Below are 88483 nucleotides of genomic sequence, written 5' to 3'. Positions count from 1 at the left end.
TGGTGAACTCTCGATACTCACTGTGCTTATTAGATCAAAGGGCTAGATCTGTGTCTAGCCCTTTTTCAACAGTCTGAAACCGACCTAAGTCGGTTTGAATTTTATACAAAAAACAATCACACACTAATAAAGAGTTTGCGCTTGTATAACCAGTGCAATACCAGCAGCTGAACCAGCAATAAGCCAAGCACCGCAAAGAGTGGCTGCCACTCATTGGGTAGCGCAGCGATTAAACCACCAAACAAACTGTTACGAATAAACTCCCAATTCACTACACTTGATGCGAGATAAATAATGATTGAGTTAGCGCCGATAATAACAAACGGATAAGCCAACCTTTGACCCGGTAGAATATCAACTAGCACAAAAAACACGGCTAGCAACATAGCACTCCAACCTACCGTCACTAAAACAAAAGAACTGGTCCACAATTCTTTGTTAACTGGAAACTGCAAGTCCCATGACCAACCAAGAGCAAGACTCATTAAACCGGCTGCAAACAATTGTCCTGCCACTTTCCACTCACCGATGTCGCTGCTTTTACTGATTAAACGACCCGCAAACACACCTGCAATTGCATTCACTACTGCAGGGAAACTAGACAAGATCCCTTCAGGGTCAACTGCACGATTTTGATAACTAATACCCGGCAAAAATACGCTGTCGACCCAGGCATTCCAGCTACCTGCACCACCTTGGCTTAAATCACCCGCGCTACCGCCGGGCACAGGGATAAAACAAAGTAGTAACCAGTACGCCAGTAAGATACCTACTCCTGCAAACGCAACTTGGCGTAAGCTTAAGTGCCACACCAGTAACACACACAATAACCAAGCGAACGCGATGCGACCTAAGACACTTGCATAACGCACCTCAGAAAGGTCAGCTGGGATACCCGTGCCCCAGCCGTGGTTATACAAAATACCTAATAAGCACAGCAGCGCAAAACGTTTTAGTGCTTTGCGATAGTAAATAATGCGTTCAGTAGAAGGTAAATGATTGATACGTTTTGGCGCCAAGCCCATTGCAACGCCCGACAAGAAAATGAACAGCGGGAAAATTAAATCGTAAAAAGTAAAACCGTGCCACAGGCTATGCTCTGTGTGTGCCGCAAAAGTCTGCCAACCTTGCCATCCGGTTAAGACCAGTAAGGCTGCAAATATCGATTGGCCACCCAAGATCCATATCATGTCAAAGCCACGTAAGGCGTCCAGTGAGGCAAGGCGTTTTTTTTCTTTTGTTGTCATTTTTGTACTTCCTTAAAATGAAAAAGCCCCGCGTTACAGCTGCGGGGTTTTTATCCAGGGAAAGTGGTTATTGTAATTGTCCACCAATATAGGTTTGCTCGGCAAAAAGCGCATCGCTAAACACCACAAAGTCGGCATCAAAGCCATTTTGTAAACGCCCTTTATGCGTTAAGCCGAGATATTGCGCTGGATATAAAGACGCCATACGCAGACTTTCAGCAAGACTTACATCTAAGGTCTGTACGGTATTACGTACTGCAGCGGCCATATCAAGTACGCTACCTGCTAACTCACCCGTAGTTGAATTAAGACGATCGCCGGTACGTATTACTTTACGACCATCAAAGAAATCAAATTCGGCCATATCTGTACCAACTGGTGGCATGGCATCCGTTACCAACAGCATTTTGCCGCGTTGCTTGGTGCGAATTGCCAATTTAGCCGATGCAGGATGAACATGATGACCATCTACAATCAGACCACACCAGCTAGTGTCGTCCCATAATGCTGCACCAACCACGCCCGGCTCACGTGAGGTAAAAGCAGACATGGCATTAAATAAATGCGTAAACCCATCAGCACCTGCTGCAATTGCGGCCATAGTCGTAGCGTAATCCGCATTAGAGTGACCGATACAGACTTTTACACCTAGGCTGACCAAACGCTCAATATCTGCAAGGGGCACTGTTTCGGGTGCTAAAGTAACCATTTTAATGCCAATATCATCACGACCATAAACGGCAAATTCGGCTTCACTGATTGGGCGAATAAATTGCTCACTGTGCGTGCCCTTTTTCGGGTAAGACAAGTGTGGCCCTTCAAAATGCACACCCAAAATACCAAGGCTACGCTCAGCAATGGCTTGTGCAGTCGCATCAGCGGCACGCTGCATAACTTCAACGCTATCGGTAATAAGCGTTGGCATAATCGCAGTTGAACCAAAACGCGCGTGCGCCGATAAAATTGTTTCTAAGCATGCTACGGATTGCTCAGCATTGAAGAAACCACCACCGCCGCCGTTGACTTGAACATCAATAAAGCCAGGTACCACAGTGCCTTGCAGCTGAGTTGCTGCTGGCGTGCTATCGCCGAAATAAAATTTGCCGTTGTCGACATAAAAACTGCAATCGTGATGAAAGGTCTCACCATCGAACAAACGTTCAGCACGGAAATATTGTAGTGCCATTAACCTACCTCTTTAGAATGTGCTGCGAGTGCATGCTGAGCAAAATAAATAGCGCCCATTTCTGGTGGCTGAATTGCGGGTTCAACTCGGATTGCAACATCTGGCGCGAGCCATTTTTGCAAAGGTTCAGCCAAACCACCAATCATAGTTAACCGTGGTGGATTACTTTCTAACAAGCGTTTGGCAAGGCGGCTAATATAGTCCGCGCCCTCTTGCACTATCGCTTTCGCTACGACATCACCGGCGTCCGCAGCAGCCAACACAAAGCGCGCCAATTTTGCATAACTACTCGACGGCTGACCCGCCATTTGCTCTGCGATACCCATGGCATTTTTTGCTTGAAAGTGCTCTTTAAGCGCATCAGACAGCGCTGTCTTTTGACCTAAACCATCCAAGTCTTCCAGTACCGCTTTAACTGCTTCCAATCCCATCCAAGCGCCGCTGCCTTTGTCACCTTGTGCAAAACCGTGACCGCCATAATTGACTGTCTGACCATTGACGATGGCAAAACCACAAGAACCTGTACCTGTAATAATCACCGCACCATCTTGACCTTCATGCGCGCCAATACAAGCCGTGTGCAGATCGGTTGTCAAAAACATCTGCTTAAACGGGTGATCCCACTGCATAATTTTGTCATATAAGTTAGGTAAATTAACCCCAGCTAAGCCAAGCCCAGCAATTAACTCATGCACTTGTTCGACTCGAAGGCCTGCATCGCGCATCGCCAACTGAGTTGAAAGCATAATAGACTCTAATGCGCGCTCAAAACCATGTAAAGGATTCGCAGGTCCACCTAAACCTGTGCCAAGCACACCTCGAGACGCAGAATAAATAGTCGCGCGACACTTAGTACCGCCGCCATCTATTCCTATAAACAATTGCTCTTGCTGTGCGCTCGTAGCTATCATGCAGCGACCCCTAATCTCTTTATTCAATATCGCGACTAATATCGTCGCTTGTGGATTGTTGTTGATTTAATGTTACACACAAAATGACAGCGTTGTCATTATTTTTTTGAAATAATTTGTCAGTAATATGAACTTAGATACTATTACATAGATTGCAATGACTGTCTCGTAGATTTTTCCTTGAAAAAGTAACCATTTCGAATTACTTTGATATATGTAACCTAATTTGATTACTTAACCTTCACCCCCTACAACAGAGGTCCTATGTATCAGGCTGTATTAAGTGGCGATATAGTTCACTCAAGTAAACTGGCCGCTAAGCAATACGAGTACTTGTTGGCAAAACTGTCAGAGCAGCTGGCAGAACTTAAAGTTCGCTACCAAAGCGACCACTATTTCTTTCGCGGTGATGGTTTCCAAGTATGGGTGCCAAACGCCCGGCATGCCTGGCATGTTGCGTTGTTACTACGCCTGCAAATGATAATGCTCAAAGTCGATGCTAGGGTGGCGATAGCGGTTGCTCCACAGCAATCCCACCGAGACAACCTAGCCACCTCAACTGGTCCTGCTTTTACACTTTCAGGCCAAGCTCTAGATACCATGAAGCCGCAGCGCTTTGCCTGCGTTATTGCCGACACTGTGTTAGATCCGCATTTCGCTCTCAATATCTTGTTTATTGATCACTTGCTACAGCATCTTACCCCCCGTCAAGCTGAGGTATTACTGAGTTATTTTACAAGTGACTTAGAGGGTAAGCGCAATCTACATGAAACAATAGCGCAGCAATTGGGCAGTAGCCGCGTCAATATTACACGTTTACTGAATCAAGCAAACTACCAACTCATTGAACGTTTTCTTGGGCTTACGGAGGCGCTTTGTGATGCACTTTGAAGTGACTATCTTATTCTTGAGCTTATTACTTAGCCACCTAATAGCCGACTTCCATTGGCAACCTTACACTTGGGTGCAAGACCGCAACCGCTACCACTTTCGCTCCCGCAAATTACGTTGGCACTGTGCAATTCATACCATAGTAGGGTTCATGGTACTTGCCAGCTGGACACATTACGTTGGCTGGCAGGAATATATCTATGCAGCTTGGCTGGCATTAATTATCGGTCTGAGTCATTTCGTTATTGATGTCGCCAAGTCCTATTCTAGTGGCAACACCCTCGCTTTTTTACTCGACCAAGCCGCACATATTATGGTGCTTATGTGGGTGAGTGTTTTAATGCTCGACATCAGCTTGGCGGCGCTACTACTCAAACCGCAGTCTCCTTTAGCTGAGATATTGGTGGTAGTAATTGGTTACGCTTTGGTAGTCAATCCTTGTTCCGTATTTATTAGCATCACCCTAGAAAAGTGGCCATGGTTACGACCGCCATCCGACTCGCTACCTAAGGCTGGCCATTATATTGGGGTATTAGAACGGATCTTGATCTTAACTTTCGTGTTGTTAGGGGAATTCACTGCGGTCGGTTTTGTCCTTGCGGCAAAATCCATCTTTCGCTTTGGTGATTTAACCGCCAGTAAAGAGAAGCAACTGACAGAATATGTGATGCTCGGCACTTTACTGAGCGTTGTGACCACGGTATTAATTGGCATCGCAGTTAGGCAGCTTATCGCCTGATAGCAAAAAGGCCCTTTCGGGCCTTTAATTATTTTTTCTTACTTGGTGCATCCACCAACCACTTACCTTGCTCATAAGTGGCTTTCCAGCCTGTCGCTTTACCGTCAACCTCAGTCATGACGTACTGAGTTTTGGTTTTACGAGAATAGCGGACAATCGCTAAATTACCTTCGTCATCCTGCTCAGGCGCTTCCGTCAGATATAGGAACTTAGGTGATAATCTCTCTTTAAAGCGCACTAACTCAGCCACTTTAGGTGCACGTGTTTCACGCGATTTCGGGAAATTATGCGCAGCTAAGAAAATCCCCGAAGCACCATCACGTAACACAAAATAGGCATCCGACTTTTCACACGGTAATTCAGGTAAATGCACCGGATCTTCTTTTGGCGGCGCTGCCTCACCATTTTTCAACAACTTACGGGTGTTTTTACACTCGCCGTTGGTACAATCAAAGTACTTGCCAAAACGCCCTGACTTCAACTGCATTTCTGAACCACATTTGTCACACTCAATCAGTGGACCGTCGTAGCCTTTAAGCTTAAAGGCACCTTCTTCAATCAAATAACCATGACATGCCGGATTATTACCACAAACATGCAACTTGCGGCCTTCATCCAGCAAATAGGAATCCATTGCTGTTTCACAGATAGGGCAACGTTTCATTTGCATCAAAGAGGCTGTTTCTTCATCTTCTGCGTCAGCTGCAACAGCTTCTGCGCCTGGCAACAAGTTAATGGTGGTAGTACAACGCTCTTTCGGTGGTAAGTTATAACCTGTACAACCTAAAAACACCCCCGTGGACGCGGTACGAATACCCATTTTTCTACCACACGTAGGACAATCAATATCGGTTTCAACCATTTGATTTTGACGCATGCCGCCTTCAGCCTCATCGCTCGCCGCGATGTTTAACTGATTTGAGAAATCGGCATAAAAGCTGTCTAGCACTTGCGTCCAAACACGCTCACCTTCTGCGATGTCATCCAGCTGGCCTTCCATTTTAGCGGTAAAATCATAGTCCATCAGATCATCAAAGTTTTCAACCAAGCGATCGGTAACAATTTCACCCATTTTCTCAGCGTAAAAACGGCGATTATCAACGCGTACGTAACCGCGGTCTTGAATGGTTGAAATGATAGAAGCATAAGTTGACGGACGACCAATGCCTCTTTTCTCTAATTCTTTAACTAAACTTGCTTCACTAAAACGCGCTGGCGGCTTAGTAAAGTGCTGTTTCGGATCAAGCGCTTCAAGTGTCAGCATTTCACCAACAGCGACTGCTGGCAACGCTTGCTCCTCTTCATTTTTCTTGCGTATCGCAGGTTGCACGCGAGTCCAACCATCAAAACGCAGTACGCGACCTTTGGCTTTTAAGGTGTAATCGCCCGCAGCTACGGTTAATGTCGTCAAGTCGTATTCTGCCGCTGTCATCTGACACGCCACAAACTGGCGCCAGATCAACTCGTAGAGCTTTTTCGCATCGGCTTCTACACCATCTAAGTGGCCTGACAAAATTGCCACGTTTGAGGGACGAATGGCTTCGTGCGCCTCTTGCGCATTGTCTTTTGAACTATAACGTATTGGCGCATCAGGTAAATATTTATCACCAAACTCAGTTGCGACATAATCACGGCACATATTGACCGCTTCAGCCGACAAATTGGTTGAGTCAGTACGCATATAAGTGATGTAACCCGCTTCATAAAGTCGCTGGGCTAACATCATAGTTTTCTTCACCCCATAACCTAAGCGAGTACTTGCCGCTTGTTGCATGGTTGAGGTGATAAAAGGTGCACTTGGTTTACTTTTGCTTGGCTTTTCTTCAGCCTCAACAACTTTATAGGTTGCACTCTGCAACGCGGTGACCGCGCTCATCGCCTGTGCTTTATTGACTGGCTTGAAGGCTTGACCAAGATGCTTAACGACTTCTAAACGAAGCGGCTCAAGCTTGGCTTTCACATCCGCATGAACGTCCCAAAACTCCTCTGGCACAAACGCTTTAATTTCGCGCTCACGCTCAACTAGCAGGCGCACTGCAACGGACTGCACACGTCCTGCTGACAAGCCGCGCGCGACTTTTTGCCACAGCAATGGAGAGACCATAAAACCCACTACGCGGTCAAGGAAGCGACGTGCTTGCTGCGCATTCACCATATCAAGGTTTACGTCTGCTGGGGCTTCAAATGCTTGTTTGATAGCATTTTTGGTAATTTCGTTAAAAACGACGCGGCGATATTTGCTGGCATCACCACCTATAATTTGCTGAAGATGCCAAGCGATGGCTTCCCCTTCTCTATCCAAGTCCGTTGCGAGGAAAACGCTGTCAGCGTCTTCTGCGAGCTTTTTCAGCTCCTGCACTACTTTCTCTTTACCTGGTAGAATTTCGTAATGCGGCTCCCAACCATTGGCAGGATCAATACCCATACGGGCAACCAGATTACTGTAATCTTTTTGCTTTTTGTATTCGGCCTTTTCTTCTGGGCTCATTTTGCGCACATCAGCAGCACTCTTGGTTGCACTGCCTTTGGTTTTGCCTGCACCTGAGGTAGGTAAGTCACGAATGTGCCCAACGCTAGACTTAACGATATAGTCTTTACCAAGATACTTATTGATGGTTTTAGCCTTTGCGGGAGACTCTACGATTACTAGCGATTTGCCCATAGCTGCCTATTTTCTATCTCAAAATGTGTGTTTTCGCTCGACGCCAGACACCTGCCTAGCCCAACTATTTTATAGGTATATCTACAATCACCTAATGTGACAAGCTTTAAATACAATCTTTTAGCCGATTAAATAATAATTACACAAGTTTTGTTGCATATTTGCACAATCGACCCAGATTGCTTTAAAAGCGCGGGACTATAACGAAAAAGAAACAAAAAAGCCAACTTTGCAGTTGGCTTTGTGGATTGTTAGCCGGCGTCGGCGACCGTCAGTGACGCTGTGGTCTTGGTGCCGCTCGGCGTTTCAAAGATAAATTGAACGGTCCCTGAGCTCGAATCATTACTCTCCACTTCACGTGACAAGTTAAATGAATAACCCAACGCAAATGTGGTATTGGTGTTCCCCAACTCATCACTGCTTGGGCCACTGTACTTACCATTGTCGGACGTAATACTAATTGAGGTCTCTGCAGGTAACGGATTATTGTTAATGTCACTGTATAATAAAGCAACATTCAACGAGCGTAAGCCAATATCATAGGTTTCTACCGTACCGTTGGAATCTGAATCTACTGTAAAAATAATCGGCGATAAGTTTAAGAAAGCTATGTCACAGAAACCTGACTGATCTGAAGGCTCTAACTGTAGTACTAATTGATTGTTCACTACTAAATTGCTGCAGGTATCTGCAATCGAATAGTTAATTGCTGCGCCAAGAGTCGGCACAGAAATGACTGTACCTTTGGCAACCACAAAACGATAAAACGCATTGCTGCCCGACATGACCAGCTCAACAGATTTCCACACATCAACCAAAGTTTTGGTGCATTTACCTGCTGCAAAAGCAGCTTCGCTACAGCTTAAACCATTATATTTACTGTCAGGGCCGGTGAACGCGCCATTTCCATCGGTATCAAACAATTGTTCGAAATGACCCGCGTTTGTATAAATAGGATCGCAAGGGTCATTATTTTGTCCCGATAAACAATGGATACCCTCATATACACCGTTTTCGTTGTCATCGCGAAACGCTTCTGAACTATCAAATACGCTGGCAAACTCACTTCTGTCGGTGGTCGCATCATAATCAAAAATGCCATTACCATTCACGTCGTTGAAGTTTTCTTCCCCTAAGGTTTTTGCCAATAAGGTAACGCGCCCACGTAGTGGTACTCCGTCTTTGTCATCTTTCGCATTGAGAATGCCGAAAGTACATGGAGCGGCCAAAGAAAAGTAACGGTCGCAATTACGAGTACCTTCCAACACGCTTGCGGGTAATGAGGCATTGGCAACTGCTTTAACTTGCTGCTCTGAAGGGTTTGAATTGCCTAGACCAATTAAATAAGAACGTTTTGCTTGGTAGAGCTTTTTCGGATTATATGAGTGAATTTGGTTACCCCACTGCGCTTCAGAAAACGGGACGCGGTTCTGGCTTACCCATACGACTTCACATCTACCATCAATTACTTCACAATCTAACGTTGGACCATATTGGTCACCAGTTACACTACCAACTGCACCGCCTTCGGTCGTCAAATATACTTGCGTACCATCCGGAACAAAATTGCCATATCGGTCTGCAGCGTTTACCGTCACTGGCACTTGCACGTTTGTAAAGTCACCAGTTTCACTATTAATTGTTTCTGCGCTCACACTAAATGAAGATTGTACGGGCAGCCCACTGGTTACTGCCAACCGGCTGGAAATTGAGTTGATCACTGTATCTTGCGCTAACAAAGTGAGTGTACCTGCAGGGCAGTTTGCGGGCTTAGGCGTGACTTGGCAGGCATCAAACTGCTCTTGCCAACACGTCACATCGTTATTGGTATCACTTGGAATTGCACTTTCAGGAATGTAACAAGCTTGTACCACAAAGGTCGAAGGCACATTCCCCGCATTCACGATAACACGCGCAATACCTTGCGAATCTGTATCGATCGAATTAGACGATAGATAAGTATCGCCATTTTGTCCTACTAAGCGAAAATCCATTCGCTGATTAGCCACATTTCCGCCAATTGAGTTAATGAGCTTAAATGAAACTTCAGAGAATTCTTTGCGGTTTTTACCACCTGCGCCTTTAATCGCCAATACCTTTTCGGTTACATCAATAAATTGAATTGATGTAACTTTTGCCGCTGCTACTGGAATATTAACTTGGCTCGTTTCGGTACTGCCCCCTTTGGAAACCGTCACCACGACTTCATCACCCGTCGAAATCTGACAGCCTGTATTACGGTAAGTAGATAACGCTATACCGCCCACACTGGTGGTTTTAGGATCAATTACTGCTGTACCTAACTGTGAACAGCCTGATGAAAACTCAACATCAAGTGGGCTGGTGATAAGTGCATTGGCTTGGTCACGGATCTCCACTCGGATCAGAGTAGTTTCGCCTGCGCCCAGCGGAATATATTTACCTTGGCTATCCTTATTCAAACCGTTGCTGATGACCAACTCAATTTCCTGCGAGCCGGTTTCAAAGGCTAGAGTCTTAGTTACGTTATTCACTTGCGCCGTTAAAATACCGGCGCCACCTTGTAAGCTCGGCTGAAGCTTAAGTAGCGCAAAACCAAATTTATCAGTGATAGTCTTGCCCGACTCAGGCAAGATACGGCCAAGATCAGAGGTCAAAGTAGTCAGTGTATTTGCGGCGCCATCGCCTGATTTGCTGTCTCGTACTTCAACTAATACATCCACTAACGCTGTTGAAGTGACTTTATTGGTTGCTTTACAGCCTTTTTGTGCTGCTAAGGTATTAAGTGCAACAGTGTCTCTATTTTCATCCCAACCAGCAGGGCAATCACTGTAGAGCTGGATATCAACTAAAAGCGCCGAGCCGTCAATCACAGCCGCATCACCTGACGAGTAAAACACCGCGGTTTTACGGTATTCATTACCATCTTCGTCGGTAAAGGTTGCTATAACCTGACCTGCACCTTTACTTTCACCACTGCTCAAAGTAATAACAGCCAAACCATTATCATCTGTTATACCCGTACCAATTTCAGGCTCTATTTTACCTGTATACCTTGCTTCAAAAGATACTAATTGGCGCTTAAAAGCCTCACCTTTATTGGTTAACGTTGCTTTTACAGTACCAGGATTTGCCTTGGTAATGGGATTTGCGGCGTTGAAAATATTTCCCTCCGCGTCAACAACATCAAGCTCTACAACAATATTATTTGGCGTCGTTGGATCAGTTCCGCCAGAAGAGGAAAAGAGGAATTTGCCGCTGTAAGTTTTCTCACCTATGGTTGCATTCGCCGTTATTTCACCCGCCCCGGCGGTCGCGATAGCTTTAACCACAATACTGGCATGGCCTTGGCTGTCTGTTAATACTGAGCCTGACTCAGGGGATAAAACAGCATAGTCATCCACTGAAAATATCACTCTCACATTGCCAAGTGGATTGCCATCTTTAGTTAAGTGAGCCACAACCAGCAGAGGCGATTCGCCTGAAAGCTGATTGCTGGTTTCTCCTGTGTTTTGACTTTGACCTTTCAAAGTCAATGAGTAGGCACTGTTGTCAGTGGTGGTTCCATCTTTTTCAATACTACCACCACCGCCACATGCGGCTAACAAAAAGCTCAATGCTAATAGCGTAAACCAGCGAATTATAGGCATTCACCCCTCTCCCTAGTATTCATAGTTATTGTTTAATTAACCAATGTTAACTCAGAAAGCAGATGAAAATCACAATTTTTTCGTAAGTTTTTTATCGTTTTTCACTGCATAAAATGCCAATGACTGGTACGCTATAGCGATTTTTTCAATTTTATTAACCCCATTTATGTCTAAGATGCGCACAATGAGTCTAACAACACGCATTATGGTCGGTATGCTACTTGGTATAGCGACCGGATTAATTTTGCAATTTATTTTTGGTGATCAACACGATATCACCATCCCTCTAGGATTGTTTGAGTTCCCTGTCAAAGCTTTCTTTGTTGACGGTCTGTTTCATATTGGTGGTCAAATCTTTATCGCCAGCTTAAAAATGCTAGTCGTACCTTTAGTGTTTATCTCTTTAGTGTGCGGAACGTGCAGTTTAAGTGACCCGAAAAAACTAGGTAGACTGGGCGGAAAGTCCATCCTGTTATATTTAATCACTACTGCAATTGCGATTACTGTCGCGATTGGCTTTGCACTTGTTATCTCGCCGGGTACAGGGGTTACTGTACCGACAGATGCAACTTTTGACGCTAAGCAAGCGCCAACCTTAGTGGATGTCATCATTGGCATGTTCCCAACTAATCCTATTGACGCTATGGCAAATGGCAACATGTTGCAAATTATCGTTTTCGCCTTGCTTTTTGGTATTGCAATGGCACTCAGTGGCGAGTCAGGCAAACGAGTAGCGGCGCTTTTTGATGACCTCAATAATGTTGTGCTGAAATTGGTGACTTTGTTAATGAACTTGGCCCCTTATGGCGTGTTCTGTTTGATGGCAAAGTTGTTTACTACCATAGATATGGGACTTATCCGCAGTTTGCTGCTGTACTTTTTAACCGTACTTGCGGCTTTGTTCTTCCATGGGCTGGTAAATTACAGCGTTATCCTGAAACTCTTTACTGGCTTAAATCCGATCTTATTTTTAAAGAAAATGGAAGATGCCTGTATGTTCGCGTTTAGTACCTCAAGTTCTAGTGCGACTATGCCAGTTACCTTAGAAACAGCGACCAAAAAGCTTGGTGCGAAAAACTCCGTTGCCTCTTTTACCATCCCACTTGGTGCGACCATTAATATGGACGGCACAGCCATTATGCAGGGCGTTGCCACCGTATTTATTGCACAAGTTTTTGCCGTTGACTTGTCTGTGAGCGACTATCTGATGGTGATTGTGACTGCTACTTTAGCTTCGGTTGGTACTGCAGGTGTGCCTGGGGTGGGCTTAATTATGCTCGCTATGGTACTTAATCAAGTAGGTCTGCCAGTTGAAGGTATCGCCATTATCATTGGTGTAGATCGCTTACTTGATATGACCCGCACCGCGGTCAATATCACAGGTGATTGTATGGTGACATGTATCGTTGCAAAATCAGAAGGTGAATTAGACGAAAAAATCTTTCATGACCCGAATGCAGCGAAAAAGCTCGAAACCTATCCGCCGGTGTAATGGTGACAAAAAACCCCGCTTTAGCTGCGGGGTTTTTATAACTATACCCTTTCCAATTGACGTTGCAGCGGTGTTAGCTTCGTTTCCTCCACCAAGCACATAGGAAACCTGTGCTCATGATGGCCCCTTTATTGCCGCCTACCTGCAACTCCAAACTGTGTGCAAGCTGTGTGGGTATACAAACCGCATATTCTATTGGAATCTAAACCGCTCAATAACCTTCAGGAAGGCATTTTCCAATGACATGCTCAATCCTAGCCCTAGCTTTTCAGCTATGGCCTTTTTCATTTTGTACTGTACTTTAAACACTTGCGTAGTTTGGTTGGCGCGTAAAATTAAGTCGTCGCTGGTCGCCAGCTCGTCTACCAAGGCAAGTTCAAACGCCTGTTTAGCAAACCAATGCTCTCCTGTTGCCACTTTATCAATATCAACCTTAGGACGTGCTGTTGCGACAAACTGCTTGAATAACCCATGGGTCTGTTCAATTTCTTGCTTAAACTTTTCACGGCCTTTATCGGTGTTTTCGCCGAATAAGGTTAATGTGCGTTTATATTCGCCAGCAGTGATCTGTTCATAGTCGATATCAAACTTTTTCAATACCTTATTAAAGTTAGGTATCTGCGCAATAACGCCAATCGAACCTACGATGGCAAACGGCGCTGCAACAATCTTATCCGCAATACACGCCATCATATACCCGCCACTAGCAGCCACTTTATCAATCGCGATAGTGAGTGGTATTTCTGCATCCTTTAAACGCTGTAATTGCGACGCGGCTAGGCCATAACCGTGCACCACTCCACCGCCACTTTCTAAGCACAGTAACACCTGATCTTGACTTTTATCTGCCAAATTCAAAATCACGGTTACTTCCTCACGTAATGCCGCAACTTCGTGAGCATCTAAACTACCTTTAAATTCAATAACAAAGGTTTTACCTTGTGGTTTATCAGGGGCTTGCTTTTTTTGCTCCTTTTGACGTTTTTTCAACTCCTTTTTATCTAACGTTTGCGCCAAAAAATCTTCTTTAGTCTGCTTTAACTGCTCGCTCACATCGGTGACTTCAATGCTGCCTTTACGGCGCGGCTTTTGCCCAGCACTCGCAATAAGCGCGACAATAATGGCTATTGCCAACACAAAAGTCAGGGTTTTCGCAAAAAACATCCCATATTCATATAAAAATTCCAATGGCTTAACCTCTTAATGACAAATACCTGTGCTATTGCACCATAAAAAAAAGCCGCTCGAAAGCGGCTTTTTGTAAAAGTATGAGACAGTTTATTCTGCAATCACTCTGCTATCCAAAATTGGCAGCATACTTCCACGAGAAGCGAGATAGGCAGCAACTTGATATTGCATCTCTTGATTTGCAAGCGCATGACCAAGTTCAGTCCCGCCTGCTTCAGCTCGATAAGCAGGAGTTAATACCGAGCCGTGATGACCTTGCGAAAACTTCACTACATAACTTGCTGGCGCGCCAACAGGTTGTGAGGTTGAAACAGCCTGTAAGCCCATGTAGCCTGCCAGTGGCAAACTGCCAGCAAGTGGGTTTGCAGTCGTAGGTGGGATAACGGTATCTGGCTTATTGCCATCATCATTACCAACTACTACGTTCATATAAATCGGCGTACCAGTCGCTTTAACCGCGGCCGCATAGTTCGTTGGGTCACCTGCATCTAGTGCTGTTTGCGCAGCAAATACAAATTGTGACATTAAGCTACTGATCCCAGCTAAGGTTTTAGTATCACCCGCCGCTGTTTTATCAGCAACATAAGATTTAAAGCCACATGTTAGGAAAGCTTCTTGATTAGGCAATGTTGCCGCACAATTGGCAACTGCACCTTCAGCTAAGTAAGCATTAAACTCTTTGGCTAACAAGTTACCTGCAGAAGCAAGCACAGAACCTTGGATAAACGAACCAAAAGAGCCTGACTCAAGTAAGAAACTTGCGATACCACCGCCACCACTTGCAAGGGCTACTGTGTTAACTTTAAACAAACCATCAATCGCAGGATTAAGTGGTGTGTTCGCTTGAGCGATAAAACCAGGGGCAACAATTGAACCCAATGAATGACCAACAAAGCTTACATCTAACGAGTTAAGACCTTGTGTTTGTGCAATGGTATGCAGACCTAAACGAAGTCCTAGTAAATCAGCAACCGATTGACGTAAGTTGTCACGCGCTACTAACAAGCTGCTTAAGTTCATGTAAGCAAGCACTGATTTAGTCGTCGCGTTGAAATCATCAGTACCATCGCCGTCTACATCAATACCACGTTCACCATGCATTGGGTGGTCAATTGCAACTGTGGCGAAACCTTGAATAGTTAATGCCGCAGTCAATGCCAACATGTCTTCTTTCTTCGAAGTGATACCGTGTTGCAGGATCACCACTGGCCAACCTGTGGCTGGCATACTAAGGGCTGGCATACCAAGTTGAGCACGCACAGCATTGATCACTTGTAGATCTGCCATTGGTTTAGTGATTTGTACTGGAATGTTCGCTAACCACTGCGTTTTTGGAATACTGTTGTATTTTGTTAGGTGACGCGTAGGGTCTAAGCCTAAATCACGTAACGCACCACCACTTAATGCAGCACAAACTGCATCAGATGGAGTTTGAGGTTCTGCTGGGAAACTGTCGCCTGCTTGCGCTTTGTAACCCAATACCGTTACTGCGCTGTCACACATACCTTGCCAGTATGTATCAGCCAAAGCATCAATGCCTGTTGCTTGCGGCTTGGCTAAGTAGCTCGGCAACGCAATACTGCCTTTTAAGTACTGCACACCACTAAATGGCACAGGAATATTGGTCATGCCCGCTGCAGCAAATACGTTCGCAACTGTAATCGTAGGTTGAGCCGGTACTTGAATGGTAGGCAGCTGATTTTGTTGCAGTCCGGCAGCGAGCAACTTTTTAACTGTACCGAGTACTTGACCCGCTGACTGCGTAGTCATTGCCGCAGTGTAGATAATGTCTGCTTTTGTGACGTCTGTTTGTGACTCAAGCGCATTTTCATAACTGCGAATAACTGCTTGCAAGCCTTTTTGCGCATCAGTCACTAAATTGCCATCTTGACGCACTAAAGTATAGGTAGAAGATGCTTCAATGCTGCGCCCTTCTGAATCTTTAAGCTGAGTCGTCAACACCGTAATATAAGTAGTGGCGGGCTTAAACGGCTTAATTGGTACAACCATAATGCCATTATTAGTGCTGTTCGCTTTTGAGATAAAGTCTTGACCGAAGCTCAACTCACCGACCACTTTACAGGCGATACCCGCTGGCACTTGCGCACAATCCGTGTCGGTTTGGCTCGCACCCATAGTGACTTCAAAAATGCGTACTGAATCTGGCATCGCAACTGAACTTGCATCTAGCGAGACGTTTTGTGGTATCGCTAAATCAATCACATACGGTAGTTGGGTTGACCAACCATCCAACGCACCTAGCGCAACTTGTGGGTTGGCATAAGCAGTGCGTGGCATTGCCTGGCCTTGAGCATTAAATTCGCCAGGCATATTTAATGTACCGTCTTTAGTACCGCTCATCAGTAGGTCATTAGGTACAGACACCACGCTGCTCGACGGATCGAATTTTACTGCAATAGCAGGCTTTAAAACTGGTGTTTCATTTTTGATGTCTTGCAGCGTTTCACCACCGCCACATCCTGTAAGCGCCGCTGTAATTGCAAGTGAGAGTAGCATTTTTTTCATGTGTTTCGGCTCCGACGAAATTTATTCTTATTCTCGAACTTCGTAAAAAACATTAGTTAATACGATGTAATATCGTTTTTAATGAGACATTAGACCAGTTAAACTTAACGTAAAGTGTAGCGTTTCGCCACCCCTATTTACAACAATTTCGATAACTTGCCAAAGAGCTGTGGTAAAATAGCGCAAATTTTGAAGCCAGAGGTTCTCCATGCAAAGCTATCAAGCTCCTTGCGATGCACTTGCAAATAAAACAATATTAATTACGGGCGCGGGTGACGGTATTGGTCGCATCGCGGCTTTAACCTATGCAAAACATGGCGCTACAGTGATTTTACTGGGCAAAACCACCAGCAAATTAGAATGTGTTTACGATGAAATTGTCGCCGCTGGTTATCCTGAACCTGCGATTGTGCCATTAGATATGCGCGGCGCGACTAAGCAACACTATCGTGACTTAGCGGCCACCATTGAACAAACATTTGGTAAGTTAGACGGTCTCTTAAACAATGCTGCAATCTTAGGTTCTTTAGGTCCTATGGAGCATTTTTGTGTGTCGACCTTTGAAAATATTATGAAGGTGAACGTCACAGCACAAGCCATGATCACTAAATATATGTTCCCATTACTGCGTAAAGCGCCTAATGCATCAGTAGTATTCACTTCGTCCGGCGTAGGCCGTGAAGGCCGAGAGTTTTGGGGCGCCTATGCCATTTCTAAGTTTGCAACTGAAGGTATGATGCAAACTTGGTCTAAAGAAATAGGCACAACGAATATCCGTATCAACTGCATTAACCCTGGGGCCACCAATACCAGTATGCGTAACGCGGCTTTTCCTGGTGAAGATAAAGCACGATTAAAAACTCCACTGGACCTCATGCCAACTTACTTATATTTGATGAGTGATGATTCAATTGGTGTGAATGGTCAATCATTGGATGCGCAAAGCAAATAGCTTGGCCTTAATAAATTAACAGAGTAGCTCAGCCACGGTGAGCTACTCTGTTTATACTAAAGCAATGGCAAATTAAAAATGCCAACTCGCGCCAATAAAGGCATAGCGACCTTTACCACCACCATAAGTGCTGTGGAAGCCGCCATTGCCGCCTATGATAAAATCACCGTGCTCATCAAAGAGGTTATTCACCCCAGCAAACAAGTTGATGTCGCCTGAATGTTCTGTGGCTAAGGTATAGTTTACCGACAAACTATGTGTCATGTACGACGACAGTTCATTGAATTGTAACGCCTCAGGATCAGCAACACAGCTTGCTTCACCCGCAGCACAGCGGGCCGCATTTTTTGCTATAGCATCACTCCAATCGTCAAACGCCGCTTGGCTTCTTCTGATACTACTTTTATATTTGCTGTTGAGCCTTACTCGCCAATTCTCATAACTCCAACTCACTGACGCAGAGGCTTTATCTTCAAATACATCTGAGCTCAACAGGCCAACATAGGTGTTACTAAATTGTCCATCGGGTCCCGTACTAGTTACTGTGAAATCAATCACATGACTCCAATCGAGTTTGAATCTTAACTCACCAAGTGTTGCTAATTGGTAGCGATAGTCAACCACTACATCATAGCCTTTGGTGGTTATTTCATCGGTGTTAATGAGTCGCTGGGCAACTTCTACGATATTACCTTCGCTGTCTCGGCGAATATCACTACAAAACGGATTGTCTGCCCCATATGGCATAGATGACGCGTAGCAGAATTGGATAATATCTTCGTTACCCAGTGAAGTGATAGCATCATCAATACGAATGTCAAAGTAATCAATCGCAACCTGTAAGTTTGGAATAAACTCAGGTGCTAATGATATGCCCAGCGTAATCGTATCGGCTGTTTCTTCTTTGAGATCTGGCGATCCTACATTTGGTGAGTAACCATTGTTCTCATCCTTAAACTCACCATTTGCCGCAATATTCGCTGCAATGGTTGGTTCAAGGCGACAATTATCGTGCCCTAAGCCTGTTGAGGTCGCAGTAACACCATCACAAATATCGTCAAATGAATCAAAGTCGCCACGAGGCGGAGACAATAAGTCGGTGATAGTCGGTGCACGCTGTGCTCTTGCCCAGTTTGCTCTCACCATATAACCTTCTGTTGGCTGGTATAATAACCCGACTTTATAACTGCTCATTAAACCGGTATTTGACCAGCTGTAATCCGCCAAGCGTGCCGAAAGGTCTAGGCTCAAATAATCCACTAGCGCAACATCTTTCAATAACGGTAGTGATGCTTCTGCAAAGGCTTCATAGACATCAACATCACCTTTAAAAGTGGGCACATAGTTAAATGAAATACCACCTTCAGGCACGTTGGTGCTAACACTTTGGCTGTCTCTGCGATACTCAAAGCCAAATGCGCTAGCAACCTGCCCCGCCGGCATCTCAAACAAGTCACCACTCATAAAACCCACCACCGTGGTTTGCGTCACTTCGGTGTCAATGCCAGGGTTAGCACGAATATAATCCGCCGCTTCTGCCGTTATTGAGCCTGCGCCAAAGAGGTTAATAGGTACACAACCGTCGGCTCTTGCTGCTGCGCTCTTACATTGCACTGTACCATCTGCCAACACCTCAGCATTCAAGGCATTGCGTACTTTAGCGACGTAAATTTCATTGCTGCGCGACTGCTCTTGAGTAAAGCGACCATGTCCCACTGACACATCCCATTCCCAATCATTGAACATGTCGCCGCGTAACCCAGCCCAAGTACGTAAGGTTGTCCGCTCATTGCTGTTAACTATGTTACCTACTTCAGCAAAGTTCCTATCCCAAGTCACCCCTTTGCTGCTGGCTTTAGCTAATATTTCTGCTGGAATATAAGGGTTATCTAATGGAATACGGCCAATGCAATCTTCGCCAAATTCGCCATTCGCGGGGTCATGGGTGATCACAGCATCACACTCATCTTCACTTTCTGGTGATTTAGGATTTCTTGACTTATTGCGACTCACTTGCAGTTGGAAATAGCTTTGCATACCGTTATCAAAGTCATATTCCGTTTTTGCTGCAATCGACAAACTGGTTTCCGGTACCTTTAATAAGTCAAATTGTGCGAAATTAATACCGTATTTAGATTCATGCCAATCATTACGTAGTGTTTGTCCATCGTACCAAAAGCCCCCGTCAGGGCGCACACTGCTGGTCTCATCAAACACCCCGCCGTTGATCGAGTCACTTAATCCGCGCCAGTCTGATTGAGCTAAGTCTTTAGTACAGAAACGATTGGATTTACGTGAGCTGTCGTACTGCTCTGTCAGCATGGTATTACACATTAAGGTTTCATCATACGCCCAGCTTTGCTGTTGCTGCGCACGTTTGCGGTCATAGAAACTTAACTCCTTTTGCTCTTCGTAAGTTAAGCTGATAAAACCATAGCCTTTACCATCAGCAAAATCACTACCGTGATCCGCATCGATAGAAAACTCTTCAGCACCACCTTCTGTGCTAGATCCACCGCGTAATTTAAATGAAGTCCCCACTTTGTCTTGCTGGGTAATAATATTCACCACCCCAGCAACGGCATCCGAACCATACGCCGCGGACGCGCCACCAGTAATGATTTCGACGCGCTCGACCATACCGGTTGGAATAGTGCTTAAACTCACATAGTTACCTGAGTAGCTGTTTGATACAACACGTCGTCCGTCAATCAAAGTGAGCGTACGATTGGTGCCCAAGTTTCTCAACTCGATGGTGCTTAAACCGGTATTTTGCACACTTGACTGACTGTTCGTATTGCTATTGCCTTCAGCCAATTGTGGCATTTCACCAACTAGAATTTCTGCTAAAGAGCCTAAACCAGAATCACCTATGGCATTTTTGTCTAACACAGCCAACGGCGTAGTCACTGAAAAACTGTCTCTCTTGATGCGAGATCCTGTTACGGCAATTTTTTCAACTTTATCTGCCGTTTCAGCATTATTGCTTGATTGATTTAACGTATTTGCAAGTGCCGAAGAGACAGGTACAGTGAGCAAACTGATAACCGCGCTGGCTATGAGCGAGCGTCGTGTGGAAATATGCATTGAGCAACCCCTTGATAATTGTTCTGATTGTTATGGTGCGAATTGTTATGGTGCGAAGCCCTAGGATTAACATCATTTACTGATGGAAATAGTCAGGCAACGCAACATCACATATTTAAAAAACTGCGCAACAATCAGCAAGGTAGGAAATCTCGTTTTGCTCCCGTTTTAATCTCTATTTAATATCTATTTTATAAAATTCAATCAGTTAAACCCGATATCCCTCACCAAACATGTTTCCTGATTTAGCTCTTTGCAACCTAAGTTATTGCAACAAGTACGCAGTCGCATAAAGCTTGCCTCCTCGAGCTTTACTCAGTACCCTAACTAGCACTGTTCCAAATCCTGTTTTCTCTGTAGTTCATGCCCAATACTGTCACACCGCTGCAAATCGGCCAGATCACCGTATCAATGCGCGAATTTACTTTAAGTCATGGTGACAAAAACCTTGAACTACAGCCAAAATATATCGAAGTCCTCACATTTCTTGCGGCACATCCAGGGGAGTTAATTTCTCGCAAAGAAATCATTGAGCATGTCTGGCAAGGCAACAATTTTGTTGGTGAAAAAGCGTTAACAAATGCGATTTGGCATTTGCGTAAAGCCTTCAAACAGCTTGACCCCGACAATGAATACATTGAAACAAAAAGAAAATCCGGCTACCGCTTACTCATCGCGACAGAGCAGCCTCTACCAGAGATTTATACACGTGATGATAGCCAAACACCTGCTTATTATACGCACCGCACGATTGGGCTGATGTTGGCGCTTTTATTGTTCTTCTGTGTGTTCGTTATCTATGAATACATACAAATAAATACCCCCAGCGAGCAATCGTGGCAAGAGCAGCTTATCACCCAATCACCCGGGCGAGAGTTATTTGCCAGCATCTCTAAAAATGAAAAGTCACTGGCATTTACATGGCGTAAACTGAACGGCCAAACTGACCTGTATATTAGAGATCTCTCACGAGCTGATGCAAAGCTTATCAATATCACCAACAACGACCATGTAGAGAGCCGTTCGGTATGGCACCCCGATAGTAATCAGCTGTATTTTGTCTCAAAATCAACACAAAGCTGTGGAATTAAGGCACACAACCGAGCGACGCGGGATTTGCGTACTCTGTTGGAGTGTGAACCTAATCAATCTATTGATTTAGCCATTTCCCCTCTTGGTGACACGCTATTTGTGACTTACCCCAATGCGGAAAATAATCTGCAAATTGCCGAATTTTCGTTAATCACAGAGCAGTTTGTGCGGTTTTTACCCTGCCCGACACAATGCGTTCAAGGCTCTGTTGAATCAATCGCATTAGCACCAAACGCACAGCAGCTGGCTATTACACGTAACCTCGAAAACGGCAATGAGGTGTTATTTATCTATGATTTAAATACTTTACAAGAAACCCCTGTACTATTTGGCAAATCTGATTTGCGCGGTATTGATTGGCACCCTAATGCTGCAAAATTGGTGTATACCGCTATTGAGTTTGGCCGCAGGACTGGCTACGAGCTGGACTTAAACTCTTTGCAAAGTAAGCAATTACCTGTTCGAGGGATGAGCTATCCGGTTTACGGTCAATCGGGCGATATCTATTTTCACCAATGGCAAATTTCGACGTCAATTATGCGTTTAGAGTTAGACTCTAGCGTTGCTGCAACGCCTTTCCCACTTTTAACCGGAAGCGATAATTACCGTTACCCTGACTATTCGAGTGTCACCAATAAACTCGCTTTAGTCTCAAATAAGTCTGGATTTGATGAGATTTGGATCACGATTCCTGAAACTGATTCATTGCAACAACTCACTACTTTACAAGGTGAAGTGAGTCATCCCGTGTGGTCTCCAGATGGTCAAAAAATCGCGTTTACTTGTAACCTGAATGGCAGTAGCGCGGTTTATATATACGACTTTGATACGCAAACGACTAGACTTGTATCGCAGCAGTTACCATTTAACCAAAAACCGCGCTGGGCTTTGGACAGCCAATCCCTGCTATTACCGCATAACAATGTTATCTATCGTTTAACGCTCGCATCAGCTCAGCTTGAGGAATTGTTTGAAGGCGCCCATGCTATTCCAGTCAGCGAGAGTAGCTATATCGTCTATCAAGATAACCAAGGACTCAGTAAATACAGCTACACCCCAGAGGGCGATTTGGCCGTTGAAGACATTACTGATTTTCCACTCTCAAGTAGCACAGGCTGGCAGCTTACAAGTAAAGGGATTTACTATTTTAATGTAAAAGGCGCGGATTATCGGCTTAGTTTTTACGATTTTGCAACTAAACAGAGCCAAGATATCATCCGCACACCTGAACGGAGCTTTTCACGCTTTCGCGGCATGACTTATATTCCTGAGCGGAATTGGCTGTTGTTTACGGGCTATGAAGCGCCTGATGTAAACATTAAGCGCTTGAGTAAACTTTAAAGCTTAACCAGCCACAAGGTTGCAAAAATAAATCCGAATTGTTATAAATAAGTTTAATTAACAAGGAGGATATATGAAAATTACTTTACGTAAAAGAAACCTGAAGCAACTCAAAGCAAGTAAACTCACCCCTATCACACGTCAAACTAAACGTATCTATGGCGGTGGTTCAATTGATATTGAAGAAACAGCTATGACATGTGAGTCTGGCTGCCGATGTGAAAGTGATATGACTTGTAAATCCGAAGATTTTTGTCCATCTGAGGATTGTACTGGGGACTGTAGTCGTTAATTTAGGTGTTCGAACTCTTAATGTTGTGGTGAGTCATGTCTCACCACAGCTTTGAAATGACAGGAAAGACGCTTAGCCGCGACGTTTGCTTTGCTGTAAACGTTGATTGTGTTTACGTACCGCTTTACGAATACGATTTACTTGCGCACGTTTTTCGTTACGGCGCTCTGGCATGGCTGATAACTTGGTTTCTGTCTCTGCGCTTAACGATACAGCTTTACGTAAGTAGTTCACGTCCTCAAGCTTTAACTCAGTCCAGCCGCCTTGTGGAAGACGCTTATCAAGTTCAAGTAAGCCATAACGAATACGGATCAAACGCGATACTTCAACGCCTTGCGATTGCCATAAACGACGTACTTCACGGTTACGGCCTTCGGTCAGCGTCACGTTAAACCAGCTATTTAAACCTTCACCACCAACCGGTTTGATTTTAAGAAACTTAGCTGGGCCGTCTTCTAATTCCACACCTCGGGTCAAATCACGGAGCATTTCATTCGTTACTTCACCAAATACCCGTGCTGAATATTCACGTTCAATTTCAAAGCGTGGGTGCATTAAGCGGTTGGCAAGCTCACCATCATTGGTAAAGAGCAATAAGCCTGAGGTATTGATATCCAAACGGCCGATAGCCACCCAACGATCACCGTCTAAACGTGGTAAACGGTCAAATACCGTGCGGCGCCCTTCTGGGTCGCGGCGGGTACACAGCTCGCCTTCAGGCTTGTGGTACATCAACACACGGCAAATGCGCGCTTCTTCTTTTTCAATTTTAACTATATGACCATCAAGGCGGATCACGCAGGTTTCTTCCACACGGTCGCCTAAACTTGCCACTTTGCCGTTCACGCTCACGCGTCCAGCCTCAATCACGGCTTCCATTTCGCGGCGCGAGCCTTTACCGGCGCGGGCTAATACTTTTTGTAACTTTTCACTCATGGTGATGGTTCTCTCACAGAAGGATCTTGTAATAACTGTTCGATTTTATCGAGCTGCTGATCAGGAAGTTTTGGTAACTCTTCCAAACCAGTTAACGAGAAATAATCGAGAAATTGCTTCGTTGTTGCATATAACGCAGGTTTGCCCGGCACTTCTTTATAGCCGACAATTTTAACCCAGTCTCTTTCCAGCAACGATTTAATAATATGGCTACTCACCGTCACACCGCGTACTTGTTCAATCTCACCACGCGTAATGGGCTGACGATACGCTATCAAAGCCAAAGTTTCTAAGGTGGCGCGCGAAAACTTAGGCGCGCGCTCTTGCCATAAACGGCTTAACCACGGACTTAAACTGGGACAAGCCTGAAAACGATAGCCACTGCCGACTTCAACCAAACGAATACCGCGAGTTTGATAATGCTGCTCTAATGCCGCTAAGGCACTATTGATACGCGCTGGTGACACAGCAATGTCGTGCAGCACAGTTTCTTTTAAGAACTGTTTTGAAACTGGTTTATCCGCGACAAAAATAGCCGCTTCAAGCAGTTCCTGTAATTGCTCATCACTTACTCGCCGACCTTTCATGGGCTTATCAAACCTCTGTATTTGGCCTTTTAGTTTTCGTTACGGTTAATACGCTGGACGGGTATCATTGCATAAACGTTTATTATGGCAGAATGTGTGTCACTATTCACGGTTTATATGTGTTAAGCACAACTGCAAGAGTGGTTTTCTAAGTAGATAATTCACTGTGTTTAAGCGAGAGATAAACTTGACCACCGGCCTCTACTTGCAGAATATCGATTAGCGCCTCTTTCACCAGCTCTAACATCGCGATAAAAGTCACTACAACGCCGCTACGCCCTTCGGCAAGAGTGAAAAAATCGCTAAACGGTAAACTACTATTGGACTCAGACAATTTGTCCAAAATAAAGCTCATGCGCGAACGCGTTGACAGCGCCTCTTTACTGACGTGATGATGCTCCAACACTTTGGCTCTAGCCATGACATCGCTAAGTGCTAATAACAATTCCTTTAAAGATGTGTCAGGCAACAAAAGGTCGGGTTCATAACTGCTATCAATTAACGCATGGGCGACAAAAATATCGCGTTCTAGGCGTGGAATTTCGTCAAGTAACTCGGCGGCGCGGCGAAACTGTTCGTATTCTTGCAGTCGTCGCACTAACTCAGCACGAGGATCTTCCTCTTCTGGCAACTCTTCATGTACTGGCAACAACATCCGCGATTTTATTTGCGCAAGTAATGCGGCCATCACCAAATACTCAGCGGCCAATTCCAACTTGAGCTCTTTCATCAACTCAACATAGCTAACGTACTGCTCGGTGATTTTTAAAATCGGCAGCTCAAGAATATCCAGTTTGTGTTTTTTGATGAGGTACAACAATAAGTCCAGCGGCCCTTCGAAGGTGTCGAGGATCACCTCCAGCGCATCTGGCGGAATATACAAATCTTCCGGCTTATCAATCACAGCCTCGCCATGCAAAAAGGCCAGCGGCAGCTTTTGTTGTAGCGCTTCAGACATAAAAACCTATTGGCGGTTTATTCAAACGGTGTCGGGTCGCCACAACCACGACGCAACACTACAACTTCATCTTCAGACAAATCGATTACCGTGGTTGCTTGCTCAGCCAGATAACCACCATGAATAATTAGATCGACATGCTTTTCAAGGTTATCGCGGATGCTTTCAGGATCGGATTCGGTAAACGCTTCACCCGGTAAAATTAACGAGCATGACATCAAAGGTTCACCCAACTCTGCCAACAACGCCATACAAATTGGGTTATTGCTGACTCGAATGCCGATGGTTTTTTTCTTCTCGTTAAGCAGTCGCCGTGGTACTTCTTTAGTACCTTTAAAAATAAAGGTGTACGGGCCGGGGGTGTTATTTTTTATTAGCCTAAACATTTGGTTATCAACGCGAGCGTAAATAGATAGCTCAGATAAATCACGGCACATTAAAGTAAAATTGTGATGGCTTTCGATGCCGCGAATACGTTCAATACGCTCTTTGGCTTGCTTATTACCAATGCTACAACCAATGGCATAACCTGAATCGGTTGGATACACCACCACACCACCGTCTTTTATGATTTCAACCGCTTGGCGAATTAACCGTACTTGCGGGTTTTCTGGGTGAATATGAAAAAATTGACTCATTGCGCTTCCCCTTGCGTTTCCCATAATTGCCAAACCCCTTGGCAATCTTTGGGTAAATATAAATTTCGGCCAAGATCAGACCAAGGTAAAGGATAATGAAAATCCGAGCCTTGACTGCCTAGTAATTGAAACTCTTGGCACAATTGTCCTAAAAATTGCCGCTCACATGGCGCTTGCTGAGGTAATGCCACTTCGATGGCTTCGCCTCCCACTACTTTGAATTCTTCGAGTAATTTACGCAGCCATTTATTCGACATTTTATAACGCCCCGGATGGGCGAGCACTGCCACCCCGCCAGCCGCTTTGATAGCCGCTACAGCACTTTCGATATCACACCACTCGCTGGGTACATAGCCATGGTTACCGCGCGATAGAAACTTGTTGAACACGCCTTGCATATTGTTGGCAACCCCTCGGCTTAGCAACACTTGCGCAAAGTGTGAGCGAGTAATTTGCCCTTCTGACGCCAATGCTTTGGCTTCTACCAGTGTATCGGTATAGCCATGTTTGGCTAACCGGCGGTCAATTTCCAGTGCGCGGCTTTCGCGTTTTTCGGTTTGGCTGGCAAGTAATTCAATTAATGTGGCGTTATCTGGGTCAATGTTTAAACCCACAATATGAATTTCAAAACTGTGCCATTTGGTTGAGATCTCCACACCATTGATTAATTGCAATGGCAATTGCTGCTTTGCAATCCACTCATGGGCAGCAGGCAGAGCTTGGGTCGTATCATGATCTGTGATGGCGAGCACATCGACTTTTTTATCGACGGCGCGCTGTAATAAATCCGCGACCGATAAGCGGCCATCAGAGAAATAGGTATGACTATGAAGATCGTATTTTGTTATCACACGTTTATGCTATTTACGCTACTAAAGTAACAGTATATCAGCATTTTACTCATCTGACCTTGGTGAATTTTCCCTAACATGCAAGATTTGCCCTTGACAAAGGTAGGCCAGTTACGTTTTACTGTCCCCAACAAAGACAAATAACGACACATTTACATCATGACAAACACGCAAAAAACAACAATGACTCTAGTTTGGTGGTGGCACTCGTGATCTGCGGGTGATGATGCGTCGTGTCTGACGATTTTTCAAACCCGCTTATAAGCGGGTTTTTTTATATCTGAATTTTATTGCTCACAACAAAAAGGCAAAAACATGTTAAACAATGCAATGACAACTTCTTGGTGGTGGTGCCCATAATCGCGGGACGGCATTGTTGTAAGCAAATTACAGCCCCCGCACAGCACAGCTTGCGGGGGCTTTTTTTTAAATCCCAACAATTTGGGTTACGTTACAGAGGAATGAGGAATTGATTTTTAGTCATATCACAACCACACCGGGTGAAGTGACCAGCATAAGGCAACGGCGCGATTATATCGCAAGCCCACTGGCCTTATATGCGGCATTAAATAAGCCCAACTCGCTGTTACTAGAGTCCGCTGAAATAGACTCTAAAGACAGCGTAAAAAGCCTGATCTTAGTCGATGCGGCGCTACGTTTTGAATGCCACGGCCAACGTGTGAGCGTGCGGGCACTGTCGAATAACGGTGAACAACTACTACCTTACTTGCAGAAGCAGCTCGCGCAATGCGAAACCTCACTTAACGGCAATGTGCTGGAAGTTCAATATCTAGTGCAAGAAGGCATTTACGATGAATACGCTAAGCTCAAAGCTGATAACGCTTTTAGTGCTCTGCGTAGCACACTGAACAGCATCAAAAATAATAGTGACACACCGTTTGCAATTTTCTTAGGCGGGGTGTTTGCTTACGATATGGTGGCAAATTTTGAATCGCTCCCCCACGTAGATGCCGGCTTAAACACTTGTCCTGATTATGTTTTTTACCTTGCAGAAACCTTAGTGGTGATTGACCATCAAGCGCAAACCACCGAACTTATCGGCAATGTGTTTAACGGTCCTGATGTTTACGCCAACTGTTTTGAAGTAGGTCAGCAACTTGAAGCGCTTAACCTACAATGTGACGCCACCACGCCTTATGCCCCAATAGTCAATCAAGGGGCGTGTGAAGTGAGCGTAAATATCGACGACGCGGCATTTTGTGACCAAGTAGCAGCGCTGAAAAAACATATCGTGGATGGCGATATTTTTCAGGTCGTGCCTTCACGCACTTTCTCACTACCTTGTGCTTCACCACTTGCTGCCTATCAACAGCTCAAACAACTCAACCCAAGCCCTTACATGTTTTATATGCAAGACGAGCAATTTGTGCTGTTTGGTGCATCTCCTGAATCGGCTCTGAAATACAGTGCTGACAGTAATGAAGTGGAAGTTTACCCGATTGCAGGTACGCGACCTCGTGGTCGTTTTGCTGATGGTCGTATCAACCCTGATTTAGATAGCCGCATTGAACTTGAGCTACGTAATGACCAAAAAGAGCGTGCTGAACATCTTATGTTGGTTGACCTTGCCCGCAATGATGTTGCACGTATTAGCCAACCGGGCACTCGCTATGCCAAAGAGCTGCTTAAAGTGGACCGTTACTCGCAAGTGATGCACTTAGTTTCACGAGTTGTAGGCCAATTAAAACAAGACCTAGATGCATTACATGCTTATCAAGCCTGTATGAACATGGGCACTTTAGTCGGCGCGCCGAAAGTGAAAGCGGCAGAATTAATTCGCCATGTAGAGCAAGCACGCCGCGGCAGTTACGGCGGTGCGGTAGGCTATTTAACCGGTCAAGGTGATATGGATACCTGTATTGTTATTCGCTCGGCTTTTGTTAAAGACGGCATCGCCCATGTGCAAGCTGGTGCTGGGGTGGTTTATGACTCCGTGCCTCAAGCCGAAGCCAACGAAACACGTGCTAAAGCACAAGCGGTGATCAATGCCATTTCCGCCACTTATCAAGGAGTAAAGTAATGAGCGCCACAACCCCATGCAAAATCTACTTTCTCGATAACTTTGATTCGTTTAGCTACAACCTCGTTGATGAGCTACTGTTACTCGGCCATGATCTGGTGGTCTATCGCAACAACGTCAGTGCCGACTATATTTTTGCGCAAATGCAAGCAGAAACCCAATCGGTGATTTTAGTTTTATCACCGGGTCCTGGTGCGCCGAGCGAAGCTGGCTGCTTATTGGCGCTGATTGAAAAATGCCAAGGCCACTTCCCTATGCTGGGGATTTGTCTTGGTCATCAAGCCTTAACCCAAGCCTACGGCGGTACAGTCGGTCATGCTGGGGAAACCGTGCATGGTAAATCATCAATTATCAGCGTTGACGACCATCCTGTTTTTGCGGGACTTGGCAAGCAATTCCCAGTGGCGCGCTACCATTCCTTAATGGCAACCCATGTTCCTGAATGCTTGGAAGTTATTGCGTTATACCAAGATATTCCGATGGCAATTTATCACGCAGAGCATAAAGCGCTTGGCTTCCAGTTTCATCCAGAGTCGATTTTAACGCCCAGCGGCGCACAATTGTTGCAGCAAAGCATCGCGTTCTTAAGCCAAGGAGCAAGCTTATGAGCGAGATTAAAAACACCCTAGACGCACTTTTTGCCAAACAAAATCTGAGTTTTTCGCAAAGTCAGGCTTTGTTTGATGACATCATGCTTGGCAAGCTCAATGATATTGAGCTCGCAGCCGTTTTGACGGCATTGAAAATCAAAGGCGAAGTCACTGATGAAATCGCAGGCGCCGCGGCTTCCATGCGTGCTCATGCCGTAGCATTTGATAAAGCGGGCTTAATTGTTGCAGACAGCTGTGGTACAGGTGGCGATGGCGCCAATACCATAAATGTCAGCACCACCGCTGCGATTGTGGCTGCCGCTTGTGGTATTAACATCACGAAGCATGGCAATCGCAGTGTTTCGAGCAAATCTGGCTCGGCCGATTTACTCAAAGCACTGGGCATTAATATCGACATGACACCCGCGCAGGCTGAGCGCTGCTTAGCCAACACTGGCTTCACATTTTTGTTTGCGCCACATTATCACCAAGGTGTAAAACACGCGATGAATGTGCGCACCACCTTAAAAACTCGCACCATTTTTAATATTCTTGGCCCGCTTGCAAATCCCGCGCAGCCAGAGCTGCAACTACTTGGGGTTTATGCGCCTGAGCTGTGTCGGCCGATGGCTGAAACTTTAGCCAAACTCGGCACCAAACGCGCTATGGTGGTACATGGCGCAGGAACAGATGAGATAGCCTTGCATGGCAGCACGCAAGTGGTTGAATTGAATAACGGTGAGCTGCGCGAATATACTTTAACACCCAGCGACTTTGGCCTTGCAAACTATTCACTTGCAGAACTTGCTGGCGATACGCCAGACTATAACGCACAGGCCAGCTTGGCCATATTACGGGGTCAAGGTACAGCAGCGCACAACGCCGCAATTACAGCCAATGTCGCCGCATTATTATATTTGCAAGGTCAGCAGCATAGTTTTGCAAGCGCTGCGCAAACCGTCCAACAAGTACTTGCTTCTGGGCAAGCACTAAACACATTGCACAACATTGTCGAGGTAAGTCATGGCTAACGTGCTGGAAAAAATCGTTATTGATAAGCAAGCCGAGCTTGTTCATCGTAAAGCCACAACGCCATTAAGCAGCTTTATTGATGCAGTGGTGCCTTGCCAACGTGATTTTCGTGCGGCGTTAGCGGCTCCCGGAACACAGTTTATTTTAGAATGTAAAAAAGCGTCGCCTTCTAAAGGTCTTATTCGTGCTAACTTCGACTTAGCTGAAATTACCTCAGTATACGCACGCTACGCCAGTTGTATCAGTGTCTTAACTGACGAAAAATACTTTCAGGGTAGTTTTGACTACTTGGCATTTGTACGCAGCAAAGTAGACCAACCTATTATCTGTAAAGACTTCTTTATTGATGAATACCAAGTTTATCTTGCCCGCTACCATGGCGCCGATGCGATTTTATTGATGCTGTCAGTGCTAGATGACGCGCAATATCAGCAACTTGCAGCCCTTGCAAGCAAACTCAATATGGCGGTATTAACGGAAGTCAGCAACGAGGAAGAAGTAACCCGTGCGCTGGCGCTGGGTGCCAATATTGTGGGCATTAATAATCGTAATTTACGGGATTTGAGCACAGATTTAGCGGCAACAGAAAGATTGCGTCCGCTTATCACCAGTGATGCGGTGGTTATCTCAGAATCTGGCATTTACACCCATCAAGACGTAAAACGCTTAGCTCCTTTGGTCAATGGCTTTCTTGTCGGCAGCTCACTGATGGCCGAGCAACAATTAGATTTGGCTTGTCGCCGCTTGATTTTAGGTGAAAACAAAGTCTGCGGCTTAACGCGTAGCCAAGATGCCATGGATGCCTACAATGCCGGTGCCGTTTATGGTGGTTTGATTTTTTACCCGCATTCACCGCGCTATGTTGATTTAGATTGCGCCGGTGCCGTGGTTGACAGTGCACCACTGCATTTTGTTGGCGTGTTTGTCGATGCACCAGTGGATCAAGTTGCTGATTATGCGAATAAACTCAAACTGGCCGCGGTACAATTACATGGCAATGAAGACGCCGCTTATATTAGCCAGCTGCGCAATCAACTGCCAGTAAACTGCCAAATTTGGAAAGCCCAAGGGGTCAGCGACAACGCCCCAGAATTGATGCCATTGGTAGACAAACACGTTTTCGATACCAAAGCGCAAGGGGTCAGTGGTGGTACGGGTAAAGTGTTTAACTGGCAACTGCTACAAGGTTTAAACACCCCGTTTTTATTGGCTGGTGGCTTAGCACCAGACAATATCAGCGCTGCACACTCTGTGGGCGCATTAGGATTCGATTTAAATTCTGGGGTTGAGGTAAGCCCTGGGAAAAAATGTGCAAACAAACTGCAACACGCTTTTGCACAAATAAGAAAATATTGAGGTGGATATGACTAACACAGGTTATTTTGGCGAGTTTGGCGGGATGTTTGTCCCCGAATTATTAGTGCCAGCACTACGCCAGCTAGAACAAGAGTTTAATAATGCGCAGCAAGACCCAGCCTTCATCGCTGAGTTTAATCAACTGCTGACGGAATACGCAGGGCGCCCTACGCCTTTAACGCTCACGCGCAATCTGGTGAAAAACCCACTAGTTAAACTGTACTTAAAACGTGAAGATTTACTTCACGGTGGCGCCCACAAAACCAACCAAGTATTGGGCCAAGCACTGCTCACCAAGCGGATGGGTAAAACCGAAGTCATCGCGGAAACCGGTGCAGGTCAGCATGGTGTTGCCACCGCGTTAGCCTGTGCTTTGTTAGGCTTAAAATGCCGTATTTATATGGGGGCAAAAGACGTTGAGCGCCAACAACCGAACGTATTTCGCATGCGTTTAATGGGTGCACAAGTTATTCCTGTCACCGCAGGTTCTGGCACCTTAAAAGACGCGGTTAACGAAGCTTTACGTGACTGGTCAGCAAACTATAAAACTGCCCACTATCTGCTAGGTACGGCGGCAGGCCCGCATCCGTTCCCAACTGTGGTGCGCGAATTCCAAAAAATGATTGGTATTGAAGCCAAACAACAAGTACTAGAAACTGAAGGCCGTTTGCCAGATTACGTGGTGGCTTGCGTCGGTGGCGGGTCAAATGCCATTGGTATGTTTGCGGATTTTATCGCAGAACAAGAGGTTAAGCTTGTTGGCGTTGAACCAGCTGGTAAAGGCCTAGATACTCATGAACACGGTGCCGCTATTTGTAAAGGCTCGAAAGGTATTCTGCATGGCGCTTACACTTTCATCATGCAAAATACCGACGGCCAGATTGAAGAGTCTTACTCGGTCTCCGCTGGGCTTGACTACCCTGCAGTTGGCCCACAACACGCCTATTTAGCTGAAACTGGCCGCGCGCAATATGTTGCCGTGACCGATGATGAAGCGCTGGATGCGTTCCAATCGTTAGCCAAGCACGAAGGTATTATTCCTGCGCTGGAATCAAGCCATGCGCTTGCCTATGCACTTAAGCTAGCTGAACAACAAACCACCGAGACCATTATTGTGGTGAATTTAAGTGGCCGTGGCGACAAAGACTTAGCCCACGTTCACCAAGTACTTGCTGCCAAGGGGGCACTATGAGACGTTATGATTTAGCCTTTGCAAAACTAGCAGAAGCAAACCAAGGTGCGTTTGTGCCGTTTGTGACCATTGGCGACCCAAACAAAGCACTGAGTATTGAGATCATTAAAGCGCTGATTGATGGCGGTGCTGATGCCCTCGAACTTGGCATCCCGTTTTCTGATCCGATTGCGGATGGCCCTGTTATCCAAAGCGCCAATATTCGTGCTTTAGATGCCAACATTAACACTGCAGACAGTCTCGATATTATTAAAGCTGTGCGCGAATATAATGCGGATATCCCTATTGGTTTACTGCTCTATTCAAACTTAGTATTTGCTCGCGGCGTGGAGCAGTTCTATGCCGATGCAAAAGCCGCGGGCGTCGATTCCGTGTTAGTCGCCGACGTGCCCTTACACGAATCCAAACGCTTTCGCCAAGCAGCTATGAGCAATGATATTGCGCCGATTTTTATCGCTACGCCAAATGCGGACGATGACACCTTACGCCAATGTGCCTCTTATGGCCGCGGTTACACTTATTTGCTTTCGCGCGCTGGGGTAACTGGTACGGATACTGCGGCGCAAATGCCAGCCGACACTATGGTCAATAAATTACGTGATTATCGCGCCGCGCCAGCCCTGCTTGGCTTTGGCATTTCGACTCCTGAGCATGTTAAACAAGCACTCGACGCGGGAGCTGCAGGGGCTATCAGTGGCTCTGCGGTAGTGAAAATCATTGAGCAGCATTTAGCTGCGCCACAAACTATGCTCGCTGAGCTCAAACAGTTTGTTGCCGCTATGAAGGCTGCAACGCTCGGCTAACCTTGAGTTGCCTGAGCAAAAGTAAAATCTCAAGCAAAAATGCCCTGAACTTCAGGGCATTTTTATCGCTACAATAGTCTTTTGCCGCTATAACCCTATTCAGCTCGGCTAGCTGCTGTGTACTAAGGCTTTTCTATCTAGCTTGCCATTGAGGGTTTTTGGTAATGCTGCACAAAATTGTATTTTTGCTGGCACCATATAACTAGGTAACACAAGCTGCAGCGCCTTGCGCAGCTGTAATTTGCTTAACGCTACACTCGGCTCTTGAACGATAAAAGCCACCAACGTCCCACTTTGACTGTCGCCTTGTAGCACCACAGCGACCTCAGCGACGCCCGCTAAGACTTGAATATGCGCTTCAATGTCGCCTATTTCAATACGATAGCCGCGCAGTTTGATTTGTTGGTCAACCCTGCCTAAATAGGCAAAGCTATCATCTCCTAACTTGCGGACTAAATCGCCACTACGATAATAGCGGCGCTGAGTGCTAGTGCTACGAAATTGCTGCGCGGTTAAATCGGGTTGCTGCCAATATTCGTCGGCCAACGCGGGTCCTAGAATACATAGTTCACCCACCATGCCCACTCCTAGCGGGTTTTGCTCAGCGTCAACGACCATATGTTGATAATGCATTAGACTACCTTGTAGCATCGGCGCTTTATGGCCACTCAGCACGACTTTCGCCATCATCGACCACACCGTTGCTTCTGTGGGGCCATAGCAATTCCAAAGCGTATTTACCCGTCTTGAAAGCTGCTGCGCAAGGCTGCTATCCAAGGCTTCGCCACCACATAAAGCATGTAACGCTTTATCTCCTAACCACCCATTTTGCACTAGCGCCCGCCAAAAGGTCGGCGTTGCTTGGATATGTGTTAATGGCAGCTGCCCTTGGGTTTGCCATGCGGTTAAGGTTGCCAGTAAATCTTTATTTTGTTGCTCAGTGGTCAGGCTCAGCATAGCCCCAGTTGCAAGCGGGGCATAAAGCTCAAGCAAAGCAATATCAAAAGCAAAGGTGGTTTGCGCGAGCCAATGCTCTTGTCCTGTTAACGCCAAGCGAGTGGTCGCCGCATCGATAAAACTGCTTAGCGCTTGGCGTGAAACCACCACCCCTTTTGGCCTGCCTGTGCTACCTGAGGTAAACATCATATAAGCTGGTGCGCTGGCATTGGGCACTAATTCTAAAGCGTTGTGAGGCCCAGTTTCACTAATGAGCACACTCGTAAATTGCGCTGCCAACTCAGAGTGTGGCGCATGCGTTAAGATAAGATGTGGCTCAGCTTGAGTGGCAATATCCATCAAACGCGCAGTGGGGAAACTAGGGTCAAGGGGAATAAAGGTATGCCCACTCATTAAACAGGCCAATTGCGCTGCGACCATAGCAACCGAACGTGGTAAGTGTAACCCTATTCGGCTTCCAGCCATTACGCCCAATTGCTGCAGTTGCGTTTGCACTTGCGCCACTTGCCCTGCTAATTGGCCATAACTAAACGCTTGTCCTGCGAGGTTTATCGCGATGCGCTCTGGCTGTTGGGAAAGCTGGAAAAATAGCTGCGCGGATAAATCTCGCTGTGGTAGCGTGGTAGCGACCAGCGGAACATCAGCAAATGTCAGTGGCGTTTGGCTTGGCACCGCTTGACTTGCACACTGTATTAGCAAGTGCATAAATTGCTCAACCAGCCATTGCCCATGTTGATGCTCAAGTAGACTGGCTTTAGCGTTAAACTGGATATGCCAACCGAACTGATCATCAACTGCGATAAGTAAACGTAACGGAATAGTACTGCGTGTGCCGATATACGAGCGTAAATCTTGCACCGTCACGACAGACGCTAAAAACTCAATCTCTGCCAACGGCAAGGGAGAAGTTTGCAGCCTCGCCCTTTGTCCACTTAGTTGGGTACTGTGCAGCTCTGTAACATGCTGCTGCCAATATTTATCTAACGGGATATCGCACATCAGCGCACTTAATCGTTCTCTATATTGCTCGTCACTGATGCTTAGCCAAATGGTATTGTGTGCCAACTCAAAGTGACGTTGCGACAACCAATGTAGCACCGCAGTGAATAACACAGGCGCCGACACACCGAGTTTGGCGCTATTTAATTTCAGTTTATTTACCTGTTCTGCATCGAGATATTGATGATACTGATGCTCAATAACGTCATTTGCGTGCCCGCTAGGCAATGCAGGCACCGCAGACGTCGCAAAGTGCGAGCTCCGTTTGCTATCAAAGCTTGGCAAGCATTTTTGTACGGTATCACAATATGCTTGTCGAGAAATTGCAACGACTTGCGACAGCGAGAAAAGCCGCCTATCAAATGTCACCCATAACTCAAGGCTTGCGGCGTTACTGAACCAATCAAGCCTGATAGGCTTATCTGCAGTTAAAGCGCACAAGCTTTGCTCGATACGTGCAGCGTGTAGCGTCTCACTCCATATTTGCTCTTTATGGTATGTCACCTCAAGCTGCGCAGCACCAACACACCGCTGCCAATTTGCTAACACATCGGCTTGCTGCTTGGCAGCAACAGGCGTGCGCCATAAGGATGCAATCGGCGCATCTGCACTACTGTTACTTGATGACCAACTCAAATTTGCTCGCATTTGCAGTCCCTCATTCCCTTAGCCAATCCATTACGGCGCAGTCGCAGTTAAATTAAATGCGCTTTTTGGCGGTGCGCGGTGAGTCAGTATTTGTAGCGCTTCCTGTATCACTTGCTGGGCAGCCAGCGGCCCGCCAATTGAGGTCCAAAGGGTGCCATCCACTGCAAAGAATTGGCCTTTTTGCACCGCATTTAAGGCCAAAAAGGCGGGGGTCGTCCCAGTTTGCTTTAATGCATCAGTCGCGTCACCGCTAGGTGTTAATGTCCCGACGAGCAGCCAGTCCGCGTCTATGTTATCTAGCGCTTCAAGACTCAGGGGCAACGAATGATGCGGCCCAGCCTTTTGCTGATGGGCAGGACGCACCAGACCTATATCGCGTAATATTTCACTGGCGAATGAATCGCGATACATAAACGCAGGCCCTTTCGGATTCCAGCGGACTAAGCTCACGCTTTGACCTTGCAGCGCAGTTAGCTTAGTTTTTGTCGCGGCGATAAGCGCGTTATAATCAGCAAAAATGGCCTCTGCTTGGGCTTGGCGATTAAGCACGTTGGCAATGCGAGTCAGCGTGGTCTGCCATGTATCCTCACGTGAAAAAGTCACCACAGTGGGGGCGATTTGATTGAGCACTTCCAGCACTTCTTCGCGATTTGGCATGGTTAAGATTAAGTCTGGCTCCAATGCCAAAATAACTTCTAAATTTGGCTGACCCAACTCCCCAACTGAGCGGATCGCTTTCACCTCTGTGCCTAAGCTTTGGTGATGCAGCAGATAATACGGAAAACCCGGTTGTCCCCGCCCATTGGCGCTGCCAACTGGAGTTAAGCCCAGCGCCAAGCTGCTGTCGAGGTCAATCTCACTTAATACCACCACACGTTTTGGCGTTACAGGCACACTGACTTTATTGCCAAAGGCATCTTCAACTAGCCGCGTTGCTGGTGAATTGGCATAGCTTACAACGCTGCCAAATAGAGTCAGCAGGACAATCAATCGAACTATCATCTTCATACTAATTTCCTTATGTAAAATGCCCTTAGGCGTCCATTACGGCGTGGCGAGGTCGGTCATATTGCTCTTCACTCATGCCGTCACGCCAATAGGGAATGGCATAAATCACATCGCGGTGGTACTCACCACTACGACGAATATGGCTGCGTAACTGAGTGACAATTTGTTCTTCTCCCGCCAGCCAAAAGTACGCATCGTGCGCTGCCAAAGCTAAGGTTTTAAATTCATCAATCAGGGCTTGTCTGGCCTCTGTGCCTCCTACAAACCAATGTACTTCAACACCTTGGGGTTTAACTAAGTCCTGAATGTCGTCTTGACTTGGCACTAAAATATAGACATGGCCTTGCGCATGGTGTGTCAAAGTTGCTAAACCCGCAGAGATAGCAGGCAGCGCTGTTGCATCGCCAGCCACATAATAGTGTTGATAAACAGGGAACATAGGTTTTGGCCCACCCGGCATAGATAAACCAATGCAGTCCCCTAGCTTGGCAAACAATGCAAAACGGCTGGCCGGTCCACAATCACCATGGGTTGCAAATTCAACATCTATTTCACCTTCAACCATTCTATGCTCAACCACAGTAAAAGTGCGCAGATGAGGTTTACTCGCGCCTTCATTCCAGCGTGGGCCTTGGCCACGGATGATGGGCAAGTCAGGCTTTACTTGCCCATCGAGCGGAAACATCAATTTAATGTGGCAAGCAGGCCAATAACTTGGTTCGTGCTTAAGCTCGTCGGCAGTAAAGGTGATTCGGGTTAGATTGGGAGAAACCTGAAAGACAGATTTCACGTAGATATAGCGAGGATCCGCATTCACGGGTCGCTCTGGGCGATAGAACTTAACCAAGCTCACTCCTTAGTCTGTTTAAGTATTGTGGACAAATCATATCACCACATAAATTTTAATGATAATTATTTTTATTATTGTTTTTGAGTTGTTCCTATTTTATCCTGCTGCTACTTTATTATTTAGGATCGACTCGCCGATGAAGACAGCCTCGGATGTCGCAGTGCTACCACGTGCTCAAACAATATCTCGTTTTGCCCCGCTTGTTACAGGGTTAGTGTTGCTGCTACTGCTATTAACCACCCTTAGCCTCGCAACAGGACCAAGCCAAATTAGCTATTTTGATAGTGTGCGTTACGCCTTTGGCTTTACTGATGTCCATATGGACGACAAATTTCGTATGACGATGGACACCTTACGCATTCCGCGCATGTGGGTAGCGCTGCTTGTTGGCGCCGGTATGGCGCTTTCTGCCACGTTATTGCAACACGCAACCCGTAACCCTTTGGCAGAACCTGGCCTGCTGGGGGTGAACAGTGGTGCGGTATTTACGTTAGTTGTTGGGATGACATTTTTTGCCGCTAGCTCGGCACAAAGTATGTTGTACTTTGCCGGCGCAGGCGCCTTTATGGGTAATTTTATTGTACTTGGCATGGCGCAGTGGCTCGGTCAACAAAACCCGTTACGGTTAATTTTGCTTGGTGTGGCAATGTCCGCAACCTTTGGCGGCTTAGCCAATTATTTATTACTTGCCAACCAAGTGGTGCTCGACCAGTTTCGTTTTTGGAATTTAGGTTCACTTGCCGCAGCGGATATGCAGGCCATTTATACCGTACTACCCACCTTTTTATTTGCCGTCATTGTCACGATTTGGCTACTTCCCGCATTGAGCTTATTGCAGCTTGGTGATACCCAAGCGCGAAGTTTAGGGGTCAACAGCAGTCATTGTCGGATTGGCGTCCTGATCTGTTCGACCTGTTTTACTGCCTGCGCCATTGCAATCGCAGGTCCAATCGGTTTTGTCGGCTTTCTTGCGGCATTTAGCGCACGCTGCTTTTACCCCACCGAGCTATATCAGCAAACCACCCTAAGCGCCGTATTAGGTGCAATTTTCATTGTTGTTGCTGATATTCTAGCCAGAGTGCTTATCCAACCCTTTGAATTGCCAAGTGGTGTACTACTTGCGTTAGTGGGTGGCCCAACTTTAATGTGGGTAGCACGTGCGTACAGCAAGAAAACCCTACAACTACAAACTGAGTAAGGAACTGCTGCATTATGTTGTTACGTAATAAACCCACCACTTCGCCTCGCTATCATCCTACTGGACAGCTACTGTTCCAAACTTCGTCCACCAGCTGGCTAATTGCCAAACGCCCCGTCTTCGTCGCGCTCAGTTTATTGCTGCTGTTGCTGCTTTGTACCGTTTGGTCACTAAGTGTTGGCTCAACCTCATTGTCACTCTCTGAAGTAGCGCAAGCCTTAATGGGAGAAGGGTCACGGATGAAGCAAATTCTAGTGCTAGATCTGCGCCTGCCGCGCGTCACCTCAGTGATAGCCGCAGGCCTTGGTATGGGCATCGCAGGATCACTATTACAGAACTTGATCCGCAACCGCCTAGCCACTCCAGATATGGTAGGGGTCAACGAAGGGGCGATTTTTGCTATGGTGCTGGTCTCTTTGCTATTTACCCAAGCGGCAATTGTATGGTGGATGGCACCTGTTGGCGCTTTGATTGCCATGCTGATGCTTTATGCGTTTTGCCATAAACATGAGCACCAAGGTTATACTTTTATCGTAGTGGGGCTTGGCTTTAGTACCTTCTTACGCTCGATTACTGAATTTTTGATGTCCACTGACTCTTTGGTGCATGTGTCGAGCATTTACGTCTGGAGTATGGGCAGCTTTATTGGTCAAAGCCTCACCAGCACTTATGTCGTGCTCGCGCTATTAGCTTTGACCAGCCCGTTACTGGCCTATTTAGTAGCGCAACTTAATTTACTGCGGGTCGGCCAAGTTCAAGCCATGAGCTTAGGTGTGCCTGTGCTACGGGTGCAAGTATTGACCTTAAGTTTAGCTGTGCTTATCACTGCTTTGTCTTCAGCCATCGCTGGACCTATTGCTTTTATTGCCATGGCGGCGCCTATCTTGGCTTCCTCGTTGCTACGCCATCGTACCGTTCCGATTTGGGTCGCGGGTCTGTGTGGCGCCATTCTACTAATGCTGAGCGACACCTTAGTGCGTGTACTCGCCAACCCTGAAGAAGTCGCGACTGGCATTCTTACCCGCATTATTGGCGGCATATTTTTATTTTGGATAATCATTAAAGACAGTATCAAGGGACGCACATGATAGCTTGCCACAATTTAAGTTTTCACTATCAGCAACATACACTGCTGCATAATATTGAGTTCACCGCCAACCCCCAGCAACTGCTCGGTATTGTCGGCCCCAATGGTTGTGGTAAATCGACGTTACTTAAGTTGTTAGCCGGACATTTAACCCCAAACACCGGCTCGATAGCCACCGCACAAGGATGTCTGCAGCGTTTAGGGCGGCGTCAACGCGCACAACAAGTTGCCTATTTGCCACAATATCCGGTTGCACCACGCGGCTTAACCGTGGAACAGCTGTTACGCTTTGGTCGTCACCCTCACCAAACTTGGTACCAACAGTGGCAAAGGCAAGACAGCCAAATACTGGATGATGTGATTAGCCTGTTGCACTTGGAGCCGCTACTGGCTAAAGACGTTGCGCTACTGTCAGGAGGGCAACGCCAGAAAGCTTGGCTTGGCATGACACTCGCGCAAGACACGCCAGTCATTTTGCTGGATGAACCGACTAGTGCGTTAGATATCGGCCACCAAGTTGAGGTGATGGAATCCATTGCCCACATTAGCAATATGGGTAAAACCGTGATTTTAGTGATCCACGACTTGGCTATGGCGGCACGTTATTGTGATCAGATCTTAGCGATTAATGGCGGTAAAGTGGCGGCATTTGGCGATGCCAAACAGGTGATTAACGGCGCATTGGTACAAGAGCTATACGGCGCCAAAGTGGATATTCTGGCGGCGCCAGAAGATCACTCCCCCGTCATAGTGCCACGGCGCAAACGCCATATTCAACACGCTTAGCTTTATTGACTCGCTTTATCAAATTATTCGCAAAGGCAAAATTGGCACGCCAACTCCCTTGGCGTGCCAACTGCTTAGTCCTGGCTAAGCAGTTGTAGTAGTTGTGATAAAGATTCACACTTAAGCAAATCAGCGACACTGTAGGCACTACACTGCGCTAAACGTGTGACTAACCAAATGCGCTCTATCGAGTCCAGGCCCTGCCAGACTGGTTCCAACCCCACCCAATTGGCTTTATCAGTAACTGTCAATGGACCTTGCGCAAGCGCCGCCAACAGCTTTGACCAATCTGTGCTGGGTGGCGCTGAGCAAGCTATGTTATCGCGTGGCACTGGTGCCAATCGCGTCACCGTCAAAGCCGCATCCCAGTCTTGCGTGATAAGTTCGCGAAGCGCCGCCAGCCACTTATCAGCCAGTTGTTCAAGCTCTGCCAACGCAAAGCGCGTCGCATCGAGATAAAACCCTATCCAAGTGGTGCTTTTATACTCTGTCATAAACAAGGTCATTGGCAGTTCAATCGGCTCATAAGCCTGCGCTACCGGACGTGGCATAAGCTCATGCGGCGCTTTGGTTGTAATTGGCTTTGGCGTCGGATAGTTTTCATACAAAAACACACTTTGGAATGGTCGCTTACCCGCCACACTGAGCTTTTCTAGAGGATAACTGCCATGTTGATTCACCGTCGCTAACTGCTGCTGCAAAGTTTGCAGCGCGTCAGTGACACGGCTTACCCCACACCAGTCCAAAATGACAGGTAAGGTATTGTTGTACAAACCAATACTTTGCGTTAGGCCGTCAACCGCACCATCACGACCCACAAGCACATTGCCAACACTGGTAAAGTCACTTTGCTGCGCTTGTTGTAATAATCTATGCCATGCAAACTGCCCAGCAATACTTGGCGTCACCCCATATTTTGCGCATTGCTGCTGGAGCTTTAAATGCTCACTCACCGACAAAGCGCGTTCAATCGTGGCATTTTGCCGTTTTTCATCAGTGCGCTCACGGAGATCGCGACCAAACCAAGTGGTTTCAATAGCGATATCTTGTGCTGTTAGCGTCGCCATTTTCGCTTGCCAAAAACGCGCATCCGCGGCTTGTTTTTGCACTGACCAACGTCGATATGCGACATAGGCCGTATCCTTGGTCATGTCTGGCGCTTGTGCTGTTTTTAACGCTAAGTAAGCACCATGCACAGATTGCATTAAAATTGGCATGCTCCAACCATCAAAAATACTGTGATGATAGAGCTGCAACAAGTGATAGCGCGTCTCATGTTCTTTGCACAGTACCAGTCGATACAGTGGCCCTGAAGACAATGACAACTTTTGTGTATGTAGCTGTTTTAAAGTAGCGTCAATCTGACCAGTGACATTTTCCTCTGCGTTTAATTCCAACACTTCAATGGGTACAGACACTTGTTGTAAGATCATTTCAAGCGGCTCAAATTGCCAGTTGAAGCAGCTACGCAAGGCAGGAAAACGCTGCGTTTGTAATTGCCAAGCTTGTTTGAAAGCATGAACATCAATGGCTTGATCATAAACCAAATGACTCAACATAAAATAGGCATCATCCTGCGGATTTTGCATATGGTGCGCTAACATTGAGCGCTGCAATCCCGACATCGGCAATAAATGTTCAAACTGGTATTGCTGCTGCAATGCAGTCAAAGCGTGGCGCGACAATGTCAAAGGTTTGAAATCCGATGGTGTGAGCACCACCCCTTGTTGCCACTGTACTTGGCCGTGCTCGGCAAAAGCCTCTAAATTTTCCTGCAAGCGACGCATAAACACGGCGTTGCTAAGCGGTGCAAACTGTCCAACTTGTCGTAATTGCAGTTCACCTTGCATTATCCCACCATGTAAACTCACCAGTTCGGGATGTAGATTGGCGCTACTAATGGTTTGCCCAGGGCGAATATTAAGCGGTGCCCACATGCCCGTCGTTTGACTTGATGACCTTGCTTGGCCCAAGTAATTCAGAGTGATAGGAGCAAGGGGCAAGTGAGTACCCGCAGAGTGGAGGTATTTAAACGCGTAATAACCAATGCCGTTGTCTGGCACTGCACGGCGGCGCTCTTTGGCGGTGATAATCACATCCGCTAAATTACTATGGTTTTCTGTGCGCACTGGGTAAGCAGTGGTAAACCAACCTACAGTACGACTGACATCGAGTTGCTCGTCAATGGCTTCGCGGCCATGTCCTTCAAGCATTACGCAATGTTGCTCGCCAAGCTGACAATCAGATAAAGTCCGAGTTAACGCCGCGAGTAAAATATCCAGCACCTCAGCGCCATAAGCATTCGCGGTAGTTTGCAACGCCGTTGTATGGGCCTCGCTTAAACTCAGGCTGGCTTCGGGTTGTAATTCAGTGGCTTTTGGATAATCCGGCAGCAATTGCGTTTGCGTATGCCAATATTCAAGCTGGTTGGTATTTTCGGCCACATAGGTTTGCAGTGCTTGCCCCCATTGCCGATAGCTGCTGGTTTTGTCTGCCAATGTGCCACCAGCATAACAAGTCGCGAGATCCTCACATAATATTCGCCATGACACGGCATCCACTAGCCAATGGTGACAAGCGATAAACAACAGCTGTGGCGCATCGGGATGATTGCGGATAAGCGCAGCGCACCACAATGGCGCTTGCGCCAAATCAAACTGACTTTGCAAGTCGCTCAGAGCCTTGTGCAACCCCGCTTCGCCTAACAAAAGATAATCAAGTTCAGCAATCTTTGGGATGATGAGCTCACCATAAACTTGCTGCTCGCCGTCACAGTACAGTCGCAGTGCATCATGGTGGGTGGCAAGTTGCTGCAGCAATGCGCTCAATGCGGTTTTATCCATAATTGGAGTTGGGATCAAACACGCTTGATTGAAATACTGTGGCTGCGCATACTGCTGACCTTTAAACCAGTGTTGAATGGGAAGTAAGGCAAACGCGCCCGCTAACTGCCCTTGCTCAGCATAAATTTGCTTTTGTGCCTGTGCGCGCTGCATGGCGAGTGCTAAACCGCGCACAGTTTTGTGCTCAAACAAGTCTTTGACATCGCATCCATAGCCCGCTTTACGAAGTGCCGTGGTTAACTGAATGCTTAAAATGGAATCTCCACCTAAGCGGAAAAAGTCGTCTTCCACTCCAAACTCACCTGCAAGTAAGCTCTGCCACACCGCTAAAATTTCTGCCTCTGCTGCGTTATCAGGTGGAGTATGCTGAGTTTGTTTGACCTGCACTTGCGGTAATTGGGCGAAATCGACTTTACCGTTAACGGTCAAAGGCATAGTCGCGAGTACTACAATTGCAGCAGGCACCATATAACTTGGCACCAACTCCGCGAGGCGATTTAACACCCAACTTGCTTCTGGTTCAGGGTAGCCGGTTTTCAATGTGACATATGCAACTAACTGTGGCGCACTCCCGCGCGTATCAATGGTGACTTTGATATCACGGTAGCTAGTTGCAAGTGCGGCTAAGTGATGCTCAACCTCAGCGCTTTCGATACGAAAACCCCTGAGTTTTAACTGGTTGTCTTGACGACCGAGGTATTCCATTTCACCGTCGTGACGTAAGCGCACTAAATCGCCAGTGCGATACACCCGTGTGTCCGGTTTTTGCCGCACAAAGCCAAGCACAAAGCGCTCTTCCGTCAGTTGAGGTTGGCCGATGTAACCACGCGCCAAGCCAATCCCCGCCAAAACTAACTCACCAGCTACCCCCGGCGGGCAGAGATTACCTAAGCTATCGACCACAAATGCTTCAAGACCTTCTAATACATGACCAAGCGTTGCTGGAGTATCGGCCGACAAGCGTTTACGCAGCGCTGTCACAGTGCATTCGGTTGGGCCATATTCATTGATCAGCATCACCGCATCGCCCCAGCGTGCGGCCAACTGATTAGGACATGCCTCCCCCCCAAAACCAATACAGCGCAAATGCGGTAAATCACGTGGTTCAAGCGCACTAAGTAGCGCCGTTGGCAAATACGTATGGCTGGCTTGATAATGCGCTAGCGCATCTAAAATCGCCGAGTTAGCATCGCCAAATACCACTTGCCCGCCAGCATACAAGGTGGTTAACAGCGCCATGTTTCCCGCATCAAAAGCAAGCGACATCGGGTTATACATGATGGAGGTCGGCGAAAGAGCCAAAAATCGCTTATTCTGCGCTAATAAATTGGCAAGGCTGCGCTGCTCTATCATCACCCCTTTTGGCATGCCTGTTGAACCTGAGGTGAAAATAACATACGCCAGTTGCTGCTCACTCAGCTCCGCCAGTTGCAATGGCTGCGCTTGGCAAGCCAGCAAACTGGTCAGTGTCAGCGTTTCAATATTGCCGTTAAACCATGGCAATGACGACGAATCGCACAGCACTAAACTAATATCGGCTTGCTCACTCATGTGCGCGAGGCGCTTTGCTGGGTTACTTGGTTCAAGCGGCGTGTAGGCAGCCCCCACTTGCCAACAAGCGAGTAACGCCACGGTATGGACGATTTTACTGTTAAAATGCAGCCCCACCACAGCTTCTGGTGCTAAGCTATAACGCTCTAGTTGTGCAACCACCACCGCAACCGCTTGCATCAGTTGCCCGTAACTAAGCGTTGTTGCACCTTCCGTTAGGGCAGGAGCCGCGCCTGCTTTTTTAGCATGCTGCAACCAAGCTGTTGCAGCCAGTTGCACACTTTGCGGCTCACCGCCCGATGTGCTGGCAAGCACGCGCTGCTGTAATTCACTGTTCAATAAAGGTAAAGCTCTTACCTCAGTGTGTGGGGCTTGTAAGGCACTGTGCAATAAGGTGTTTAAACACGACGCCATCACTTTAAAGGTGTCACCAACAAAAACATCTGTACTGTATAGCCATTCGATCCGTACTGAGTTTTGCGTTTCAGCGAGTTTAATGGAGATATCGGTCTTGGCTGGCAATTCGGTGAGTAGCTGATCTTTGGCACACACCCCTGGGATCAAGTCATTAAAATCGACCAAAGCTTGGTAAACTATCATGATTTGGAAAATGGGGTTGGCGGCAGCGCTGCGCTCTAAGCCTAAGTCGTCTATCAGCTGTTCAAACCGATAAATTTGATGATCGAACGCCGCTAAGTCTTGGTCACGAATATATTTTAAATAGGCTAAAAACGAGTGCGAATCATCTAAGCTGGTACGTAAAATCAAGGTATTGACCACAAAGCCAATCAAGTCGTCTACATCTGGGCGCTCGCGGTATGCGACAGGTGTGCCGATAACGATATCAGGCTCAATACTAAAACGCGCAAAGATCAGCGCAAACAGTGCGTGGACCCCCATAAATACCGTAGCACCTTGGCTTAGACACAATTGCTTAAATTGCTGCCAAGTTTGGTTGTCGATATAGCTATAAAAAACTTCGCCTTTTGACGATAACACCGCAGGGCGTGGCTTGTCGGTTGGTAAAGTATGCAGCTCAGGCATGCCCGCCAGTCTATCTAACCAAAATGCTTTAAAACACTGATGGTAATCCAAAAAGTTAGCTGAGCGCTCCCACGTCGCATAGTCGATAAAATTTATTGCCGGAGCTGGCAACGTCGCAACTTGGCCTTTTTGGTGGGCAATAAAACACGCCTTAATCGAAGAAAAGAGATTCTTCACTGACCAGCCATCGGAAATAATGTGATGTTGGGTGAACATCAGCACATAATCTTGGTCAGCAAGACGCAGTAATTTAATTCGGGTTAATTGCCCAGCGGTTAACTCAAACGGCGCGCGAATATCTTCCACCAGCAGAGCTTGCAGTTGTTGGTGCTGCGCTTGGCTGTCAAGCGCACGCAAGTCTACCCGCTGCAAGTTAAATCCCACTTCTTCAAATGGTAAAATCACTTGTTCGCCAAAACCAAATTCGTCACGGCGAAACGCGGTGCGTAGTGTTGGATGGGTTTTAAACAAAGTGACAAAGGCCGCTTCTAGCGCAACCTCGTCGAGCTCCCCTTGCAAACGAAAATGCACCGGCATGTTGTACATGGTGCCTTGCGCTTCAAACTGGTCGATAAACCATAAACCACTTTGCGCTGAAGTTAATGGGCCACGGGTTTGCTGTAACGGCTCAATCGGCTGATAAAACCGCGCTTTGGCCGCAAGCGCGCTAACAATGTCGTCTTTATGTTGCTTGATGAGACTGACATTTTCTGCCGTTAACGCCTCTTTTTTGGAGTTGGAAAGCAGTTGACCGGTCGGTGATAACGATAGTCTGACCCCAGCTCGTTCCAATTGATTTAATACTGCAATGATACCTTTCATGATTTTCCTAGCACAGCAGTCCAACCGCGCGGACTGCTGCTTAAATAAGCTTATGCGCCTAGTGTTGCGCCGCCATCCACCACTATGTCTTGTAACGTGACGTGACTGGCCGCAGGCGAAAGTAAAAAGCCCACTACTGCCGCTATTTCATCCACAGTCGCCACTTTTTGCAGCGGTATACCTAGTTTATAACTATTGAGGTCACCTTGAATGAGCCGCTCTTTGGCGTGTTCATCGTGCCACAACGCCCGTTGCATGGGCGTGTCCGTAGACCCCGGTGACACCATATTGGCGCGCACGCCCATTTTGCCATACTCAAGCCCGATGGTTTTGGTCATACTGCTAAGCGCCGCTTTTGATGCACCATAGGCCAACATGCCAAGGCGCGGCACATGTGCCGCATTGGAGCCAATATTGACGATAGCGCCGCGGGATTGTGTCAGCGCAGGTAAGGCGTGTTGAATGAGGAGTAACGCCGCAGTCACGTTAACGGCAAAGGTTTGCTGCCATTCAGCGGTGGTAATGGCCGCACAGGTTGCCATGTGTAATACCCCCGCTGCATTCACTACGCCATCAACACGTGGGGTAGTGTTGAGCACTTCCTGCAAGGTCGCATGCAGTGCAGTTTCGTCACTTAAATCCAGTTGCACTGGTATAAATTGCCCTACTTCACCGCCATAAACCGCTTGTGCTTGTCTATCAAACCCGACCACTGTCGCACCCCGTGCCACTAACCAATGTGCAATTGCATCACCAATGCCTTGTTTAGTCCCCGTTACCCAAAATACCTGTTGCTCAAACTCTGCTCTCAGGTGTTGAAAGTTCACCGTTACCATACCATTTCCACCACATCTGGTTCGGCGCACAGTTGCTCATCCAAAAAGGCGCAAAACTCACTTAATGTTGGGTTATTAAAGGCGTCAGACACCTTTAACGACACGCCAAACTCTTTGCCAAGACGGTTGACGATTTGAATGGTATGCAGCGATTGGCCACCGAGTTGGAAAAAATTATCGTGCGGCTGAATTTGCGAGACACCCAGAATTTGCCGCCAAATCGCCGCCACCGCGCGCTCGGTGTCACTTTCAAGTTCAGTGCCAGTCGCTTCATCTTGATACATTGCCAATAGTTTTTTGCGGTCTACTTTACCGTTACGAGTTTTCGGCAAATGCAAGAAACAGCGATAATCCGTTGGTACCATGGCTCTTGGCAATTGCTCCAATAACGCAGCGCGAATGTGGGCTATATCTAAGTCCGTATTCGCACTGGCAATAAAAGCCACTAAGCGTCGTACGCCAACTTGCTCTTCGACGCCCTGTACACAAGCTTCGTTAACGTCCGCAAGGGCCAGTAACTTCGCTTCCACTTCACCGGGCTGCACCCGATAACCGCTGATCTTAAATTCGTCGTCCATGCGGCCAAGGTATACGAGCTGCTCGCCTATTCGTTTCACTTTGTCGCCGGTGCGATAGGCACGGTGCTGCTCTGAGCCAACGTTCAGCTCAATAAACGCACGCTGCTGCGCACTTGTGGCACCTAAATAGCCGTGACTGAGGTTTGGTCCAAGTAGTAGTAATTCGCCTTCTGCGGCTGGGCGTAAATTATCCGCCACCACCAATGCCGCCTCGCCGGGCAGGGGTTGGCCAATTGGCAGCAGCGTATCCGCCCGTACTTGCGTTATGTCGGCGCAACAAGCCACTACAGTTGCTTCGGTCGGGCCATAGGTATTGAATAACCTGACTTGGCTCGGTGCGTAACGCTGCCATTGGCTTAACTGCTCAGCATAAACCGCTTCGCCACCGATAATCACCACTCGCACACTCTCAGGTACGCGGTGGCTAGGTAAGTCTAAGGTCAAGGCCCACTCGCTCCAAAACGCCGTTGGCAAGTCAACCACCGACACTTGGCGCTCTGCTAAAAACGCCACAAATGCCGCAACGGATTGCAACATCGCCTCATTGCGTAAAACCAGCTCAGCCCCCGCCAGCAGCGTGACAAAAATCTCCTCCATGCTGGCATCAAAATGTAGCGGCGCAAATTGCATCACTTTATCCGTCGCCGTCACGCCATAGGTTTGCTGCGCAGCTTGGCTAAAGTGCGTCAACGCGCCATAAGAGACTGGCACCCCTTTAGGCTGCCCAGTTGAGCCTGAGGTGAACATGATATAGCTGCTACTTGAGGCAAGCGGCGCTCTAAGCGCACAGCGCTTGTCGCCCATTAATGCACCGAGCAAATGAATTGGTGTGGCTAAGTGCTGACAACTTTCGGCACTTTGCGCATCACAAATAAGCGCCGAGAGTTCAGCAGTCGCAACAATTTGCTGCTGACGAGCTAATGGCTGCTCTACATCTAACGGCACAAATGTCGCTCCGACAGCAATAATCGCAAGTAAACTTGCTACTTGCAGAGGCTGACGTTTCATACAAACGCCTATCCGTGCGCCATCCACTAAACCTTGCTGCTGCAAATACGCGGCGATACGCTCTGCGTTTGTGATTAGCGTCTGATAGCTCCATTCCACATTATCTTGGCGAATGGCTGGAGCATTGGGGGTTTGCACACCATGGCTTAATATCGTGGTGATTAAATCCCGCGCTTGAGTGACGGTTGGACCACACAACAGCGCTTGTGCACGCAGCGTGCTCAAGTGCGTCTCACAAATGCTCAACAAGGTTTGTTCTGGCGCATTCAAACAGCGGCTTACAAGCGCCAGCAACTGGTCGCGTAACGTCACCAACGCGGCACTGTCATAACTGGCTGGGTTGGCATCAAAATCAAACTCAGGCGGCCCATCTGGGCGTAAATAGATTTGCACAATAAGGTCGTCAACATTGCCCGCCGATAAGTTTAGCGTTGATGACTCCAACTGACCGTATTTAGCAGGATGGTCAAACGGCATAATATTGATCATCGGCCCATACAATCGCTCACTTAGCGCGACTTTATTACGGTCTCGCTTTAAATCCTCATAACGATACAACTGATGTTTACGCATCAACCGCTTACGCTTACCGATTTGCTTTGCCAAGCTGAGCAAGCTGTCCTCTGCGTCGATATCTACAAACAGCGGCACAATATTGGTTTGCATACAGGGAATATTGAGCGCTTTTGAACCAATGCGGTTCATCACTATCAGGCCAAAGGTCAATTTGGTTTGACCTGTGTAGCTAAATAAGAGTGTCGCCAAGGTGGCAATAAAGAGATCCGGCCAGGCCACTTTATGTTGTTCGGCTAATGTGATCATTTGTTGCCAATGCTGGGCGCTTAAGGCGTTACTTTGACGCAAGTACTGCCCACTCAACCCCCCTTTACCCTGAGCAAAAGACACTGCGTCTGGGTAAATATCAAATTGCTCATTCCAATACTGCTTTGCCGCTTGGTATTGCGCGATAAAGGCGCTGCTGTTTTCTTCCTCCAGTAACGCTTGCATCGGCGTAAAGTCGCAAGGCGCAACCTCTTGTGCGCTACACAGGGCAGTGTAGATTTGCGCAATACGGCGGAACAACAACGTATTGCCGTAGCCATCGAGCGAAATATGATGCGAAGTACTGAATAAGTAATCTTGCTGCGGCGCCGTGAAAATCACAAATCGAATGGGTAATGTGGTGCTGATGTCTACAGCCACTTGGGTGACTTGCAGCGCGTAATGACGAAAAAACTCACGCGGTGCGTCTGTTTCCGGCATCTCTGCAACGTCTATTTGTACCGCGCCAGCGCCCTGCACACGATACGGTACATTATCTTCCCCTGCACGGTAAAAACTATATGCGCATTCAGACTCTTGTACACCTTGTGAAATTGCTTGGCGCAACAAAGCTTGGTCAATTTTGCCGCTAAACTGAATACATTCCGCGGTATTGAACAGCGCTGGGTTACCACTCATTGTATGGCCCAACCATACGCCTTGTTGGGCGCGATTTAACCCCGAGTTCATGCCGCTTGCTCCTGCTTACGCTGCAACAACGCAACCCAAGCGTTAAACGTCGGTTGTTCGGCAAGCTCAGTAAAGCTTGATTCAATACCACTGTCGCGCCATTTTGAAATAATGGCCATGATCTGTACTGAGTCTATCCCGTAATCCAGCAAGTTTTCATCGGGATCAAAGGCTTGTTCTTCTTCATCAATCAACGAAAGTAAATGGTTTTTTAGCGCGTCTGGGGTAAGCAAAGTTGTATCTCCACGGGTTAAACGTAATTCCTTGAAAGTTTCGGTAGCTGTTACAACGCCACAGCGTCCAGCCACATAAGTCAACGTCAGCTGGTGTTCCTCAAGCGAGAAGTCAGCTATAGCGTCTGCGACCACAAAAGGTTTGATGTCACGCATAAACGCATCACAAGCACTCATTAGCACCCCGATGTGACCGTAAACACCGCAGATCAGCAGCTGATCACGGCCTTGTTCTTTCATCATTGCCTCAAGTGGCGAGCGCTGAAAAGCGCTGTAACGCCACTTTGTCAGCACGATATCGTCTGGCCCTGGTGCAACACTCGGCTCAATGGCAGTCAAGGCTTGTTGTCCTGTCAACCCAGGCCCCCACATGTCATTGAGTAGCGCACGAGCTTGGGCACTTTGTTCAGCGGGTTGCGCGGTATACACCACGGGAATGTTAAACAACGTACAGAGTGCTTTAAGTTCTTGAATATTACTCAGCACCTGCTGGATTAAAACGCTGTCATCACCATAAAAATCAATGAAATAACGCTGTACATCATGAATTAGCAGGACTGCTTTACTTGGCTCAAAGGCCCAATTCACTTTGTTTTGCGGAAGTTTCGCCGCACGGCTTAGGCAATAAGGTGCAATTTTTGGAATAGCCACAAATACTCTCTTAATCAATCAGTTGGTAACAATGCACGGTCAGCTGAAGCTGACAGTGTGAGTTGCGACTGCAGGCGTTTTTTATCGACTTTGCCAACCGCCGTGAGCGGTAGCGCATCAACAAACATAAATCGGTCTGGAATTTTGAAGTCAGCAACGCCTCTGCTACGCAGATACTTCCTAAGCTCAATGGTTTTCGGCACAGGGGCATGGCAAACTAGCACCGCACAGCTTTTTTCCCCCATTACCTCGTCCGCTACGCTTAACAACGCAGCAAGTCGAACTTGCGGGTGTGCCATTAGCTCATTTTCAATTTCCTGAGCGGCGATTTTTTCTCCGCCTCGGTTGATTTGATCTTTAATTCGACCGCTCACCAGCAATGAGCCATCCTCAAGCACGGTCACTAAGTCGCCGGTGTGATAAAAACCTTCGTCGTCGAATGCCAGCGCGTTGTGGTTTGGCGCAGCAAAATAGCCCCGTACGGTGTACGGTCCCCGAGTTAGGAGCGCGCCAGTTTGGCCAGGAGGTACGGCAAGACCAGCCTCGTCCACGACCCGTATCTCATCTGCCGGGCTCATAGGTCGACCTTGCGCACGTAACCGCAACGCCAAAGGATCGGATAAACGCGTGTAGTTGACTAAGCCCTCAGCCATACCAAACACTTGTTGCAAATGCACCCCCAGTTCTGGTTCTACACGCTTAGCAACGTGTTCACTTAAGCGTGCGCCACCTACTTGCAAATACTGTAAACTGCGCAGCGCTTCTTGGTGCTGCGGCGCAAATTCGAGCCATAAAATAACCGCTGGCGGCACTAATGCTGCCCAATTGACTTGGTGAGCGGCTATTAATTTAAAGCAACTTGCAGGGCTTGGGTCGGGCGCCAACACGACACACCCCCCAGCATAAAATGCCCCTAGGGCACCGGGTGAACTGAGCGGAAAGTTATGCGCCGCAGGTAAAGCACAGAGATAACGGGTACTGGAATTCCATTGGCATACCGCAACGCTCTGGCGAATGCTGTAGTAATAGTCATTATGAGTACGGGGAATAAGTTTAGGTGTGCCAGTTGAACCACCCGAAAGCTGGAAAAACGCCACTTCATCGGCTGCAGTGGGTTTAGGGCGATAAATGCTCGGTGCATCGTAGGAGGCAGAGCAGCTCAATATCGTATTTAACCCCACACCAAAGGGACTATCGCCTTCCACCACGATCTCGCTGATACTCGGTACGGCTTGACATAGTTGGTCACAAAATTCGCGGGTTTTAAACAGTGAATGACGCGAGGAAACAATCAGTAACTTAGGTTGTACTTGGTTTGCATAAGCGAACAAGTCCATACGACCATGATTAAACAGCGCATTCACTGGTACCACGCCGATTTTCAGCAAGGCAAAAAAGCATACATAGAACTCGACTCGATTCGGCAATTGCACTAGCGCTCGGTCGCCACTTTGCAGCCCGCGTAACTGTAGATAATTGGCTAATCTGTCCGACCATATATCAAGCTGACTGTAGCTGACTTGCCGACTCTCACAGATCACTGCGATGGCATCGCGTTTTGCTTGAACTTGGCGCTCCAAAATATCGCTTAGCGGTAAATCCAACCAATAGCCTTGCTTGCGATACTCGGCTGCCAACTCTGCCGGCCAAGGGGTAAATGGGACCTTCATCGCGCTCCCTCCAGCACCCGTAGCATAGTGCCAAGTTTGGCTTGCGTTTCGAGATACTCAGCGCTGGGATCTGACTGCGCAACCACACCAGCGCCAGCAAATAAGGTGACTTTATCCGCTTCGACTTTTGCGCAGCGAATAGTCACTGCCCATTGTCCATTCCCTTGGCTGTCCATCCAACCAACCGTGCCAGTAAAATGTTCACGCTCAAATGGTTCAAGTTGCTCTATGGTGGTTCTGGCTAAATTAGTCGGTGTGCCACACACCGCTGGTGTTGGATGTAAACGGGCTAACACTTCTGGCAAGCGAATTTGCTCGCTTTCTAGCTGACCGGCTATCCGAGAAGACAAATGCCACAACTGAGGTGTACTGATCAGGCTCGGAGCGGCAGGCACTTCAAGCGCACAACAGTAAGGCCCAAGTGCAGCTTTCACTTGCTCAATCACAATGGCATGTTCATGATTGTCTTTCAGTGAGTTTAGGAGCTGCGCTGCAATCGCTTGGTCATGCTGGGGCTCTAACACTCGCTTTGCCGTCCCCGCTAACGGGTTACTGCACACCTGCGCGCCGCGCTTTTCAAGTAATAACTCGGGTGATGCCCCCACCCAGTGGGTATTGAGATCATCTTGCATCACAAAATGATAAGCATGGGGATTTTGCTCGATTAATTGCAATAACATTGACCAAGCGCACAATGGCACATCAAGCGCGGCCTGTAACGTTCGTGACAATACGACTTTATCAAGCGCGGTGTGCTGCAATTGGTAGACCGCATTCGACACCGCTTGTTCAAAATGCTGCTTGGTTGGAACTTCTTGCCACGCCAGCGCCTGAGTTGCCTCCACTGGCTTGACTAAATCTGATTTAAGCAATTGAACTAACTGACTTTTTGAAAAGCGCCGAACTTTGAGGGGAATATGCAAAGACGCCTTATCTGTGTGGCGAAATGGTAAACACCCCATCACCAACGGCGCTTCAACTCCAGACTCTTGAGCGCGTTTAAACGCATCGTCAAGCCACGCTTGCAGATGTTGCGGCTGTGCACTGCCGCGATAGCGGGCGAATTCCCCTTCACAGAGTAAAAACACTTTCCCATCAGAGAACAGCGACAATCGTGCTGGCTGAGATGAAGTAGACACAGGGATTGAAGACTGCATTGGGCATCATTTCCTTGAGGTTTCCTAACAGAGGTCCATATGTTAGCAGGCTGACAATTGCTTAGTAAATAGAAATTGTTCTCATTTTTATTTTCATAAACAAACTAAGCATTTCTGCCAGTTGCACTAGGAAATGTCCCTGTTTTTACACAAATTTCAGTAAACCCTCTTGAATTTCATTTAATAACGATTATTATTTGCATTCCCATTTTCAGCACAAAATCATACTTCTTTGTGCCAACCAAGGATCGAACAACACAATGCAAACGCCACTCTCAGCATCGCTAAATCAGCGTGTCGTACTGAATTTAGCCATTCTGGTCAATATCTTATCTATCGGCAGTTTTATGATGGTGATGCCGATGGGCCCAGATTTCAGTCTTGCCCTTGGCATGCCGGCTGAACACACTGGCTATTTAGCGGGCGGCGCAACATTTGCTGCGGCTTTAATTGGCTTTCTTTGTGCCCCATTTTTAGATAAGTTCGACCGCAAACAAGTCTTGGTAAGCTGTTTGTCTCTTAAATTCTTACTTATCTTGTGCTGTGCTTTTGCTACCTCGCCTTGGCAGCTAATCACGTTATTTGTGCTGTCAGCGTGTTTTAGCGGCCCTGCTGGTGGTGTGTTGATGGCAGCTATCTTAGATGTGACCCCTGTGGCCTATCGTGGTCGCGCCATGGCGATGATGGCGAGTGGATTCTCAATTGCGGCCATTATCGCAGTACCAATGACGCTGGAGTTGGTTGCACGACTCAACTGGCAAACTGCCTTTTATGGCTTTGGTGGTTTAGGTTTGCTGTTAGTTGCGGTATTACAATGGCGCTTTCCATCACTTACCGCGCATCAAAGCGCTGCGCAGCACAATAATGTGCCCGCACAATTAATAACTAACCCCGCATTTCGCTTTGCATGTGCCATCGCTGCAGTGCAAATGTTCGGGCATTTTCTGCTTATTCCACACTTTTCGAGCTATTTTCAATTCAACCTTGGCTTTGCCCGCAATAGCATTTCCAGCCTGTATTTGTTTGGCGGTCTGGCAAGTTTGCTGGCACTGCAACTGAGTGGCCGTTTACTGGATAAAGGCCATGGCTTAGCCCTGATTTGGTCGATGTCGCTACTTGCAGCCTTAGTGGTCATTATCGGCTTAGTATTTGGTGCCATGCTCAGCGTTTATGCCTTCTTTATTATTTTTATGGCCGCCAGCACGGTACGCAGCAGTTCAACCTCAGCTTTGTTATCCAGTATTCCTGCGCCGTATCAACGTGCTGCTTATATGTCTTATCAGGCTACCGTTGCCAATATTGCTTCCGGCCTCGGCGCTCTGTGCAGTGCGCTGTGGCTTAGCACCAATAACGCGCAACAACTACAAGGATTAGAACAGCTCGCGGTCTTGGCTGCACTGTGTTTACTGTGTGCGCCTGTGCTGGTGCACATCACGGTAAAACGGTTTTTAGCCCCTTGTGATCAATCTCAAGCAACCCACTCACTGGCAACGAACGATTAGTTCTGCGTCAATTTTGTCAACATAACGATTAGATAGAAATCAACATGACTCACAGAAAACTTGGAATTCGCACCACCACGCTTGTTTATTCTGCCGTTCTTACCGCGCTTAGCCCGCTCGCATGGGCCGAAGCCGGTGATGAAAACATCGAAGTGATCCAGATCCGTGGAGAAGCCATTAGTAAAGGCTACACCTCTGGCGAGGCCAGTATCGGTTCAAAAGGTGTCGCGTCAATAAAGGAAACGCCCCACTCTATCTCAGTGGTAACAGAACAACGTATTCAAGATCAGCGTCTAATCAAATTAGATGATGCACTAGGTAGCGTCAACGGCGCACGTGTTATGGCTAATAACCAAGGCCGTTCATCGGTCCTTGTGCGTGGTTATGAACTAGACGAATACCTTATTGATGGCCTGTCTGTGCCACTGTCTTCACTGCATGGCAATTTGCCAGATATGGCGATGTTTGAACGCGTCGAAGTGATGAAAGGCCCAGCCGGATTATTCGGTGGTACCGGCGAACCAGGCGGTACGGTTAACCTTATTCGTAAGCGCGGTAAAGAGGAATTTGACTTATCAACCTCAGCGACTTTGGGTTCATGGAATACACGCGCGTTTATGTTGGATGTGACCGACGCTTTAACAGCAGACAAAAGTATTCGCGGCCGTTTTGTGTACTCCATGCAGGACCGTGAATCTTTTGTCGATGTAGTGGCTGAGGATACCGACTTGTTCTACGGCGTGCTGGACTTTAGCTTGACCGATAATACCGAACTGTCAATTTCCTTTAACCGCGAAACCAAGGACATGGTGCCATCAAACGGGGTGCCAACCTATACCAACACCGCCCCTAATGCGCCTGAATATGCGGAGTTTATCGACTTACCACGCAGCACTTTCTACGGTTCAAAAGACAACTACTTTACTAGCACCGCAAACGACCTTTTTATCGGTTTGGAACACTGGTTTAGCAATAGCACTAAACTTAAGTTCACCTCGCGTGTCTCACAATTTGAATCCGATTTTGAATATCTTTACTCTTATGCTGAAGTACCAAAAGGGGGTAATCAAGTCGAACTTGCCGGGATCAATATGGATTATGAGCAAGAGACCAAGTCTTTCGATTTACACTTAGTATCGCTGTTTGAGTTAAACAACCTAACCAGCTCAGTGGTCATAGGTGTCGATTATCGTAATGACGACACCTTACAAGAAAGAGGTAACGGCAGCACAGATCAAGTCGTCGATTTGTTTAACCCCAATCACGACCTAGCCCGCGCCACATACAGAACTACCTTAACCGATGCGCACCCGGTTGAAAAAGGACTCTACATTCAATCGCGACTCAATCTATTCGAGGACGCTATTTTTGTTTTGGGTGGCCGTTTAGCATCTTTCGAAAAACCAGTTATCGAGAGCAATGCCCGTGGCAGTACAGCGCAAGAAGAGTCGATTTCGGGGCAATTTATTCCTAACTTAGGTTTTGTTTACAACATTACCGACGAACACTCGTTTTACATGAGTCATAGTGAAATTTTTAGCCCCCATGGCACGCTCGACCCAGAAACCAATGAGTTCTTCGCCCCACGTGAATCAAAACAGTTTGAAATCGGTTTAAAAAGTGAACTCGCCGCAGGGGCAATAAATGCCACGGTGAATTACTTTGATTTAGTAGACACCAACAACATCTCCGCGCGTCGCACACGCGAAGGGATTGTTTATACACCGCTACGCGATACCGAAATTCACGGTGCGGAATTTGAAGTCAGTGGCAACGTCTTCAACAACTTAGAAGTCTATGCCGGTTACTCCTTTACGCGCACTAAGTTCCGTGCGGATGCATTACGTAGCGCGGTTTACAGTACTGCGACGCCAAAACATCAGTTTAGCTCTATCTTCCAATATACCCTAGCTGCCTTTGGCTTACCTGAGTTGCGTTTGGGTTACGGGTTTAAGTTTATGAGCGACTTTTACTCAGACGGTTACTACCAAAAAGTAATGCAACCAAGTTATGCCGTGCACGACTTATATGCCAAATACTCAGTCACCAAACATGTAGATATTGCGCTCAAAGTCAATAATTTAACTGACAAGCACTACTACAACCGAGTTGGGGTTGAAAGCCTCTTTAACTTTTTCGGCGAGCCGCGCAACTATAGTTTAACCGCCAGCTATCATTTCTAAGCCTCATTAAAGAGCAGTTCACGCTGCTCTTTTTCAGCCTGTTCTTGCACTTCTTGACGCAACTTGGTACAAACGCAGGAAATTGTATAATAGTGAATCTGTATGGCTTTATTACTTGAATACCTTCCGCTCATTCTATTTTTTGTCATTTACAAAACTGTCGATATTTTTTGGGCTACAGGCGTACTTATCGTTGCTGCGCTGGTGCAGTTGGTTTATTACAAAGTTTCTCAAGGTAAAATCGAAAAGCGTCATTGGATCTTTGCTGGTGTCGCACTGGTTTTAGGTGGCATGACCTTAGTATTCCATGACGAGCAGTTTATTCAATGGAAAGCGACCATCATATATGCCCTACTCGGTTCAGCTCTGGTCATCAGCCAATTGCTGTTTAAAACTAACTTAGTGCAAAAAGCCCTAATGGGGATTTTATCTTCAGTACAAGAAGAACAAAAGGTCACCATAGACATACCTAGTTCGGTATTCAATCAATTGCTGATCTTCTGGGCAATATTGCTTTATGGCATCGCAGCCTTGAACTTATACGTTGCATATCACTATTCTTTAGATGTGTGGGTGAACTTCAAAGTATTCGGACTGATGGGTATTACGTTTGTTGCTATTTTGCTGACAATGTTCAAAATTTATAAGTACTTACCCGAAGAAAAGTAGCTGTCACATAATTGTCGTCTTGTCTCGGTAAGCTCACACCAACTAAGCTTATGAGACGAGGCGAGTTTGAACGCAAACCAATATCGCTGGTGCGAATTACTGATTGTTTTCTTTGGTCTTCCCTTACTCGCCTACCAATTTCGCAATAACCTCAGTAACTGGTTGCTGCCTGCACTCATAGTGTTAATGGCTATCTGTGCTTTCTTGCTCCTGACCGACCCGCATTTTAAGCGCTTTCGACTGACCACTTTAGGTACTTTCTCAGTCGTCAAACACCGTTTGTTTACTTCCTTTTTAATCGGTGCACTGTTTTCTGGCATGCTGTATGGGCTTATCAACCAAGACAACTGGTTTAGTCTACCAAGGCAATCTCCCGTTGATTGGCTAAGGTTATTGATTGTCTATCCGCTTCTTTCCGTACTGCCACAGGAACTTATCTTCCGTAGTTATTTTTTCCATCGTTACAAACGAATTATCCCAGCCAAAAGCCATCGTATCGTATTAAGTGCGCTGGTGTTTGCCCTCGCGCATTGTGTGTACGATAACTTAGTTGCCATTGGCTTGTCGTTTTTAGGTGGGTTACTGTTTGCGTATACCTACGCCAATAGCCGCAGTTTATTTGTCTGTGTGTTGGAACACAGTCTGTGGGGGCTGTGGATCTTTACGCTTGGCTTAGGGACTTACTTAGACTCTGGGGCAAAATGGTAGTAGTGCAGCAGATGCTTCACTACTACCCAAGAGTTAGAAGCCAAACAGGCTAGTGGCAAAAAACTTAGTTGCTATGGTATTGATTAGAATGGCCAATAAAATCACAGGAATAAAAGTCGAGAGCGAGAAGTTGACATATTTTTCCATAAAGCTGCCGCTGTAGCTGTCACAGCCTTGCGATAACTCTTCCGACAGTTTGGCCTTTTTCCAACGATACATAGTGAACAAACACACCATCAAACCATTGAGCGGTAAAATGGTATCGTAGAAAATATCATACACCACATCAAACATGCTCTTATCTGCACCACCATAGCTGGTGAACTTAGTTAACCACTCCACCATACCAAATGACATGGTACACATCACAGTTAAAATACCGATAGAACCTGCCAGTACTAGTAGTGCTTTTTGACGGCTCAATTTTGCTTCTTCAATTAAAGTTGCAGTCGGCACTTCCACAATGGAGACTAACGAGGTAATGGCCGCAAAGAACACTAACAGGAAAAATACAGCCGCAACGGCAGAAGCGCCAACATAGCCAATATCAGCTTGAAGTGCGAGCAACAGCTTTGGCAAATACACGAAAATCATCGATACAGACGAGTCAGAAAGCTCGTCAGGATTGGTATTTGGGTTAAAGCTAAATATCGCCGGTAACACCATTAGACCAGCAATAAATGCCACCATAGAATCGGTCACCGCGACCATTTTTGCGCCACTGACGATGTCATCTTTCTTGGAAATATAAGACGCGTAGGTAATCAAAATACCCATACCCAAAGACAATGAGAAAAACGCTTGAGACAGCGCACCATTCAGCACACTGGCGTTCAGTTTTGAGATATCTGGTACCACATAGAAACGCACCCCAGCCCAAGCATTGTCGAGCGTTAGTACATAAATAACCAGTCCAATCAAAAGAATAAAAAGCGCAGGCATTAATATTTTCGAGGCTTTTTCGATACCCTGCTTGACGCCGCCAACCAGAATGAAATTAACGATCAGCGCAACTCCAACCATATACCAAAACACACTGTATTGGTTGATGAATTCACCAAAGTGACTCGGGCTTGCCAATTTATCTAAGTTGCCAAACACCGTCTGTGCTAAATAACCAAAAATCCACACTGTGATCACCATGTAGAATACGGCAATCATAAACGGCGTGATCACCGCAAGTAAGCCAGCAAACGACCATTTGCGATCTTTATCAGATAATTTCCGGTAAGCGCCATAGGGGTCTTTTTGTGCCTTACGGCCCATCGCCATTTCCGCAATCATCACAGGTAAACAGATAAATGCCACAAACAAGGCATAAACAAGAAGAAACGCACCACCACCATTTTTAGTTGCTGATACGGGAAAGCCAACTAGGTTACCAATCCCCACCGCTGAACCTGCCGCGGCGAGAATGAAACCCAAGCGAGAGCTAAAGTGCTCACGATTGCTACTCATTAGACTACCTTATTATTATTGTTCCAATATCCGGCCGACTCTACCAGTCTTGTAGTGCCTGTTTCAAGTGTTATCGGGGAATCGCTGCAGGAAAACTGGCGTATTTCGTTTACATTTACTTACTGTGCAGACTAATATAACGGGGTTTAAACCTGATTAACCCCAAGGAAAATCCATGCTGTATATGATTTATTCTGTTGACGTAGAAAACTCATTGGAAAAACGTTTGGCGACCCGCCCGGCGCACCTCGCCCGTTTGCAACAACTCAAAGAACAAGAGCGCCTGTTTGCGGCTGGCCCGCTTCCGGCTATTGATAGCGAAGATCCAGGTGCAGCAGGATTTACTGGTTCATTAGTCATCGCAGAGTTTCCGTCGTTGCAAGCCGCACAAGAATGGGCCAATGACGACCCTTACCTTGCTGCTGGGGTCTATCAGCAAAGTATCGTGAAGCCTTACAAACGAGTATTGCCTTGATTCAGGCAAAGTTCAGAGCATGGACTCTAAGCTGTAGCAAAAGTGACATTATACCAGTGGTGAAAAGCGCTGCAGTATCGCCCTTTTCGCTCCACCTAACTGAATTTTGGTGAGGTACAAAGTGAAATATTTACTTATGCTGGCAGTCGCGGCGAGTTTATTCATCACATCTCCTATGGCATTGGGCTTCACTGATGACGCGATTACCAAAAAACAGGCTGTTGAATTGGCCTTAAAAGAATATAAAGGTAGAACGCTCAAGATTTCCGACCACAACGATTACTATGTCGTACGCATTTTGCAGGATGATGGTCGTGTTATTGACGTTCAAGTAGATAAAAAAACGGGTGAAGTAAGAAAGGATTAGCCAATGCGCATTTTAGTAATTGAAGACGATTTACACTTAGCTGATAACTTACGCAATGCACTAGAAAAAGAACGCTATAGTGTTGACGTATGTCATGATGGTGAGTCAGGCTTATTCCATATTAAAGAATACCCGCTCGATATGGCCGTAATTGACTTAGGTTTGCCAAAGTTAGATGGTATCCAACTGATTAAACAAGCTAGAGCGGCGGAAGTAAACATTCCGATTCTGATCCTCACTGCCCGTGACCGCTGGCAGGACAAAGTGGAAGGTTTAGATGCCGGAGCTGATGATTATTTAACTAAGCCATTTCATGTCGAAGAATTGATAGCACGCTGTAACGCCTTGATCCGTCGTAGTGCTGGACAATCAAACCCAGAAATTGCCATCGGCCCAATTCGCTTAAACACCCGCTCACAACAAGTGTGGGTCAATGATGCTGAAATGAGCCTAACGGCTTATGAATACAAAGTGCTTGAGTACTTGATGGTCAACCCACAAAAAGTGATTTCTAAAGCGGAACTCACAGAACATATTTACGACCAAGATTTCGACTTAGATTCAAACGTAATTGAAGTGTTTGTCTTGCGCTTGCGCAAAAAGCTCGACCCTAGTGGTGAGCTAAACCCTGTAGAGACGTTACGTGGCCGAGGTTACAGGCTGAAAACACAGTGGTAACTAGTGCTAAAATTTCGCTCAAAATAAGACAAGGATTTATCCTTGTCTTTGTGCTTGTGGTGGCCTTACCAACCTTGTTCTTTTCGATGGGCAAGGCTTACTACGCATCTTTGGTTGAAGCGACCCATAACACCTTAGAAGCCCATCTTTACTCGCTTATCTCTGAAGTCGAGTTTTTAGATGATGGTATTGGCATGCCCCGCAGTATCTTAGCACCTGAGCTAAATCGCATTAACTCAGACACTTACGCCTTTATTTATCAAGGCGAGCAATTGGTTTGGTACTCAGAATCTGCAGTGAATATTACCATCTCGCCAGAATTTTCCGACCTCCAAGCTGGAGCTTCAGATTTTCGCCGCGTTGACTATCAAGGTATCGCCTATTGGCAATTAAGTCTGACAGTAATTTTAGGTAATGCCGAACATTCCCAGCAAGCCAACTTTATTCTCCTCAAGCAAAATTCCGCGCTGCTGGAGTTAATGGGTCGTTTTCGTGATTCGTTGGTCACTTGGATGTTGATCATGGGCGTGGTTATCGCTGCATTGATGGCGATAGGCTTTATCTGGAGCGCACGTCCATTGCAGCGTCTTGACCGTGAAATTAAAGCGGTTGAGGCTGGTAAGCGTGAACGTATCACAGGGCTTTACCCAATAGAATTACAGACTATTAAGTTAGATTTAAATTTGCTGCTCGAATCGCAACAAAGGCAAAAAGAGCGTTATCGTGCTTCATTAAGCGACTTGGCGCATGCACTCAAAACACCGCTCGCGGTACTAAAGTCAAGCCCGCTTGCCAGAGATGCAGACGCACAAGAGCAACTTGATCGTATCAATGCGATGATAGAGCATCAGTTAAAGCGTGCGGCGACCGGCGCTTCAGATACGTGGAAGAAACAAACCTTAGTTGCACCTGTGATTGAATCTATCCTCAATGCAATGCGTAAGGTGTATCACGATAAACAAATTGAATTTAATGTCGATTGCCATGAAAGGCTGGCGTTTTTAGGTGATAAAACCGACTTAATGGAGATCCTCGGCAATTTAATCGACAATGCCTGTAAAGCTTGTAACAAACGAGTCGATATTCAAGGGCATAGATTAAAGAATAAAGATATTTATGTTAGCGTCAGCGATGATGGCCCAGGTGTGCCGCTAGAAAAACGCGACGACCTACTCGCCCGTGGTAAACGCCTTGATACTTATGAGGCGGGTCATGGCGTAGGAATGGCGATTGTTGCTGATCTGGTCAGTGCGTATCACGGTGAGCTTATTATTGGTGAGTCCGAGCTTGGCGGTGCACAATTTACGGTAGAATTTAAACAAGATGAAAATCAATAAGTTTTTAATGCCTTTGGTCCTTTTTGGGAGTAGTTGTTATGCCGTCGAAGGGTTGCGCGATTGTGCTCCCTTAGCCAGTGAACAGCCAGAAAAAGCGAAAAAATACATTCAATGCCTAGATCAAAATATTGAAAAGCTAAAGCAAGAAGAGCAGATCTGGTACCAGAAGCTCACCCTCGACATTCAAAAAATCGAAGAGGAAACGGGCAATACCCAGTTACTACCGATTATTCGCCGCAGCGCCATTAAACAAAAAGAGTACCTTGAAGACAGCTGCCGTTGGCGGTTCTTGCACCAAATGCCAAATCCAACCAAAGCAGCTATTGCTTACAAGCAATGTGAAATTAGCTTATTACAGTCTTATCTCGACGCGTTGCAGATGCCCTATTGAGCATCTGCCGCTTCATCTGTATTACCGAGCATGACCGCCAGCCAGCGCCCGCGCTCGGTGTTTTCCAGCGCAATTTTAACTATCATGGTCAGAGGAACAGACAACAACATTCCTACTGTACCAAGTAACCATCCCCAGAAAATCAATGACAAAAACACCACCAAAGTCGACAAGCCTAAGCCTTTGCCCATATACCTAGGTTCAATGATGTTACCCATCACAGTATTGACCACCACATAGCCAATTGCGACCACCCCAGCCTGCCACGCCCCTAAAGTTACCAATGCCAGTAATACCGCAGGAATAGCGGCAATAATAGATCCAATATTGGGAATGTAATTGAGCAAAAACGCCACGAGTCCCCAAAGAACAAAGTAGTCTAGTCCTAGCGCCCATAAGAACAAACTCACAGCAACGCCTGTTGCTAATGAAACCAAGGTCTTAATTGCCAAATAACTGTTAATTGAATTTAAAAAGCGGTCAATGGCCTGCATTTTCATTTCTGGATCATCTAACGCCAAATGGACTTTCTTATGTAGCATAGGTGCTTCAAACAACATAAACACCACGGTCAGTAAAATTAGGAAAATGTTTGCCATTACGCCACCAAATCCGGCTAGCATAATGGTCGCAACATCAAACAACTGACTGGGATCAAAGAGTTTTAACAATTGTTGTTTGTCGATTGGTACGCCATATTGCGCTGCCCAATTGACTAGCCACACAAACTTGTCTTGTAATTGGGCTTTATATTCAGGTAATTGCTTGGAAAAGTCGTTGACCGACTGCCCCACTAAACCCGCAATACTGAAAGTCACACCAACCACCATCATAATAATGAGCACAATTGCTAAGCCTTTAGGAATACGGAACTTTCCTAACGCATGCAGTAGAGGGCTGCAAATAATGGCAATAAATGCAGCCAATATAAATGGAGTTACAATTTCAGAAGCCAGTTTAATACCAGCAAAAATGATCACCAAACACGCCATTACTAGCAATGAACGATGTGCACCAGAAAATTGCGTCATTGTTTTTCCTTACAACTGAATTAATCCAAAGTCTAAAGTAATTGCGTATAAACTAAAATGGATACGTCACTATCATTTCACGGTGAGGCAAAAAATGAAAATTTTAATTACAGGTGCCACTGGACTCATTGGTCGTGCTTTGTGCCATGTTCTTCAAGATCACAATTTAGTTGCGCTTAGTCGCGATGCGAAGAAAGCGCGCAGCTGCTTGCCAGCCAATACCACAGTGATCTCTTCATTAGAAAGCGTGGATTTCAATACCCTTGACGCCATTATTAATCTCGCTGGTGAACCAATTGCAGAGCGTCGCTGGACTCAGAGCCAAAAACAGCGCATTTACTCAAGCCGAGTCACCTTAACTCGTACTATCAGCTTGAAGATTAAAGCTGCGACACGTAAACCTGAAGTGATGATCTCAGGCAGCGCAATTGGCTACTATGGTAGACAACCCAGTAACCTTCTGATTGATGAGTCATTCGGAGATTTTCATGACGAATTTTCTCATCAACTTTGCCGTGATTGGGAAAACGCTACCCATACAATTGATCCCAGCACTAGAGTTTGTATTTTGCGCACTGGCATTGTGCTTAGCAAGCAAGGTGGGGCAATGGCCAAACTCAAACCCCAATTTCAGTTTGGCCTTGGGGGTAAAATCTCGGATGGCGAACACATAATGTCATGGATCCATATCGACGATATGGTCAACGCCATCGTGTTTTTACTCACTAACGAAAATTGTAGTGGCGTCTACAATCTCACTGCGCCAAATCCGGTAAACAACCTCGCTTTTAGTCAAACCCTCGCCGCTACACTGGCAAGGCCTTGCTGGTTTACCACTCCCGCTTGGCTACTGAAGCTGCTGTTTGGTGAAATGGCAGACTTGCTTATCTTTGGTCAGGCTGTTATTCCGCTGCGATTACAACAAGCTGGATTCCAGTTTAGATACCCGACCTTAGACACGGCATTGGCGCAACTGTATGGTGCTTAGGACAGCTCACTTTCCAATAAAATTAACGCTTGTTGCTCTTTATCATGTAATTTGCCATCCGCACCGACCACTTGCTCTGCAAGTTTAACAGCCAGTTCACGCATTGGCGCATCCACTATGTGCTTCATACGGTGTTGAATAAAGGACTCAACTTCACCTGATTGCACGGCAAGAATACATTTACCTTTCATATCGGTAATGTAATCATTTAAAGAAATCACTGAATGCCAATCTAGCGATTCAGCAAAACGTCTAACTACCCGCTCCTCTTTAATCGTGATCATGCCATCAACAGCCATAAAGAGTAAGGCAATGTCGAGCAGTGACTCTTTTTGCAACTGCTCAATGCTGATCCCCATATCAAAGTGATTTAGTAGCTGTTCAAATTTCATTTTTTATTTCCTTTATGCTTTGATGATAACGTTTCTCGCACAACTTAAGCGACATTTTCGCCACAGAGCAAACTGTTAATGTTTGGTTATAGCAGCTTTTTTGCTGAGCAAAAATAAACCAAGTGGATGATATTTTTTCATCTTGCCTAATCCCAATTTTTAGACTTTATCTTCAGAACTGGCGCCAAATCCGCTAACAGCTAGACTTAATTAGGGATTATTTTTCGAGGTCATCATGCGATTCGTCATCAGTATTAGTTTGTGTATGAGTTTTAGCTTGGCGCAAGCACTCAGTAACCCTGTAACTATTACTGTCGAAAAAGACATTTATGAATATGCGCAAGCAATACTCGCAGATAAAACGCCCAGTACTATCGAACATTTTACCCAAGCGCATTGTCAGCGTGATGTGGTCGATTTTATCTTAGTACAACGGGCATTAAGTTTAGGTGGCAGCCAACTGACCTTTGAGTATGAACTTGGTAACTTTGATGCGCGCAATATAAAATTGCTAACTGATGGGCATTTATTGATAAGTTTTGACACCATATGGCTTGAAGAAGCAAAACAATATGACCATGCTGTGTATATTTCCGACCCGATTATTCGCCAAGGTGAATATTTTTCTGGGGTATTTACAGCGCCTCACCTCAGTCAAGCTATAGCAGCCAAGATAAAATATGACCTGAGTGAGGTTTCCGTCGTGTCTAGCAGCGCGTGGTATGCGGACTGGAAGACCTTAACCGCGCTCAACCCAAAACAGTTAATCGACGAATCAGATTGGATTGCCATGGCCAAAATGGTGAGTCGAGGTTGGGTTGATGTCATGTTGGTATCTTTTACCAATCAGCAGCCATTTCAATATCAAGGTACTGGCTACCATATTGTGGCTATTTCTGACTTAAAAGTCGCGCTAGCAGACAGCCGCCATTTTATAGTGTCAAAAATACATCCACTAGGCCCTGAAACATTTGCAGCATTGCAGCGAGGGTTGCAACAATTGAGAGAGTCTGGTTTTATTGAAAATGCATATCGAGAATGCGGTTTTTTTAATAGCAGCATTGCAAACTGGCGAACTTTAGCAGTTAAATAGCAAAACATTATTACCTCCATAATTCCTCCATTTTATTGCCTTATCTTCAAAAAAGTCGAGAACTACGAAGAAAGGACGATTAAGAATGAGAGAGCTAAAGTTACAAATCAACACGGCGTTTTACCTGTTTTTATTCCTAAGCGCAGCGCTTGTATGGGGATTGGGCCTAGTCTTTAATACCATGCATATTGATTTTGCCTATAGCATTCAAATGGTGATTTCCGTGCTAATTGTATGCTTTTGTATCTTTAACTTGAGCTTGTCAATTGCTGGACAATGCAAAGCGGTATTTTGTAAACAAGGCCTGTATTACGTCAATATTTTTGGCCGTCGCCGTTACATAGTTGCAGAGCAAATTGTGTCTTTGCAGGTGCGCAGTATTTGTGGCATTAAAGTCACCCGTATCAAAATGACCGAAAGCACGTTAATCCTATTCGCATTTAAACCAAATCACAGTCAACAAGAACAACTACGCGAGTTTGGTTATCCCATTTAACCCAAGCAAATTGCACTCCATCGTTATTCTCGCAACATCACTTGCTAAGAGGTCTGTTCCCTCTTAGCATGGTGAGCACCTGAAGTTATTACTTTTTCGAACTATGACATCAAGCTATCCAATCGGCATTGCAGGACAACCGTGGACCACAGAGCACAAAACACAGTGGCACAAAGCACAAATTTTGCACCGCAGCTACCAACAACAAGTCGTTGAACCACTTTTGGCACTCAGTGAGCAGTTTTGCATTGAGCAATATGGCGAGCTCAGTTACCAGCAGAACTATCCTCTTTATGTTGCCTTCAGTAAAAACTGGCACAGCGATAAGCCTGCGATTTTAGTCACAGGTGGTGTACACGGCTACGAGACTAGCGGAATTCATGGTGCTTTAGCATTTTTACAGCACCACGCGAGTCGTTACGAAGACAACTTTAATATTGTGGTATTTCCATGCCTAAGCCCGTGGGGCTATGAAACGATTAATCGTTGGAACCCCGCCGCGCTTGATCCCAATCGTTCGTTTTACCCGCAAAGCCCAGCACCTGAAGCAGCACAGTTTTTACAAACCTTGGCAAATAAACAGTGGCAGTTCGTGATGCACATTGATTTGCATGAAACCACCGACACTGATAACTCAGAGTTTCGCCCAGCCTTAGCAGCACGCGATGGCAAAGAGAATCATAACTGGAATATTCCTGACGGCTTCTATTTGGTGGGCCACAGTGAAAAACCTCAACCACAATTCCAACACGCGATTATCGCTGCGGTTGCTAAAGTGACACATATTGCCCCAGCGGATGAAAACCATTGCTTGATTGGTGTACCTTTAGAACAATTTGGTGTGATCAACTATGATGCTGGAAAACTCGGTTTGTGTATGGGCGCAACTAACGCGCCGTACGTCACAACAACTGAAGTTTACCCAGATAGCGCAACTGCAACGCCAGAAAACTGTATTGCAGGCCAAGTAGCGGCGATTTGTGGCGGCTTAGATTATCTACTGACTTTGCAGCAATAAAAATTAAACAATCATAGATGCGGCGCAATGCGCCGCATCTTATTAAGCTTTGAGTTCATCGTGATTGTGCACGATACTAAAAATCGCTTGAAATGAACGCGCCTTTTCCAAAATATGCATTGGCATATGTAACGCTCTGGCTATATCACTAGCGGAGATCATCCCTCTTAGCAAACCATTTTGATCTACCAATAAAACATGCTGATGACCTAAATCCTTGAGGGTTTCAACAATATCACCAATTTTTGCCCCCTCGACCATTTTGTAAGGCATTGCATGTAGCTCGCGTCTTGAGGTCATTACATCTTCAACGGTAAGATCATTGCGGGTGAGGTTTTTCTTTTGGGCGATAGATAGCACCATGCGCCCAGTCAGATCTTTGGCCGTGACAATACCAAGAAAAGTATCATCATGGTCGACCACTAATTTTGAGCGCACGTGCCCGTTCACCATCATAAACAGCGCATGGTCGATATCGACATCTTTAGCGATGACCTGAGGAAGGCGCCGTGTAAAATCAGTTACTACTTTTAACGCGGAACTAGATAATGTGAGCGGTTCGGAGTCGTAGTTATTACAAAACTTAAATACGTCTTCAAGCATCACGGTTTTAAGTGCACGATATTCACCCATAACAAAACCCCTTAGCTACAGAGCAGAAGCGCAGTTAGACTGCGAAGAAGAGAAAAATGCGGGGCATTTGCTGACGTCCCATTTTAACTATGGAACATCACTTTGTACTGTGCAAGTCGTTGATTCAATTTTAGAGCTGTAAGATGATGTAATCGAAATTTTTAGTGAATTACATTAACATAGTTGGCATAAATGCCAGATCTTGACCCGCTAGCAAGCGGTGGTTTAATTGCGGATAATCAGCACGTAAGATTTGGATAGTGCAGTATCTAATTGACATGGAAGTTCATTTCGTTGTTCGCACACGACAATGAGGAAAGCAAATGGCCTATTTAATAGACGAACAAAAACTCGAAAAAATTTACTTAAAAAGCTACCACACCATAGGTCGGCAAAAAATGAGTGTCGACACGGTATTGGAGGCACCGACTGTCTCTCGTCATCACGCCGTGATAGAGCTCAATGACCACAAGTGGCAGATCCGCGATCTTAGCACCAATGGCGTATGGCTAAACGACCGTAAACTGGATAAAAACTTGCCATACGAGCTGTCGATAAACGATAAAATTGATTTTGCAGCTCCTGGCGAAAACTCCTTTGTCGTAGCCAATCTAGATGAGCATAGTCGCTTTTTGATCTCGCAAGGGCTAAAGAAGCAGGTCATCAATGTCAGCGACCAATTGCTATTGCCAGATGAAAATAACCCAGAATACATTTTGTTTTTTGATAAAATCATGAACTACTGGTTTATCGAAAACCTCACCAACAGCGACCGCCAAGCCTTATTTGACGGTGCTTTGATCAGTTTGTTTGGTGAGCAATGGTTGTTTTACGCTTCAAATGCCAGCAAACCGACCGAAGAGATGTTGCAACCAGAACAAGTAGCACCTTGTACGCTGCAATTTAGTGTCAGTCAGGACGAAGAAAATACCCAACTTATCGTTACCTTAGACGCCAAAGAGTACGATTTAGGCACGCGTAGCCATCATTATTTACTACTACTGTTAGCCCGCATCCGCATTGAAGACAAACATAATGGCTTGGAGCTAAACCAACAAGGTTGGCAATACCGTGAAGATTTAGCAAAATCGCTTGGTATTCAAATGAATCATATGAATATTATGCTACACCGTGCACGTAAACAGCTGGCCGACTTAACTGAGCAAGGCGCACCGGATCTGAGTTTTTTATTGGAAAGCTACTTTGGTAAAATTCGTCTTAATTGTCAGAATTTGACCATAATGAAAGGCTCAAATTTAGAAACTCGCATGACTTTTTAACCTCTAAGTGCCAGCGGCGTCTCTACCCTGGCACTTATTTCCTAGCGCTAATCTAGCCAATCTCAGTTACGATAGTCACCTGCTTCCAGAATGATCTGGGCTTCCAATTGTTTAAAAAATCCCAACAAAAACAATAGTTCAACTAACACAAATAATGGTCCTATCACTAAGCCTATCAAGTCATCAACAAAAGCGGGCTTTTTGCCCTCAAAATGGTGGCCAATAAACTGTAGCACCCAACCAAATGCAAATAATAAGGCGCCAAACCACAGTTGATTGAGTGGCAAAAGAGGCAATAATGTGCTTATCAGCCAACCACTTACTGCATACATTAGCAGCAATATCATCAACATTAACACGCCCAGCACTAAGCTCAGGCGCAAATAGTAAGCGCTCGTAATACAAATGGCGATAAGAGCGGGAGTAAAGCTCCACTCATTGAGCGTAATAGTCGGATTGCAGAGCAATAAGACAACGGCTTGTAAAATAAGCGGAATACCAAAAAAATGGGTGAGAATATTACGTCTGTCGCGATGATAGCGCGCGTATTGAACCAGTTGTTGCTCGAGTGATTTCATTTTTTGTTATTTTAGTGAGTAAATACTCTACTCTTTTAATCACTTTATTTTATTGCTGTCAATAACCTCACACTGAAACAGCTCATTATTTCACCTAGCGAAACCTTGTTATAACATAATGATTGCTCTGTTTTGTCTGATTATCACTCACACTCACCGCATTCACTCTTGCAATCGTGTTCTTAACGTTTAGGGTTAAAAGAAAAAGGAAAACCTGATGAAACGTACCTTACTCTGTACCGCGCTCTTCACAGCACTAACTGCGACCACCAACGTTAACGCACAAACTGATATCAAAATAGACGCTAAGCTCAACCAACAAGTCATAGATTGGCGCCGTCATTTTCACCAATATCCAGAGCTCAGTAACCGCGAATATAAAACCAGCGCCTACATAGTTGAACAACTCTCCACTCTTGGTTTAGAAGTGAGTTCAGGGCATGCCCACACTGGCGTAGTGGCAATATTGAAAGGCGCTAAACCCGGCCCGCTGGTTGCACTGCGCGCTGACATGGATGCGCTACCAGTGACTGAACAAGTCGATGTGCCTTTTGCGTCAAAACAAGTCACCGATTACAACGGTCAACAAGTTGGTGTTATGCACGCCTGTGGTCACGACACGCACATGGCGATTTTACTCGGTGTGGCTCACCAGCTGAGTGCGATGCGTGCTGAGTTAACAGGCGATGTGATGTTTGTCTTTCAGCCTGCTGAAGAGGGCGCACCTGAAGGCGAAGAAGGTGGCGCGGCACTGATGCTAAAAGAAGGTCTGTTTAAAAAGCATAAACCTGAAGCCATTTTCGGTTTGCATGTGTCTAATAGTTTGCACAGCGGCAAAATTGGTTACCGTAGTGGCTCTTTGATGGCCAGTGCTGATTCATTTGAAATTACCTTACACGGTAAACAAACTCATGGTTCAAGACCTTGGAACGGCGTTGACCCTATAGTTGCCGCAGCGCAAGTGATCATGGCAACTCAAACCATTGCCTCTCGTCAGGTCGATGTCACTAAAGCCCCTTCCGTCATTTCTTTCGGTGCGGTGAATGGTGGGGTACGCTCTAACATTATTCCCGATGAAGTGAAACTGATTGGTACCATTCGCAGCTTCGACCAAGCCATGCGTGCCGACATCAAAGAGCGTTTGGCATTTACTGCAACCACTGTAGCAAGTGCTCAAGGTGCACAAGCCGATGTGACTATTCACCACGGTTATCCCGTCACCGTCAATGACCCTGCTTTAACTGCACAAATGCTGCCAACCCTGCAACGCGTAGCTGGGCGCGATAACGTCATTGAAGTGCCTCTAGTAACGGGTGCTGAGGATTTCTCTTACTATGCATTAGAAACCCCAGGGCTGTTTTTCTTCCTTGGTGCGACGCCACCTAACACCGCAATTGCAGATTCGGCCAGCAATCACTCGCCGCGTTTTTATGTTGATGAAAGTACTTTAGCAGTAGGCGTTAATGCACTTGCACAATTGACTTTTGATTACTTACAACAAAAACAATAACCGTTATGCCAGTCAGGAAGGAATATACTGACTGGCAATTTCGTTGTGCACCTGCCGATGTAGAAATTAGACCTTCAGCCTTAAGGCGAGCCCTGAGCTGCGTGCGACCGATTTGCGCATTGCCAGTTTTAACACCTCTGGCTGTGCCACCAGCTCTAAACGCTGTTTAGCTCGCGTGATGCCAGTGTAAAGTAACTGACGATTAATCCCTATTTGCGCCCGCTGTAGCGGTGGTAATAAGATTGCGGTATGCGCAAATTCTGAACCTTGCGATTTATGTATGGTCATCACATACGCAACATCGTATTTTGGCAATCGCGCGGGATAAATCGACCGCGGCGTTTCTCCTTCATCCATAAATACCGCTTTGAGCTGACCTTGCTCATCGGGCAGTAAAATGCCTATGTCACCGTTAAACAATTTAAGTTGATAATCATTTTGGCTTATCATCACAGGCATTCCTGCGTAGATATGACTTGTTAAGCGAATTAAGCCGCGCTGCATCAACGCCAGTTCGATTTTACGGTTGAGCTCTTCAAGCCCGTAAGGCCCTTCTCGCACTGCGACTAATAAACGAAAATGCGCAAATAGCGCGTGAACCTGCGCCGCACTTGCGCCTTGCTGAATTGCCAGTAAATAATGGCTGTACGCATCAACTGCACGTTCAATTAAAGCTTGATACTGAGTTTGGTCTAACCCGTACCAATTGAGATCAGCAAAGTTTTGCTGCCACACCCAGTCAAAATGATTGAGATCGTTACGATTCACTGCCAGTGCCAGTTGACCTATACCACTGTTACTGGCAAAACGATGGCTCTTTTGTAAAAACGCCAAGCAATCACCGATAACTAAAGGACTAGGCGTTTTTGCCGCTGGTAAGTTCACATCACACCAGCGTTTGAGCTGCTCGCGCAGTGCTTCGCTATAACTTGGCACTTCACCAAGTCGTAGTGTTTCGCATAAATCGCTCAACACATTACCAGTATCCACTGAGGCAAGCTGATCTTTATCACCCAGTAAAATTAACCGTGCGTTTTCCGGTAGCGCATTCACTAGCTTAGCCATCAGCGCTAAATCCACCATAGATGCTTCGTCGACTATCAATACATCTAAGTGCAGCGGGTTGCCCTGATCATGCCGAAACTTATTACTGTGTGGGATCACCCCAAGCAAACGATGTAACGTCTGTGCTTGCTCAGGGATAAGGGCGGCTAACTCAGGTGCTAAGCCAAGTTTCACTTTCGCCCCTTTAATAGACTCGGTTAAGCGAGCGGCCGCCTTGCCGGTAGGCGCCACCAGCTTAATCGCCAGTGGCGCTGCCAAATAAAGTGATTGCAAAATTGCCAGCAGTTTAGTGACTGTAGTGGTTTTACCTGTGCCGGGCCCGCCAGTAATAACACTGAGGCGACGACTGGCGGCGATGGCGCAAGCAATTTTTTGCCAGTCGATTTCATTGTTTGTGGCGGGGAAATAACTATCAAGGAGTGCACTTAAGCGCACTTCATCCAATAACATCGGCTGTCGTGCCAAAGCGCTAAATCTTTGCGCCAACAACGCCTCATAAGCGGCAAGGCGTGCTAGATACAAATAGTGGGCAAAACATTGCAGTGGCTTGCCCTCCCCAACTGCAGGGTGGTGCAGCAACTTATCACAAGCCTGTTCGCGGCTAATAAATGGGCTCAGAGGCTGGCTTTCATCTATGACGCTAAGCTGGAATGGGTTTTCCCACATTAGGCTGTTCAGGTCCAAACAGGTATGTTGCTGCTGCTCCGCACGTAGCAGCAATAACACCAAATAAAATACGTCGTCGGTGTCATTACAAAGTAACTTAGCCAGTTGCACATCACTATAGCGGATCTTTTCTTCCGCCAATAGACGCTTAATAAAACCACTGTGATCAAAGTCTGGGGCGTTAAAATCAAATCCTAACTGGCTCATAACGCCTCCGCTTGGGGGTCTAAAAAGAGCGCATCAAAAGCGTCTAATTGTGCCAAGGTTAAGTTTGTCTCATACACCCCCATACCATCAGGTAAAGCACGTAAAAACAAGTAAAAGACCCCGCCTAAGTGGGTCGCCGGTTGATAATCTCTCAGCCGATTTCGCAGTAAGCGATGCAGTGCAACCGTGTAAAGTATGTACTGCAAGTGGTAGTGATGTGCTTGCATGGCCACTTCAAGATTTTCGCGCTCGTAATCACTCGGCTTATCACCGAGGTAATTCGACTTGTAATCAAGCACATAATAACGGCCTTGCCATTCAAATAGCAGATCAATAAAGCCTTTGAGTAAGCCTTGTACTTGCTCAAATTGCAAATGACATGGCTGCCCTGTCACTTCGGTGAGGAGTTTATTTAACTTGGTCGCTTGCAGTGGCAATAGCGGCAAATGAAACTCCATTTCAACCAAACATTGTGCAGGCTTTAGCGCCGCCAACCTCAGCTCTGGCAATGCAGCACTCAGCGGTGCATGTAAACAAGCGTGGAGCCAATCTTGGGCAGGTTGCTGCCAAATTGAGTCAAGCTGGTATTTTTCCAAACTCTGCGTGACAGCCTCTGGGAGACTGAGTTTATTTTGACTTAAAGGTGCATCAGGGGCGCAAAAATCAATAAGTTCGAAAATTTCATGTAAACAACTGCCCGCCTTTGCCCCTTTTGGAAAGGTATAGCTATTGAGCTGCGTGTTGGCCGCGGTCATAGGTAAATCAAGCAAGTGGTTTTCATCGACCGCACCAGCTGGTCGTTCATCATGCCCGGCATGATAAGTTAACTGGCTAAAACTGGTCGCCCGCCAATGCCGCTCGATATAAGCAGTCACAGGTCGTACACTGGTTGGCATTATTTCTACGCTTTTGCCTTGATAGGTATGTTGAGCGGCTTGGTCGAGTAACTCAAAACCGAATTGCTCGCTTGCGCACAGCGCTGCAAGGGCGGCATGCCAATCCTCTTTCGCGGCAAATTCTTGGTTACCAAAGAGCACATAGCCTATCGCTGTTTGCGTCAAGCCAAGACGGTTTTTACTGCGCCCCTGTGGCAAATTAAACATGCCAAGCTCGCAGTAATAAACTGCACGAGTCAAAGCAACGTACAACAGGCGAATATCTTCAGCAAGGCGCTCTTGCTCTGCAGCCGCTCGACTCTCGTCTGTAGGATCTAAATCTAAGATAAGCTCGCCGCTGCGGTGATACAGCGTGTTGCTGGCTTCACGATATTGGCTGGCAAAAGGTAAATACACGATTGGATATTCCAACCCTTTTGAGGCGTGCATGGTAACCACTTTCACCAACTCAGCGTCGCTTTCTAAGCGTAATTGCGTGCCTTCACCATCGGGTTCACACACTTGACTGTGTAACCAACGCAGCACCCGCTCGGTGCCTTCAAGCTCTAATTGCTTATGTTGAATAAGTTCTGCCAAATGACGGTAATCGGTCAGCAAGCGCTCAACTTGCGCCCCTTGCTGTTGCCACAACTGCGCCAAACGGTTGTCCACCAACAACTGCTCGAGCATCGCCATTGCCCCTACTCGCTCCCAGCTACGGCGTAGGTCAGCAAATTGTTGTAAGTAAGCTTGCGCACGTAACTCATCGCTTTGCAGAGCAAAAAGCTCGTCATCTCGCAGTGCAAATAAAGGCCCGGCTAATACCCCGCGCAGCGCTGCTTCATCGTAAGGGCCGTGTAATACTTGTAAAAACCGCAGCACGGCAAGCGTGATAGGCTGATTAAAAACACTGTCGCGGGATAAATACACACTCGCCACCCCTACTTTTTGTAAGGCGAGTTTGATGGCTGAGGCTTCCTGGCGGTCACGTACTAAAACACAAATATCGCTGGCAGCAACCGCTCTGCCCGCCACGCTTGCTTGACCTTGCTGAGCGTCACTCAGCAGTTTGGCAATTTTACTTGCAAAAATTGCCGCCAGCTGTGGCAATGCCGCGTTTTTAGGGGTGGTTAATGCGTTATCCATCAATACAGTGAAATGCAGCGCAGCTGGCACATCACCGGCTATTTTAAGTACATCTCCTGCCGCCTTACCTTTAGCCGCAACAGTCACAAACGGAATATCACGGTTATAAATAAAGCTGTTGGTATGTTGATTGAAAATGCGGTTCACCGCATCAACCACGGCTGCCGTAGAGCGATAATTTGTCGCTAACGTATAGTGATGAGCCTCGGCTACAGCTTGTTTGGCTTGAATGTAGGTGAAAATATCCGCACCGCGAAAGCCATAAATTGCTTGCTTTGGGTCGCCTATCATAGTGAGATGGCCGCGCGCCTCCCCGGTTTTGCTGCCATAAATATGGCTAAAAATGCCATATTGCACGGGATCAGTATCCTGAAACTCATCTATCATCGCCGCGGGGTAACACTGCGCGATTTTCTCGCTCAACGCCCCTTGCGGCGATGCGCTTAACGCCGCTAGGAACTGCTCAAGCAAATCGTCAGGAGTTAAAATTGCGTATTGCTGTTTATGGGTTTGCAGCAGCGTTAGCACCTCTTGCTTAGCTTGCTGTAATAGCGCTAACGGAAGTTTTTTGGTGACACAATCATGCAGTGCCGCAAAACGGTCAAACTCCACCAGCAAAGCATGACTAAATGGTTGACCGTTCTTCTTATAAATACTCGGCTCAGCTAGTGCCGATGAAGACCAAGTAGCAAAGGAATGACCTGCACTGCCAAACTCAAAAAACCATTGCTCACTTTCACAATATTCCTGCAATGCCGCCAAATTGGCTTTACGTTTTGGCGCACTGTTGCCATTAATATCTGAGCTGCTTATGGCTGCGATAAAATCGCTGCTGAGTAATGCTTGTTTAAATTGCGCTGCTTCGTCGCGATAACGAGTGCGCGCGGCCAACACTGCGGTGAGCTCAACTTTAGGTTCAAGCTCAGCATTACGGTTATGCAACAAAGGCTGTAGCGCTTTTAACAGCTTTTCTGGGGTCGCAAACTGCGCCAACACCAACTCGGTATGCTCTAAATCCAAAGGATAAACAAAGCGCCGCCAATGATCTCGCACTGCGGTCAGTAACAACTGCTGCTGATCCAACACAAATGTTTGGTTAAATGCTAAGTTTGATTCGAAGGCATGTTGTTTCAGCATGCGCTGACAAAAACCATGGATAGTAAAAATGGCGGCTTCATCCATGCTTTTTGCTGCCGCATCAAGGTATAAAAACGCCTGCTGAGTGTCGCTCACTGTGCTGAGTACGGAATTAACTAAATCGTCCGAACAAGGCTCGCCAAGCAAGGCATCTCGTGCCAACACAATGCGTTTACGAACCCTGTCTTTGATCTCCTGGGTAGCCGCCTCAGTAAAAGTGACCACCAGAATTTGCTCTACGGCAAGCGCTGGGCTTGCATTATCTTGACCATATAAACCAAGCAAGTAACGTAAATACAAACCTGAAATGGTGTAGGTTTTCCCTGTTCCTGCGCTAGCCTCAATCAAAGCCTCGCCAACCAGTGGCATGGTTTTCGCGTCAAGTATCTGCATGGGGGATCTCCGTTGCGAGTCTAACCAGATCCGTTAAAAGCAGCTCACTTTGCGCCATAAACGGTTCAGAAAACTCGCTAAACTCTTTAAAACACAGCGCCACATAAGGGTCTTCACTATCACCTAGGCCAATGTATTGACCACCTTCAAATTTCAGCTGCGCCTTTTGTAAGTCTTGGGTTTTAGCATACTCATAGCTTGAATTTGCGAAAAATGGTTGCGGTGCGCTGAGCGCTTGGTGATAAAACGTCAACCAAGTTGATAAATAATGCTGACAGGTTGCCTTATCCAGTGCTGCAAATTCAAACCGCGAATCAAGCCCAATCACTAAAGTGGTGACTGGCTCTGCAACCACCCCAGCAAGGCAGTGGTAGATAAAACCACGGATCAAGTCTTTTGCTTTCACACTGGCGCTACGATAGAACACTTGATGACGACCATAAAGCTTATCTAGCCAGCCAACTAAAGTGGTGCCGCCAATTTGCAGCCGCACTTCAAGTGGCGCCTGCGGCTCAGCTATAAACGGTTTTATTATAGACGCCATTGCAGCCACTCTTTGCTGCATTGTTGCCAGTTGGATCACCCCAACTTGGGATTGCCCTAAACGCCCTTGCTGCAACCACTGCGCTGGGTTTATAGGGTGTGCGGCTAAATCATTGTCAAGCAACTGCTGTAAGTACTGGTAGCGGTCTAGTGCATCGAGCGCAAAGGGTTCATCGTCATCACTTTGCTGGGCAATAGGTTGTAGTTTGACCCCAAGCGTTGCTTGGTAATAGAGCGCTTGTGGAGCAAGCACTCCCCGTAACCATTGGCTTATCTCTAACTCGCTCGGCAATTCAACGGGTAAGGCAGAACGCTCTTCAGTGGCAACTTGCGGTGCTAACTGCCAATGCCAAATGGGGTTAAAACTATGCCAAGGCCCTGCTTGATAATGCTTGTTGTCAAATGGTTGCAGCGGCGCTTGCCAAGTTAAACTGTGGCTTGGACGTTGTGCAGGATTGGTTGGTAAGTAGAACACACGGTCAATGTATTCCACCAACTCACTCACTAGCACGGATGGCACTTGCGGCTCATTGTTAAAACACGAGCGACCAATATAACTGAGATAAAAACGCTTACGGGCGCTGAGTAGCGCTTCCAAAAATAAATATCTATCATCAAGTTTACGTGAACGGTCACCTTTTTGCCGGATACTACTGGCAACCAAGTCAAAGCCTAGTGGCTGCACTTGGCGTGGGTAGTCGCTGTCGTTCATCCCGAGCAGACACACCACTTTAAATGGCACCGCCCGCATCGGCATTAAGGTACAAAAATTGACGCTACCAACTAAAAAACGTTGCCCTACGCCTTTTTCTTTTAATCCTTGTTCGACCAAATAAGCCAAGGTTTTGGCTGCGATGGGAGCGCAATTGTCGCCATTGTCATAATGCTTTTCTAACTCATCAATCACTTGCTGAATTTGCATTAAGTCCCAGCTATCTTCATGCTCTGCATCGTAAAATGCCTGCTGCAATGTTCTTAGTAAACTGGCTTTATTACGGAGCGTATCTGGTTTAGCCAGCTGGGCTTTAAAGGCAATGAGTTGACCGATAAAGGCAATTAGTTTACTCAGTGTCGCACTTGCCATGCCTTCCACTTCATCCAGTGGATATAAGCCATTGTAAGCGATGCTTTCATCGGCCAGTGCCACCCCTAACAACAATTTGTTCAGGCCCTGCCACCAAGTGTTGAGTGCTATTGTGGGGAGCTGATATTCCTGCTTATGTTCACCATCTATGCCCCATTTAACCGACGCTCGATCAAGCCAATAATTGAGCTGCGCAAATTCATCTGAACTCAGCTCAAAACGACTGGCAATGGCATCCACAGCAAGCAAGTCGAGCACATCCGAGCGCTGAAAACGACTAAAAGGTAAATTAACTAAGCTTACAAAGGATTGTAAGATTGGCCTTTCTTGTGCGATGGCAAGGTCGGCAATGGCGTAAGGCAGTTGGCGATTGCCACGCGCGCCACCAAACACCGCCTCAATATAAGGGCTGTACTGACCGACATCAGGCATCATAACTATGATGTCTTTCGGAGTTAAACTTGGATCTTGATGCAAACAGTCGAGTAAGTAATCATGCAGGCATTCTACTTCACGTAACGCGGTATGGCAGTCCTGAAAACGTATGCTTTGGTCTTCATCGGCTAGGGCAAAGCGTCCTACGTCATTCACATACCAATGACTATCATCAACTTGGCTTTCACCCTTAAATGCCAAATCGTAAATCTCGCGTTGCACAGTTTGTAATAAGTTGTTGTCAAAGTCAGTGGCAAAATAATCTAGCCACTGCGCATCTAGCTGCACTAACTGCTCAAGATAGTCACGCCCCAATTTCCCCCACGACGACAAGAGCGGATTGCCAACTTGCAAATGCTGTCCTGCCAAGGCATTGAGCACTGGGGCTTTGGTATAACGCGCCAGCAACTTGGCGCGCAGCTTTTCATCGACTACGTCACCCCAATAATGTTCTGATGGGTTAAACAAATACAGTAGCACTTCGCATCGGGTTGCGAGCGCTGTAAAAATTTGCAATTGGCTTGGCGGTAAGGCTGAGATCCCAAAGAGGGTGATCCGCTCTGGCAATTCTATGACTTTGTCCGCGCTCAGTGCCGCCAACAGCAATTCGTGCATGTTGGCACGATGATAATGGCTTTGTCCAAGCTGCTCGGTATACACTATTAAACGCCGCCAAAGGTCCGGCTGCCATGGCGCTAAACTGATATCAACGTCAGGAAGTGTGTCCTGTCCGGCTTGCCAAAGGCTTAGCCACGCTGGGCGATACATTAAATATTGGTCAAAAACGTCAGCGATTTTCTCACACAGCAAAAAGCGCTTAACACCATCGACATCATCATTAAGATAGTTTTGCAATGCCTCATATTGCGGTTGTGCAATACAGTCTGGTAGCAAATTGTAGAGCTTCCAAGCCATATTTGGTTTATTGAAGGCTGATTCTGCGGGCACATCTGGCAAGAGTTTTTGGTATAGTCCCCAAATAAAACTGGATGGCAGAGGAAAGTCGACTTGCGCCGCAATCCCAAGCGCCTCACATAGGCCTATTTTTAGCCATTGTGACATACCGGGCGACTGAACTAAGACGACTTCTTTGCTAAAGGGATTATCAAGCGGTGCAACCTGCAAAAGCGCATTTAAATGCGCTTGCAAGTTTTCCATTCGATTCGACTGAATTATACGCAACATACTGTCTGCCAAGCGGTTTTATTTGTGCTGCAAACAGTGTAAGCAATTTATAGCGGTTTTAGAATAAATCGATGTCTGATTGTTCGCAATTTGTCTGAATAAGCGACCCCGCAACCAAATCATCGTAAAACCACAGCTGATCGCGACCATGCTCTTTAGCGTAATACAGCGCTTTATCGGCATTTTCCAGTACAGTAATGGGAAAATCGTATGGGCTTATCTTGGACATGCCAACACTCACAGTTAGCTTTTTCACAAATGGGAAATGGGTAGTACGCACCAATTCCATAAATTCGTTCATTTTTTTCTTAATTGATTCATAGCTGGTAGGCTCAAACACCAACACAAACTCTTCACCACCAAAACGGAATAGCAAATCGGTGGCGCGGAAGAACTGACGCATTTTTTGTGCTAGTAATAACAGCACTTCATCACCACAAACATGACCATAGTTGTCATTAACCGCTTTAAAGAAGTCGATATCCATAATCGCTAACCAAGAACAAGCGCCGGGCTGCTTAGAGCGATTTTCATCACTGCTATTGCGCGTCACTCTGTGCTGCTTAAGCACTTGCTTTTCAATTAATTGCTTGAGCTTCACTTCAAACGTTTGGCGGTTAAGTAGCCCTGTCAGCTTGTCACGTTCATTCTCGTGTAGAATGGTCAGGTAATTTTCGAAGATGCGACAAAATGCGTTTAACAGTACTTGATCGCTGCTCTTTAAACCTTTACTGACTATAGCTATTGAACCAACTGGTTTGTCGTGCAAATTAATCGGCACCCAACGCTTTTCTAATCCATCACTGGATTGTACTGTGATAGTACAAGCCGATTGCAAGCAACTAATCAGTTCCGCAGGTGGCTCTTTCACTAAGATCCGTTCACCCCAATCATATTCTCTTTTTGCCAGCGATTTCAGTGATAAGCTGCGCTCGACGGCAAGTTCCCCAGGGACTTGTAGATCTTTATAAACGGATATTTCCTGACAACCGATAAATTCTTGGATAGTCGAAATGAGACTGTATTCCAGCGAATCAATATCGCGCGTTTTGGTGATCTTAATTACCGAATTAAGTAATTCTTCTTGCATGATTTTCCTACGCAACAGACCAGTTTATCTACCAAAACTAGCCTATATTCTCTTTCATTAAACTATATCAAGGCACAACAATTTGCACGTTTGCCAAGGAAATCCGTCATTATTACCACAGCTACCTAACTAGACGCTGAATCTCGCATTACTTCTGCATTATTCAGGCTAAATTCTATTGCCTGTAGCAAAGGCAGCGCTTTGGCAAAGTACCACCCCTGAACTTGAGCAATGCCAAGTTCTGCAATAAATTGCAATTGCTCTGCACGCTCAACCCCTTCTGCCACAAGCTGGTAGTCCATATTGTGCAGTAGCTGAACCACGTTACTATAGAGTCGCTTACCTTGCTCTGTAGCACAACGGTCTAAAAAATGTTTGTCGAGTTTAACATGATTCATCGGCAATTCGGACAACATCGACAAACTAGAATAACCAGTACCGAAATCGTCAAGCACAGTCGCTACATGATGTGCAGCCAACTGTTTGATATGTAGATTAACCGCCGTTTTATCTGCCAAATAGCTGGACTCAACAATTTCAATTTTCAATTGATCAGCAAAAGGTTTTGCTTTATCACAAATGAGGTTAACTATGTCGGCTTTACGTAAGCTGGTCGGGTTAAGATTGATACTCAATACTGGCCTCAGTCCTTTGTCTGCAAACTGGTGTAAATCGTGGATCACTCGGTTTATCACCCAACGGTCAATTAAAATCGCTTGCTGATGCGACGAGAGAATATCAAGAAAATAAGGTGGAATAATTTCACCGTTGGCCTTTTGCAACCGTAACAGTGCCTCAAAACCTGCCAACTTTCCTGACTTAACACACATTTGGGGTTGGTAATAAAGTAGCATCTCCCCTTCAGCCAACATTTCCAAGGTTTTGGCGATACTTTTTGTATCCTTTTGCTTTTCACTCAAAGCCCTCGCAAAATCCTTCTCATTGCCATGCTCAAGCGCTTCTTGTAACGTCAGTTTTTCCGCCAGTTGTTGGATAGAGCCTTGATAGTTTACCTTTTGCTGTTGCCAACGCAAAAAAGGGTAGTAAAACAAGGCATTACACGCAATAAGGCAGAGCTGCAAGGCAACTGCCTGCCAGCTTTGGCCAATCAGCCAACCGTTGATCAACACTGGCGTCATCCAGCTGATCTCTCCACCTGCATAAGGCACAATACCTGTACTCAATAAACTGTAGGACACTAAGAAATTAAATGCAGGAGCTAGGATAAAAGGGATGAACAGCAGTGGATTTAAAAAAATAGGTAAAGCAAACAGCAAAATCTCGCAAAAATTAAACAGCGTGAAAGGTAAAGAAAGCTTAGCAATTTGCAGCTCATGGCTTTTCTTTGGCAAGAGAAATGCCGCCACCGTCAATCCTACGAAGCAACCAGTCCCACCGACTAACACAAAAGTATCATAAAAAGCTTTACTTGTGAGTCCGGGTAGAATTTCTGCTTCTAAAAATGTGCTATCAAACAGCAGGTTATAAGTATTGTCACCGTGCACACCAAAAAACCACGCACCATGACTTAAAAACATACGCTGCATAGTCAACTCAACTACGCTCCAAGTTTCACTATCGGGCGTAATGACCAACATAATTTCTTGACCAAGTAGCGCAAGTATTGGTTCTATGGCGTAAAAACTGAAGAATACACAAGTGAACGGCAATAAAATTTGTAACTTGTCTTTTAGGAATCCGCTCACTTCACGCAGCCAAAACGGGAATTTCGGCAATACGTTAACCAGTCCAGCCAATAGTAAACTACTGATTATAGGAATAATAATGGCATAAGCACTGGCACCTTTGTACTCAATAGCGTAGTGAGTACCTTGTAACGCGATAAAGCCGCCATGGACCACAAAGCACAATAGTGCCAACATGCCACCCACGACGCCACTTTGTCCATAATTGCGGGAAAGATAAAAGCCGATAGAAAGGCTAACCATGAGCGGGAATAATAACAAGATTAGCTCTGCGCCCTGCACTAACACCAACTCGAGCGCTGAGCCGTGTTCTAGTATAGCTAACGAACGGATCACATTTAGGACTAAAATCGCAATTGCGCTACTGACAAAATAAGGAATTAGGGCAATAAACGCTTCTCGTAGCGACAACAAAAAGCGACTTTGTAATACGCGAGAAAGCGTACTAGATAAATGGAGGGACCATGATGAATTCACAATTACCAACCCACACCGTTGCGATGGTGGCATTTACCACCTCTTAATCGCAGTATAGTGATGGTGTGGGTCTGGCCGCAACAAATTTTACGTAAAATTAGAGTGTTGCCAACATCGAATCATCATAGCTAACTAGTGGCTCGGCATTTCTCACTTTACTCACGTAATCTGCGTTGGCAATAAATGGTCTACCGATAGCAACAAGGTCGAACCGTCCGCTATCAATCGCTTGCACTGCAGAATCAGGCGTAAAACCGCCCACTCCGACTAACGTACCTTGGTAATGTGCACGCATATAGTCAGATACTCTACCGCCAAGATAATCAAACCTCATCTCATCATCAAATATGCCCACATGTAAGTAGGCTAACTGGCGACTTTGTAATGCCTGTAGTAAATAGTCGAACACAGCTCTGTCGCGCGCGTCTTGTTCCATATTAAAATACGCCCCGGGAGAGAGCCTCAGTGCTACTCGCTCATGACCTATCGCGTCAATAATTGCATCAGTCACTTCAAGCGCAAACCGAGCCATATTTTCTGGTGAACCACCATAGCTATCCTCGCGCTGATTTGCGGCATAGTGTAGGAATTGATCAATGAGATAACCATTTGCGCCGTGGATCTCAACCCCATCAAAGCCTGCTTCAATGGCATTTTCTGCGGCTTTGGCATAATCCTTCACTAGTTGCTGAACTTCGTCTAGGCTGGCCGCTTTTGGCGTCACATAATGTAAATCACGCATTCTTGGCACTGTACCCTCAACCCCTATTGCCGATGGGGCTAACACCTCACCGCCAAAGAAATGTGGATGCGCAACTCGACCCACGTGCCAAAGCTGAGCGAATATTTTGCCACCCTCTGCATGCACTGCATCAGTTACCTTACGCCACCCTTGAATTTGCGCGCTAGTGAATAAGCCCGGCGTATTTGGATACCCTTGCCCATCTGGGCGAATAATGGTCGCTTCACTGATGATAAGACCCGCTCCAGCACGTTTTGCGTAGTAAGCGGCCATCGCGTCGGTTGGTACTAGGTTGTCATCCGCCATACAACGTGTCAGCGGTGCCATTAAAATACGATTTTCTAAAGTAATACTGTCATTAAGTGCTACAGCTTGAAATAGCGTTGCAGTCATAGGTCTTGCCTCTTATTTGAATATTTGTTCAAGATAATGCAATTTGAATGGTCGTTCAAGTTCTTTTTTTGAATAACTAATCAACTTTGGTTATGATTAGAGTTAGACAAACTGATACGGTAAACGAATGAGAACAGCTGAATTCGACAAGACTTTTGTGCTTCGACAAGCAATGCAAACTTTTATGCAGTTTGGCTACAGTAAAACCAGTATGCAAAAGTTGACCGAAGCCACCGGGTTACACCCAGGCTCAATTTATTGCGCGTTTCAGAATAAAAAAGGCTTACTGCTCGCTGCAGTTGAACAATACCAAGCGGACAAACGTACGCAAATGGCAGAGCTATTCGCGCAATATGACAATATTAACGACGCGCTACATGCCTTTATCTCAAAAACCATTTTACAGTGTGGCGAAGATGAAAGTGCCCAAGTATGCCTGTTAACTAAAACACTCACCGAAATTGAAGGTCAGGACGATGAAGTATGCCGCGTTTTGTCAGGCAATTTGAACCAATTTGAGTTGGCGCTGCAAACCCAATTACAAAGCGCAATTGACAACCAACAGCTTTCTACAAATCCTGACGCAAAGACTCGAGCACAATTTCTCGTCATGGGAATTTATGGCTTGCGTACACTTATGCATACCAATCCTTGCTCTACAGCAATGAGATCAATAGCAGATGAATTAATTCAGCATGTATTGAGATAACCATCTGAAATTAAATGCTATTTTATAGAAACCCACAGCACCTTTCGTTGCTAACTTAACATTCACCTTGCGCACTATTTAAGTGACTTACCATGAAAAAAGGCACCCTAAGGTGCCTTTCAGATTGATGATAAACCCTGCTTTTTTAAGCGGGGTTTATTTTTTCGATAGTTAGGTCGTTTTTTC

At 46.3% G+C, this 88483-nt stretch carries 64 protein-coding genes; 31 read left to right on the top strand and 33 right to left on the bottom strand.

All coding sequences use genetic code 11. The features are described 5' to 3' along the window. Positions 1-116: 116 nt before the first annotated feature. From nagX to nagK, 3 genes are all read right to left on the bottom strand, one after another. Entirely contained in the window at positions 117-1247 is a 1131-nt protein-coding gene (nagX, locus tag ACFOEE_RS19455) for a transmembrane glucosamine N-acetyltransferase NagX (protein WP_377128442.1), read from the bottom strand. Positions 1248-1314: 67 nt separating this feature from the next. Next, entirely contained in the window at positions 1315-2433 is a 1119-nt protein-coding gene (gene nagA / locus ACFOEE_RS19450) for an N-acetylglucosamine-6-phosphate deacetylase (protein ID WP_377128439.1), read from the bottom strand. Further along, positions 2433-3344: an N-acetylglucosamine kinase gene (gene nagK, locus ACFOEE_RS19445; RefSeq protein ID WP_377128436.1), complete on the bottom strand. Its 912-nt coding sequence runs from the start codon at positions 3342-3344 to the stop codon at positions 2433-2435. The genes nagA and nagK overlap by 1 nt, the downstream gene beginning before the upstream one ends. 264 nt (positions 3345-3608) lie before the next feature. On the opposite strand from nagK, the gene ACFOEE_RS19440 reads away from it, so the two are divergent. After that, a complete protein-coding gene (locus ACFOEE_RS19440) occupies positions 3609-4235 on the top strand; it encodes a hypothetical protein (RefSeq protein ID WP_377128433.1) in 627 nt (208 codons plus the stop codon). Continuing rightward, positions 4225-4974 carry a DUF3307 domain-containing protein gene (locus ACFOEE_RS19435; protein WP_377128448.1) on the top strand — a complete coding sequence of 250 codons (750 nt, stop codon included), beginning with the start codon at positions 4225-4227 and terminating at the stop codon, positions 4972-4974. Before ACFOEE_RS19440 ends, ACFOEE_RS19435 begins: the two co-directional genes overlap by 11 nt. 28 nt (positions 4975-5002) lie before the next feature. Here the strand turns inward: ACFOEE_RS19435 and topA are convergent, their stop codons facing one another. Together topA and ACFOEE_RS19425 are read right to left on the bottom strand one after the other, a co-directional pair. Next, positions 5003-7636, bottom strand: coding sequence for a type I DNA topoisomerase (gene topA / locus ACFOEE_RS19430; protein WP_377128430.1), 2634 nt, complete (start codon positions 7634-7636; stop codon positions 5003-5005). A gap of 251 nt (positions 7637-7887) precedes the next feature. After that, entirely contained in the window at positions 7888-11265 is a 3378-nt protein-coding gene (locus tag ACFOEE_RS19425; RefSeq protein ID WP_377128427.1) for a hypothetical protein, read from the bottom strand. 166 nt (positions 11266-11431) lie between these two features. On the opposite strand from ACFOEE_RS19425, the gene ACFOEE_RS19420 reads away from it, so the two are divergent. Continuing rightward, positions 11432-12757 (top strand): dicarboxylate/amino acid:cation symporter, encoded by a 1326-nt coding sequence (locus ACFOEE_RS19420; RefSeq protein ID WP_377128424.1) that lies wholly within the window; start codon positions 11432-11434, stop codon positions 12755-12757. 192 nt (positions 12758-12949) lie between these two features. Here ACFOEE_RS19420 and sohB read toward each other — a convergent pair whose 3' ends face one another. Both sohB and ACFOEE_RS19410 read right to left on the bottom strand, forming a co-directional pair. Further along, entirely contained in the window at positions 12950-13945 is a 996-nt protein-coding gene (sohB, locus tag ACFOEE_RS19415; protein ID WP_377128421.1) for a protease SohB, read from the bottom strand. A gap of 90 nt (positions 13946-14035) precedes the next feature. Further along, positions 14036-16471 (bottom strand): VolA/Pla-1 family phospholipase, encoded by a 2436-nt coding sequence (locus ACFOEE_RS19410; RefSeq protein WP_377128418.1) that lies wholly within the window; start codon positions 16469-16471, stop codon positions 14036-14038. Between the two features lie 208 nt (positions 16472-16679). Here ACFOEE_RS19410 and ACFOEE_RS19405 point away from each other — a divergent pair, with 208 nt between their 5' ends. Beyond that, positions 16680-17423, top strand: a complete 744-nt coding sequence (locus ACFOEE_RS19405; protein ID WP_377128415.1) for a YciK family oxidoreductase — start codon at positions 16680-16682, stop codon at positions 17421-17423. Between the two features lie 72 nt (positions 17424-17495). On the opposite strand, the gene ACFOEE_RS19400 is transcribed toward ACFOEE_RS19405, so the two are convergent. After that, positions 17496-20510: a TonB-dependent receptor domain-containing protein gene (locus ACFOEE_RS19400; protein WP_377128412.1), complete on the bottom strand. Its 3015-nt coding sequence runs from the start codon at positions 20508-20510 to the stop codon at positions 17496-17498. Positions 20511-20873: 363 nt separating this feature from the next. Here ACFOEE_RS19400 and ACFOEE_RS19395 point away from each other — a divergent pair, with 363 nt between their 5' ends. Together ACFOEE_RS19395 and ACFOEE_RS19390 are read left to right on the top strand one after the other, a co-directional pair. Next, positions 20874-22943 (top strand): winged helix-turn-helix domain-containing protein, encoded by a 2070-nt coding sequence (locus ACFOEE_RS19395; protein WP_377128409.1) that lies wholly within the window; start codon positions 20874-20876, stop codon positions 22941-22943. 73 nt (positions 22944-23016) lie between these two features. Then, entirely contained in the window at positions 23017-23235 is a 219-nt protein-coding gene (locus ACFOEE_RS19390; protein ID WP_377128406.1) for a hypothetical protein, read from the top strand. A gap of 72 nt (positions 23236-23307) precedes the next feature. On the opposite strand, the gene rluB is transcribed toward ACFOEE_RS19390, so the two are convergent. The 5 genes from rluB to rnm form a co-directional block, all read right to left on the bottom strand. Continuing rightward, a complete protein-coding gene (gene rluB, locus ACFOEE_RS19385) occupies positions 23308-24171 on the bottom strand; it encodes a 23S rRNA pseudouridine(2605) synthase RluB (protein ID WP_377128403.1) in 864 nt (287 codons plus the stop codon). Next, positions 24168-24758 carry an SMC-Scp complex subunit ScpB gene (gene scpB, locus ACFOEE_RS19380; protein WP_377128400.1) on the bottom strand — a complete coding sequence of 197 codons (591 nt, stop codon included), beginning with the start codon at positions 24756-24758 and terminating at the stop codon, positions 24168-24170. The genes rluB and scpB overlap by 4 nt, the downstream gene beginning before the upstream one ends. A gap of 148 nt (positions 24759-24906) precedes the next feature. Beyond that, complete coding sequence (locus ACFOEE_RS19375) at positions 24907-25716, bottom strand: segregation and condensation protein A (RefSeq protein ID WP_377128397.1); 810 nt, start codon at positions 25714-25716, stop codon at positions 24907-24909. 17 nt (positions 25717-25733) lie between these two features. Further along, the gene (locus ACFOEE_RS19370) at positions 25734-26354 is read right to left on the bottom strand and encodes an L-threonylcarbamoyladenylate synthase (protein ID WP_377128394.1); all 621 of its coding nucleotides are present in this window, start codon (positions 26352-26354) and stop codon (positions 25734-25736) included. Next, positions 26351-27202: an RNase RNM gene (gene rnm, locus ACFOEE_RS19365; protein WP_377128445.1), complete on the bottom strand. Its 852-nt coding sequence runs from the start codon at positions 27200-27202 to the stop codon at positions 26351-26353. Before rnm ends, ACFOEE_RS19370 begins: the two co-directional genes overlap by 4 nt. Positions 27203-27674: 472 nt before the next feature. On the opposite strand from rnm, the gene ACFOEE_RS19360 reads away from it, so the two are divergent. From ACFOEE_RS19360 to trpA, 6 genes are read left to right on the top strand one after another with little or no spacing between them, the layout of a single operon-like run. Further along, positions 27675-29246, top strand: coding sequence for an anthranilate synthase component 1 (locus ACFOEE_RS19360; RefSeq protein ID WP_377128391.1), 1572 nt, complete (start codon positions 27675-27677; stop codon positions 29244-29246). Beyond that, the gene (locus ACFOEE_RS19355) at positions 29246-29854 is read left to right on the top strand and encodes an aminodeoxychorismate/anthranilate synthase component II (protein ID WP_377128388.1); all 609 of its coding nucleotides are present in this window, start codon (positions 29246-29248) and stop codon (positions 29852-29854) included. The genes ACFOEE_RS19360 and ACFOEE_RS19355 overlap by 1 nt, the downstream gene beginning before the upstream one ends. Then, positions 29851-30867 (top strand): anthranilate phosphoribosyltransferase, encoded by a 1017-nt coding sequence (gene trpD, locus ACFOEE_RS19350; RefSeq protein WP_377128385.1) that lies wholly within the window; start codon positions 29851-29853, stop codon positions 30865-30867. Before ACFOEE_RS19355 ends, trpD begins: the two co-directional genes overlap by 4 nt. After that, positions 30860-32224, top strand: a complete 1365-nt coding sequence (gene trpCF, locus ACFOEE_RS19345; protein WP_377128382.1) for a bifunctional indole-3-glycerol-phosphate synthase TrpC/phosphoribosylanthranilate isomerase TrpF — start codon at positions 30860-30862, stop codon at positions 32222-32224. The genes trpD and trpCF overlap by 8 nt, the downstream gene beginning before the upstream one ends. A gap of 7 nt (positions 32225-32231) precedes the next feature. Continuing rightward, positions 32232-33416: a tryptophan synthase subunit beta gene (trpB, locus tag ACFOEE_RS19340; protein ID WP_377128379.1), complete on the top strand. Its 1185-nt coding sequence runs from the start codon at positions 32232-32234 to the stop codon at positions 33414-33416. After that, positions 33413-34219, top strand: coding sequence for a tryptophan synthase subunit alpha (trpA, locus tag ACFOEE_RS19335; protein ID WP_377128376.1), 807 nt, complete (start codon positions 33413-33415; stop codon positions 34217-34219). The genes trpB and trpA overlap by 4 nt, the downstream gene beginning before the upstream one ends. A 108-nt stretch (positions 34220-34327) precedes the next feature. On the opposite strand, the gene ACFOEE_RS19330 is transcribed toward trpA, so the two are convergent. From ACFOEE_RS19330 to ACFOEE_RS19320, 3 genes are read right to left on the bottom strand one after another with little or no spacing between them, the layout of a single operon-like run. Beyond that, positions 34328-36823, bottom strand: a complete 2496-nt coding sequence (locus ACFOEE_RS19330) for an amino acid adenylation domain-containing protein (RefSeq protein ID WP_377128373.1) — start codon at positions 36821-36823, stop codon at positions 34328-34330. A gap of 30 nt (positions 36824-36853) precedes the next feature. Next, a complete protein-coding gene (locus ACFOEE_RS19325) occupies positions 36854-37831 on the bottom strand; it encodes an ABC transporter substrate-binding protein (RefSeq protein WP_377128370.1) in 978 nt (325 codons plus the stop codon). A gap of 25 nt (positions 37832-37856) precedes the next feature. Further along, positions 37857-38678 (bottom strand): siderophore-interacting protein, encoded by an 822-nt coding sequence (locus ACFOEE_RS19320; RefSeq protein WP_377128367.1) that lies wholly within the window; start codon positions 38676-38678, stop codon positions 37857-37859. A 139-nt stretch (positions 38679-38817) separates the two neighbouring features. Between ACFOEE_RS19320 and ACFOEE_RS19315 the strand changes: the two genes are divergently transcribed. Genes ACFOEE_RS19315 through ACFOEE_RS19305 form a run of 3 tightly spaced genes read left to right on the top strand, consistent with a single transcriptional unit; the run spans position 38818 to position 41752 of the window. Then, on the top strand, positions 38818-39879 hold the full coding sequence (locus ACFOEE_RS19315) for a FecCD family ABC transporter permease (RefSeq protein ID WP_377128364.1): 1062 nt from the start codon (positions 38818-38820) through the stop codon (positions 39877-39879). A 14-nt stretch (positions 39880-39893) separates the two neighbouring features. Beyond that, on the top strand, positions 39894-40967 hold the full coding sequence (locus ACFOEE_RS19310; RefSeq protein WP_377128361.1) for a FecCD family ABC transporter permease: 1074 nt from the start codon (positions 39894-39896) through the stop codon (positions 40965-40967). Continuing rightward, a complete protein-coding gene (locus ACFOEE_RS19305) occupies positions 40964-41752 on the top strand; it encodes an ABC transporter ATP-binding protein (protein WP_377128358.1) in 789 nt (262 codons plus the stop codon). The genes ACFOEE_RS19310 and ACFOEE_RS19305 overlap by 4 nt, the downstream gene beginning before the upstream one ends. A gap of 74 nt (positions 41753-41826) precedes the next feature. On the opposite strand, the gene ACFOEE_RS19300 is transcribed toward ACFOEE_RS19305, so the two are convergent. The 6 genes from ACFOEE_RS19300 to ACFOEE_RS19275 are packed head-to-tail and all read right to left on the bottom strand — an operon-like array spanning position 41827 to position 55657. After that, a complete protein-coding gene (locus ACFOEE_RS19300; RefSeq protein ID WP_377128355.1) occupies positions 41827-48012 on the bottom strand; it encodes an amino acid adenylation domain-containing protein in 6186 nt (2061 codons plus the stop codon). A gap of 50 nt (positions 48013-48062) precedes the next feature. Beyond that, entirely contained in the window at positions 48063-48848 is a 786-nt protein-coding gene (dhbA, locus tag ACFOEE_RS19295; RefSeq protein WP_377128352.1) for a 2,3-dihydro-2,3-dihydroxybenzoate dehydrogenase, read from the bottom strand. Continuing rightward, positions 48842-51946, bottom strand: coding sequence for an amino acid adenylation domain-containing protein (locus ACFOEE_RS19290; protein ID WP_377128349.1), 3105 nt, complete (start codon positions 51944-51946; stop codon positions 48842-48844). The genes dhbA and ACFOEE_RS19290 overlap by 7 nt, the downstream gene beginning before the upstream one ends. Beyond that, entirely contained in the window at positions 51943-52830 is an 888-nt protein-coding gene (locus tag ACFOEE_RS19285) for an isochorismatase family protein (protein WP_377128346.1), read from the bottom strand. The genes ACFOEE_RS19290 and ACFOEE_RS19285 overlap by 4 nt, the downstream gene beginning before the upstream one ends. Positions 52831-52844: 14 nt before the next feature. Continuing rightward, positions 52845-54500, bottom strand: a complete 1656-nt coding sequence (locus tag ACFOEE_RS19280; protein ID WP_377128343.1) for a (2,3-dihydroxybenzoyl)adenylate synthase — start codon at positions 54498-54500, stop codon at positions 52845-52847. Continuing rightward, the gene (locus ACFOEE_RS19275) at positions 54497-55657 is read right to left on the bottom strand and encodes an isochorismate synthase (protein WP_377128341.1); all 1161 of its coding nucleotides are present in this window, start codon (positions 55655-55657) and stop codon (positions 54497-54499) included. The genes ACFOEE_RS19280 and ACFOEE_RS19275 overlap by 4 nt, the downstream gene beginning before the upstream one ends. Before the next feature lie 260 nt (positions 55658-55917). Here ACFOEE_RS19275 and ACFOEE_RS19270 point away from each other — a divergent pair, with 260 nt between their 5' ends. The 4 genes from ACFOEE_RS19270 to ACFOEE_RS19255 all read left to right on the top strand — a co-directional run bounded on the left by ACFOEE_RS19270 (position 55918) and on the right by ACFOEE_RS19255 (position 60719). Continuing rightward, positions 55918-57159, top strand: a complete 1242-nt coding sequence (locus ACFOEE_RS19270; protein WP_377128338.1) for an MFS transporter — start codon at positions 55918-55920, stop codon at positions 57157-57159. A 44-nt stretch (positions 57160-57203) separates the two neighbouring features. Further along, on the top strand, positions 57204-59342 hold the full coding sequence (locus ACFOEE_RS19265; protein ID WP_377128335.1) for a TonB-dependent siderophore receptor: 2139 nt from the start codon (positions 57204-57206) through the stop codon (positions 59340-59342). Between the two features lie 102 nt (positions 59343-59444). Continuing rightward, a complete protein-coding gene (locus ACFOEE_RS19260) occupies positions 59445-60011 on the top strand; it encodes an inner membrane-spanning protein YciB (protein WP_377128332.1) in 567 nt (188 codons plus the stop codon). Positions 60012-60077: 66 nt separating this feature from the next. Next, on the top strand, positions 60078-60719 hold the full coding sequence (locus ACFOEE_RS19255; RefSeq protein WP_377128329.1) for a CPBP family intramembrane glutamic endopeptidase: 642 nt from the start codon (positions 60078-60080) through the stop codon (positions 60717-60719). Between the two features lie 33 nt (positions 60720-60752). On the opposite strand, the gene ACFOEE_RS19250 is transcribed toward ACFOEE_RS19255, so the two are convergent. Continuing rightward, complete coding sequence (locus ACFOEE_RS19250) at positions 60753-62177, bottom strand: sodium-dependent transporter (protein ID WP_377128326.1); 1425 nt, start codon at positions 62175-62177, stop codon at positions 60753-60755. A gap of 175 nt (positions 62178-62352) precedes the next feature. Between ACFOEE_RS19250 and ACFOEE_RS19245 the strand changes: the two genes are divergently transcribed. The 5 genes from ACFOEE_RS19245 (at position 62353) to ACFOEE_RS19225 (ending at position 65425) form a co-directional block, all read left to right on the top strand. Then, positions 62353-62652, top strand: coding sequence for a YciI family protein (locus ACFOEE_RS19245; protein ID WP_377128323.1), 300 nt, complete (start codon positions 62353-62355; stop codon positions 62650-62652). Between the two features lie 121 nt (positions 62653-62773). Further along, positions 62774-63019, top strand: coding sequence for a PepSY domain-containing protein (locus ACFOEE_RS19240; RefSeq protein WP_377128320.1), 246 nt, complete (start codon positions 62774-62776; stop codon positions 63017-63019). Positions 63020-63022: 3 nt separating this feature from the next. Beyond that, positions 63023-63697, top strand: a complete 675-nt coding sequence (locus tag ACFOEE_RS19235; RefSeq protein ID WP_377128317.1) for a response regulator transcription factor — start codon at positions 63023-63025, stop codon at positions 63695-63697. Beyond that, a complete protein-coding gene (locus tag ACFOEE_RS19230; RefSeq protein ID WP_377128314.1) occupies positions 63691-65034 on the top strand; it encodes an ATP-binding protein in 1344 nt (447 codons plus the stop codon). Before ACFOEE_RS19235 ends, ACFOEE_RS19230 begins: the two co-directional genes overlap by 7 nt. Next, the gene (locus ACFOEE_RS19225; RefSeq protein WP_377128311.1) at positions 65021-65425 is read left to right on the top strand and encodes a hypothetical protein; all 405 of its coding nucleotides are present in this window, start codon (positions 65021-65023) and stop codon (positions 65423-65425) included. Before ACFOEE_RS19230 ends, ACFOEE_RS19225 begins: the two co-directional genes overlap by 14 nt. On the opposite strand, the gene ACFOEE_RS19220 is transcribed toward ACFOEE_RS19225, so the two are convergent. Beyond that, on the bottom strand, positions 65419-66456 hold the full coding sequence (locus ACFOEE_RS19220; RefSeq protein WP_377128308.1) for an AI-2E family transporter: 1038 nt from the start codon (positions 66454-66456) through the stop codon (positions 65419-65421). The genes ACFOEE_RS19225 and ACFOEE_RS19220 overlap by 7 nt on opposite strands. A 94-nt stretch (positions 66457-66550) precedes the next feature. Here ACFOEE_RS19220 and ACFOEE_RS19215 point away from each other — a divergent pair, with 94 nt between their 5' ends. Next, complete coding sequence (locus ACFOEE_RS19215) at positions 66551-67444, top strand: TIGR01777 family oxidoreductase (RefSeq protein ID WP_377128305.1); 894 nt, start codon at positions 66551-66553, stop codon at positions 67442-67444. On the opposite strand, the gene ACFOEE_RS19210 is transcribed toward ACFOEE_RS19215, so the two are convergent. Continuing rightward, positions 67441-67836, bottom strand: coding sequence for a hypothetical protein (locus tag ACFOEE_RS19210; protein ID WP_377128302.1), 396 nt, complete (start codon positions 67834-67836; stop codon positions 67441-67443). The two genes, ACFOEE_RS19215 and ACFOEE_RS19210, sit on opposite strands and share 4 nt — an antisense overlap. A 235-nt stretch (positions 67837-68071) precedes the next feature. Here ACFOEE_RS19210 and ACFOEE_RS19205 point away from each other — a divergent pair, with 235 nt between their 5' ends. The 3 genes from ACFOEE_RS19205 to ACFOEE_RS19195 all read left to right on the top strand — a co-directional run bounded on the left by ACFOEE_RS19205 (position 68072) and on the right by ACFOEE_RS19195 (position 70443). Continuing rightward, positions 68072-68929, top strand: coding sequence for a hypothetical protein (locus ACFOEE_RS19205; RefSeq protein WP_377128299.1), 858 nt, complete (start codon positions 68072-68074; stop codon positions 68927-68929). 85 nt (positions 68930-69014) lie between these two features. After that, the gene (locus tag ACFOEE_RS19200) at positions 69015-69425 is read left to right on the top strand and encodes a hypothetical protein (RefSeq protein WP_377128296.1); all 411 of its coding nucleotides are present in this window, start codon (positions 69015-69017) and stop codon (positions 69423-69425) included. 103 nt (positions 69426-69528) lie between these two features. After that, the gene (locus ACFOEE_RS19195; RefSeq protein WP_377128293.1) at positions 69529-70443 is read left to right on the top strand and encodes a M14 family metallopeptidase; all 915 of its coding nucleotides are present in this window, start codon (positions 69529-69531) and stop codon (positions 70441-70443) included. Between the two features lie 42 nt (positions 70444-70485). Here ACFOEE_RS19195 and ACFOEE_RS19190 read toward each other — a convergent pair whose 3' ends face one another. After that, entirely contained in the window at positions 70486-71076 is a 591-nt protein-coding gene (locus ACFOEE_RS19190) for a CBS domain-containing protein (RefSeq protein WP_377128290.1), read from the bottom strand. Positions 71077-71399: 323 nt separating this feature from the next. On the opposite strand from ACFOEE_RS19190, the gene ACFOEE_RS19185 reads away from it, so the two are divergent. After that, positions 71400-72356 carry an FHA domain-containing protein gene (locus ACFOEE_RS19185; RefSeq protein WP_377128288.1) on the top strand — a complete coding sequence of 319 codons (957 nt, stop codon included), beginning with the start codon at positions 71400-71402 and terminating at the stop codon, positions 72354-72356. Positions 72357-72418: 62 nt separating this feature from the next. Here ACFOEE_RS19185 and ACFOEE_RS19180 read toward each other — a convergent pair whose 3' ends face one another. Beyond that, positions 72419-72934, bottom strand: coding sequence for an Mpo1 family 2-hydroxy fatty acid dioxygenase (locus ACFOEE_RS19180; protein WP_377128285.1), 516 nt, complete (start codon positions 72932-72934; stop codon positions 72419-72421). Positions 72935-73151: 217 nt separating this feature from the next. Here ACFOEE_RS19180 and ACFOEE_RS19175 point away from each other — a divergent pair, with 217 nt between their 5' ends. Further along, entirely contained in the window at positions 73152-74444 is a 1293-nt protein-coding gene (locus ACFOEE_RS19175) for an amidohydrolase (protein WP_377128282.1), read from the top strand. A 66-nt stretch (positions 74445-74510) separates the two neighbouring features. On the opposite strand, the gene recD is transcribed toward ACFOEE_RS19175, so the two are convergent. From recD to ACFOEE_RS19145, 6 genes are all read right to left on the bottom strand, one after another. After that, the gene (gene recD, locus ACFOEE_RS19170) at positions 74511-76382 is read right to left on the bottom strand and encodes an exodeoxyribonuclease V subunit alpha (protein WP_377128279.1); all 1872 of its coding nucleotides are present in this window, start codon (positions 76380-76382) and stop codon (positions 74511-74513) included. Continuing rightward, positions 76379-79933 carry an exodeoxyribonuclease V subunit beta gene (gene recB / locus ACFOEE_RS19165; protein WP_377128276.1) on the bottom strand — a complete coding sequence of 1185 codons (3555 nt, stop codon included), beginning with the start codon at positions 79931-79933 and terminating at the stop codon, positions 76379-76381. Before recB ends, recD begins: the two co-directional genes overlap by 4 nt. Beyond that, complete coding sequence (recC, locus tag ACFOEE_RS19160) at positions 79920-83180, bottom strand: exodeoxyribonuclease V subunit gamma (RefSeq protein WP_377128273.1); 3261 nt, start codon at positions 83178-83180, stop codon at positions 79920-79922. The genes recB and recC overlap by 14 nt, the downstream gene beginning before the upstream one ends. Positions 83181-83238: 58 nt before the next feature. Further along, positions 83239-84270, bottom strand: a complete 1032-nt coding sequence (locus tag ACFOEE_RS19155; RefSeq protein ID WP_377128270.1) for a GGDEF domain-containing protein — start codon at positions 84268-84270, stop codon at positions 83239-83241. Positions 84271-84395: 125 nt separating this feature from the next. Continuing rightward, entirely contained in the window at positions 84396-86453 is a 2058-nt protein-coding gene (locus ACFOEE_RS19150) for an EAL domain-containing protein (RefSeq protein ID WP_377128267.1), read from the bottom strand. 97 nt (positions 86454-86550) lie between these two features. Next, entirely contained in the window at positions 86551-87588 is a 1038-nt protein-coding gene (locus ACFOEE_RS19145) for an alkene reductase (protein ID WP_377128264.1), read from the bottom strand. Positions 87589-87715: 127 nt separating this feature from the next. Here ACFOEE_RS19145 and ACFOEE_RS19140 point away from each other — a divergent pair, with 127 nt between their 5' ends. Continuing rightward, positions 87716-88297 carry a TetR/AcrR family transcriptional regulator gene (locus tag ACFOEE_RS19140; RefSeq protein WP_377128261.1) on the top strand — a complete coding sequence of 194 codons (582 nt, stop codon included), beginning with the start codon at positions 87716-87718 and terminating at the stop codon, positions 88295-88297. Positions 88298-88483 lie beyond the last annotated feature (186 nt).

Origin of the sequence: Pseudoalteromonas fenneropenaei, from assembly GCF_042643375.1 — a bacterium.
In the GTDB taxonomy this organism is placed as follows: Bacteria; Pseudomonadota; Gammaproteobacteria; order Enterobacterales; family Alteromonadaceae; genus Pseudoalteromonas; species Pseudoalteromonas fenneropenaei.
This window is presented reverse-complemented; position numbering and strand designations above follow the sequence as displayed.

Bases quoted from the DNA above. Each gene is read 5' to 3' on its own strand.
- nagX (WP_377128442.1), bottom strand. From the start codon at position 1,247: ATGACAACAAAAGAAAAAAAACGCCTTGCCTCACTGGACGCCTTACGT.
- nagA (WP_377128439.1), bottom strand. From the start codon at position 2,433: ATGGCACTACAATATTTCCGTGCTGAACGTTTGTTCGATGGTGAGACC.
- nagK (WP_377128436.1), bottom strand. From the start codon at position 3,344: ATGATAGCTACGAGCGCACAGCAAGAGCAATTGTTTATAGGAATAGAT.
- ACFOEE_RS19440 (WP_377128433.1), top strand. From the start codon at position 3,609: ATGTATCAGGCTGTATTAAGTGGCGATATAGTTCACTCAAGTAAACTG.
- ACFOEE_RS19435 (WP_377128448.1), top strand. From the start codon at position 4,225: ATGCACTTTGAAGTGACTATCTTATTCTTGAGCTTATTACTTAGCCAC.
- topA (WP_377128430.1), bottom strand. From the start codon at position 7,636: ATGGGCAAATCGCTAGTAATCGTAGAGTCTCCCGCAAAGGCTAAAACC.
- ACFOEE_RS19425 (WP_377128427.1), bottom strand. From the start codon at position 11,265: ATGCCTATAATTCGCTGGTTTACGCTATTAGCATTGAGCTTTTTGTTA.
- ACFOEE_RS19420 (WP_377128424.1), top strand. From the start codon at position 11,432: ATGTCTAAGATGCGCACAATGAGTCTAACAACACGCATTATGGTCGGT.
- ACFOEE_RS19410 (WP_377128418.1), bottom strand. From the start codon at position 16,471: ATGAAAAAAATGCTACTCTCACTTGCAATTACAGCGGCGCTTACAGGA.
- ACFOEE_RS19405 (WP_377128415.1), top strand. From the start codon at position 16,680: ATGCAAAGCTATCAAGCTCCTTGCGATGCACTTGCAAATAAAACAATA.
- ACFOEE_RS19400 (WP_377128412.1), bottom strand. From the start codon at position 20,510: ATGCATATTTCCACACGACGCTCGCTCATAGCCAGCGCGGTTATCAGT.
- ACFOEE_RS19395 (WP_377128409.1), top strand. From the start codon at position 20,874: ATGCCCAATACTGTCACACCGCTGCAAATCGGCCAGATCACCGTATCA.
- ACFOEE_RS19390 (WP_377128406.1), top strand. From the start codon at position 23,017: ATGAAAATTACTTTACGTAAAAGAAACCTGAAGCAACTCAAAGCAAGT.
- rluB (WP_377128403.1), bottom strand. From the start codon at position 24,171: ATGAGTGAAAAGTTACAAAAAGTATTAGCCCGCGCCGGTAAAGGCTCG.
- scpB (WP_377128400.1), bottom strand. From the start codon at position 24,758: ATGAAAGGTCGGCGAGTAAGTGATGAGCAATTACAGGAACTGCTTGAA.
- ACFOEE_RS19375 (WP_377128397.1), bottom strand. From the start codon at position 25,716: ATGTCTGAAGCGCTACAACAAAAGCTGCCGCTGGCCTTTTTGCATGGC.
- ACFOEE_RS19370 (WP_377128394.1), bottom strand. From the start codon at position 26,354: ATGAGTCAATTTTTTCATATTCACCCAGAAAACCCGCAAGTACGGTTA.
- ACFOEE_RS19355 (WP_377128388.1), top strand. From the start codon at position 29,246: ATGAGCGCCACAACCCCATGCAAAATCTACTTTCTCGATAACTTTGAT.
- trpD (WP_377128385.1), top strand. From the start codon at position 29,851: ATGAGCGAGATTAAAAACACCCTAGACGCACTTTTTGCCAAACAAAAT.
- trpCF (WP_377128382.1), top strand. From the start codon at position 30,860: ATGGCTAACGTGCTGGAAAAAATCGTTATTGATAAGCAAGCCGAGCTT.
- trpB (WP_377128379.1), top strand. From the start codon at position 32,232: ATGACTAACACAGGTTATTTTGGCGAGTTTGGCGGGATGTTTGTCCCC.
- trpA (WP_377128376.1), top strand. From the start codon at position 33,413: ATGAGACGTTATGATTTAGCCTTTGCAAAACTAGCAGAAGCAAACCAA.
- ACFOEE_RS19330 (WP_377128373.1), bottom strand. From the start codon at position 36,823: ATGCGAGCAAATTTGAGTTGGTCATCAAGTAACAGTAGTGCAGATGCG.
- ACFOEE_RS19325 (WP_377128370.1), bottom strand. From the start codon at position 37,831: ATGAAGATGATAGTTCGATTGATTGTCCTGCTGACTCTATTTGGCAGC.
- ACFOEE_RS19315 (WP_377128364.1), top strand. From the start codon at position 38,818: ATGAAGACAGCCTCGGATGTCGCAGTGCTACCACGTGCTCAAACAATA.
- ACFOEE_RS19310 (WP_377128361.1), top strand. From the start codon at position 39,894: ATGTTGTTACGTAATAAACCCACCACTTCGCCTCGCTATCATCCTACT.
- ACFOEE_RS19305 (WP_377128358.1), top strand. From the start codon at position 40,964: ATGATAGCTTGCCACAATTTAAGTTTTCACTATCAGCAACATACACTG.
- ACFOEE_RS19300 (WP_377128355.1), bottom strand. From the start codon at position 48,012: ATGAAAGGTATCATTGCAGTATTAAATCAATTGGAACGAGCTGGGGTC.
- dhbA (WP_377128352.1), bottom strand. From the start codon at position 48,848: ATGGTAACGGTGAACTTTCAACACCTGAGAGCAGAGTTTGAGCAACAG.
- ACFOEE_RS19290 (WP_377128349.1), bottom strand. From the start codon at position 51,946: ATGAACTCGGGGTTAAATCGCGCCCAACAAGGCGTATGGTTGGGCCAT.
- ACFOEE_RS19280 (WP_377128343.1), bottom strand. From the start codon at position 54,500: ATGAAGGTCCCATTTACCCCTTGGCCGGCAGAGTTGGCAGCCGAGTAT.
- ACFOEE_RS19275 (WP_377128341.1), bottom strand. From the start codon at position 55,657: ATGCAGTCTTCAATCCCTGTGTCTACTTCATCTCAGCCAGCACGATTG.
- ACFOEE_RS19270 (WP_377128338.1), top strand. From the start codon at position 55,918: ATGCAAACGCCACTCTCAGCATCGCTAAATCAGCGTGTCGTACTGAAT.
- ACFOEE_RS19265 (WP_377128335.1), top strand. From the start codon at position 57,204: ATGACTCACAGAAAACTTGGAATTCGCACCACCACGCTTGTTTATTCT.
- ACFOEE_RS19260 (WP_377128332.1), top strand. From the start codon at position 59,445: ATGGCTTTATTACTTGAATACCTTCCGCTCATTCTATTTTTTGTCATT.
- ACFOEE_RS19250 (WP_377128326.1), bottom strand. From the start codon at position 62,177: ATGAGTAGCAATCGTGAGCACTTTAGCTCTCGCTTGGGTTTCATTCTC.
- ACFOEE_RS19245 (WP_377128323.1), top strand. From the start codon at position 62,353: ATGCTGTATATGATTTATTCTGTTGACGTAGAAAACTCATTGGAAAAA.
- ACFOEE_RS19235 (WP_377128317.1), top strand. From the start codon at position 63,023: ATGCGCATTTTAGTAATTGAAGACGATTTACACTTAGCTGATAACTTA.
- ACFOEE_RS19225 (WP_377128311.1), top strand. From the start codon at position 65,021: ATGAAAATCAATAAGTTTTTAATGCCTTTGGTCCTTTTTGGGAGTAGT.
- ACFOEE_RS19220 (WP_377128308.1), bottom strand. From the start codon at position 66,456: ATGACGCAATTTTCTGGTGCACATCGTTCATTGCTAGTAATGGCGTGT.
- ACFOEE_RS19215 (WP_377128305.1), top strand. From the start codon at position 66,551: ATGAAAATTTTAATTACAGGTGCCACTGGACTCATTGGTCGTGCTTTG.
- ACFOEE_RS19210 (WP_377128302.1), bottom strand. From the start codon at position 67,836: ATGAAATTTGAACAGCTACTAAATCACTTTGATATGGGGATCAGCATT.
- ACFOEE_RS19205 (WP_377128299.1), top strand. From the start codon at position 68,072: ATGCGATTCGTCATCAGTATTAGTTTGTGTATGAGTTTTAGCTTGGCG.
- ACFOEE_RS19200 (WP_377128296.1), top strand. From the start codon at position 69,015: ATGAGAGAGCTAAAGTTACAAATCAACACGGCGTTTTACCTGTTTTTA.
- ACFOEE_RS19195 (WP_377128293.1), top strand. From the start codon at position 69,529: ATGACATCAAGCTATCCAATCGGCATTGCAGGACAACCGTGGACCACA.
- ACFOEE_RS19190 (WP_377128290.1), bottom strand. From the start codon at position 71,076: ATGGGTGAATATCGTGCACTTAAAACCGTGATGCTTGAAGACGTATTT.
- ACFOEE_RS19185 (WP_377128288.1), top strand. From the start codon at position 71,400: ATGGCCTATTTAATAGACGAACAAAAACTCGAAAAAATTTACTTAAAA.
- ACFOEE_RS19180 (WP_377128285.1), bottom strand. From the start codon at position 72,934: ATGAAATCACTCGAGCAACAACTGGTTCAATACGCGCGCTATCATCGC.
- ACFOEE_RS19175 (WP_377128282.1), top strand. From the start codon at position 73,152: ATGAAACGTACCTTACTCTGTACCGCGCTCTTCACAGCACTAACTGCG.
- recD (WP_377128279.1), bottom strand. From the start codon at position 76,382: ATGAGCCAGTTAGGATTTGATTTTAACGCCCCAGACTTTGATCACAGT.
- recB (WP_377128276.1), bottom strand. From the start codon at position 79,933: ATGCAGATACTTGACGCGAAAACCATGCCACTGGTTGGCGAGGCTTTG.
- recC (WP_377128273.1), bottom strand. From the start codon at position 83,180: ATGTTGCGTATAATTCAGTCGAATCGAATGGAAAACTTGCAAGCGCAT.
- ACFOEE_RS19155 (WP_377128270.1), bottom strand. From the start codon at position 84,270: ATGCAAGAAGAATTACTTAATTCGGTAATTAAGATCACCAAAACGCGC.
- ACFOEE_RS19145 (WP_377128264.1), bottom strand. From the start codon at position 87,588: ATGACTGCAACGCTATTTCAAGCTGTAGCACTTAATGACAGTATTACT.
- ACFOEE_RS19140 (WP_377128261.1), top strand. From the start codon at position 87,716: ATGAGAACAGCTGAATTCGACAAGACTTTTGTGCTTCGACAAGCAATG.